This is a genomic window from Snuella sedimenti (assembly GCF_016428595.1).
Lineage (GTDB): Bacteria > Bacteroidota > Bacteroidia > Flavobacteriales > Flavobacteriaceae > Snuella > Snuella sedimenti.
Genome location: NZ_JAELVQ010000011.1, coordinates 1 through 115,343, shown reverse-complemented (window position 1 = coordinate 115,343; position 115,343 = coordinate 1). Strand labels below are relative to the sequence as shown.

The window sequence follows — 115,343 nt, the reverse complement described above, 5'->3', positions numbered from 1 at the left end:
CTAAAAATAAAACACTTATTAAAGGCTATTTAAAAGGATGTCGTTCGTTCCATTTTTGCTTAGGATTCATTAACCAAAAAATTATCTTTAAAACCGTATTCATAACACCATTTGTATGCTTTAAATACACTACCATAGCTTTAGGCTCTGCACCAACCGAACTTTTAATTTCCATAGCTGTTCTAGCATAAACAATCGTAGAAAACTTATTTTCGATAGCATATTGAGCCATATCATATAACATATTTAAATACAACTGATTTGGGTATTGGTGCTCTTTGTCGTAACCCAAAAAATAAGTTTCGAGATCACCTTTATTAAGCAATAGTGTATAAAAACCAACGAGCTCATTATCGATATAATAACCAAATATTTTAAAATGATTTCCCAATCGTAATTTTAAGCTGTAAAAATGATTGTCTGGTAATAAAAATGTATTGAACTTAGCATTATTAGACACATTTAGATACAGCTTATGCAACCTGGGCGCTTCTTTATAAACAGCTTCTAAATCCAATTCTGTAATATGAATCGTATTAAACTTCTTTCTGGCCCGTTTATAGCGATCTCTGTACTTTTTAGTTAAACTACCCACATAATCTCCAAAATTTTGCCATTGTTGCCTAACAGGCATGATCATATTAGGTTGCACTACTATTTTGTACAACATTTGCTTCTTAAAAAAACCCTCTTCAATATGAATAGGGTCGTCCAGAAAATAATCTTTCCACAAAATGGCTCGAATTTTTTTATTTTGGGTTGCTTTAATTTCTTCTCTAAGCTCTTCTAAAGCATCAGAAACCGTATTTAAATATCTGGCCGTATCTATTTTGTCCTTTAAATAAAAAACCCCATGCTGACCCGTATGGGTTAAATTACCAACCACCAAAATATTGCCTTTTAGCACTTTTGAAACAAGATCTTGTACAAATTCTTTTACACAGGACACTTTTGTTTTCCTAAACATATCTTTTAGGTACAACTGTACCCGTTGTACTATAGCACCACCAACAAGATTATCATCCTTAAAAACCCCTATATAGAACAGTTGTATGTTATTTGGCGATGCTTCTTCAAGCGCCTGTAAATAAGACGCCTGCAGAAAAATATCATGCCCAACAAGGTCATTCCATGTGCTAGGCAAGTCTTCGGAAGAATAATAAATATGGTATGTTTCCAATAAACGATATGTTTCCAATAAAAAAGACCGAAAGTGAAACCTTTCAGTCTTTAAATATGCTAAAAAATTACAAAATTATTTCCACCCACAAACTATAGCTCCCATAATAGCCAATGTTACAATCCAGTAGCCACTATTTATTAAAATATATTTAGTGCCCTTACGCTCAAACAAAGCATTGGTTCCAATTATTGGTAAAGCTATAAAAATACCAGCAATAACACCATGCAATGCGCCATGCTTAAAGGTTCTAAATGCATCTCCATAATCTTCCATAAATGCAGCAAACGATGGCAAAGCATTTTCAACATCGCCTCCAACCATACTAATGGCTCCTGTTTGGTGAATAGCTAAAAACTGAATAGCAAAGGCTAAAAAGAAAGCAAAGACGAAAGCTAAAATAAAAATCTTCGCCATATTAGCGCCTTTCATTTTTTCTTCGGTCATATCGGCTGCTTGCATCCAAGCATTACCAAATACCTTTGGATTGTACCAAATAAATCCCATTACCAAAGCAGAAGCTGCTGAAGCTAAGAGTGCTAAAAAATTAAATTCCATGATAAAAAATGTTTAGTTAGTAAGCTAAATGTAATAAAATTTATCTTACACACATCATCTTAGCTTCTTGAAAATCAATATTTTTATATAATACCTTGGGCTTCGGCTACCAAAATATCGTTTTTATCTTCTAGTGCTTTAGTAATAAATTTGTGTATTTCATCATTACGCTCAACGCCTTTCTTTAGCAAAACATCAAGCGTTATAGCAACAGCTATACGCGTTCCCACCTTTTTAACAGCGGTATTGAATAAAGGCTCTAATTCCTCATAGTTTACCTGTTCTGCCAATTCTTGAATTTCAGCTTTTACTTTTTGTTGCTTCGCTTCTGGTAAATTAGTATACTTTTTACCCAATTGCTGAATAACATCAATAGCTTTTCTCTTAGGTTGCGTTTTAACTTGAGGCTTATTTGATACTTCTTTAGGTTTTTGTTTGGCCCAAGTGTCCCGTAATCCGACCGTTTTGTTAAATATCAACTTGCCTTCAGAGGCATCATCATCAACATTAAAATATCCCAAACGCTGAAACTGAAACCGCTCTCCTACTTTCGCTTCTTTTAAACTTGGTTCAACAAAAGCTTCAATCACTCTTAAGGATTTAGGGTTTAAAAATTCCATAAACTCTTTATCCTGATGACTATCTGGAGCCTCATCCATAAATAACCTGTCGTACTCCCTTACTTCTGCTTTTAAAGCATGCTGAATGGAAACCCAGTGTAATGTGCCTTTTACTTTTCGTAAGCTTGCCTCGGTCCCACTTCCGCTTAAAGTATCTTTATCATACACACAATGGATTTCTAAAATATTGCCATGGGCATCTTTAACAACGTCTTCTCCTTTAATTATATAGGCATTTTTTAGTCGCACCTCTTTTCCTAAAGTCAAACGGAAATACTTACTATTGGCTTCTTCCTTAAAATCATCTCTTTCAATATATAATTCACGGGAAAAAGGGATCTTTCTATAACCAGCACTTTCGTCCTCAGGGTTATTTTCTGCCTCTAACCACTCCTCTTTACCTTCTGGATAATTAGTAATAACGAGCTTAACAGGATCCATAACTGCCATTACCCTTGGAGCTGTTTTATTTAAATCTTCTCGAATGCAGAATTCCAAAAGTGAAACATCAATTACGTTATCGCGTTTGGCTACACCTACACGTTCTACAAAATGTCGAATCGCTTTGGGTGTATACCCCCTACGCCTCAAACCTGAAATAGTAGGCATTCTAGGATCGTCCCATCCGTATACTATACCTTGCTCAACCAATTGAAGCAGTTTACGCTTACTCATTATCGTGTAACTTAGATTTAAACGTGCAAACTCACGCTGTTTTGGCCTAAGCTTATTAACATCCACTATTTGATCTAAAAACCAATCATAGAGTTCCCGATGGGGTTTAAACTCTAAAGAGCATAAAGAATGTGAAATTTGTTCAATATAATCGCTCTCACCATGCGTCCAATCGTACATCGGATAGATACACCAATCATTTCCAGTTCTATGATGGTGTTTTTTTAATATCCTATACATAATAGGATCACGCATTAGCATATTGGGATGCTTCATATCTATTTTTGCACGTAGTATGTGTGCTCCTTCCTCAAATTCTCCTTGCTTCATGCGTTCGAACAAGTCCAAGTTTTCTTCAATACTTCTATTTCTGTATGGACTATCTACACCGGGCTGTGTTGGTGTTCCCTTTTGCTCAGCCATAACCTCACTGGATTGAGAATCGACATAGGCCTTTCCTTTCTTAATAAGGATAATGGCCCAATCGTAAAGCTGTTGAAAATAATCAGAAGAAAACAATTCTTTATCCCACGTATATCCTAACCAAGCAACATCTTTTTTTATAGCATCTACATATTCTTGTTCTTCCTTTGCTGGATTCGTATCGTCAAAACGAAGATTTACTGGGGCATTGTATTTTTCACCTAACCCAAAACTAATTCCTATTGCCTTGGTATGTCCTATGTGTAGATATCCATTGGGTTCTGGAGGGAACCGAAAACGCAATTTATTATTTGATAAGCCATTGGCTAAATCTTCTTCTATAATTTGCTCTAAAAAATTGAGCGATTTATTGTCATTCACCATGTAACTTCTAATGATTTGGGCAAAATTAAGCAAAATTGAGATACAAAGACGGGCAATATGTGCTATAAATCATGTATGCTTTTTACTCTAAGTTTGAAAAAAAATTGCTCAATCGAAAAAAAAAATTTACTTTATATCGTTAAAATGCTTATTTTTATCGACGAAATACTGAATTATTGTTTTTAATTATCCCTTTGTTGGGGTTCAATAGTAACAAAAAATACGTTTAACCAGAAATGTTATATATTAGATCACACTCTAAACAACAGTACTTAAAACACTTATTAACAGCATTTTAAAACAACAAGAAGCGCCTAAACGATCTTAAATATGGAAAACCCATAAATTCAATATTATGCATGAATTAAAACAATAACTCTAAATTCAAGTTTTGATCAAAATACCCGATGAAATGATTTTTTTAACGATTAATTACATAGATTTGTTTTGTTAACCCTTAAGTCTTAGATATGAAAATGAAATTTATTTTACTTAGCTTCAGCCTATTTTTTATGACCGGTATTGGTTATGCGCAAAAAAATAAAGGTCCCAAAAGCATTATTAGAGAAGGAGCCGCTATAAAAAAATACCACAATGTAGAAGAATTGGAACGTATGCAAAAAGGAGAGTTATTAGCATTGTATATAGAACGTACAGAAAGCCTTATTAAAATACTACCTTATATAGCATTTGCAACGAAACCAGGTGTAACTATGGCGACTCTTGGTATTCCAAAAAACAACGATAACAAAAAAGCATTAGAGAATCAATTTGAAGCGACAGATAATTTTCTAGAAAACACCGTTGAATTTCAAAAAATGATATTACCCTATTCCGATACCAATAAATTAATATCTGCAATTCTATTTTACGAAGAAACAATGAAACTATTGCATCAATATTCTGAATTTAATTGATGCATCGTTTCAATAAAAAACACAAAGTATAGTTTGGTATTAACGCTTTGATCTTTAACCTATTTTCTGTAGAAAGTAGGTTATTTTTTATAAAAAACATGTCTAAAATATCAATTTGTGAAGCCAAAATTTTACAATACGTAAAACTGTAAATACTAGCACTATGTGCAATAATTACCTCAGTATTTGTAAACAGATGCAAATATAACACATATATTCTTACAAATATTAAATATTTAGTGCATTTTATCGAAATAATTGGTATTTCATAGGTTTTTTTATATATTTGAAGACTCAAATTGATGAATATATTATTGTTTTAATGATAAATTTTTAACCATGAAAAACGTTACCCAAATCGCATGCGTGTTTCTACTAATAATAGGAAATGTTTTCGCTCAACAGGAAAAAGGAATAATTGGTTCCAATAATTGGTTACATAATTGGACAAATTTTAAGCCCGGTATTCAAGACTATGATACACCTACACAAATATTAGCCGGAAACATTACAAAAGATACAAAGCTATTAAAAAGAGACATCTACTTATTAATGGGAAATGTTTTCGTAACCAATGGCGCTACGCTTACCATAGAACCAGGTACCGTAATAATAGGTGATTATGAATCTAAAGCTTCCCTTACAATTGCCAAGGGCTCTAAAATAATTGCAGACGGTTTAGAAACAGATCCCATTGTTTTCACCTCAAACAGAAGTATTAAAAAAGAAGGTGACTGGGGAGGTATCATTTTACTTGGTGATGCTCCAACAAATAGGTTTGGCAACGGTTCGGTAGCTTCATTTTATCCGCACCTTACACCTTCCTCATATGGAGACACAAACTATGGTGGTGCAAATGCCGAAAGCAACTCAGGCATTCTACGTTATGTAAGAATTGAGTACGCTGGAAAACGAGTAGGGAGACAAAGCTACTTTAATGGATTATTATTGGCCGGAGTAGGCAATGAAACCGTATTGGAAAACATCATGGTAAGCTATTCTTCTGGGAACGCCTTTGAAATATGGGGCGGAGAAGTCAAGTTAAATCAAGCTGTTTCTTATAAAGCAAGCAACAACGATTTTAAATTTAATTTTGGAACCCAATCGCAATTACATAATTCCCTGGCAGTTCGTTCGCCTTATACTTCTAGCAGTAGTGGATCTCGATGCATGCAAATTAACTCTTATGATAAGCGAGAAGAAGTAGACTTCACTAAAAAGGGAACCTCAGTAATTGCTAAAAACCTAACGTTGGTAAACAGTAGTAACAATTTAAAGGAGGATATGGAAAAAGGTCTAGTGAAAGAAGCCTTGTTTGTTGGAGAAAATGCATCCCTTGATATGAACAAAAGTGTTATTTCGGGTTTTAACCCTGCCGTAATACTAGAAGATAAAATTGCTATTAATCAGGAAAATTTGGAAAAAATCAAGTTTACCGATATGTATTTTAACAATTGTAATGGGAATATTTTTGTTGAAAATAATTCAAATAATGAAGACTTAGAGAATTGGTATGGAAATAGTGCGTTTTTTAATGTATACTCTAAAAGTTCAAATTCTGAAACGTTTATCGATTTAAAGAACGATAAAAGACCCGATTTTAGATTACGGATTAATAGGATAATACCTGCGCCACAAGAATATTTTGCGTCGGAGGATCTAGGCATTGATGACTAGTAACAAAACTATTAGGTAAGTATTTAATTAAAACGAGTCTGGGAATTTCTTTATACTTTCAAGTTTACTTTTAAAATTCTTTTTTTTGATAAGCCAGCAATAATTGTATAAGTAATTTTAATTCTAGCATAAAGCCTTGTTAGTTCCGATAATTGTTTCTAGAAATTAATTTAAGAAAATAATATCGTATGAGAAAATTTACTACTATCAAAATTGCTGCTATACTCTTTCTTTGTTTTACTGGAACAATAAGAGCTCAACTTGTTATTAGTAAACCTAACCTCGGGTTTAGTCAAGCTTGTGCCGGGGCCACATTTAATACTTATTATGTTACGTTTAGCTTTTCTCCAGAAACCGAATTAACAGCAACAAACCAATTTACTATTGAATTATCGGATGAAACAGGAGATTTTAGCACTCCAACAGTCGTTTACACATCTACACAAGGCGCTGTTACTAGCTCTCCAGCTACTCTGGAATTTTCAATACCCGATACTACTGCGGGAGAAGCCTATAAAATTAGAATTAAAAGCACCTCTCCTGTTGCTACAAGTACCTCATCGAATGCGTTTGCGGCTTACTATAAAATACAGGATACACCTTTTTCCATTAATAATCTGATCGAAAATGCGGTATACTGTGCTGGTGAGAGCTACTTATTAACTATAGACAACCCTGGTTCTGGAGATAACGATTCACCTTTACAATACCCATCCCTTACTTTTAACTGGTATAAACAAGACGAAACCAATACTTCTACATCTGTTTTTGTTGCTTCAGGGTCCAGTTTGGAAGTAACTGAAGCCGGAACCTATTTTGTTGAAACGAATTATGGTAGCTGTACTTCAAATTCGTATTCTAACCGAGTTACCGTAAGTGAAGCAACCACATCGAGTACTACAGCAATCAATTCCAGTTTAGGCAATCCTTATTGCTCCAGTGAGGGCGCAACAACCTTAAGCACCATTAATGGTAATAGTTACCAATGGTATAAAGATGGTGATGAAATAGAAGGTGCCACAAATCAACATTATATTACCAGTGAGTCTGGAAACTATTCGGTTATTATAGACCTAGGGGACTGTGTAACGAATGCTTCTATTGACCTTGAAACGACAGGCTTTAATAGCAGCATAGATGTTCAAGACAATAATACCATTCAAGAAGGAGAAACAGTGGTCGCAACAGTATCGACCAATGCCATGAACCCACAATTTGAGTGGTACCATAATAACACCTTAATCCCAACAGCTACAAGTGCTAGTTATGAAGCTTCACAAATAGGCAATTATAAAGTTGTTATTACCCAAACCGAGGGATGTGTTGCCTCACATGAGATGACTTTCTCTGTTAGTGAACCTTATCCGGACGTTGCTAAAATACCCAATGTTATAAGTCCTAATGGCGATGGTGAAAACGATACTTGGGTTATTCCTAAAGCCTATGTAAATGGTACAAATACAGAAGTTTTGATTCTAAGTTCAGTAGGAGAGATTGTACTACAAACAAACGATTATCAAAATAACTGGCCCACAAATGAATTAATTTTTACAGATATCAATCCTGTTTTCTACTATGTTATCACAACACAAAACAAAAAAGTAAGGAAAGGATCGATAACGGTCATAAAATAGAATGAAAATATATCTATTACATATCATTATATTATTGTGTTTAACACAACACTTCTATGCGCAAGAAGATGGTGTGGTAGCGCTTTCTTTACCTGTAAGAAACGCATTGAAATTTAATAGATATATTATAAATCCAAGCTTTAGTTTTGTTAGAGAACAAAACAAATATTTAAGTTTCTATAATAAAAAACAGTGGGCTCAATTTGATGATGCTCCTCAAACTTATTTGTTCAGTTATGCCGGTAGGTTTAAAGAACGTATAGGGGCTGGTATTGGACTATTTCAACAAAACCATGGTGTACTGAACACCTACGGAGGTATTTTAAACTTTGCCTATAATGCTAGCCTTAACAGGGATAGCAATTTAACTTTTGGAGTGAACTTAGGTTTCTATCAAAGTGGCATTAATAGAGGGAAAATCATAACAAACTTTCCAGATTCTTCATTGGATAATATACCTTCCAATACACTAGTAACCATAAACCCTGGGATAAATTACGGTACCGCCTTTTTCGATTTTGGTGTATCGGTAAACAACCTTGTTTCTTATAATTTTAAAACCTCAAAACTAATAGAGGACAATCCAGAACAAAGTATTCAAGGGCATATAATGTATACTGGTTATATGAATGCCCGTGGATTTTTTGATGAAAGCAAGTTTTCGTTTTTAGCAAGATCCGAATTTAAGACCAACAAAACCGTTCTTTCTGGTGTCGCAATGCTTTCCATACCCAAAGGGCTTTGGGGGCAAGCTGGTTACAATAGCCTTTATGGGCTATCTGCCGGTATAGGCATCAACATTAGCTCTCAAATAGCCCTAGAGTATAATTATGAGCAGGCTGTAGGTGATCTGTCAACCTTTGGTAACTCCCACGAGATCACATTAGCTTATAAATTTAAAAACAAGACTAGGTATAACTATAATGGCGACGATGACGAACAAGCCCTTTTTACACCATCAAGAAAGTCAAGACGAGTTATTGCTAAACCAAAAAAGACCACAAATACTAAAACAGATAGACAATCACTTGTAGAGGCAAGGAAAAAAGAAAAAGCAGAAGCCGTAAAACAATTAAAAGAAAAAGCGGCGGCCAAAGCAGCAACTAGAACTAAGCAAAAAGCAGAAGCGGAAGCCAGAATTGCTGCCAAATCCAACACAATAGAAAAAGAACAGGAAGCAAAATTGGTTGCTGAAACGAAAGTCAAACAAGAAGATGCGACCAAAGCTAAAGCCCTAGAAAAAGCTAAAATAGCTGCTGAAATAAAAGCTAAACAAGAGGAAGCGGCTAGAATTAAACGCGAAGAACTTGCCAAGGCCAAAGCCATAGAGGATGCCAAAATAGCTGCCGAGAATAAAGCCAAAGAAAAAGCGGCTATAATAAAACGAGATGAACTTGCCAAAGCTAAAGCCCTAGAAGAAGCTAGAATTGCTGCTGAAACAAAAGCTAAACAAGAGGAAGCAGCTAGAATTAAACGCGAAGAACTTGCCAAGGCTAAAGCTTTAGAAAATGCCAGAATAGCTGCCGAAAACAAAGCTAAAGAAGAAGCGCTAGCTAAGACTAAAGCTGCAGAAGAAGAAGAAGAAGAAGAAAAGGTCGCCTCTGAAAATAAAGTAGATGATGAATTTGTGATTCCAGTGTCAACTGATGCTAACACCGATGCTATGAGCAAAATAACCCAGTTGGCTAGGGATTCCAAATTAATACAACAAGAATTAATGGCTAAATTAGGAGAAACCATTGCCAGTAAGGAACAAGACCTAAAAGACCTAAAAGAAGAAAATGATTTAAGTGAACAAGGCGTTTATGTAGCCCCTAAACCATTTAAAAGTGTAACAGCCGAAAACAGAGCTTTAGAAGCTTTAACATCAGAGATTGATGTAGTTATAAAATCACAAGAAGAAAAAATTACGACACTAGAAAATCTTTATAGTGAAAGGCTAAAAAAGGTACGTAGTAAAAACGATGCCACTAATATATTTTACTCAAACGCTATACAAGATTTAAAGAAAGAACAGTCTAGAATTAAACAAGCCAAAGAAAGTTTAATAACTGAATTGGAATCTATTAAAGTAGCCACAGAAATAGAGAGAAAAAGACGTATAAAACGTGCTTCTTACGACAATCAAGAAGTAAAATACATGAAAGACATGGCGGCATTAAATCAAATAAAACAAAATACGCCTTTAAGTACTGTACCCCTAACAGTTGAAGACTTTGATTTTGGAGAAGATCTGGGAACCAATATAAAGATTTTAACTAACGTTAAAAATACAGAAAGTGGTTATTACCTTGTAATTGCTGTACACAGCGATGTGGTTAAAAGAGATGACTTCTTAACCAAATCTGTTGCAGCTGGTCAAAGTGATATAAACTTCTTCTTTGATGTAAAAACAAGTAAATACTATATTTACCACGAAAAATTCAGTAGTTTGGAAGCTGCTAATCAAGCTTTACAGTTAAAAGGAAGTAAACCGTATAATGGTAAGATGTCAATGGTTAAAATAGAAAATTAAACATGTAAAAGTAATTTTCCCCAAATGTACCAACAGGAAAGACAATGCAAAATATTACTGCTATGAAAAAACCTACTATTTATAAGTCCGCATTTGTTGTTCTATTTATATTACTATGTATCAATGGTATGGCTCAAACTTACGAGCCTTTCTCCGTAAGAAAAAATATCGATATAAAAGGAAGTATGCTTGTGATAGGCAATAGCATTCTAGGCCAAGACAACAATGATTTTAACGATGCTACTCAAGACAACCAAGACATCTCAATGCAATATATTGATATTGATGGCGATACATCAACCTTTAGTTCCAGTAGTGCCGATCTCTTATTACCTGATCACGAAGATGGAAGCGCCACCGATTGTTACCGGGTGGCTTATGCAGGCTTATACTGGGGTGCCATACTACAAAGTGGGAGTCGAACCGATATAAACAATGTTAAGCTAAAAATCCCTGGAAGTACGACTTATACCGATATTACTGGAGAAATTGTTTATGATGCAATTGTTAATCCGATTATTGCAGAAACAGGCGAACCAGGAAACACGCCTTATGCTTGCTATGCCGAGGTAACAGACTTACTATCCAGCTTATCGGATATAGAAGGAACGTATACCCTAGCCAATGTAACATCCAGCTTAGGTTTTAATAATTCTACAGGTCTAGCTGCCGGTTGGACACTTATAATAATTTATGAAGACCCCGAACTACATACTAAATCGTTTACAACTTTTGACGGTTTCAGTCATATTTTTGATGGTCACCAAGAAACAATTCCCGTTACGGGGTTTACAACACCCCCAGCGGGTAATATAGACCTACAATTTGCCTATGCTGTATTAGATGGTGATAGAACAAAGCGTGCTACCAAACTTGAAATCAACGGTAAAGAAGTTACAACACCTCTAAGGTCTGCCAATAAGTTTTTTGGATCGGTTATAGAAAACACCAATGGCGTATCTAATCCTAGAAATCCTAATAGCTCAAACACTTTAGGTTATGACACAGGTTTTTTGGAAATATTAAATTCGGAACCGGAATTTATTAAAAACAATGATTCTTCAGCAGATTTTAGATTACAGGTAGCTAGAGGACAAGCCGACCCTATATTTGCTTTTCTTAGTGCTTTTGCAGTAGATATTATTGCACCCGATATAGACCTTACCAAAGTGGTACTAGATACTTCTGGTGATGATATTGATGGTGATGATGTTAACTTAGGCCAAAACCTTTTTTATGAAATAACGTTTCAAAGTACGGGTAATGATAACGTTACTGAATTTACGATTAAAGACATTCTTCCCGATAACATTATTTTTGATCCGGATACTGACATTGATTTAACCAATGCTGGTGGGGCAACCTTACAATCCTACGACCCAGCAACGCGAACTCTTATTTTTAGTATTCCAGATGCATCTGTAGAAGTAAACGACCCTGCCTTTGTCATCCGCTTGGCTGTTCGTGTAGTCCCCAATTGTTACGACTTAAGTCAAGCCTGTTCTAATGAAATCCAAAATCAGGCCTTTGCAACTTACAGAGGGGTTATTAATACCAATTGGATTCAAGATGAAGGTAGTTTTGCTACAACCGAATGTTTGGGTATTCCGGGGTCTACTAATTTCTTGGTAGATATTTCAAATTGTAGTTTCGAAAGAACAGAGGTATTATGTGGAAATAGTGTCGTTATAACAGCTGCCGATGGATACGACAGCTATTCTTGGTCTACAAGCCCAACAGGCACACCCGTAATTGGTACTGGGCAAACTTATACTGCTACAGGCACAGGAACCTTTTATGTAACCAATACAACATCGGCTACTTGTATATCAATAGTAGAACAAATTACGGTAATTCCATATGGTAACACCATTACTAACCCGGTAATTCCATTTGCCGACCAAACACCTGTTTGTCCAAATGATGGAAAAGTACTGCCTTATATTTTTCTATGTGGCGCTAACGATACAAGAGCAATCACAACAGGCATAAGCGATGCCGTTTCCATAATTTGGGAAAAACTAGATGAAACTAGTTGTGACCCTGTTACTGTTGATGATTGTGCCAATGAAAATGATGCCTGTACATGGAACCAGGTTGGTACCGGCCCTAATTATACAGCCGATCAGGCAGGTGAATTTAGAATTGTAATAAACTACCCGGGAGGTTGTTTTAGCATATTTTATTTTAATGTCTATCAAAACTTATTAAACCCAACTGTTATTGCCAAAGATATTATATGTAATACACTAGGAGAGATTACCGTAGGAGGTGTTCCCTCTGGCTATGAGTACAGTTTAGATCCTAGTGGTTCCTATCAATCGTCCAATGTGTTTTCTATTGATACTGCTGGTTACTATACTGTTTATATTAGACAAGTGGGCGTCGATACCAACCCCTGTATTTTTGAAACACCTAATATCTATGTAAGAGACAGAGACGTTTCGGTATCGTCCGTAGTTACACAACCCAACTGTAATGGCGATAAAGGAAGCATCCAATTAGCTGTAAACAATGGCTTGCCACAATACTACTATAGTCTTTCGGAAGGAGGAACGTTAGTAAACAGTGTAGGCCCTATAACAAACAGCGATTATACTTTTGCAAACCTTAATCCTGGGACTTATACCTATACAGTATCAACCGATGATGGTTGTCTTTTTACAAGTGATATAGAAATAATAAATCCACCGGTATTAACCGCTACAGTAGCACTTACAAGGCCTCTAACGTGTACAGATGGCGAAATTACTGTTTACCCCGAAGGTGGTACACCTCCCTACCAATATTATGTAAATGGAGCTACCATTTCTCAAGACAGTCCAATAATAACAGTGCCTACAGCTGGAGATTATAATATCACCGTTATAGACGCCAACAACTGTAGCACAGCAACATCCATTACCGTTGAAGCCATTTCGGCTCCAGATTTTACAATATCGCACACTGATATTTTATGTTACGGCGACAATACGGGACAAATACAATTTAATGTTACCAATGCCAATGGATATACCATTGAATATAGTATAGATAATGGTACTACATACCAATCTAACCCGACATTTTCCAACCTTACTGCTGGTACTTACACAACAAACATTAAATATTCATTGAATGGTATCGAGTGTTTTAGTGCTTCTGAAGATATAATCATAACACAGCCAGATACAGCATTAACGGCCTCAGCTGGTGTTTCCGAATTGGCAGGTTGTGGTCCTAATGGTGAAGGTAAAGTACGCATTACAAACCCACAAGGAGGTACCCCTCCATACGAGTACAGTTTTGACAACCAAGCTACTTGGACAAGCACGAATGAAGCCTATGTCGCTCCCGGAACTTATACACTGTATATAAGGGATGCAAATGGATGTATTTATGCGATGCCAGGCATTATTATAGATCCAGAACCAGTACCTCCAACCATAACTGTTTCCGATCCAGATTTTAATTGTGATGGCACAGCCAACGCAACAGTAACAGTAACCAACGAAGGATCTAATTCTTATACTTACACCTATTTGCTGGACGGTGCCGAAAACCCCAATACAGCAGATCCTAAAACCTTTTTAGATGTCTCTGAAGGATCACATACTGTAACTGTTACTTATAAACTGGAGACCGTTCCTACTTATAGTAATTTGTTGAACGAAGATTTTGGAAGCGGGGCACCAACTACTTCACCGGGAATAGCAAGTGCTTATTGTTTTAACGACCAACGTGTAAACCCTCCTTATCCTTGTGGCACACGCTCTGTAGAAGATAATCAATATTCTGTAGCCAGTTTTTTCTGGAGATCTGATGACCCCTCATCTAACAATTCTGGTGCATGGTATCACTTTCAAGACCATACTACAAACGGAGCCGATCCAGACGGTAGATTTTTGCTTGTAAACATAGGATCTGCAGCAGGGCCTTATGGTATATTGTATAGCAAACCCATAAACGATGTTATTCCCAATCAAGATATAAAAGTAGATCTCTATTTAGCAAACTTAATGCGATCTGTTTATACTGTTCAGGATGATCCAGATTTCAGAATACAGTTGGTAGATGGCTCAGGAACCGTAATAGCCGAACAATTTACAGGCACTATTCCTAAAAACGAACAATGGAATTTTAGTCAGTTAACCCTCAACCCAGGCAACAATACCAACTTAACCTTTGTAATACGCTCTGGAAGCGTTGAGTATTTCGGAAATGATGCTCTTATAGACGATATTAGTGTTTACCAGCTTCCTGTAACTTGTATAGAACAGGTAGACTTTCCTTTTGTTGTAAACTCGGGCAATGCCTTTACTGCTGATGTTACTGGAACATCGAATGTGAGTTGTTCGGCAGGAGCAGACGGAACTATAACTATTGCTGCCCAAAATTTCGATCCTGCTAATGGTTTTCAATATTCTTTAGACGGTGTGAATTGGAATACCCAAATGACATCTCCTTACACCATTACCGGACTAACAGCAGGCAGCTATACCATTCAGGTACGCTATGAGGATGCTGTTGATACCTGTAGTTTTACTTTTAATCATGATATTGTTGCTCCTACGCTATTAGAAGTAAATGCTTCTGGAACACCAGTAACCTGTCTTGATGGGTCAACCGTTACCGCAACAGCAACAGGCGGAACACCTGCCTATTCCTATGAATTATTAGATAATACACTAAACCTAATCGCAAATTTCCCTAGCAACGGTATTTTAACGAATGTAGCTGCAGGAAACTATACCATAAGAGCTACCGATGCAAATGGCTGTGTGGCAACAACGACACTTGACTTAATAGCACCAACGGCGCCAACGGCATCTATAAGTAATGCCGATTATTGTTATGATACAAGTAACGGAGCGACACTAGAAATTACGGCATCTGGAGGCCAAGCACCCTATGAATATAGCATTAACGGTGGTGCATTCCAATCTAGCAATAGTTTTACAAATCTAACCCCTGGTAATTATGATATAACCGTAAGGGATGCCTATGGATGTACTGTTACTTTACCAACTGAGACTATTGCAGCACAAGTAAACGTAGATGTCGTTTTAACAAAAGCATTAGACTGTACGGCGTCTCCCAATGCGGTAATTACGGGAACTATTTCAGACGGTTACCCACCATACTCTGTAACATTAATACAAGGTTCGGGAACACCAAACCTAACAGGAAACACCTTTACCTTAACAACTGGAACCGATGGCACGTACCAATTTCAAATAACCGATGCTAATGGCTGTCAGGCAGTATCGAATGTAATTACTATCAATCCAATAGAAAATCCCACGGCAACCACTACAACCGTGAATCCGGGTTGTAATGGAGACTCTAATGGATCTGTACAAATAATACCAGCCAACGGTGTAGGCCCCTATTCCTATAGTTTTGAAGGAAGCCCGTTTACCTCTACATCACTATATACTGGATTGGCAGCTGGCTCTTATGCCTACCAAGTACAAGATGCTAATGAATGTATTTTTAATGGTACGGTAACCTTAACAGAGCCTACCACTTTAGTTGCTACAGCAAGTGCAACAACATTTAGTTGTGATGCTAACAACACAAAACAATCGGCAACAGTAACCATTGCTGTTCCCTCGACAGGAACGGCTCCTTATCTATACAGTTTCAATGGATCTGGTTTTAGCTCTAATAATACCTTAACAGTAAACGACAATGGAACCGATCAAACCATAACCTATGCTGTTCAAGATGCCAACGGGTGTACCGATAATGGCTCTATTACGATATTACAATTGGATCCCCCAACGGATTTAGATTTTAGCGCAACCGATGTTACCTGTACAACAACAACCTCAACAGTAACAGTAACCGCAACAGATGGTGTAAGTCCATTGGAATATGAAACGATCGCCCCATCTCCTATTATAGTTGGAAAACAAGCTTCGAACTCTTTTTCAGGATTAAGCCTAGGTACTTATATTTTTAGGGTTACCGATGCTAACGGATGTTACTATACAGAATCCTATACTATAGATCCTGTTACACCAATAGCTATAACAGGATTGAAGTTAAGTGATGTATTATGTAACGGCGGTAATACAGGAGCTATACAATTCACAGTTTCTGGATATACGGGTAGTTATACAAGCACTTTAACAAGTGGCTCAGGAACATTAGTGCAATCTGGAAACACCATCGATTTAACCAATCTAATAGCAGGTAGTTATACCGTAGAGGTTACAGATTTAACCACAGGATGTACAGCCAATGAAACCATAACTATTTCGGAACCGGCTAACCCCGTAAGTCTTACGGCAACGGCGACGAATGTACATTGTAATGAAGATAATTCTCAAATTACCGTAACACCTTCTGGGGGAACACCTAATTACACTTATGCTGCTGTAATAACAGGTGCTCCTGCGCCTACAACTTATAATAGTAGTAATGTAATAACTGTAGATACTAATTCTGCTACAAACTTGGTTTGGGATGTATACGTTAAAGATGCCAATGGATGTACAGCAATGACCGCTGTAACAATTACAGAAGATCCATTACCAACGGTAACCGCACCAACGGTATCGAATCAATGTACTGCTTCATCTGGGTTTACCTTTACCGTTACGGCAACAGGGCTTGCTCCACTTTCATATAGCATTAATGGTGGCTTATCCTACCAAACCAGTCCAACATTTACCGTAAATGCTGCAGGCAGCTATACCATTACAGTAAGAGACGCTAATGGATGTACAACAACGAGCGCTACACAAACAGACGTTTTTCCGCCAATTGCAACCAGTGCACTTCTAACAAAAGATTTAACATGTTCATTACCGCAAGAAGCAAGTATTGACATATCTGTATCGGGTGGCAACCCTCCTTATACCTACGAAGTAAGTACTGATGGGGGCAGTAGTTATTCACCCATTGCTGGGTCTACATATACAACTACTAGTGCAGGTACTTATCAATTCAGGGTTACGGACGCTAATGGATGTACCCAAGAAACAAATGCAATAACTATCACGAATCCTACTAACCCTTCAATTACTAGCGTAATAGAAACCCAATCTATTGCATGTAATAGTGAAGAAACAGCAGCTATTCAAATTACGATTGATAACGCATCTGGTACACCACCTTTTATTATTAATGTAAATAATGATACAACTGGAACCGACTACGGTACACAAACCTCTGGTTTAGCCGCTGGAGATTATACTATTACCGTAACAGATGCCAGGGGATGTACAGATACAGATACCATTACTATTAGTGAACCAACTCCTTTAGTTCCTACTTATCATGCAGAACCAATAACCTGTCAGGCTGGTGGTGTGTCTAAAGGGTCTGTTATTGTAGATGGCGTAACAGGAGGAACAGCTCCTTACAATTATTATGTGACAGGCGTAAATGGCTACTCAAATTCAGAATTAAATGCTACTGGTTCAACATCCGTTAATTTTGATGTTGTTGATTTTGGATTGTATCAAATCAATATAGTAGATGCCAATGGCTGTTCTGTATTAATTCAAGATATTTTAGTAGCGTCTCCTCCAGATGACCTAGATATTCTAATAAATACTACCGCAGATTGTATAAGTGGAGGTACTGCAGAAGTGTCTATTGGAACAACCTTGAGCGGTTCAGGCCCCTACCATTTTGCTATTTATTCTGGCCCAGGAATGACCTATACTGCTCCTACTACAGCACCATGGCAGGATGAGGATGCTCCGGGAAGTGAGAAAACAACATTTACTAATTTAATACCCGGTGTGACTTATACGTTTATTGTTTTCGATGAACTAACCGGCTGTTATTATTATGAGATTGCAAATGCGCCTGTACCAACCAATTCAACATTAACAACTAGTGCTCTCGTTTCAAATAATATTACGTGTACGGGAAGTGCCAATGGTAATGTAAGCTTTGATATAACAAGTATATATGGTTCGTCAACAGATGTGACATTCGAAATATTTAATTCGCAATCATTAGCCTCAACAGGCATTACCGGATCAGGAACAGTGCCTGCCAATGGAACACTATCTGTGTCTAATTTAGGACCCTTGCCATTTGGTAATTACTTTGTCTTAGTAACAGAAGATGTGGGAGCGACAAATGCGGGATGTAGTATTGCAACAACTACCTTTAACATCACCGAATCTACCATAGATTTGAGTCTTACTGCCTCTGTTTCAAAAAATGAAAATTGTAACGAATTAGGTATTATTTCTGCTACTGCCAGTAATGGAACTGCTCCATATACATATCAGTTATTATTAGAATCAGATCCAGCTCCAACGGCATCAAGTGGGGGTTGGGCTAGTGCAAATACATTTACTGCATCGGCAAATGCTTATACCGTTTATGTAAAAGATGCTTATAACTGTATTAGGGAATACGATATAACATTAGCGGCAGATCCAACTCCAACAATCGATCCTGTACCCCAACAATGTTTTGATGGTACGCCATTTAATATCACGTTGGTTGAAGGTACTGGTAGTGCTATTGGTCCGCTAACCTATAGTATCGGTGGTGCTTACCAAACCAGTTCAACATTTACCATTAGTATGACAGGTACCTATACTGTGAGCGTAAAAGATGGTAATGGATGTATCGCTTCTACAACTTATGTTGTAGAACCTCCATTATTATTGGATGCTAACATGACACAAGATTTAACCTGTACCCTTGATGCCAGTATTACTATTACTGCTAGTGGAGGAACCGGTACCTACAGCACTTATGAAGTTAGTTATAATGGTGGTGGCTATGTTGTTATAGCTGGTTCACCATATACCACTACTATAGATGGGACTTATCAATTTAGAGTAACAGATTCTCAAGGATGTCAAGCGATATCTAATGTCATTACAGTCACACCAAACACAACGCCTACACTTACAGAAATACATACAGATGTGAGCTGTAACGGTGGCTCCGACGGAAGCATTGTTATAACGGCGGCCAATGGTATAGCCCCCTATCAATACAGTATCGATAATGGTGCTACGTTCCAAGCATCCAATGTGTTTAGCGGTCTATCAGGAGGCATATACAATGTGGTTGTTAGAGACAGTAAAAATTGTGATTCGGCAGCAACACCTGTGACTATTAACGATCCTACTGCTGTGGCAGGAACAGGCAGTTTAACCCAAGGGTTAACCTGTGGTGCTGGAAACGCAACACAACCAGCCATAGTAACCATTACAGGTAGTGGAGGTACAGCCCCATATACTTATAGTTTTGATGGTGGTGTTAATTACACCTCAACAAACACCTATGCAACATATGCTGCAGGAACTGTAACAGCTTACATAAAAGATGCCAATAGCTGTATTATTGCAACGCCTATAGATGTTAATATTCCTGCATTAGACGTGCCTACGGATTTGGATTTCTCATCTACGGTTGTAACTTGTATAGCACTAACCAGTGATGTTACATTAACACCAACTGGTGGTGTCGCCCCTTTAAGCTATGAAATAATTTCACCGGCAAGTGCGACAGGTAATACAACAGGAGCTTCCTCTGGAATCTTTACAAGTTTAGCTCCAGACACCTACGTATTTACCGTAACTGATGCCAATGGTTGTTATTATACAGAATCATTTACTGTAGATCCGGTAACCAATATTACTGTATCCGGATTATTGGTTAATGATGTGAGTTGTAATGGCGGTTCAGATGGAGCTGTTGACTTTACAGTGTCAAATTTCTCAGGAACCTATAGTTACACAATTAATGGAGGGGTTGCTATCGTTGGACAAACTGCTACTACAATTAATTTAACAGGGCTGCCAATAGGAGATCAAACCATAGTGGTAACAGATGATACAACAGGATGTACCGATACAGTTACAATAACCGTTAGTGAACCAGCTACATTAACCCTTATTGAAGCTGATAATATCAATGCAACTTGTAATTTTGGTGCCCAGGTAACCGTAACAGCAAGCAATGGAACACCACCATATCAATATGCTTTTGTTATAGACGGTTTTGCTCCAACTGTATCGGATTACACCAATAACAATACAGCTGTTTTAGATCCTGCAACCAATACCGATTGGGATGTTTGGGTACAAGATGCAAACGGATGTACTGCTCAAATAGATGTTGTTATTTCAACAGATTCTTTACCAACAGTAACAGTTCCAACTTTTGCTGATAACCAATGTAATTTAAATGGCGATCCTTATACATTTACGGTAACAGGTACAACAGGAATACCGCCATTTGAATATTCTATTGGTAATGGCTTTCAATCGAGTCCAACATTTACGGTATCCACACCCGGAACCTATGCTGTAACCGTAAGGGATGGAAACGGTTGTACAGCTGTTAGCGGAACATCAATAACTATTTATCCGTCCTTAGACCTCACACCATCCATTACAACCTTACCTAGTTGTACAGATGATGATGGTGTAATTACGGTAACAGGTTCTGGAGGTTCTGGAAATTATACATACAGTATAAGTCCGTCTGTTGGAAGTATATCTGGAAATGTCATTTCAGGTGTGCCATCGGGAACCTATACAGTAACTATTACCGACACGGTCACTAATTGTACAAAAGATGCAACTATTACTTTGGATGCTGCCACACCAGTAACGTTTACACCAGTACCGACAGATGTAAGCTGTAATGGAGGAAGTGATGGCAGTATAACAGTAAACTTACCTGCCAATAATGACAATCCTATTTATACCTACGAAATTACCGCTCCTATTGTAGTAGCGCCTCAAACTTCTAATGTATTTACAGGATTAGCACCAGGAACTTACACCATTCAAGTAACTTCAGGAAGAAATTGTATCGCAACTCAAGATGTCATTGTAGGCGAACCTAATAACATTGTAGTTCCCGCTCCAACAGTAGTAGAATATGCTTGTACTGCAGGTACGAATACAACAAACTTTGCGAGTATTACAGTAAATAGTATAACTGGTGGTTCTGGAACCTACATTATTTATGAATTTGTAAAAGGCGTAACCGTTGTACAGTCTGGATCTAGCAATGTTTACATCGAAAGTGATTTATCGGGCGGTAATTACACCATAAATGTTTATGATGACAATGGCTGTTCTGGATCAACAACAGCTACTATCGAACCTTTTATAGCTTTAGAAGATTTAACCGTTAATATTGATAATGCCATTACTTGTACTAATGATGAAGATATTACTGTTTCGGTAACGAGTACAGGCGGCACACCAACCAATCTGGAATACACCTTAGAAGATGCGAATGGTGTACTCCCTAATCAAACAAATACAACAGGCATATTTACTGGATTGCCAATAGGTAATTATATCATTACCGTTGAAAACTTAGACACCCAGTGTAGTTTACAAACCGTACATTATGTAAACGACCCTAATACCTTTGATTTAACAATAGATTCTGTGGTTGATGTTACTTGTTTTAATGATACCGATGGTAGCGTGAATGTAACGCTCATAGATCGTGTGCCAACACCTACAGACGAGTCTGGTCCCTTTACTTACAATGTAGTAGATGCTTTAGGTGCTACTGTTGCCTCTGGAACAACTGCCAATGCCGGGCCAATTACAATTTCTGGTTTAGCTTCAGGAACTTATACTGTAACAGCAACGTTAACCAACACACCATTTTGTACGATTAATAAAAACTTTACCATTACAGCGCCTACAGCTGCTTTAAGCATTACAGAAACACATACAGAAATAACCTGTGTGAGCGGTAACAACGACGGAACCATTTCTGCCAGTGCCACAGGTGGATGGTCAGGAGGGTATGAGTACCAGTTAGAGTTAACCAGTGGAACAATCATTACAGCATTTAGCGCAACATATCATTTTACAGGACTAACAGCAGGAGATTATATTGTTAGCGTTAGAGATAGTAAAGGCTGTATCGCTTCAACAAATGTAAGCTTAGTAAATCCAACACCTATTGATGCTACAATAGCGGCAACTCCAACATTATTATCATGTTTTGGTGATACTAATGCAACTATAACGGTTAGTAATGTTACTGGCGGACAAGGTAGTAACTATACCTATACCTTAAACAGAACTGCACCAACACCTAGTTCTTCTGGACCACAAACGTCTCCTATATTTACTGGTTTGGGATTTGGCTCCTATAACGTTACTGTAACTGATGGTTACGATTGTGAATTTACTACAGCCGATATCGTTATATCTGAACCTTCTCAATTGGTAGCAGATTTAGTCAAGGCAAGTTCACAAACCTGTTTAACACAAGCGACACTAACTTTAAGTGCAGTAGGAGGGATAGGCCCCTACGAATATAGTGATGATATAACCCTCAACACTGTTCTAGGATCATTCTCTACGGATGTCACATTCTCTGTACCAGTTGGCACCTATGTTTATTATGTAAGGGATACGAATGGTTGTATAGCTACTGTTTCTAACGAAATTACCATAGAACCATTAGAACCGCTAATTGTAAATTTAGACACAACCAATGCAACTATTAATTGTGCTGGCGAAAGTACAGGTGTTATTGTAGCAGAAGCGCAAGGCGGTTTAGGAAACTATATTTATACCTTACAAGACGGCTCGGGTAATGATATTACACCAGTAACCCAAGACACACCAGGTGTCTTTACAGGATTACCTATAGGCACTTACCAGGTTTTTGTAGAGAGTGGTGATTGTGACGTAACATCAGCTACTGTTACCATAACTGAACCTTCAGAGCCATTAACAGCACAATTCATAACTACAGACGTAACCTGTAATGGTTCTAATGACGGGATAATAGAGGTAATAGCTTCTGGAGGAACAGGCATTATCAAATATGCAATTTCCCCTCAAATGGATCAGTTTTTTGATGAACCTATCTTTGATGATCTTTTCCCAGGCACTTATCAAGTGATCGTACAAGATGAATTAGGGTGTTATATACTTGAAGATATTACCATTGTAGAGCCAACACCCGTAATCCTTAACATTGTTCCAAACTCCATCATTCCAGAAATTTGTGATGGCGATATGAATGGAGCGTTTAGTATTGAAATTTCTGGAGGCACAGCTCCTTATAGCGTTGCCTTAGACGATATTAATGGCACATACACTACAGGTGTTTTAGAAAACACACCATTTACTTTTAGCAGCCTAAGTGGAGGCGACCATATTGTATATGTTATGGATAGTGAAGGCTGTGAATCGGAATGGAACATTACTTTCCCTGAATCGGTTAAAATTGAGCCAGTGGCCATCGTCGAATATGGATGTACTAACAACATGTCTACTAATACTGTTACCGTAGAAGTTGATGAAAGCATAACGGATCCTTCTGAATTGGATTATTCATTAAATGGTGGGCCATACCAATCCAGTAACGTATTTATAAACGTACCAGCTGGATTGGATCACTTTATTGATGTTAGACATATAAATGGTTGTATACAAAGAACCGAAAACTTTGATATTGAACAATATGAACCTTTAGAACTTGTGCTGGAAAACGGTGGCTTAAATGAAATCGTAGCCGTAGCCACAGGTGGTACTGGTAATTATGAATTCACTTTAAATGGTGAATCGTATGGAAGTGAAAATACATTTATTATTTACGCCTCCGGAGATTATACAGTTACCGTGACCGACAGTAATGGTTGTGTGGCTACAGCTACCAAATATTTTGAATATATCGATGTATGTATCCCAAATTATTTTGTGCCACAAAATGGCGGTTGGGGCCCAGGATGTACCTCACAATATAAGGATATGACCTTTGATATATTTGACAGGTATGGACGTAAAATAGCCACTTTACGCGTAGGAGAAAAATGGGATGGAAACTACCGTGGTGCTCCTTTACCTTCGGGTGATTACTGGTATGTTGTAAAGCTAAATGATCCAAAAGACGATCGCGAATTTGTCGGCCATTTTACGCTTTATAGGTAATATAATTAATGGATAAAGCCATTAACCAAAAAAATTGAAGCAATGCGAAAACTAATCATATATACACTGTTTATAGTCATAACGACCAGTAGTTATGGACAGGAATTAAACTTGCCTGTATTTACCCAATATTTAGCCGATAACAATTTTGTGGTTTCCCCGACCTATGCTGGTATTGGAGATAACCTAAAAATTAGGGCTAATGGTTTAACGCAATGGGTAGGTATAAAAGGAGCCCCCGACAACCAATCGATATATGGTGATTTTAGAATTGCCGATCGCTCAGGTGTTGGTATTTCTGCCTATAATGACAAAAATGGTAATACCATACAAACAGGTGCCAAATTCTCGTTTGCACACCATCTTATTTTAGATTATTATTCCAAGCAGTACCTATCTTTTGGTATTTCTTATAATATTAATAATTTTAGAATTGATATTAATAATTTTAATACCACATACGAAAACCCTATTATAGATCCATTCGTTACAGACGATAGGCGTACTTCCAACAATAACTTTGATGTAGGTTTCCTGTATAGAAACCATGGCTTCTTTTTAAGTTTTAATGCTAATAATATTTTAAAGAAAAACTTTGATGAAGATATTAGGAAATTAGAGCCTAACTTACTGTTAAACTACCAAATATACACAGGTTATACCTTTAGGGGGCCTAGAAAAAGTGGTTTAGAGTTTGAACCATCCATGTACTACCAAATGTTTAACAGTGACAAGCGTTCCAGTACCGATTTAAACATTAAGGTACGAAAGTACGATAGGAATGAAGATTATTTTTGGGGAGGGATATCCTATCGTTTCCTTAACGATCAGTTCTTAAAGCCTTTAAATATAGGCCCTATGGTAGGCTTTAAAAAGTCGATCTTTTATTTTGGATATGCCTACCAAATAACAACCAATGCGCTATCGTCATTCAATTCAGGTACGCACGTTATTACCATAGGACTCGACTTTTTACAAGGTATTAGTAATTGTCCTTGTACGCAAAGTCCAGTGCATTAAAATATTTATGCTCTTACTAAGAAATAATAAGTATTTTTACCTCCTTTAAAAGAAATAAGATTTTGGGACTTATAAAAGTTGAAAATATACGTGTTTTTGCCTATCATGGCTGTTTAAAAGAAGAAACAAAAATTGGTAGTGATTATCGCGTAGACCTCCAGGTTAAAGCCAATTTACAACCCTCGGCAAAAACCGATACATTAAGTGATACGGTAGATTATGTTTTGTTAAACCGTATCATTAAAGAAGAAATGGCAATACCTTCCCATTTGCTAGAAACTGTTTGTAAACGTATTTTAAAGCGAATATTTATTGAAGAATCAAAGGTGGAAAAGGCAACTGTTTGGGTGAGTAAATTAAATCCCCCGATAGGAGGGGATGTTGAAAAAGTAACTATTAAAATGACTAAAAAACGTAAAAAGTAATTTTAGGTATTGTAAACTCTTATTTTTTTTTACATTTGCACAAGATTCCTGTCATTACAGGAATGACAAATAAATAAGGATACATCGAAGCATATTATGGTGTGTTTTTTTCGAATGGCGTCATGGCCGAGTGGCTAGGCAGAGGTCTGCAAAACCTTCTACAGCGGTTCGAATCCGCTTGACGCCTCTTAAAAGCTTTCAGTTTCTTTCTGGAAGCTTTTCTTTTATTGGATTTATTTGCTCCAATTTTTCTTTAATAAGCTTTTTTTCTTTTGGGAAAAACCCCTGAACCAAAAGTAGTATTCCAAAACCTAAAATAACTAAGGCTATTACTTTTTTGGTTTTAAAAATAAGCCGAGGCGTTAATTTGTTTCTTAATTTTTTAGCAATCAATATCTTAATTATGTCTACTAAAAAATAGACCAATAAAATAGTAGTTAAAAAGGTAATGACACCTTCTGTAGAGCTTGTTAGGGTGTTCGCTATTACAATAAAAGCAACCCAACCTAGCAGAACACCTATATTAATAAAATTAAGCAGGAAACCCTTTAAAAATAGCTTACCATACTTCTTTTGGATATCAATTCTATGATACTCTTTAACAATTTCCCTAAAAGACTTAGAGGTTTTTATAAAAGATATAAATCCATAAACAGCCAATAAAACACCCCCAAAGATTAAAAAATTAGGGTCTCCTTTTATTTTTTCAAGCAATTTATTGGTACTAAGGAACGCTACTAAAATAAAGAGTATATCGGCAAACATGACGCCACAATCAAATATTAAAGCACTCCTAAAGCCCTTTGTTGCACTGGTTTCCAAAAGCACAAAAAAGACAGGGCCAATTGTAAAAGCCAAAATAATACCAAAGGGAATAGCTGCTAAAATATCATCTAACATGTATAAAGACATCTTTACACAAAGAAAAGAAATATTTTAAACTATCTTACGACATTGTTTTTTCAATTTTATTTTAGGGCCTGTTAACACTAATCCCAAAAGTCGCTTTTCCGCCCTTTTTCCGCATTTCTTCGTCTATTTTTGACAACGTAGCCCGCTATGTTTTACAAAAATAGCCTCGAAATCCGAAAAAATCATCAAAAAATCCGTGCATTACGTTTAGTGTTAACAGACCCTAGTTCAAACCCCATTTCCAGAATAGTATTTGAGCTTCCTCCAACAAATACCATAAATTCACCCGGTTCTACAACAAATTTACCTTCATTGTTATAAAACCCTAATTCTTCCTCTGTTAAAGTAAATGTTACCGTCTTCGACTCATTAGGCTTTAGTGAGACCAATTCAAAACCTTTTAACTCTTTAATTGGCCTTGTAACACTAGCTATCATATCCCTAATATACAATTGCACGACTTCTTTTCCTTTTACAGTTCCTGTATTTTTCAAATCAACAGCAACCTTAAATGTACCTTCTGAAATCGTATCAATTTTTAAATTACTATAAGAAAACGATGTATAGCTTAAACCATGACCGAATGGATACAAAGGTGTATTACTTTCATCGATATAATGAGACCAAAACACTTGGTTGGGTGCAGGTATTACAGGTCTTCCCGTATTCTTGTAATTATAGTATATTGGCACTTGTCCTACACTTCTTGGGAATGTCATGGGTAACTTACCACTCGGGTTGTAATCACCATATAAAACCTGGGCGATTGCATGACCACTTTGCGTTCCCAATTGCCATGCTTCTACAATAGCTGGTATATGTTTATCTGCCCAGTTTATGACTAATGGCCTTCCATTGTTTAGTACCAAAACAATATTTTTGTTTACTTGGTAAACAGCTTCTAAAAGTTCTTGTTGTACACCGGGTAGCCCTAACAAAGCCCTGCTTCTTCCTTCACCACTTTGGAATCCATGTTCTCCAAGGACCATAATAACAACATCAGCATCTTTAGCTACAGCTATTGCTTTATTAAACTCACTTTTATCTGTTGTGTTAATATTTACTTCAAAAGGAAATCCTGTTTCACCAAGGGCAACATCGGCCCCTTTTGCATAGTTTAACATATTACCGCTGTACTGTTCCATCCCTTCTAGAACAGAAACAGCGGTATCATCATCTGCCGCTAATCGCCAACTTCCGAGAGGACTTGTTTTATCATTGGCCAGCGCACCTATTATAGCAATTTTCTGCCCTTCTTTTTTAAGGGGTAGCAAGTTATTTTCATTTTTAAGGAGTACAATAGATTTTCTTGCCATATCCAAAACAGCCTCTTGAATTTCCTTATTGCCCGTTACTTCTTTTTCTCTTGCTTCATCGCAATATTTATAGGGATCATCAAATAATCCCAATTCGAACTTAACTCTTAAAATACGCGTAACTGCATCGTCTATTAGTGTTTCAGAAACCTTTCCTTGTCTAACCAATTCTGCCAATTCGTTTACATAAGCATAGGATTCCATATCCATATCTGATCCGGCATTGACTGATAATTCTGCAGCATGCCTTTTATTCTTTGCATAACCGTGTGCCATCATTTCATTTATTGAGCCCCAGTCGGACACTACAAAACCATTATACTCCCATTTTCCTTTCAAAATATCACGTTGTAGAAATACGTTACCAGTGGCAGGCACACCGTTTAATTCGTTAAACGAATTCATAAATGTTCTTACACCGGCATTCGCAGCTGCTTTAAATGGAGGAAAAATGATATTGTACAATGTTGATGTGCCAACATCTGCTGTATTATAATCCCTTCCTGCTTCTGCAAAACCATAACCTGCCCAATGTTTGGCACAAGCTGCAATGGTTGACGGCGAGGATAAATCATCACCCTGGAATCCCTTAACTCTTGCAACACCAACTTTTGCCCCTAAAAAGGGGTCTTCGCCGGCTCCTTCCATAACACGTCCCCAACGTGCATCCCTTGAGATGTCAACCATAGGCGCAAATGTCCAATTAATACCAGCAGCTGCCGCTTCTTTGGCTGCTACTTGAGCCGATCTTTGTATTGCTTCCAGATCCCAACTAGCCGCTTCTGCCAATGGAATAGGGCTTATGGTTTTATAGCCATGAATTACGTCGAATCCAATAATTAATGGAATGCCTAAACGGGTTTCCCCTACAGCTATTTTCTGAACCGCTCTAACCTCTTTAACACCCTTAACATTTAACATGGATCCTACATATCCTTTTTTTAAGTGCTCATATTTTTTGGCTGCATCACCAGAAGACGGAGAGGGGCCAGTAACATCCCAAAAACCATTGTATTGGTTCATCTGGCCTATTTTTTCTTCCAAAGTCATTTTGTCAAGTAAGCTTTCTACTTTACTATCTATTGACTCCGAGTGTCCTTTATTGATACTTCCTGAGCTATTGGTCTCTTGACTATTGTTACAGGAAACTCCTATTAAAAAGGAAATAAGGACTATGTTTAAACGTTTTAAATCTTTTCTCATTGGTAAATTTTTATATAGTCTATTTCCATGGTTGATTCGGTAAAATTTTCATCGATTGTAAACCAATTTCCACCCATTGCAATGTTTAAAATCAAAAATTGAGGTTTGGTATATGGCCAAGTATTACTGTCTTTAACATCTGGTTTATAAGTATATAAAATGGTTCCATCTAATGAAAAATGCAATGCGTCTTCTGTCCATTCTAAACCATAAACGTGAAATCCACTCGAAAAATCATTCACGGTTGTTTCTCCTACTTTAGTTCCAGAACAACCACCTGAACAAGCTGGGGTATGGGTTGCACTGGATACAATTTTAGGGTTATGTCCCCAATGCTCCATGATATCAATTTCTCCACAAGCAGGCCACCCAACAGTATCTATGTTGGCACCTAACATCCATATGGCAGGCCAAGTACCTGATCCACTTGGTAATTTAGCTTTTACTTCAACCTTTCCATAAGTGAACTCATATTTGTCTTTTGTTAACAATCGAGCCGAGGTATAATTAAATCCTTGATAAGCCTCCATTTTAGCGGTTATTTTTAAAACCCCATCTTCAACTTTTACATTCTCTGGTCTATTGGTATAATATTGCTTTTCTCCATTGCCCCAACCACATAAATTTGGACAACCATTTCCTAAATCGTATCCCCATTTTGAGTCGTCTGGTTCGCCATTTACATCGAATTCATCTGACCAAACCAATTTAAGTGGTTTTTCTCCAACATAAACAGTAATAGTTTTAAACAAACTAATGGTATGTCCTGTGCTTGAGTAAGCAAAAACTGTTACCAAATAATTGTTAGTCCCTTCTCTGGAAAATGTATAATCCAATTCACCACTGGCACTTTTTACCTCGGCTTCATTTTCTATTTTAAAACCATAGGTAACCGCATTAAATGCTGTGGCTTTACAAGTTATAGTTCCTGAACCGTCACCATTAGGGTTTTCAGTGTCCAATCCTAAAACATCTATGGTTAAGGACAAATTACTGGGAATAATCGCTACTTCTGTTTCTGGAGATATCATCGAATCACTGTTCCCTGAACAAGAAACAAAAAACAATAGGATGACATGTAAAACTTTATTAAGCATACGTATTTGATTTTTAATTAAAACTTAAAGGAATCCTACTAGAAGTAATGAATGGATATACTTCTAGTAGGGATAAAATCAACTATTAATCATTTGGGTTATCTGTTTGGTATTTACAATACCAAGCCAATGCAGGATTAGAAGCATCTAACATTCTTACAGACAAGGTGCTGTCTGTAATTTCATAAATTTCTATTGAACTAATACCAACGTACCAACACATAAAACCGCCATCTGAGAAATTAATGGTTGTTCCTCTATATTCTCCATCAACTGTAGCATTTGAGTTTGATGGAGAGAAACTAACATTTTTTACGCCATCTAAAGTTGGAGCTACATCGGTACCGTGACAAGTATCGCCCGCAACACCTATTGATGCTGCAAAGTCTCCAGGTGTATAGGCTATATCTGTTAATTGTTCGAATGTTACTTTACCATCGGCAGATTGTGTAAAAACGAACTCTGCATCGTACATACATAATTTATCGGAATGCCAAGCATTGGATGTAAACCATTGTGACCATGTATGTTCTCCACCAGGCTGTACATCATTAGGTCCTAAACCTATATTTCCAGGTTTATCGGCTGCCCAATACCACTTTTTACTATTACCCGCTCCGCCCGTTAGGAAATCCTTGGCCTCTTGGTCTTCAAAGGAACTAAATACATCTATATTCATTGAAGTTGTTGTTGTTATTCCACCAATACCAGAGGCCATAACAGTAACGGTATAGGTGTTTAATCCTGTTAGACTAAATTGGTGTGTTATATTACCCGAAGGCGCAACAACAACATCTGTATTGTCTCCAAAATCATATCGATAAGTGATGGCTCCATCTGAACTTGTAGTAAAATTTACCAGACCCGATCCATCTCCATTTGGGTTGTTAGCATCCATGCCAACAATTTCTGCATTCATATTAACATTACTTGGTGCTACAATATCACCAACAATACCTTCATCGTCTTGACAACCAAATATTAGTGCCAATAATAAAATTACTCCTAATTTAAATTTTATTGTTTTCATCTGTTTAAATTTTATTGTTTTAGAGGTCAGATGCGATGCCCAAATTATCATATTGGTTGGGTTTACAACTTATTGTTAATGGGCATTTCATAATCTATCTTTTTTCTAATTATGGAAATAAATATTATCCACATATACTGTTGCACTACCTCCAGAAGTATCCCAAACTAACTGGGTAATATTTGAAAAATCTAAGTTATAATCAGATAATGGAATTGTAACACTAACCCAAGTACCTGTAAGGATTTCAGATAGGAAAACAATGTCTTCTTGTACTGGATCCAATGCCGTATTCACTATTTTAAAACCAAGGTTAGTAGCATCTGGTGTATAGTAATCGAAATGTAAATATTTAACCCCTGTTAAGTCGGTTGGATTTCCATAATCTGTTACGATACCAGAATAGTTTAAAGCTTGGTATAACCAAATATTATCGCCATCTACACTAAAGTCTGTTAAGGTCGTTGTTTGTCCCCAATTAGGATTTACTTCATTAAGTGTAACTCCTGTGTATGCGTCACTGTAAATTGAAATAACATCATTTTGAGCGATTGTCGGAACTGGTGCTATGACCTCTGGTTGTATAGAGCTCTCAGAATAAAAATACAGATTGTCTATATATACTTTAGCACTGCCTCCATCGGTATCAAAAAGTAACTGGGTTACTTGGGATGCATCGATATTGAACTTACTTATTGGTATGGTAACGCTTACCCAAGTACCTCTAACTATTTTATCTATAAATACTACACCTTCTTGACTCACTACTGTATTCACTATTTTTAAACCTAGCTTCTCTGCATCTGGTGTGAAATAATCGAAGTGAACATAGTCCATAGCAGATAGGTCTGTTGGGTTACCATAATCTGTTACAATTCCTGTATAATTTAATGCCTCGTATAGCCAAATGTTATTGCCATTTAAATCTACAGTGGTCAAAGTTGTTGTTTGCCCCCAATTTGGGTTCAATTCACTTAAACCAACATTGGTATAGCTATCGCTAAAAATGGATACAACGTTAGCTTCATTTTGCGTTGGAGAAGGCGCGTTATATTCTGGTACTTCTGCAACTGTAGATGGCTTATAGAAATAGATATTATCAATAAACACTGTGCCAGCTGCCCAAGGGTCTCCAACAAACTTCATTTGGAAAATTTCTGTAACTGTTAGTCCTTGGTCTGTATAATCTGTAATAGGAATATCAATACTTGTCCATTCACCAGCAGTTAAATCGCTCCACACAGGCTTTTCCGTAACATTGCCAGAAGCATTGTTGATTAATGATGTTTCTATCTTCAATCCTTCATCGGCTGTCCATACATCCAGGTGCAAATATTTCATTCCTGAAACATCAATGCTAGTTCCATCGGCTAAGGCAATGCCTTGATAGCTTAGGTTAATGTATTGTAACATCATATCACCATTTAAGTCAAACTCTGCCCAAGAGCTACCTTGGCCTCCTTGACCCCAGTCTGGAAAGAAATTAGTACCAGGTACATTGGTGTATTGCGTACTATAAAGAGAAATGACGTCTGTTTCTTCTCTATTTGGAGGTGCTGGTGCAGATGCTATTGGTTGCAAAATTTCCGTAACTTCAAATTCCTCTGTATACTCTGTAGTTGCAATAGCAGCGCCCATAACCACAACTCTAATGGTATAGGTTCCTGGTTCTTGGTAAGTATATGAAATAGGCTCTCCTATATTGGCACTAACAGGGTCATCTATTCCAGGTTCTCCAAAATAAACATCGTAAGACACGGCAAAATCTGCATTAGCCGTGACATTAACCTGCTTAGAAACGGCAATATCGTTTGATATTGAAACGGCAACATTTTCTGGTGCTTTAAATGAAACCTCAAGGTTTTGATTAACTTCTGTTGTTAATCCTGTAATACCTACAGCTTCTATTATTACCACATACGATCCCTCTTTATAAGTGTGCGTTATACCTTCACCTTGTATTACATTTACGGGTTCTGTTGTATCATCACCAAATGTGATATTGTAGTTTGATGCGCCAACGGCATTGGGTGTAATATTTACAACTCCTGTATTGTCTTGGGTTACTTTAAATGTTGCGCTTACATCACTTGGTGCGACAACTTTATCTACAAAACTCAAATCGTTATCTTCAGTACAGCCAAAAATCAACAATAAAGCTATGCTGAAGGTATATAAATATTTTAATGTTTTCATCTGTTCAATTTTTTGTTTTTAGTATCCTGGGTTTTGTGCCCATCGTCCACCAGATAAATTAATTTCTTCTATTGGGATAGGAAATAATTCATGTTTACCAGCTACAAATCCTTCAATTTCTTGGGCTGCTCTTCCAGTTCTCACCAAATCGAAAAAACGATGGCCTTCACCAACCAGTTCAACGCGACGTTCTTTGTAAATATCATTGGTTAAATTGGATCCTGTTGTGTTAACATTTGGTAATAATGCTCTATTACGAACTTGATTAAGGTAATCTTGTGCCCTGGTATCGCTTATGCCTCCTCTATTTAAAGCTTCGGCTGCCATTAACAAAACATCGGCAAATCGGATAGCCCTGTAATTGTCTGGATTCGTTAATGCTGCATCACCTATATCCAAATCGCCTTTTCGGGCTATATACTTTCTGTTAAAATAACCTGTTTGTTCGTATCCTGCTGTTTCATCGTAAGACGATCCTGGATTGTCAATAATGTATTGTTCTATATCCAGAATAGAGGTTTCGTAACGTAAATCTCCTGACTCGAAGGCATCAACCACTTCTTGGGTAGGAACGTTAAAACTATACCCGGCATCAAATTTTCCTGTGGCATCAACAAAACCTCTAGGCCCATTAAAATAAGTCGTGTAATTTCCTTCTAAACATTGAAAACAGTCAAAACTTCCACCATCAACATCTGAATATTGTACTTCAAAAACGGATTCTATATTATTCTCCCAATCCCGTTCGAACATATTAGGATACTCTTCTGAAGTCAATAAGCGATGCGGTCCGTTATTTATTAAATCTTCCAATACGGCTGCAGCTTCATCAAATTTGTCTTGATATAAATAGGCCTTACCTAAAAGGGCTTGTGCAGCGCCTTTGGTCACTCTACCTGTTTCGTTTTGTACATACGGTAAATTGGCAGCAGCAAAGATTAAATCATCTTCAATTAGGGCATAAACTTCTGCTTTTGGAGTTCTGTCTATAGTAAATTGATCTCCAAAACGGATTCGTTTATCTATTAACATTGGAACATCGCCCCACCACTTAACCAAAATAAAATTGTAATAGGCTCTTAAAAACCGTGTTTGTGCAATGACGCTTGTTTTATTCGGAAAATCGGTTTTATCCTGAAATTCCATAATATAATTACAGCGGTTAACCGCTTCGTACATCCACTGCCACATGGTTCTTAATCCACCATCACTTTGTCCAACAGGGGAGTGGATCATGTCGTCTATTTGCTGAATGTAAGGTGAATCTGTTGCGCTCTCTCCACCGCATAATGTATTGTCGGAAGCTATTTCAGCATATTGGTAAAATTTTGATGTGGTCTGTAAATAGTCATAAGCAGCTACTAGTGTCAATTGATAATCATTTTCTGAGTTGAAGTAATCCTCTGAGTTTTCATCTTCTGAAGCAACATCAACAAATGAATCACTACATGAAAATACTACTAGGGAAACTATTAAGATATATATTAAATTTTTCATATCGCTTTTTTTAAAATTTCACATTAATACCTAACAAAAATGTACGAGCGCTGGGATAAATCCCTTGATCTATTCCGCCTCCAATTGGAGCACCTGTTCCAGCTGTGGGATCATAACCACGATATTCTGTAAGTGTGAATACATTGCTTGCCGACACATAAATTCTAAATTTATCGAGCGATGACTCTTCGGAATTGTTATTAGAAAAAGTATATCCTAATTGTATGTTTTGTAAGCGTACAAATGAACCATCCTCTACATAATAATCTGAAAACAATGTATTTGGATTTGTACCTATAGTTTGTCTTGGTGCAGCATTGGTAGAGCCAGGCCCTGTCCAACGGTCTAAATACCATATAGGTTTGTTCACCAACTGCTGATTTCGCTCATAATTACGGACTATTTCGTTGCCAAGAGAGGCAAAAGCATAGGCTGAAAAGTCAAACTTTTTATAGTCGAAAGATATGTTAAGTCCCATAGTTGCATCTGGAATTGGATTTCCCAGATCAACGCGATCCTCTAAATCGATAACCCCATCATTATTTTGGTCAACATACCTAAAATCACCTGGTTGGGTTGCAATGTTGGTTACGGCCGCATTATCTACTTCATCTTGGGTTTGAAAAACGCCATCGGTTTTATACCCAACAAAATATCCTAATGGAAAACCTGCTTCCATTCTTGCTATTACTGGTTGGGATATTCCAAAATTACCGCTTTCAAGAAACTCACCTTCGCCACTTACCGATATTACCTCATTCTTAATTGCAGTAACGTTATAGTTGATACTGAATTTAAAATCTTCACCAATAGTGTCTGAATAGCCAATAGCAAATTCGATACCTGTATTTTCAACAATTCCTGCATTTACAAATGGTGCTGCTCCGGTTCCCAATAAACCTGAAACTTCGGGAGACACCAATAAGTCTTCTGTTCTTCTTATAAAATAATCGGCGGTAATATCTACTTTATTGTTGAGTAAACGCATATCGACACCTATGTCTAAGGTTTTTTGTTTTTCCCATTTAATTTCCGGATTTGCAATACCTCCTGAAGCTTTTCCAAATATTTCATGTTCAGCATCATTTCCTCCAAAAAAGTAAGTGCCTTCTCCATTTAAAAGGGACACAAATCGATAATCACCAATTCTATCGTTTCCTAAAATCCCATAAGAAGCCCTTATCTTTAAAAAATCTAAAAACTTGCTATTAGTCATAAAGTCCTCGTCGGATACTACCCAACCCAAGGAGCCTGATGGAAAATACCCAAACTTGTTTCCTGGCCCAAATTTGGTAGAACCATCCCGGCGTACCACAGCAGATAGTAAATACTTGCCTTTATAATCGTATTGTACTCTTGTAAAGTAGGATAACAATCGGCTATCAAATGTTGGATTGCTACCTCGTTCTTTATAAATATCTTCCTGATCGGAAGCTAAATCTACCTTGGCATTAGCAGGATCGTTATTAATGATATTTTTTCCTGTTCTTCCAGAGAATACTCCTGTTGTTTTGAAAACAGAGGTTCCTAAAAGGACATTTAATTTATGATTGTCATTAAAGGTGTTTTCATATTTTATAAATCCATCAAAAGTGTAATCCCTAAAAATATCAAAGCCCTCAAAAACTTCACTGGTAAGGGTGTTAAAAACTTTACCAACACCATAAAAGTCTATGGGGTCAAAAGAATAATTATCTACTTCAGCATAGTTAAATTGAATATTCGCCTGGGCTGTAAAATGGTCTAAGAAGTTATAGGATAGTCCTGCAAACCCATTAAGTTTCATTACTTTATTCCGGCTATAGGTATTGGCCATTTGTGCCAATGGGTTTACCACTTCTCCTCCTAAACCATCGGCTAGTGTGTAATCTCCATTTCCGTCTCTAACGGGACGGTTTGGAGCCATATTTAAAGCATTGAACAAAACAGATCCTAAAGTGCTTTCTGGTAGATTATTCTTTTTGGTTCTGGTCAAGGTTAGGCCTGACTTAAATTTAAAATTTTCTAAAAAATCTAAATTATAGGTTGCAGCATTGGTAATGCGCGTAAAATTAGATTTTGATCCGCCAACAATCCCATCTTGTTTTAAAAGCGAAGAGCTATAAGAGTAAGATGATTTTTCTTTACCTCCTTTAAAGGTAATGGCATGATTGAATATAGGTGCATTTTGAAAAACCTTATCTTGCCAATCTGTACCAACTCCTAAAGCAGACAAGTCTGAAAAAGGAGGCGTACTGCCCGCAGCCGCATACCCCTCGTTAACAATAACAGCATACTCTGTAGCATTTAAAACTGGTATTTGTCTTGTGGTTTGCTGAAATCCTACATAAGCATTATACTCAATGGTTAAGGGCATTTCTTTACGACCCGTTTTAGTGGTAATTAAAATTACGCCATTAGCTGCACGAACGCCATAAATACCTGCTGTAGCATCTTTGAGTATATTCATACTTTCTATGTCATTGGGATTTATAACACTTAAATCTTCAACAACGTTACCATCAACAAGAATTAGTGGGCGGCTATCACCATTTGTTGAAACACCGCGTATACTAATAGTTGATGCGCCCCCGGGAGATCCTGAATTAGTAGTAATATTTACGCCGGCTACTTGACCTTGTAATGCCTGTTCAATTCGGGTTGGTTTGAGTTTTTCAATGGTTTCTGCACCAACAACCGATACGGCTCCGGTAATTTCCTTTTTGGTTTGTGTTCCATAACCAATTACAACAACCTCGTCTAATTTTGCAAGATCTTCTTGAAGTGTAATAGTTAATTTTGAGCTAGTGGTTACAATCTCTTCATATGTTATATAGCCTACATAGCTAAATTTTAAAGTAGAACCAACCTGAACGTCAAATAAAGTAAAGTTTCCATCAAAATCTGTGACAGTTCCTTTACTGGAATCCTTTACAAGGATATTAACTCCAGGAATTGCAATCCCGCTTTCATCTATAACCATACCACTTATATCTATATTCTGGGCACTGGAATAGCTTATAAATAATAGGGTTAAAATTTTAAAGAGCGTATGTCTCATAAGTTTAGTTTTTTTGTTTATGTAAACCTAAATATTTATGTTGTTGTATCTTAATTTTACACCCCAACAAAAAATATACACTACAATAAAATAGTTAATTTTATAATAAAAATCTAACAATAATAGGTATTCATTAAGATTTTACAACCTCTAAATGTAATTTACTAAGATTACAAAAAGCACTAATGTTGTGGTAATGTATAGGTAAAAATGACTTTTGTAGTGTAATTATATTTCCAAAATATAATCTGTTAAGCTCGATTCGTGTTGTAAATCCATCTTTTTTCGCAATCTATAGCGTTTAACTTCCACACTTCTGGCCGATATATTGAGTAGTGGAGCAATTTCTTTTGAAGATAAATTTAGCCTTAGGTAAGCACAAAGTCTAAGGTCATTTGAAGTAAGATTTGGATGTAGTGTTTTAACCTTCTTTAAAAAATCTTTATCGGCATTATTAAAAGCTTCTTCAAATACGTGCCAATCGTCTGTATTGTTAAGGTTTCTATCAATAATTTTTATAACATGCTTTAAGCTCTTATTGTTTTTTGTAACATCACCCAACTCTTTTTTAATACTATTGAGAAATTCGTTCTTTTTAATCAAACTCATAGTTGATATGGCCAACTCCCTATTTTTATTCTCAATATCCTGCTTTAAATTTTCATTATTTAAACGCATGAGTTGTTCTTTGTTTTCAAGTTCTTTTAACTCAAGCTCCCTTTTATTTTTTAATAGTAGTTTTTCCCTTTGCTTTTTATAATATCGTTTGTAAATATTATGCATTAACAACGAAAACAATAGAAAAAATGCAACGTAAAAAGCAATCATTACTTTTTTAAGATACCAAGGTGCTTCAATATTAAAGCCATAGCGCTCTGTATTCGTTGAAATTTCATTTCCTAACCGAGCTCTTACATAAAAGGTGTAATCGCCATATGGTAAGTTTTCGAATAGCTCAGATGATTTTGTTGACCACTGACTCCATTCATTATATATTCCATCTAGTTTATATTGATACTCGGTTATTAGATACTTACTATATTCTGGTACACTAAAACTAAATTCAATATTGTTCTCTTTATTTTTAAATTGTCCTTTTTTGGTCTTATCAACATAATTTGACCTATCCGTGTTCTTATAAGTGCTATTTGAAATTTGGTTGATGTTTACTTCAAACGTTTTGTCGTACAGTTTATTTAAATCAATTATTACATAACCCAGCGAGGTACCATATAGGTATTTATTATCGCTTATATGTGTAATGTTTTCATATCCTGACACATCATTTCTTACATAACTTGGAAATGATATTCTTTTTATTTTAGGAATATTACTTAATTTTCTGGGAGCTAAATAATTTAATCCGTGCAATGAAAAGCTCCATAATCGATTATTAGCGGTATCGTTTACCAATTTTCCCGAAGTATATTCTTCTTCTTTAAATAATCTACTTAAAATAGAATCCTTTTTAAAGACCTGATTTTCTTTATTAAATTTAAAGATTCCTTTTTGGTGAGCATATAAAATATCACCTTGATACTTTGTTAAACTGGTTTTTAATCCTTTATCTACCGAAGTCTCTTTAACAATCTGGTTTACTTTGGTTAATGCATCGTTTAGTTTTATTTTGAACACCCCTTTATATTCATGGCTAACAAAAACTTCGGTTTGGCTAAGCATTTCAAAATATCTGCTGGATACATCAAAGCCTTCAATCTTATTTCTTAATTGCCAAAGTCCTTCTTTATTTTCTAAGACATACAATCCGCTATAATTTCCTTGTAATAACAAATTATCGCTATTATCAATAGTTCTAATGTTCCAGGTTCCTAAAACGTCTATAGCAAGTTTTGCTTTACCTTCATTAATAACAAACGTACCAGAGTTATGTCCACAAAACAAGGTATCTTTTAATACCTTTAAACACCATACAGCTCCTTGGGTTCCTTCAATAAATTTAAAGGTATTATCTATTCCTTCTTTTTTATAAAATAACCCCTGATTAGTCCCAATGTATAAATAACCTTTAAATAGAGCAGAAGCATTCACCGCTCCTATATTTCCAGCCTCATCATTGTAAATGCTGAACGGTGATTTTATGTTTATACAGTCTATACCATTTTCTAAGCCTAACCATATATTATTATCTATATCTTCAAAAACTGATAGTACTGTATTATTACTTAAACCACTGGTTTGGTTAATTTGATAATTAATATCGCCTTTAGGTGTTAGATGTATAATCCCATTAGAAATAGTTCCCAACAAAAAGCTTTTATCTTTTAATTGTTTGCTATTATATATTCTATGCTTGGATATGGTTTCGTTAGCAGAAATGTTCCATTTGGTAAGTTCTGTCTTATTAAAAATATAAAAACCGTTATCTTCTGTTTGAAACAGGATGTTTCCATTATGATTAAAAATATTAACTAATAAATTTTCTCTTAAGACACTATTATTTGATACGAGCTTAGATGCTCCATTTTTTATTTCATAAACCCCATCTTTTACTTTTTGAAAATAAATGCTTTCATTTATTTTAAACATTTTATAGATGGTAGTTTCTGAATTGATTACAGAATAGGAATGGTCTTTTTTGTTGTATATATAAATTCTTTTTAAAGACTGAAACAAGACCCAGTCGTCAAGCGTTATAATATTCCAAAATTCCTCATCTTCAAGAAACGTTATCTTTAGTTCTTTAGAGAGGGAATGGTATATTAATATGCCAAGTTCATTTCTTTTCCAATAACCAAACTCTTTATAGCTTCCTGTATAAATTGTTTCTTTAAAAGCATTAACAGATCTAATTATGGTTTGATTGGGTGAGGGATACAATGTCCATTTAGCTCCATTATATTCAAGTAGTCCTTGATTATTTGCAACATAAATATACTTATCAACCGATTGTGAAATTGACCAGTTTTGATTTTCGGCACCATAATCGTTAGGTGTATAACTGTTAATTGGCGGATGTTCTTGTGCAATAGCAAGTAAACAAACAAAATACAACAAAAAAACAAATACCCCCTTTATCAATTTCACAACTAAACATATTTTGTATAGTTACTAATTTAATAAAAATAAAGGATAAACCCAGTTATGTATGGTTATTGTATGGAAATGCAATAATTAGGTATGCATTTTATTTAAGTATACTTCATAAAAATAAAAACCCAATACCTGATTGGCATTGGGTTTTCATTATATTTATTAAAGTTCTAGTTTTCCATTCGCTTAACACGACCTCCTAAAACTTTGCTTTCATTAATAGTTTTAGGATTACCGTAAATATACACATCACCTCCTGCTCTTATTTTTATATCAACTACATCTGATGCATTTACATAGGCTTCACCAGCAACATTAATAGATACATTTGTTTTATCTGTTTTAAGGGTTTCACCATTATAAACACCTCCTGTTAGTAGTGAAATTTTTTGTGACTTGGATTTTCCTGAAACATTTATGATCCCACCTGTAACTGCTTTAGCATTGGTATAATCGGTATCGAGTTTAACCTCAATTTTAGCACCTTCTTGAACCCTTAAATCTATTTCAAATTGCTTAATAGTGTTATCTACATATATTCTAGCGCCTTCATTGGCATCAATAATGTCTACACCACTATAATACAAGGTTACTTTTGTTTTATCACCATCAAAAATTTGCTTTAAACTCATCTTTATTTTAAGTGTACCATTCTTATTATTAACCAAAACATATTCACTGTTTTGACCTGAAATAATAACTTTGTCTTCTTTTGATTTAATCATTTTTACTTCGATCAAATCATATACCTTAAGTTCTTTAAATTCACCAATGGTTTTCTCTATGGGCTGTTGTGCCAACATAACTGCCGACATCAATATTGTAAAAATTGTAAATACGCGTGTCATTTCTTTTTTGCTTTTTGTTTATTATAGTAACGGTAACTAACAATTATTATTCCTTTTTTACTTAATAATCAAAATTTAAATGTTTAGAGACTTGTCTCGATAACAAAATACTTTTTATAAATAAATACCTCTTACTTTATATCGTAATCAAATTGGATACTTTGAAATAGCAAATGCATTTTACATTTAATCGACTAAAATAAAATCCAAATGCTTCTTTACCAGATCTGTATTTTTAACCTTTACGGTCACTTCGTCACCTAATTGATACATGTTTTTAGTATGTCTGCCAATTAAAGCATATACACTTTGGTCAAAAGCATAATGATCGTCCTTAATATCCCGTATACTCACCATACCTTCACATTTATTGGCTATAATCTCTACATAAATACCCCAATCGGTAACGCCTGAAATTACACCAACAAAATGCTCGTTTTTATGATCTTCCATAAAACGTATTTGCATGTACTTGATAGAATCACGCTCTGCTTTGGTTGCTAGATTTTCCATATTACTGGAATGCTGACATTTGTCTTCGTAGGCTTCGGTATTTGCAGATTTTCCACCATCTAGGTAATGTTGTAATAAGCGGTGTACCATGACATCGGGATAACGACGAATAGGCGATGTAAAGTGGCTGTAATAATCGAAAGCCAATCCGTAATGCCCTATATTTTGTGTTGTGTATTCGGCCTTACTCATACTTCGAATGGCAAGCGTATCTACTAGGTTTTGTTCTTTGGTACCAACGACATCCTTCAATAAATTATTAAGTGATGTCGAAATCGATTTTCTATCCTGAAAATTTAACTTGTATCCAAACTTAGAGACTATACCTTGTAAATTGGCTAATTTACTATCATCCGGTTCGTCATGAACACGATATACAAAAGTTTTCTTAGGGCTTTGTTTGCCTATAAATTCTGCTACTTTTTTATTAGCAAGCAACATAAACTCTTCAATTAATTTATTAGCATCTTCACTGGTCTTAAAAAACACACCTGTTGGCTTACTATCTTTATCTAAGTTAAATTTAACTTCTACCTTATCAAACGAAATAGCACCTTCTTTCATTCGTTTACGTCTCATTAGCTTAGCAAGTCTATCTAAAACCAGTATGGCTTCGGCAATTTCGGGTTTGGTGTTATATGCTTGTTCCGTTAATGAAACATCTTGTGAAATTTGAGTGTTAATTTCTCCTCTGTTATAAATTTCTGCCTTCGCAGGAATAACAAACTCTATATTATTTTCAATAATGGCCTGCGCTTCTTCGTAAGCAAAACGGGCATCACTATAGGTTACGGTTCTACCAAACCATTGCTCTTTAATTTCAGCTTTATCATTTATATGAAATACTGCAGAAAAAGTTAATTTTTCTTCGTTAGGTCGCAAAGAACAGGCATTATTAGACAAAACTTCCGGTAACATAGGTACCACGCGATCCACCAGATACACCGAAGTGCCCCTTTCGTAAGCTTCATCATCTAAAATGGTTCCTTCCTTAACATAATGCGATACATCAGCAATATGTATTCCTACCTCGTATAAGCCATTCTCTAGTACTTTAAATGATAAGGCATCATCAAAGTCCTTAGCATCCTTAGGGTCTATGGTAAAGGTTAAATCCTTGCGCATATCACGTCGCTTTGCTATTTCATCTTTTGTAATGGACGTATCTAAGTTATTGGCAAAGGTTTCAACTTCGTATGGAAATTCATAGGGTAGTCCATATTCTGCCAAAATAGCATGAATCTCGGTATTATGTTCTCCTGGTTTTCCTAAAACTTTGATCACCTTTCCATAAGGTGAATCGGCTTTTTCTGGCCAATCTTCTAGTTTTACCAATACTTTATCACCATCTTCTGCTTTAAAGGTTTTATTAATAGGAATAAAAATATCTTTATACATTTTATTACTATCTGGGATAACAAAAGCATAATTGCTATGCAATTGAATTACACCAACATATTCGCTTTTTTCACGTTTAAGAATATTGGTTATTTCACCTTCTATTTTACCTCGTTTCCGCCTTTTGTAAACGTAAAACTCTACTTCGTCGCCATTTAAGGCTTTATTCATATTATTAGAAGCTATAAAGACATCTTCATCAAAATCATCACAAATAATATAGCCCGATCCTTTTGCTCCCATATCTAATATTCCGGTATGGTATTCGGTATTAACAATGGCTTTAAACTTGCCACGTTCTACTTGTTCAATTTCTTGTTTAGCTGCTAGTTGCGCTAATTTTTTAATAATTTGATTTCTACTACTGGCATCGTTAACACCTAGTTTGGCAGCAATCTGTTTATAATTAAAAGCTTGGTTTCTTTCTTTTTTTAAAATACTCAAAATTGTATTTGAGAGATTGGAAATACCTTTATTCGATTTCCTCTTTTTCTTTCTTGTCATTTAATTTTTGTAATCATTTTCATTTCCTAAGATACAGGAAATTCATTTATTTAATAGCATTGTTTTAGGAGAAGGATGCGCTATTTATTTTTTACAAAGCTACAACTTAAATATTAAATCATATTTTTTATATGTTAAATGATAGTAAATGTTTGTTAACATCCTTTTTAAATTTAACATTTATCATTTTACAAGCTTTTAACATATAAATTGTAGTTATCCACATTATATATATTATTAATAGTTTCTTTTTAAAATTTAAAAAAATAAATAATGGTTATTATAGGCTGTTAATAACGGGTATAACTTTTTGATGTTTTATTTTGATAATAGTTTTTTTACGGTCTGTTAATAGGTAATTAACAACTTATATTTTTTTAAAAGCTTCATTTTAAATGCATTTTAATTTTCTATAAACAGTTGTTAACAACGTAAAATTTCTGTTTACTACTAATAACTATTTTAAAAATGCATGTTTATATCTGTTATTTTGAGTTGTAAAAAAAGTACTAAAAAAAAGTACTTAAAATTTTGGAAGTATAGCTAACATATTTGATTGTAAAAATAATTGGAATATCATAGATTTACTTTTAGAAAGTAATCAACAGTTATTAACAAGTAATCAATATACTAATCTACATTACTTATTATTGATTTTAGTTAGTACCTTTGTAAAGTCTAAAATAACATATAAAAAGATGAAAATTTCAATAGGTAACGACCATGCTGGAACGGATTATAAATTAGCAATTGTAAAGCATTTAGAAGCTAAAGGTTATACTGTTAATAACTATGGTACCGATAGTGATGATAGTGTAGATTATGCCGATTTTGTACATCCAGTGGCTGATGATGTTGAAACAAATAAAGCAGATTACGGAATCTTAATATGTGGTAGTGCCAATGGTGTGGCGATGACTGCCAATAAGCACCAAAAGGTAAGAGCAGGCTTGTGTTGGAATAAAGAAATAACAGAACTAACACGTAGCCATAATAATGCGAATGTATTGTGCATTCCGGCACGTTTTACAGCGATTCAACAAGTTATTGAAATGGTAGATACTTTTTTAAGTACGGAGTTTGAAGGAGGTCGCCATCAAAAACGAATTGATAAAATTCCGCTATCTTGTTAAATGGCACATAATCACCATTCCCATAACCATAGTCATCATCACAATATGAAGGATAAGAATCTTATGATTTCTATTCTTTTAAATATATTGATTACTGTGGCCCAGGTAGTTGGTGGTTTAATTTCGGGAAGTTTATCGTTATTAAGTGATGCGCTCCATAACTTTAGCGATGTTCTTTCATTAATAGTAAGCTATGTTGCATCTAAACTTTCTAAACAAAAAGCATCGGTTAACCGAACTTTTGGATACAAGCGAGCCGAAATTTTAGCAGCTTTTGTTAATGCATCTACTTTAATAATTGTCGCTATTATTTTAATAAAAGAAGCTATTGAACGCTTTAAGCATCCACAAGTTATAGATTCCAATTTAGTAATTTGGTTAGCTTTAATAGCTATCGTTTTTAATGGTTTTAGTGTTTTATTATTAAAGAAAGACTCTAAAAACAACATTAATATAAAATCGGCATATCTACACTTATTAACAGATATGTTGGCAAGTATTGCTGTTCTTTTTGGGGGGATATTAATGAAATTTTACCAAATTTTTTGGGTAGATAGCGTGCTTACTTTTTTAATTGCCCTATATTTAATTTGGGTAGGTTACGATCTTTTAAAAACATCTACTAAAGTGCTCATGTTGTTTACACCAGAGCATATTAATATAAAAGATGTTGTAAGAGCTGTTAATAATTTACCTAAAGTTAAAAAATTGCATCATGTGCATATTTGGAGTTTAAGTGATGACGAGTTGCATTTAGAAGCGCATTTAGATTTATATAAGGATTTGTCTATTACAGATTTTAATAAATTACTGGAGGACATAGAATTGGTTTTAAGTAAACAGTTCAATATTAACCATGTTACGATTCAACCAGAGTATAATAAAAATGATCCCAAAGAAATTATTGTTCAAGACTAATGTTAACAATAAAAATTAAAAGGTTTTCTGAATTAAGTATTCACGAATTATATGATACATTACAATTACGAAGCGAAGTATTTGTAGTGGAGCAAGATTGTGTATACCAAGATTTGGATGGAAAGGATGAAGAAGCTTTACACGTTTTGGGTTTTAAAAACAATAAACTTATTGCGTATACACGCATTTTTAAAGCAGGCGATTATTTTAAAGAAGCCAGTATTGGCAGGGTAGTGGTTGCTAAAAATGAACGTGATTTTAAATACGGTTACGATATTATGAAGGCATCTATAAAAGCCGTTCATGACTGTTTTAATACAACTGTAATTAAAATTTCAGCCCAAGTTTATTTAAAAAAATTCTATAGTAATTTAGGATTTAAGACTATAGGGGAGCAGTACTTAGAAGATGGTATTCCACATGTTGCAATGCTAAAAGATTAATTTTTTTCATCTACATACGTAATCACAATTTCAACACGTCGGTCGTATTTAGGATCACCACCCAATGGAAATTTACGACGCATACCTAAATAGCGCATACGTTTTTTACTAACACCTTTTTTTGCAAGATAATCGTATACATATTTGGCTCTTGCTTCCGAGAGGTTTCTCTTTTTTGTTTTTCGGTCTACAGCATCCCTACTAAACTGCGTACAGCATACATGACCCTGAATGGTAAAATAAATATCTTTGCGTTCTACTAGGGAATTTGCTATGTCTTCCAATATTTTTTTAGATTCAGGAGTAACGGTGCTATAACCTGTTTTAAATAAAATGTTTTCAAAACGAATTTTATCACCTACATTAAGTTTTCCTTTTATAACCTCGGCAGTAGGCTTCTTTTTTTCTTCAACAGGTTGCGTTTCTTCTTCAACTTTTTTTATGATAGGAGGCTTGGGGTTTATAATAATTTCAACTTTTCTGTTTAAGCCTCTTATTTTCGAAATGTTTTTTTCGTTTACTATTTTTAATAATACTTCACCCTTACCATCAACATTAGTAATTAAAGATTCGCTTATTTCATGATTGGAAAAAATAGTTTTAATGGCTTCAGCACGTTGCCTGGAAAGTTTTAGGTTATAGCTTGCAGCACCAACATCGTCGCAAAAGCCAAAAATAGCTACAGATTCAATGTCGACATCGGCTAAACTGGAAATAAATAAAAGTAAACGGTTTTCTTCGGTAGGAATAAGATCATATTTATCGGTCTCAAAATATACGTCATGCGTTATATTATTTTGAGCATGAACCATACTACCGTAAAGTAATAGTATTATAAATGTGAATAGCTTATTCATATTAAAATGAAGGAATAAGTTTATAAATATACTATATTTAATTATATAAATAAATTTACAAAATCTTATCTTAAATACTTAGCGTAGGTAACAGGACTTTTTAAAATACCTGCTGCTATTTTCATTCCTGCATCATGTATTTTGTAATACTCATATAAACCTTCTCTGTATACATAGCGTTTTACAATTTCTTCTGTTAATAATTCCAACAAATGATCTTTATTTTCGTTAAGAACTTGCGTTTTAGATGTTTCTAAATTCGTTATTAATGTATTATAATCTGTTTGTATATTATCGTTTAACGCTTCTTTTTTAGCTGTTTCCATTACTTTTAGAAGTGCTTTTTCTGTTTCTGTTTCAAATGAAAAATGATTGGATTTTAAAAACGCCTTAAAATTTCTAAAATCAGCGTCTGTTAGTTTAAAGTTATTGATATCCTTTATGTCATGTTTGTAATGATAATTGGTTGCATAGTTAAATATGAGATCATTATTAACAATTGCGTTTATAATAGCTGAATTCTTTTGTGGATTTATAGTTTCATCGGGTAGAATACCACCACCATCAAAAACACTACGTCCATTTTTGGTTTTAAACGTGTTATAATTTTCTTGTTTTACACGAATGGCCTGGCCTTTTTCATCCCTATGCCAATAATCTAAAGCTTGAATACAGCGTCCAGAAGGTGTATAATATCTGGAAATGGTGATTTTTAATTGCGTTCCGTAGGTTAATCGTTTAGGTCGTTGTACCAAGCCTTTTCCAAAACTTCTTGAACCCACAATAACGGCACGATCCAAATCCTGTAAGGAGCCCGATACAATTTCGCTAGCCGAGGCGCTACCTCCATCAATTAAAACTACCAAAGGAATCTCGGTATCTATAGGTTCGTCTTTGGTGTAGTAGGTTTTATTGTATTTTTTTACTTTAGATTTAGTAGTAACTATTAATTGTCCTTTGGGCACAAATAAGTTAACAATACGGATAGCTTCGTTTAATAAACCACCGGGGTTTCCTCTTAAATCCAGAATGATTCGATTGGCTCCCTGCGCTTTAAGATCTCTTAAGGCATAATTTGTTTCGGAGTATGCTTTGTTGTTAAATCTGCTTAAAACTATATAACCTGTTTTTTGGTCGATCATTGAAAAATGGGGAACGGCCTTTATTTCTACTTCAGCCCTTTCTATACTGGTAGTTTGTGTTTTATCTTGTCTTTTGTAAGTTACTTCTACTGTGCTACCAGGGGCACCTTTAAGTAGGTCGCCTGCATTTTCTTTGTGGTTCTCAACAAGGATATTACCAATTTTAATTATTTCGTCTCCAGCTTTAAGTCCCGCCTTATCAGCAGGATAGTCTTTATAAGGTTCTATAATTACCAGTTTGTCTTTTAAGGTTTTTATTTTGGCTCCTATACCAGTATAATCACCTGTATTATTAATCCTAGCAGCTTCAACATCCTGTTCGTTCATAAAGTTTGTATATGGATCCAGATCTGCCAGCATGCTTTTAATGGCTGTATCCATTAAATCTCCCGGATTGGTTTCATCAACATAGTTCATGTTGAGTTCTTTAAACAAGGTTGTAAAGATTTCTATTTGTTTGGCAATTTCAAAAAAATCGTTTTTAAAAGCTGTTCCCGTAAAAAAGAGGGTAAAGGCCAATACAGGTATTAAGATTTTCTTTTGTATTAAATGCTTCATCACTGTAGTATTTATTTTTCTAAGACTTTGTTCGATAACTTTTCAAACAAATGCTTCATTTTTGTTTCAACAAGCGCAAAGCTTGGTTTGTCTTTACCAATGTACAAAATCATAAACGCATAGTGTGTTGTAATGTTGTTAAAATATACAGCTTTGTTCAGTCGATAGGCTTCTCTTAACAAGCGTTTTATCCTATTACGGTCTACTGCAGTTTTAAAGTTGCGTTTACTTACCGATACACCAGTTTTAAATTGCGTACCATCATTAAAAGTAGTTTGGAGATAGACCAAACGTAGAGGATACGCAGATACTGACTGTCCTTCTGAAAATAATTGCTCAATAAGCTTTTTGCTTTTAAGTTTCTCTTTTTTAGGATAGGTTGCAGTCATATGTTGTTTTATCTATACAAAAATAGCAATAACAATCCACACGGCGTCAGAGATATATCATCATGATAAAAATCATGTTTTAAAAGGTTGAATCGTAGTAATTTAATATGTTTAAAAATGTAAACTAGTAATTCAAGGTAGTATAGTATGAAAAGGTATTAAATAATTAACAGTTATGGGAGATTTAAATATTTCAAAACTTAAAACTAAAAGGGATCGTTCTAATTATATTCATCATTTGTTAAATGACATTAAAGCGTTGGATTTAATGCTCGAAAAGGAAATGATGGAGGAGGAGCCTATTCGTATAGGAGCCGAACAGGAATTCTTTTTAGTACATGATAATTTTTTACCTGCCAATCAATCAGCCGCTGTTTTAAAAAATATTAACGATAAACATTTTGTAACAGAAATAAGTAAGTATGCGCTTGAAATTAACTTGGATCCCCTTATACTTAAAGACAATTGTTTTTCGGTATTGCATAGCCAGTTGAATGGTTTATTGAATAAAGCAAAAGTAGCCGCAGCTAAAAAGAATATAAAACTTATTTTAACAGGCATTTTACCGTCCTTATCGGTTAATGATGTGGATGAATCGAGTATGACCGATGCTGCTCGTTATGAGGTTTTAAACGAAGTTTTAAGACGTTCAAGAAAACAAAGTTTTGATATTCATATAAAAGGTGTAGACGAATTGAATATATTACACGATTCGGTTATGCTCGAAGGCTGTAATACCAGTTTTCAAATGCATTTACAAGTTTCTCCTAAGCATTTTGTTGATATGTATAATTGGGCACAGGCCATTTCAGGACCGGTTTTGGGTATTTGTGCTAATTCACCCATAATTTTTGGAAAAGAACTGTGGAATGAAACACGTATTGCACTATTTGCGCAAAGTATGGACACACGGGCGCATACCTATTTGTTGAATGAAAAACCATCAAGGGTAAGTTTTGGAAATGATTGGCAGACAGGCAATACAACAGATATATTTAAAGACAATATTTCACGATTCCGAAGTTTTTTAACGTCCCATTTTATTATGGATAGTGTGGATATGCTTAATCGTAATGAGATACCAAAATTAAAAGCCTTACAACTTCATAACGGGACAGTGTACCCCTGGAATCGTGTTTGTTATGGAGTTTTGGATAATAAACCCAGTTTACGGATAGAGAACCGTTACATACCCTCAGGTCCAACAACCACCGATGAAATTGCTAACATGGTCTTTTGGGTAGGCGTTATGATGGGAAAACCCAAAGCATATAATAATATTCATGAAAAATGGGATTTTAAAGATGTTAAGACCAATTTTATAAATGCTGCCCGTTATGGTATGGCAACACAATTTTATTGGGATGGTAAGTACATATCTAGTCATCGTTTAATCTTAGAGAAGTTATTACCTATGGCTTACAAAGGATTGTCAAATATGGGCGTTTCGTCTAGTGATGCTGCGTTTTACCTGGAGGTTATTAAAAATAGGGTACAGAAGCAAACAGGATCGGAATGGATCATTAGAAATTACAGAGCTTTATTGGAGAGCCATAAACGCTATGAGGCCATGCAAATACTTACATCTAAGCTTTATGAACAGCAAGAAAAAGGGCATCCAGTTGCCAATTGGAATATGCTATACAGAGCAGATGAGGTACCTATTACCCACCGACGTGTTGTAAAGCATATTATGAGTTCAGATATTTTTTCGGTCAACAAAAAAGACAGTATTGAGTTGGTTTTACAAATTATGAAATGGAAGAACATTCATCATATGCCTGTTATCAATAGTGATAGAAACCTTGTTGGCTTATTAACCTGGACCGATGTTAAATTGTATTTAGATACACCTAAGCAACAATTTAACGCGGTTGATAAAATCATGAAAAGAGAGATCATAACAATAGGAGAGTACATGTCTGTTGAAGCTGCTAAACAAATAATGACAAAACATAAAATAGGATGCCTTCCAGTAGTTAAATATGAAAAGTTGGTAGGACTAATCACTAAAAACGATTTTTACTAAATGATCTCTGTACACAATAAAGCACTAGCTGAAACAATAACTGTTGAACGTATCTTAGGAAAAGTTAAAGGAACAACCAACGGCCCTACGGTTGTATTTTTTGGAGGTGTTCATGGTAATGAGACCTCTGGTGTTTTTGCTTTGAATGAGGTTTTTAAAAAGTTAGATGCTAATCAGGTTCGAGGAAAAGTTTATGGTATATCGGGTAATTTAAAAGCGCTGCAAGCGCATATAAGATTTCACGATAAAGACCTAAACCGACTTTGGACCAAAGATCAAATAAAAAAGACTAAAGAGAAGTTTATTTTGAATACCGAAGAGGTAGAGCAATTGGCTTTATTACAACTTTTAAGTTCTATTATAGAGAGCCATAGCGGTTCCTTCTATTTTGTCGATTTACATAGTACTTCCAGTGATACCCTACCTTTTATAACTATTAATGATGCCCTGATAAATCGTCGATTTTCCAAACAATTTCCAGTCCCTATTGTACTAGGAATAGAAGAATATTTAAATGGAGCGCTTTTAAGTTATATCAATCAGTTGGGATATGTATCCTTGGGTTTTGAGTCTGGACAACATGATGCAGCCGATGCAGTGAATAATAGTATAGCCTTTGTTTATTTAACTTTGGTGTATTCAGGTGTTTTAAATGAGGAAGCATTACCAAAATTTCCGATTTATTACAAACAACTGGAAGATCAAGCACAAAAGACGTTTGATTTTTTTGAAATAGTTTATTTACACTCCATACATTCAAAAGATAATTTTAAAATGCATAATGGCTTTAAAAGCTTTCAGGACATAAAAAAGGGAACTGCATTGGCTGTAAACAATGGAGTTGTTTTAAAGTCTGAGTACAATGCCAAAATTTTTATGCCATTATACCAAAATAAAGGCGTTGACGGTTATTTTATAATTATGCGTATTAAACCTATTTTTTTAACCATATCTGCATTATTAAGGCGTTTAAAAATGGACGGCTTACTTATTTTATTACCAGGTATTTCATGGTTGGATAAAAAAGAAGGCATTTTAAAAGTAAATCTCAATATTGCCAGGTTTTTTGCAAAATCTATTTTCCATGTATTAGGTTACCGTAGTAAGCAGATAACAGGTAATTACTTACAATTGAATAATCGTGAGCGTGTGGCTAAAACAGCTATGTATAAAAAAGCGTGGTGGTATAAAAATTAAGAGAAGTTCTGATAATTAACATTAAAGCGGGGTTAAGTATTTTTAATAACGTATCACGCAAACGGATAGTTGGCAAAAACATCTAAAACTTCATCGAAAGCAGCAAAAACATCTGTGGGACGATCGCTTGTAACCATTTTGGTACGGTATTCCTTAAAGTGCGGAATGCCTTTAAAATAATTGGTATAATGTCTTCTGGTTTCAAAAACCCCTAATACTTCACCTTTCCAATCTATGGACATTTGTAAATGCCTGCGTGCCGCTTCCACCCGTTCCTCCAAAGAAATAGGAGCAAGGTGTTCACCTGTTTCAAAAAAGTGTTTTACTTGCTTAAAAAACCATGGATTCCCAATACTCGCCCGACCAATCATAGCACCATCCAAACCATAACTATCACGCATTTCCATAGCTTTTTCAGGTGTATCTACATCACCGTTCCCAAATACCGGAATATGCATTCTCGGATTATTTTTAACCTCAGCTATAGGTTTCCAATCGGCATTACCTTTATACATCTGTGCCCGCGTACGCCCGTGAATGGCAATCGCTTTACAGCCTACATCCTGTAAGCGCTCGGCAACCTCAACAATGCGAATAGAATCATGATCCCAGCCTAATCGGGTCTTTACCGTAACAGGAATATTGGTACGCTTTACCATTTCGGCAGTGAGTTGTTCCATTAGGCATACATCCTTTAAAATACCAGCACCAGCGCCTTTACTCACAACTTTTTTTACGGGACACCCAAAATTAATGTCGATAATATCCGGTTTCGATTCGGCTACAATATCAATCGTTTGCAACATACTGTCCAGATTCGCTCCAAACACCTGAATACCTACTGGGCGCTCCTTTTCATAAATATCTAACTTCATAACGCTTTTAGCTGCGTTACGAATTAAACCTTCACTAGATACAAACTCGGTATATACCACATCGGCTCCCTGCTCTTTGCATAGTGCTCGAAAAGGCGGATCGCTTACATCCTCCATAGGCGCTAAAAGCAAAGGGAAATCACCTAATTCTATATTACCAATCTTAACCACAGTATGTTACATTATTTTTTGAAGCTGCAAAGATACGTAATTATATGACATTTTTAACGCTATACCTAAGGTTAGATGAAAAAGACTCCCTTTAAAATATTAAACAAACCTCACATAAATGAACTATATTTGCAAATTATCCCAAGGTATAAATTCCTTTATGAAAAATATAAGAAACTTTTGCATTATTGCACATATAGATCACGGTAAGAGTACCCTTGCCGACCGCTTGTTAGACTTTACCGGTTCGGTAACCGATAGGGAAAAGCAAGACCAGCTTTTAGATAATATGGACTTAGAGCGTGAACGTGGTATTACCATTAAGTCGCATGCCATTCAAATGGAGTATACCCATAAGGGAGAACAATACATTTTAAATTTAATTGATACCCCGGGACACGTAGATTTCTCATACGAAGTATCCCGCTCTATTGCGGCTTGCGAAGGCGCCTTACTTATTGTAGATGCAGCGCAAAGCATACAGGCCCAAACCATTTCTAATCTATATTTAGCTTTAGAAAATGATTTAGAGATCATTCCCATTCTGAATAAGGTCGATTTACCTAGTGCTAACCCAGAAGAGGTTACCGATGACATTGTTGATTTATTAGGCTGTGACCCCGAAGAAGTTATCCATGCCAGCGGTAAAACAGGGTTTGGTGTAGATAATATTTTAGAAGCTGTTATCGAGCGTATTCCCGCACCAAAAGGTAATCCAGATGAACCGCTTCAAGCCTTAATTTTTGATTCTGTTTACAACCCGTTTCGTGGCGTTGAAACCTATTTTAGGGTCATTAATGGCTCTATTAAAAAGAATCAGGAAATCAAGTTTATCGCTACTGGAAAAAACTATTATGCCGATGAAGTTGGGACTCTAAAACTAAAACAATTCCCAAGACAAGAAATAAAGGCAGGTGACGTAGGCTATGTCATTACAGGAATCAAAGAAGCCAAAGAAGTGAAGGTAGGGGACACCATTACCGATGCTAAAAATCCAACAAAAAATGCTGTCTCAGGTTTTGAAGATGTAAAACCGATGGTATTTGCAGGTATCTATCCGGTCGATACGGAGGATTATGAAGAGCTACGTGCTTCGATGGAAAAATTACAGCTTAATGATGCCTCTTTAATTTTTTCTCCCGAAAGTTCTGCAGCCTTAGGCTTTGGATTCCGTTGTGGTTTCTTGGGAATGCTACACATGGAGATCATTCAGGAGCGTTTGGAGCGCGAGTTCGATATGACCGTTATCACAACGGTGCCCAACGTATCTTACCATGCCTTCACAAAAAAAGACCCTGATGAAATCATTATTGTAAATAACCCAAGTGATTTGCCCGATCCTTCTGGATTGGATAGAGTAGAGGAGCCATATATAAAAGCAACCATTATTACCAAAGCCGATTTTGTTGGAAATGTCATGTCGCTTTGTATTGAAAAAAGAGGTATGATTACCAATCAAACCTATTTAACGACCGATCGTGTGGAACTAAATTTTGACATGCCTTTGGCCGAAATAGTATTTGATTTTTACGATCGCTTAAAAACAGTTTCCAAAGGCTATGCCTCTTTCGATTACCACCCTATAGGTATGAAATCTTCAAAATTGGTTCGTGTTGATATCCTGTTAAATGCACAACCCGTTGATGCCCTTTCTGCTTTAATCCATGCCGATAACGCACAGTATATTGGTAAAAGAATGTGTGAAAAACTAAAAGAACTCATACCGCGCCAACAATTTGACATACCTATACAAGCTGCCATTGGTGCAAAAATTATTTCGCGTGAAACCATAAAAGCTTTACGTAAGGACGTAACCGCAAAATGTTACGGTGGTGATATTTCCCGTAAGCGTAAGCTTCTTGAAAAACAAAAAAAAGGGAAAAAGCGTATGCGTCAGGTAGGTAATGTAGAAATACCACAACAGGCATTTATGGCAGTATTAAAATTAAACGATTAAGTAACAGGTATAGATATTATCAATGTTGTTCCTTGACCGGGTTTTGAAATGATCTCAAAACCGCCTTGGTGCTTCAGTACCCGTGATTCAATGTTCCTAAGTCCGATACCTTTGGGTTTCGTTTTGGGGTTGAACCCTGTACCGTCGTCTGTTATGGTAATTTGAAGGATGTCTTCGTGTTCCGTAAAAGCAATCGTAACCGTTTTGGCTTTGGCATGTTTGATAACATTCTGAACGGCTTCCTGGACGATACGGTATACCGTTACCTTTTTGTTGTTGTCCAATGAATCCAGGGAACAATCCTCGGTATCGTTTATTTCGTAGTTAAAGCGACCAACTTCACCTTGCTTCTTTAGGTAGGATTCCAACAGGGATAAAAAGTCTATCCTTGGAGGTAATAAACTGTCCTTGAGCTCGTGCGATATGTTCCTTATCCCTTCCTCCAGAGCCTGTAGTTCTCTAGTTAGTTGTTTGTACTGATCCATGGTATTGGTATCGCCTTCCAGTTCTAGGAAACCCATACCCATACGTACCCCGAAGAGCTGGCTCATGATGCCGTCGTGGAGCTCTTCCGAGATACGCTGTCGTTCCCGCAAGCGTCCTTCTTCAAGCTTTTCCTGTTGACCAAGCATCAGGTTGTAGATTTCCTGATTGGACTCCTGTTGTGCCTGTTCGTAAATTAAGGACTTGTTCTTAGCACGTTGCGATTTGATGATATAGAGCAATCCCATAACCAGAATAAGGATACCAGCAATAACAGAGATCAGGATGTTCTGGGCATTTAGGCGTTCACTTTTCTCTATATACTCATCCGTTTCGAACTGTAACCTCGCAAATTTGTTACGGTTGCTACGCTCGGCGTGTATCAAGCTGTCGTTAAGCCGGATGTGTTCATACAGATAAGCCTTTCCCGAATCGCCGGGTGTAAGTTTGGAGAGCAATAACAGTGAGCGCTGGACTTCAAAGTTATTCTTTATCCGCTTGGCTATTTTATAGGATCGATCGGCGTAGTATCTCGCCTTTTCATTTTCGCCAGTGGCATGATAGAACGTAGCCATGTCGTTGCCCCCGGCTGCTATTTCGTATGGGGCATCCAAACTGTCACCAATCTTATAGGCCTCTGTAAACAAGGCGTCAATCTTATCATAATTCTTGTCACCTGACAGGTACATACCATACGCCATGTTGTTAATAACATCAGCATAACTTAATAGATCTTTTTCAAATAATAAAGAATCTTTAAGTAAAGTATTATATATGGACAAGGCTTTATTATAATCACCTTTCTCCTTATAGAGTTCTGCTATATTAATTTTACTGTATAATTTATCTATGTAATTATCTGGTAGTTTATTTTTAAACTCTAATGACTTTTGATGATATATGAGGGCTTCATCGTATAGTTTTAGTTGCTTCAAACTGACCCCTAACAATTCGTATAGAGCTCCTAATGTATCTATATTATCCATTCTATCTGGTACTGATTTTAAAAGATCGATACCTTTAATTACTGAAGCCTGACTCCCTATGTAGTCATTTCCATTTTTTTGTAAATTTCCAACATTTAAATATATGATTGATATTATCCTTATTTTTTCATCATCTTTTATACTATTAGAATTCTTAAACAACTTTAAGGAAACATTATAATGATAATAAGCACTATCATTTATATTCCTATGTACTTGATAATAATATCCTAAATGAAAATTTGCATATGCTTCAGAAACTGTATCTTTTAATTTAAGGGCTAGTTTTAAATTTTTATAGTACAATTTTTTAGAATCTTTACCATATTTCTTGTGATTTGAAAAGATGTAAGCCAACTTCATATCAGAATTTAAGATAATAGAATCCACTCCCATTTTATGGGACAGTTCACTGGCTTCTTTGGCATGCATTATCCTTGTCTCCAGATTCAAATTTTCATTTCTAGATAAATGTCTAAGTTCTTGTATACTGTCCAGTTGTTGTTTAAACGAAGTGCTTTGTGTGTTTAGGTTGTACAGACTAAAGAAAGAGAATATTAATAAAGCAATGTTTTTACACATGGTTGTTGTAATCTTTTTCGTCTAAAATATAAAATATCGTGTTAATATGTGCATGGAAAGATTAATATTATTGTATCTAAATTTAAAATTTAAAAATTATCACCTGTATTTAGTATGGTTTCCTTACAGATAATTCTGATTAATTAGAGATACACAATAATATCTTTAAAAATAAGATGCACCTAGTAATCTTAACATTTATTTTGTAAGTTTATAACATACGCAAAATTATCTATGAACATTATTCATCTAAGTGCAGAATGCTATCCGGTTGCTAAAGTTGGAGGGCTTGCCGATGTTGTAGGGGCATTACCAAAATATCAAAACAGTGCTACAGTGACATCGCAGGTTATCATGCCGTTTTATAATAATAAGTTTACTAAAGCACACCGCTTTTCGTCAATATATAATGCTGAGCTACTGCTTGGAGAAACAAGCTTTGAATTTCGTATTCTAAAACTTGAAAATTCACCTATAGACTTTGATCTCTTTTTTGTGGATGTTCCCAAACTCCTTTTTAAAGATTATGTTTATTCTAGCGATGACACCGAACGTTTTCTGGCATTTCAAATCGCGGCTTTAGATTGGTTACTTACTATAGACCAATACCCCGCTATTATTCATTGTCATGACCACCACACAGGGCTTGTGCCATTTATGTTGCAAGAAAGTTATAAGTACGAAGCCTTTAGAAAGACCCCCAACATATTAACCATTCACAATGCACAATACCAAGGTTGGTTTTCACATGATAAAGTTAATTTAATACCCTCTTTCAATTTTAATAACGTTGGCTTACTAGATTGGGGCGGTGTTATAAACCCATTAGCCGCCGCTATAAAATGTGCTTGGCGTGTTACTACGGTTTCCCCGAGTTATATGGAAGAATTAAAAACCGCTGCCAACGGATTGGAACATTTGTTAAGTCATGAACACGCTAAATGTGTAGGTATTTTAAATGGTATCGATTGGAAGGTATGGAATCCCGAAACCGATGATTTCATCGTGCAGAAGTATAGTGTCGATACCCTTGCCGAAGGCAGGCTGGCAAACAAAAAGCACTTGTGCGATACATTTAAGTTAGATTCTAACAAACCCTTATTTGCATTTATCGGGCGACTTGTAGGCGAAAAGGGATCGGATCTGTTTCCCGAGGCCTTTAAAACAGCTCTTAAAACAAACAAGCTATCTATTTTACTTTTAGGATCGGGGAATAAAGACGTAGAAAGTGCCTTAGAGGATTTAAAAGAGGAGACAGAGGGCAATTATAATGCTTTTATAGGTTACGACGAGGCCTTATCCCATATTATATATGCCGGAGCCGATTTTCTGCTTATGCCTTCCAGGGTCGAGCCTTGTGGTTTAAATCAAATGTATGCGTTACGTTATGGTACCATTCCTATTGTAAGAAGCATTGGCGGCCTGAAAGATACGGTTGTTGATATTTCTGAAGACAATGGCTTTGGAATTTGCCATGAAGAAGCCACCGCTTCGGCTATCGTAACAGCTTTTGAAAGAGCTGTAAAATTATACGAAGACCAAGCACGGTTCAATACTATTAGAACACATATTATGAGCATAGACCATTCGTGGGATGCTTCTGCAAGACAATATATCGAATTATATAACGCAATAAATTAGAAAGTATGATAAACAATGATGTTTTAGCCATTATTTTAGGAGGAGGACAAGGAACAAGATTACATCCATTAACAGAATCAAGATCGAAGCCAGCAGTACCCATTGCAGGTAAATATAGATTGGTCGATATCCCTATTTCTAACTGTATCAACTCTGATATAAAACGTATGTTTGTATTGACGCAATTTAACTCTGCGTCCCTAAACCGCCACATTAAAAACACGTACCATTTTAGTTTCTTTAGCAGTGCTTTTGTCGATGTATTGGCCGCCGAGCAAACACCTGCCAATAAAGGTTGGTTTCAAGGAACAGCCGATGCCGTACGCCAGAGTATGCACCATGTTTTAAGACATAACTTTAAATATGTCTTAATTCTGTCTGGAGATCAGCTATATCAAATGGATTACGAATTAATGTTAAAGGCCCACATAAAAAGTAAAGCTGAAATATCGATTGCCACTATTCCTGTAAACGCTAAGGATGCCACATCCTTTGGAATCTTAAAGGCCGACAATAAAAATGTGATAACTTCCTTTATTGAAAAACCAGATGCCAGTTTATTGCCAGACTGGGTATCGGAAGTAAGTGATGACATGAAAAAAGAAGGACGTAATTACTTGGCGTCAATGGGAATTTATATATTTAACCGCGACCTTTTAATCGAATTGATGAACAATCCAGATACTATCGATTTTGGTAAAGAGATTATTCCGCAAAATATAGAGCACCATAAAACATTGAGTTACCAATACGAAGGCTATTGGACCGATATTGGAAATATAGACTCTTTCTTTGAAGCTAATATTGGCTTAACAGCAGATATTCCAAAGTTTGATTTATACGACAAATCCAAACGTATTTATACCCATGCACGTATGCTTCCTACAACAAAAGTAAGTGGCACTACGCTTAATAAAACAGTAATAGCCGAGGGTTGTATTATAAGTGCTGCCAAAATTGAACAATCTGTAATCGGAATTCGTTCCAGAATAGGCGATGAGAGCACCGTAATTAACACTTATATGATGGGAAGTGATTTTTATCAAAGTCTGGATGAGGTAAACGACCCAAAAATTAGCACCATTGGCATAGGCGCACGTTGTTTTATTAAAAATGCCATTATTGATAAAGGCTGTTCCATAGGTGACGATGTAAGAATTAATGGAGGGCCGCACTTAGAAGATATAGAAACCGATAGTTATGTTATTAAAGAAGGTATAGTAGTTATTAAACAAAATGCAGTAATTCCTAATGGATTTGTAATATAATATATGACCAATGTAATCGCTTATAGTCTTTTTACCGACTTCGACATAAACTTATTTAAAAGCGGTAAGCATTATCGTCTTTACGAAAAATTTGGATCGCACATTACCACTGTTAATGGTATAGAGGGCACTTACTTTGCTGTTTGGGCGCCTAGTGCAAAACAAGTTCACGTAATAGGAGATTTTAATTACTGGAATGGAGACGAACATCCCTTGAATGTACGTTGGGATGCCTCAGGTATATGGGAAGGTTTTATTCCCCATGTGGGGAAAGGTCACCTATACAAGTACAGAATCCATAGTCATAATAATGGCATTATAACCGAAAAATCCGACCCTTATGCCAGACGTTGTGAACACCCACCAAAAACAGCTTCCATTGTATGGGATGGTGCATATAAGTGGAAAGACACACAATGGATGAAAAAACGTAAGAAGCATAATGCTTTGGATGCACCGTATTCAGTTTACGAAGTACATTTGGGCTCTTGGAAAAAACAAGTGGAAGAGGATCGTTTTTTATCTTATTACGAATTGGCAGACGATCTGGTAAATTATGTTAAGGACATGAATTTTACACATGTAGAATTGATGCCCATTATGGAGTATCCTTATGACCCCTCTTGGGGATATCAAATTACAGGGTATTTCGCCCCGACGTCGCGTTTTGGCTACCCCGAAGAGTTTAAATACCTAGTCGATAAATTACACCAAAACGATATTGGTATTATTCTGGATTGGGTACCATCACATTTTCCCGAAGATGCCCATGGTCTTGGTTTCTTCGATGGCTCACATTTGTATGAGCACCCCGACAAACGTAAGGGATACCATCAAGATTGGAAAAGCTTGATTTTTAATTATGGAAGGAACGAAGTACGCTCCTTCTTAATAAGTAATGCTATTTTTTGGCTAGACCAGTACCATGCTGATGGCTTACGTGTTGATGCTGTAGCGTCTATGCTATTTTTGGATTATTCAAGAGAAGATGGTCAATGGGAACCCAATATTTATGGCGGTCGGGAAAACCTTGAAGCCATTGCCTTTTTAAAAGAACTAAATGAAGAAGTTTATAGATCTTTCCCCGATGTGCAAACCATCGCAGAAGAGTCTACAGCCTTCCCCGGTGTTTCTAAACCCGTTTTTCTTGGAGGATTAGGCTTTGGAATGAAATGGATGATGGGTTGGATGCATGATACCTTGCAGTATTTTTCTAAAGACCCTATTTATCGCAAGTATCATCAAAACGATATAACCTTTAGTTTAGCCTATGCCTTTACCGAAAATTTTATGTTACCACTTTCGCACGATGAAGTAGTATATGGCAAAAAATCAATTTTAGGGAGAATGCCTGGCGACGAATGGCAACGCTTTGCTAATCTACGCCTTTTATATGGCTACATGTTTACGCACCCCGGAACCAAATTATTGTTTATGGGTAGCGAATTCGGGCAATATGCCGAATGGAATTTTGAAGGGAGTTTAGATTGGAATTTACTGGATTTTGAACCCCACAAAAAGTTTCAAAACTTTTATAAGGCATTAAATATGCTATACAAATCGACTCCTGCGTTGTATGAAAATGCTTTTAATCATGATGGTTTTGAGTGGATTAGTTACGACGATCATGAAAATTGTGTTATGGCCTATATCCGAAAAGGAAAAACGCCCGAAGAGACCGTAGTGGTTACTTGTAACCTAACACCAACGGTGCGAGAAAAATATATAATAGGCCTTCCCTATAAAGGAAAGTTGGAAGAACTATTTAACAGTGATGCTGAGGTTTTTGGAGGTAGTGGTATTGCTAATTCCAAGGCAATTGCAACCAAAAGATCATCTTGGCATGGTAAAAAACATTCGGCAGAAGTTACCTTAGCGCCATTGGCTATCTCTATCTTTAAGTATAAAATCTAATTTGATTTAAGAATCGTTCAATTATCTAACTGACTATTTGCGTTTTACACAGTTTTTATGTGTTTTTTTTCATAAAAAACAACCCTATTTACCTCGTAATTTTAGTAATTTCACGGCTTAATTAATACGTACTATTTATGATATTAAATACAGAGTTAGAATACAAAGGGAATTTGTTCCCATCACATATAACAGACTATAAAAAGAATGTAGATGTCCTACACTTTTCAACAAAAAACAATATTATTCTTCAGCTTACCGTAATAAGAGACAGCGTTTTGCGCTTTAGGTATACTACGGTTGGAAAATTCACTAGAGATTTCTCTTATGCCATCGATGAAGATGCCAGCAGAGGTTATAATCATTTAGAAATAACCGATGATGCAGAAAAATACATTATTACCACGGCTAAATTAATTTGCCATATCAATAAACAAGATTTAAGAAAATCTATTTATGATGTAAAAGACGGTAGTATAATATGCGAAGACGAATTGGGCTTCCATTGGGAAGAAAGTTATGAGTTAGGGGGCGATATTGTTAAAATGAGCAAGTCGGCTCAAAATGGTGAAAGTTATTATGGGCTGGGTGACAAACCAGAACATTTAAACCTAAAAGGGCGTCGCTTTGAAAATTGGGCAACCGATTCGTATGCTTTTGGAAAACACACAGATCCTATATATAAGGCCATTCCGTTTTATACCGGATTACACAGCGGTAAGTCTTACGGTATTTTCTTTGATAATACCTTTAGAACCTATTTCGATTTTTGTCATGAACGCCGTAATGTTACTAGCTTTTGGGCACAAGGAGGGGAAATGAATTATTATTTTTTCTACGGACCCGAAATGAATGATGTTGTTAAAAGTTACACCGACTTAACTGGGACACCAGAATTACCGCCTTTATGGGCTTTAGGCTATCACCAATGTAAGTGGAGTTACTATCCAGAATCTAAAGTAAAGGAAGTTACAAGCAAGTTTAGAAAACTAAAGATTCCTTGTGATGCCATTTACTTAGATATCGATTATATGGAAGGCTTTAGATGTTTTACTTGGAGCAAAGAATACTTTCCCGAACCAAAAAGAATGGTAAAAGAACTGGCTGACGATGGTTTTAAAACCGTTGTTATTATCGATCCAGGTATTAAAATAGACCCCGAGTACAGTGTCTTTAAAGAAGGATTGGAAAATGACTATTTTTGTAAACGCGCCGATGGCCCTTATATGAAAGGAAAAGTATGGCCAGGCGAATGTTACTTTCCCGATTTCACAAAGCCTGTAGTGCGAGAGTGGTGGGCAGGCTTATTTAAAGAACTTATAGAAGACATAGGTGTAAAAGGTGTTTGGAACGATATGAACGAACCAGCCGTTATGGAAGTTCCCGGAAAAACATTCCCTATGGATGTACGCCACGATTACGATGGTAACCCCTGTAGCCATCAAAAAGCACATAACATTTATGGAATGCAAATGGCTAGGGCTACCTATCACGGTTTAAAACGTTTTAATTATCCTAAACGGCCGTTCGTTATTACCCGTTCAGCATATTCAGGTACACAGCGCTATACATCTACATGGATGGGAGACAATGTTGCCAGTTGGGAACATTTACAAATTGCCAATACCCAAGCACAACGTCTTGCTATGTCGGGATTCTCTTTTGCTGGGTCGGATATTGGCGGATTTGCAGAACAACCTAATGGCGAATTATATGCCCGTTGGATTCAATTAGGCGTATTTCACCCATTTTGTAGAACACATTCCTCTGGAGATCATGGAGAGCAAGAACCTTGGGCTTTTGATGAAGAAATTACAAACATTGTTCGTAAGTTCATCGAAATGAGGTATGAGTTACTCCCATATTTATACACAGCCTTTTATCACTATTCGCATGAGAATGCTCCAATGATAAAGTCACTAGTGTTATTTGATCAAGAAGATGTTCAAACCCATTATAGAACAGACGAGTTTATTTGTGGTAAACAGATTCTTGTTTGCCCTATAAATGAACCGAACTCCAAAGGAAGGAGAATGTATATTCCTCGTGGAGAATGGTATAATATCTGGGATAAAACATTAGTTACAGGAGGCAAGGAAACTTGGGTAAATGCCGATTTAGACACCATGCCTCTATTTGTAAAAGCAGGTGCTATTATCCCTAAGTATCCAGTACAGCAATATGTTGGTGAAAAAAAATTAGAGCAGATTGGCTTAGACGTCTATTACAAAAACGGAAAAGAAGATTCTGAGTTATATGAAGATTCCAATGACGGTTACGATTACACCAAAGGGCGCTATAGTTTAAAGAAATTTAACTTAGCTGGTAATGGAAACAAACTAATTATTCGCATCCATAAAAGAGGTCAGTATGTAACGCCTTATTCTACATTCAAAATTAATTTATTCGGGTTGCCCTTCGAAGTGAAATCCATTAAAGTTGATAACGAATATGTTGATTTTAATGACGTTCAGTTTGAAAACAACTCATTGGTCGTTTCAAAAGAATTTACAAACCTTCAAATTATAGGGGAGTAGAATATCTATGTTAAACAAAAGCGTACACGATTACTTAAGATTGTGTACGCGATTGTTTAATGCTTTTGCCTGTTCTATGGGTTTTCCTAAATACACTAGTTTATAACCCTTTTCAAGATTATCAATGGCTTTGTTTTGAGATGATATAATCTCTAAAGCACCTTTTTTGTCCTTTACAAGAAGTGGAATTATATCTGATTCAGTATTAGTAATCTCAATAAGAGACTCATAATGATCCCGGCCTTTAAGCTCTATTTCATGAATTTCAGGATGTTTTCTTGCTACTTCGGTAAGTGAGTTATAATCATCGGTTTGCGAAAATAACCCTTCTTTAGGGCTGTTTTCCGAATCGTTTATTTCATCTACTGTTATTAATCTAAAAGACCCATTTTCTCCAAACTGTTCTTCAAATGTATCGATGGCATATTGGTTTATATCAGCACTACCGGTTAAAGCCATTAAAAATCCAATATCATTTAATTCAATATTATCTTCAAGCGTTTCAGAATATATATCAGTATTTATGGCTTCCAGCCCTAATTCTTGTGCCAGTTGAATATTGGTCTGGTTACTGTCAATTAATACAACGTGCCTGCCGTTGTCTTTTAAATATTTACCTATTAAGCGTGATACCCTAGAGGCTCCTACAATCAAAATGCCTTCCGAGCGCTTTAAGAACACACCCACTATTTTAGCGAATACCCGAGCTGTTGTTGCATTTAACAATACGGTTCCCAAAACGATCATAAAAACCAACGGCGTTATATACTCGGCTCCCTCAACACCTTGCTTTATCAATTTACTACCAAAAAGTGAAGCAATACCTGCTGCCACAATACCTCTTGGCCCCACCCAGCTAATAAATATCCTTTCTTTTACAGACAAATGGGATCCCATGGTACTCATAAAAACGGCCAAAGGGCGGATAAAAAATACAATTACAGCAAAAAGCGCTACGGTTTTCCAATTATACAGTAGTAATAATTCTTCAAAATGAATATTCGCAGCTAACAGGATAAAGAGGATGGAAATTAACAGCACACTCAACGATTCTTTAAAATAAAGCAATTCTTTAATATTCTCTAGCTTACTATTACCTAAAACCATCCCCATAACGACTACTGCAAGTAAACCCGATTCGTGTGCAAATATTTCGGATTCTACAAAAACCAATAAAACCGTAGATAGCGATACAACATTTAGTAAGTAACGAGGTATCAACTTTTTGTTTATCGCAAAGGCTAAGGCATGGGCAAAGGTAAACCCGAAGGTCGTCCCGAAAAGAATGATTTTACCAAACTCGATTAAAGCAGTTTTCGTAAAACCACTATCACCTTCAACACTTATAAACTCAAATACCAATACAGCCACCAAAGCCCCAATGGGATCTATTAATATACCCTCCCATTTTAAGACTGCTGAAACATCTTTTTTTAAAGGGATATTTCGTAGTATGGGTGTTATAACTGTTGGCCCTGTAACGATAATCAAACCCGAAAACAAAAAAGACAATTCCCAACTAAGGCCAAAAATAACACGAGCCAAAATACCTCCTCCCAAGAAAGTAATAGCAGCGCCCAAGGTAATAAGCTTAGTAATAACTGGGCCTACATGTTCAATTTCGGAGCGTTTTAAGGTTAAACCACCTTCAAAAAGAATAATACTTATAGCTAGGGACACAAAATAAAATAAGCCTTCGCCAGGAAACAGGCCTTTGCTTCCGTTCCAAATAGGTTCGATCCACTTCGTACCATCTTCCGATAAGAATTCAGCAGCAATAGGGCCTACAATAAGCCCTATCAATATTAAAGGTAAAATAGCAGGTATTTTAAACTTCCATGCAAACCATTGTGCCAATATCCCCAAAATAATGATTCCTGCTAATTCTAACATAGATGATCTTTTTTAAAAAACACTAATTTAAACAAAACGGTTAATGAAGTGAATTAAACTTTTAAAATTGGCTAAAAAATTGCCGTTTTGCACCCACATTTTGTCTTTTTATCATCACGGAGCCCTCTATGTGTCTCAAAAAAGCCTTTATTTGGGCACAAATCCATCAATCTTCGCTTCAATCCAAAAAGCTTAAACCGCTTCAATGTTTTCAAAAAATAGTATCTTACGACTTTTAAGAATAAAATAACAAACACAGTGGTTTTAAAACCTTTTAAAAGTATTGGAATAGGCGTGGCGTTTTCGCCCACTCTAAAGGCGAATTTATACGAAGCAGCAAGGTTGTCCATTTTTTTTGAATCCAAATTATTCTTAATACATGTAGGAGAAGCATCTGAGGATAAGATTAACATGCTTCACGATATCCTTAGTCCGTTTAAAAAAGATAACTTAACTTTTGAAGCCGTTTTTAAAACAGGTAAGCCTGTAAATGTTATTCTTTCGGTAGCCGAAAAAAAGCATATAGACTTACTTATTCTTGGGGCCGTACAACGTGAGCAGTTCCTAAAATATTATGTAGGTTCCATTGCAAGAAAGATTACACGACAAGCCCAGTGCTCTATTTTATTGCTAATAAAACCTGCTGTAGAAAGAGTACCCTGTAAAAACATTGTCGTAAACGGTTTGGAAGATCCAAAAACTAAAAACACGATTACTTATGCATTTTACGTAGCAAAAATGCTTAGTGCTGAAAAAATTACGATTGTAGAAGAAATTAAACAAGATACCATTCACGTAAGGGTAGATGACGACAAATCTTTAAGGAAGGCTAACATTATAAAGGAGCGTATTAAACTTAGGGAAAATTCAAGAGTAAATGAGATCGTTCAAGACATACCAAACACCTATACAGATGATATTGCTATTAAATCACAACCTATTTTTGGAAAACAAGGCTATTCCATTGGTCATTATGCCCAAATTACGCGTGCCGATTTATTAGTTATGAATGCACCTTTAAAGATGACTTTTTGGGATCGCTTATTTCCTCATGATATTGAACATATTTTAACCGAACTTCCAACCGATGTACTAATTCTTCAATGAGCCCCAAAAAGAATAACATAAAAACTTTTTTTAAAGCATTACCAAAAAATATATTTTCTGGTTTTGTTGTAAGCCTAATAGCCTTACCTTTAGGTTTAGGGCTTGCAATGGCGAGTGAAGCACCTCCCATTGCGGGTATTATTTCGGCCGTTGTAGGAGGTATTATTGTAGCAATATTAGGCGGGAGTCATGTTACCATTGCTGGACCGGGTAATGGTTTAGTTGGTGTACTGTTAATCGCCATTACAACCCTAGGAATAGAAAACGCTTATGTGGCCATTGTGTTCTCGGGAATGCTTCTTTTGCTTCTTGGTTTTTTAAGAATGGGAACCTTGGCCGATTTTTTCCCTTCGTCCGCAATACAAGGGATGCTGGCGGCCATAGGTTTGATCATTTTGGGTAAACAATTCCATATCATGTTTGCCCATAAGATTATGCGAGAGGAGACTATCGATTACCTCATCGAAATCCCATTTACCATTAACGATGCCATTCATTATAAAAGCGATGGCTTAATCTATGCCGCATTGGCAGGTGTTATGAGCTTGGCCACCATGCTGTTCTATTCCAAGATTAGGAACAAATATCTACAGCTCATTCCAGCACCTATGTGGATTGTTATTCTATCCATTGGGTTTAGTTATTATTTTGAGCTGATTGTACATGAACCCAACCCTATTGCCAAAGAATACATGATTTCGGGAATTCCCAGTATTCATGAAATTATATCCGATATTCCTAGCCTAAAACTAAACAAAATAGGAAGCCTTTCATTTTGGGCCAGCGTATTGGCATTAACATTAATAGCCAGTATAGAATCGCTTTTAAGCATTAAAGCTGTCGATAAATTAGACCCTGAAAAAAGGCGTTCTAATGTAAATAAAGATCTTAAAGCATTGGGGCTTGCCACTATTGGAAGTGGCTTTCTTGGTGGCCTTAACGTAGTAACTGTAATTGCTAGAAGTTCTGTTAATGTCAATAATGGCGCTACTAACAGGTCCTCCAATTTCTTTCATGCCGTGTTTTTAGTCCTGTTTATTGTTTTGTTCAGTACGCAGTTAACCCGGATTCCGTTACCGGCCCTTATGGCAATTTTGGTTTATACAGGATATAAATTAGCATCACCAAAGGTGGTTACAAAAATATTCTCGATTGGTAAGGAACAGCTCATAATTTTCTTTGTAACGCTAGTTATAACATTAAAAGTAGGTCTTATAACAGGTATTTTGGCAGGTGTTATTACCACCTTAATCATTCATATCATAATAAGTAAAAGTATTGGTCTGTTTTTAAGGAACGTATTAAAACCAAACGTTTTAATGTTTAAAGAAGAAGAGTCTACTACAAGTTATTATGTGAGCGTAAAACACTTTTGTAGTTTTTTAAATTATTTTAGGTTAAAAGGGCATCTTGAAGCAGTTCCCGAAGATCAGGATGTTATAGTCGATTTTTCCCTGTGTGAGTTTGTTGACCATACGGTTATGGAAAACATGGCAAGTTATCAGGAACTCTTCAATAAAAGAGGCGGCCATTTTGATGTTATTGGACTGGATATGCACGATACCGATTCAAAACATCCGTTTGCTTTAAGGCGTTTGCTCCCTGTGCCAAATATCATAAAAAGCAGCCTTACACGTAGGCAAACAAATATAAAAGAGCTTGCCGAAGATTATGGGCTAGACTATGATTTTAGAAAGCAAAAACGAACACAATTTCTAAGCGACTTTTTGTTTTTCAATACTAAAAACACCAATCATATATACAATCAACTATCTTATAAAGATAAGACCATTCGCTTGTTCGATATAGAGTTTTCCGAAGGTGAGTTTATAGCAAAAGAAGTGGTTCGTTCAACAATGCTTCATATTAGTTTAGAGCAGGATATTCCTGAATTTACGCTTGATAAAGAAGGCTTTTTAGAAAAGGTGTACGCTTTTGCTGGGTTTAAGGACATTCCGTTTCAGAACCACTCCGATTTTTCTAAACGCTTTTATTTATTGGGGGAACATGAACAAGCAATTCGTGATTTTTTTAATGATGAGCTTATTCATTTCTTTGAAAGTAACCCATATTATCATGTTGAGTCCAATGGATCTTCGCTTTTAGTATTTGGAAAAGAACGTTTGGCTAGTATTAAAGAAATAAAGGCATTGTTAGATTTTGGTAAGCGCCTAAAAACTGTAGTTATTGCTTCTACAGCGCATTTCCAACATAATATGTCTTAAAGTATTAACGTTTTCTTAATTTATACGCCTATTTCATAAGATTAAAATACTTTTGTGTTACGTAAAATAACTTTTTAAAGTATCGGCTATTAATATAAAGTAATGAACCTATACCCTATAAATTCTGGCAACTTTAAGTTGGATGGTGGCGCTATGTTTGGTGTTGTTCCAAAGGCCTTATGGCAAAGGACCAATCCGGCCGATGCCAATAATATGATCGATATTGCAGCGCGTTGTTTACTTATTGAAGAAGGTAACCGCTTAATTTTAATCGATACTGGAATGGGTAACAAACAATCCGATAAATTCTTTGGATATTACCATTTATGGGGAAACGATACAATAGACACTTCCTTAAAACAATATGGTTTTAATCGCGATGATATTACCGATGTGTTTATGACACACCTACACTTCGATCATTGTGGCGGTAGTATACAATGGAACAAAGGCCGAACAGGTTACGAACCAGCATTTAAAAATGCCCATTTTTGGAGCAATAAAGACCACTGGCAGTGGGCCACACAGCCCAATAAAAGAGAAAAAGCATCTTTTTTAAAGGAAAACATCCTTCCAATGGAAGCAAGCAATCAACTTAAGTTTGTAGGGCTTCCAATTGGCGATACCATTAAAAACTCAGAACTAGGTTTTGATATCTTCTTTGCCGACGGACATACCGAAAAACAAATGATTCCGTTAATACATTATAAAGACAAGGTTATTGCTTTTATGGCCGATTTGCTTCCCACTGTAGGGCATTTGCCATTACCTTACATTATGGGTTATGATACAAGACCATTATTAACATTGGAAGAAAAAGAACGGTTTCTTAACATAGCTGCAGATAAAAACTACTACTTGTTTTTAGAGCACGATGCCCATAACGAGATTATTACAGTGCAGCACACAGAAAAAGGAGTAAGACTAAAAAACACCTATACAACAAACGATATTTTTAACTAAAATTTACACTAATAAAGAATAATGAGAACATTTAGAATACTAACTGCGGCTGCCTTTGCTGCCACTATAATTACTGGTTGTGGAAGTACCGCCAATATTATATCGACACCTATTGAGAATATCGATACCATTCCATTAAAGGTGTCAGAATTAACAGAAGCTGAAAAACACAATTGGGGGCATCTGGATTTAATAAAAGACACCATTCCAGGCATGAGTGTTGACAAGGCTTACGCAGAAATCATTAAAGGTCAAAAAGGAAAATCCGTTATTGTAGCCGTGATCGATTCAGGAATTGATATCGATCATGAAGATCTTGATGACGTGATTTGGACCAATACAGATGAAATACCAAATAATGGTAAGGATGATGACAAAAACGGTTATGTGGATGATGTACACGGTTGGAACTTTTTAGGTGATGGTTACGATGAGCAATTAGAGTTTGTTCGTATCCTTGCTAACAATATGACCGATCATCCAGATTATGAGCGTGCTAAAGCCGAATACGAAAAAGATTATCAAAAATACACAGGACTTAAAACCAATTACGAGCAGTTCCTGCAACAACTATCTATTGCCGATGAAGCTGTTTCTAAACATTTAAACAAATCGGACTATACTAAAGCTGATGTTGAGGGTATTAAAACAGAAGATGAGTCCTTAGAAAAAGCAGCCTCTATGATAAAGTATGTTTACAGTTTAGGCATGGATTCTGTTTCCGATTTTAAGAAAGAGTTAAAAAACGGTATAGAGCACTTTACAGATCGCTTGAATGCTAATCTTAATAAAGATCTTAAAGGACGTGTTACTGGTGATAATCCTGATGATATGTCTACCAAATATTATGGAAATGGCAATGTAAAGCCTGTTAAGAAAAGTGAAAGCCACGGGACGCACGTTGCTGGTATTATCGCTGCTGAACGCAATAATGGTAAAGGCGCTAATGGCGTTGCAAACAATGTGCAAATTATGAGTATTCGTGCAGTACCCAACGGAGATGAGTACGATAAAGATATTGCATTGGCCATTCGTTATGCCGTTGATAATGGAGCAAAAATCATTAATGGAAGCTTTGGTAAATACTACTCAACTCATAGCGACTGGGTTCGTGAAGCTATTGCCTATGCCGGAAAAAAAGATGTATTGTTTGTGAATGCAGCTGGAAACGAAAGTCAAGATCTAGACAAAAAAGCTTGTTATCCCAACGATCAGGTAAATAATGGTCCAGAAGTATCCGATACCTTTATAACTGTTGGTGCTTTAGAGCCTAAGTATGGTACAGAAATGATTGCAGGTTTTTCTAATTACGGAAAAATAAATGTTGATGTGTTCGCTCCTGGAGCCAAAGTGTATTCCACAACACCCGAAAATGAGTACGATACCAAAGGCGGTACGTCTATGGCAGCTCCTGCTGTTGCTGGTGTTGCGGCTTTAATACGGTCGTATTTCCCTAAGTTAAAAGCTTCAGAAGTAAAACAAATACTTATGGATTCTGGACTTGCAGTAAAAACAAAAGTCATTGTTGGTGGTGATGCCGAAAATATTCAGCCATTTGCCAATTTAACAAAATCAGGAAAAATGGTTAATGCTTATAATGCCTTAATTATGGCGTCTAAACTTTAATTGTAATAATTTTTATAAAGAGAGGCTTTTATAGCCTCTTTTTTTTCAACTTTAATGCCCTGTTCAGTCTACGGACAGCTTTTAGATAAAAAACAATAAACTCTAACGTATGAAACGATTTTTAGCTTTTTTCTTTATTAGTGTTCTTTTTGCTTGCACAAGTACTAAGACAGTATCTGTACCATCTTCTGCTATACCAAGTGTTCCCAGTACCCAAAAACCAGGATATTGGCAGCAACATGTAGACTATACTATGGAAATTGACATGGATGTAAACACCTATCGGTATGACGGAAAACAAATCTTAGTGTATACAAACAATTCTCCCGATGTATTGAATCGAGTATATTATCACTTATATTTCAACGCTTTTCAACCAGGAAGCGAAATGGATGTGCGTTCACGAACCATTGCAGATCCAGATGGTAGGGTAAAGGATAGGATTAGCAAGTTAAGCCCTGATGAAATAGGGTATATAAAAGTAAGCTCCTTAAAACAAAATGGGACAGTTTTAAAATATGAAACTGTTGGCACTGTATTGGAGGTCGACCTTGCAAAACCCATTCAACCAGGAGAAAAGGTAACTTTCGATATGATCTTTAACGCACAGGTGCCAGTTCAAATTCGTCGCTCCGGAAGGAATAACAAGGAAGGTGTGGTTCTATCTATGGCACAATGGTATCCTAAGCTGGCTGAATACGATTTTGAAGGCTGGCATGCCGACCCCTATATTGGAAGAGAATTTCATGGTGTTTGGGGTAATTTTGATGTAAAATTAACTATTGATAAAAACTATGTTGTGGGCGGCACAGGGTATTTACAAAACCCTAATACAATTGGACATGGCTATGAAACGGGAACTGTTACTCCTGCACAAAGCGATAAGCTTACTTGGCACTTTAAAGCGCCCAATGTACATGATTTTACCTGGGCTGCCGATCCCGATTTTAATCATGACACCAAGCAGGTGCCTAACGGTCCCTTGCTTCACTTTTTGTATAAAAAGACCATGCCATCGGATAAACTAAAGAACTGGAAGCGCTTGCAACCCAAAGCGGTTGAGTTGATGCAGTTTTACAGTACCAACATTGGGACATACCCTTACAATCAATATTCTATCATTCAAGGAGGTGACGGCGGTATGGAGTATGCCATGTGTACGCTCATACTAGGAGAAGGTAGTTTTGATGGTTTATTTGGTGTAACCGCACACGAAATGGCACATACCTGGTTTCAGTTCTTACTGGCTACCAACGAGGCGCGACATTACTGGATGGATGAGGGGTTTACGGAATATTTTGGGGAACTGGCCGGTAGTCATATACTAAAAACGGACTTTGACATGTCGCGAACCAAGGTGTTCGACACCTATGCTTACCTCGCCAAGTCGGGCCATGAAGAACCCCTAACTGCTCATGCCGACAGGCATAACTTGAATAAGTCTTACAGCATTTCGGCTTATTACAAAGGTTTTGTGTTTTTGTCTCAATTAGGTTATGTTATTGGTGAAGACAACCTAAAGCAAACAATAAAAAAATACTTTAACGACTTTAAGTTTAAACATCCAGTGCCTATCGATATTATTAGGAGTGCAGAAAAAGTATCTGGATTGGAATTGGATTGGTATTTAATCGATTTTGCGCAAACAACCAACACTATCGATTACGGTGTTAAATCGGTTGATGGTAATACCGTTACCCTGGAACGTATTGGTTTAATGCCCATGCCTATAGACCTAACTGTTACCTATACAGATGGTTCTACGCAAGACTATTACATCCCATTACAAATGATGCGTGGTGAAAAACCAACTAAGGCAACCATTATAAAAGACTGGGCTTGGGCTTATCCTACGTATAGTTTTACTGCTGCAAAAACTGTAAAGAGTGTTGAAATAGATCCTAAGTATAGGATGGCAGATGTTAATAAGCTCAATAACAAGATGTAGTTTTTGTTAAACAAATAAATTAAGGGTATAAAAGGTCTTTTATTGTATCGAAAGACCTTTTTTGTACTCCAATTTCACAAGAGGTTTTATCTATATTGTCATATTGAACGTAAGCGAAATATCTATACCTTCATTATTTAAGCAGGGTTTTATCGTAAGCCTAGACTTTTTTGCTTATTTTTTTCGGCAATGGAAAAGTAAGAGATTATAATACAGTCCTAACCAACGATTCCAAACATAATACAAAACATGGCTTTTTATATACATATCCAAACGTAGATGCCTGCCTGCGCAGGCAGGACAAGGAAAAATAAAGAGAAGATGGATTCCGGCCTACCGATAAAACCCCTAAAAATCAAGGTAGCAGCGAGGGTATAAGTATGAAAATCTTGTTTGACCCCGAAGCAATGAGGGGGAGGTATTTTCATCCGTGGATGGGGATACCGTAGCATTTTATCAGGGTTTTATCGTAAGCCTAGACTTTTTTGCTTACTTTTTTCGGCAATGGAAAAAAGTAAGGGAACACACCCTTTGTCATACCTGTATTTTGTCTTTGCTAAAGATAAACTGTGGCTGGTATCCACTTAAAATTCCAGAGTTTTAATGAGACCAACAAAACATAGCTATCAATCATTTACATTAATAACGAAGACCTCAGCCTACCGATAAACATGAAGCAAACCTAATACATGACTTTAGTACTCATTATACTTTTATGTTGTTCATTCTGAATGAAATGAAGAATCTTTTAAAATATAATTTGTTGATTTTAACGAATTAATATTCTTCGATTTAGCCTGTCTTGAGCCACAGCCGAAAGGCTCTGAATGAACAAAATTAATCACTTTTCAGACCTCATGATTGGCTTTAATCTTGATTAATAAAATATAAATTTTCACGTGAAGAGGCCTTTTTTAAAATGGTTTGAAAAATATATTCACAAACCAGTTTTTCTCCTGGTAAATTAATCAAGTCCAATGTGTCCTCTGGTGTATGATATTGCGGATGGCCTCCAGTATGCATTCCTAAAACCGATATGCCTTTCTTATAAAATGATACATGATCCGATCCTCCTACAGATCCAGCATGTACTATTGGATTTACTCCTAAAGATTTACCAAGTGATTTCATGAATTCAACACCATCTGGAAAGGTGCCTGCCCCTCCCATGTAGACATGTTTTTCGGTATTCATTCTTCCTACCATATCCATGTTTATCATGAGTTTAATTTGGGAAAGTGGAACAGTAGGGTGTTCCACAAAGTACTTGCTCCCTAAAAGTCCTTGCTCTTCTGCTCCAAATGCAATAAATAAAACACTGCGCTTTAACTGTTCTTTTTGAGACACAAACTTCTCGGCAATTTCCAATAAAGCAGCTGTTCCACTGGCATTATCATCTGCTCCAAAATGAATAGTGTTTTTTTTATCCGATTTAGAAGATGGCCCACCAAGCCCTAAATGGTCGTAATGTGCTCCTAAAACAATATATTCATTTTTTAATTCCGGATCATTCCCTTCAATAAAACCAACAACATTACACGTTGTAACCACTGGTTTTTCTTCAACTCCTTTCTCTACCCGCAGAGGTGCATCAAAAGTTTGTTTGTACCCTTTATTAAAAGCCTCCAACCCCATAGCCTTAAATTCCTTTCTTAAATACTTAACAACACGTTTGTTTTCCTTTCCTCCCGGATAACGCCCTCCATTTTTTTCGGATGTCAAAAACTGAATATGCTCTTTAATCTCGCTTTCAGTAATTTCAGACTGGGAAAACAACGAAAAGCAACTTACTGCTAATAATAAAACTAAAAAGGGCTTTTTCATAAAAAGTTTAATTTTAAAGTCAAAAGTAATGCAATTAGCTTATAAAGCATAAACTTTAAGACCAACGACAAAAATGGAAGGGTTTTCGTTATTTTTAATGCATTGCAAATTGAAATGATCTTTCAGTCATTTTCAGAAATAGAAAAAGTCAAGATGACTTCATTAATATATTACATAAACAACAAATTAATTAGTAGTATTGTAGTAGCAATAATCTCTGTGGTATGCATACAAAAACCTGTAAAAAAGCACTTATAAATTACCCTGAAACAAAAACTGTTGACATTGTAGATACTTATTTTGGCATAGAAGTAGAAGATCCTTATCGCTGGTTAGAAAATGACAGGGCTACTGAAACGGAAGCATGGGTAAACGCTCAAAACGAGGTGACCAATATGTATCTGGAAAAGATTCCTTTTAGGGATGCATTAAAAAAACGCTTATCGCATTTATGGAATTATGAAAAGATAGGTGCACCATTTACTGAAGGTCAATACACCTATTTCTCTAAAAATGATGGTCTACAAAACCAACATGTTATTTACAGGAAAAAAGAAAAAGGAGAAGATGAGGTGTTTTTAGATCCCAACACTTTTTCTAAAGACGGCACCATTTCTTTAGGAGGCTTGAGTTTTTCTAACGATGGTTCAACTTTAGCGTATTCCATTTCTGAGGGAGGAAGTGATTGGCGGAAAATTCTGTTGATGGATACCGAAACCAAAGCCCTTTTGGAGGATACGATCATTGATGTAAAGTTTGGCAACATTGCGTGGTATAAAAACGAAGGTTTTTACTATTCAAGCTACGATAAACCTAATGGCAGTGAGCTATCTGCCAAAACCGATCAACATAAGTTGTATTATCACAAACTAGGAACACCCCAAACGGAGGATCTTTTAATTTTTGGCAGTACGCCAAAAGAAAAATATCGTTACGTCTACGGAAGTGTTACCGAAGACAACAAATTTTTGATTATCTCGGCTAAAATAGCAACATCTGGAAACAAACTCTTTATAAAAGACCTTACTAAACCAGACAGTAAGCTTATTACCATTTTAGACCATCCCGATAGCGACACTTCTGTTATTGAAAATAATGGAAACACATTGTTTCTAGTTACAAACTTACATGCTCCTAACAAAAAAATTGTAACAGTTGACGCGAACAATCCTACGCCAGAACATTGGGTGGATTTTATTCCAGAAACCGAACAAGTATTAAGCCCCACAACAGGAGGTGGGTTCTTATTTGCTCATTATATGGCCGATGCTCATTCTAAGCTAAAACAATACGATTATAAAGGCACATTAATTCGAGAAATCGAACTTTCAGGTATAGGTACCGCTAATGGTTTTAGCGGAAAAAGAAAAGACAAAACTTTGTACTATGCCTTTACCAATTACTACACACCTTCTTCTATTTATGGCTTTGATCCTAACTCGGGAAAAACAACTTTATACTGGAAGCCTACTATTGATTTTAATAGTATTGATTACGAAAGTCATCAGGTATTTTATACTTCTAAGGATGGCACTAAAATACCTATGGTAATTACCCATAAAAAAGGATTACAGAAAAATGGTAAAAACCCAACAATTTTGTACGGATACGGTGGATTTAATATAAGCCTAACACCTGCTTTTAGTATTACGAATGCTATTTGGATGGAGCTAGGCGGTATTTTAGCTGTTCCCAATTTAAGAGGTGGCGGTGAATATGGTCGCTCTTGGCACGATGCTGGAATTCAACTTAAAAAACAAAACGTATTCGATGATTTTATTGCTGCAGGCGAGTACTTAATTGAAAACAACTATACGGCTTCTGATTATTTAGCCGTTAGGGGAGGCTCTAATGGCGGCTTATTGGTTGGAGCAACCATGACCCAACGCCCCGATCTGGCTAAAGTAGCACTGCCAGCAGTAGGTGTTTTAGACATGTTGCGCTACCACACTTTTACTGCTGGTGCTGGATGGGCTTATGATTACGGAACAGCCAACGACAGTAAAACCATGTTCGAATACCTTAGAGGTTATTCGCCTGTCCATAATGTGAAAGCCGGCACGGTCTATCCTGCAACTTTAATAACTACAGCGGATCATGATGACCGTGTAGTCCCGGCTCATAGCTTTAAATTTGCAGCCGAGCTACAACATAAACAAATAGCCCCCAACCCTGTATTAATACGCATTGAAACTGATGCAGGGCATGGTGCTGGTACTCCAATTAGTAAAATCATCGATCAATATGCCGATATTTTTGGTTTCACACTGTACAACATGGGATTTAAAGCATTGCCAAATAAGGCAAATAAATATTAATTTAGAAATTCGGTTTTCAGTTCGGGCCCTAACTTCGGGATCATATTTTTTATAGTATTTTTGCCAAACTATGCTTCAAGTTAAAAACCTTAGTTTTTCGTACAATAAAACCACTATTCTAAAAAATCTCAATTTTAAAGTTAAAAAAGGGGAGCATCTCTCGATTATAGGAGAAAGTGGCTCGGGAAAAAGTACTCTATTAAAAGTTTTATATGGTGAATACGACCTTGATTCGGGGCATATTCTTTGGGACAACACCGAAATTTTAGGCCCAAAATTCAACTTGGTGGTTGGGTATGATTTTATGAAATATGTTGCCCAGGAATTCGATTTGATGCCATTTATTACCGTAGAAGAAAACATAGGGAAGTTCCTTTCTAATTTCTATCCCGAAGAGAAGCAACAACGTACTGCAGAACTACTGGAGGTGGTTGAGCTCACACCATTTTCAAAAACCAAGGTTAAAACCTTAAGCGGTGGCCAGAAACAACGTGTCGCCTTAGCTCGGGCTTTGGCCAAACAGCCAGAAATTATTTTATTGGACGAACCATTTAGTCACATCGATAATTTTAAAAAACAATCCCTACGAAGAAGTCTCTTTAAGTACTTAAAAACACATCATATTTCGTGTATTGTTGCAACACATGACAAAGACGATGTACTTGGTTATGCCGACCGGATGCTAGTACTTAACGATAAACAAATAGAAGTTAATGACATTCCCGAACAGTTATTCAAGAACCCCAAAACGCCGTTAACAGCTTCGTTTTTTGGAGAATTTAATGTTATAAACAACCGCATCGTTTATGCACATCAATTGAAGCTTGTAAACAAGTCTAATTTAAAAGCCACTGTAAAGCATTGTTATTTTAAAGGCCATTATTATTTAATAGAAGCTGATTTGAATGGTGACACGGTGTTTTTTGAACATGATGGTGCTTTGAAAACTGGCAAGGAAATTTCTTTAACCATGCCTTAATCCCACTAAAAAACAGCTTCAATTCTAAACGTTTGCATTCTAAAATGAATCTCATCCCCAACGCGTTTTCCTAACAATACTTTTGCAATGGGAGCACTCATAGAAATAGCATAGAACTTTTGATTATCCACAACCAACTCACCAGTACTTATAGCAATAAAATAATTGCCACTTGAAGTAAACACGATACTCCCTAAACCTATTGCTTCTGAAGATTTAGAAACATCAATTTTTGCTAAAACTTGATTGTTTTTTTGAATTTCAGCCAATTGTTGCCCTAACTTTTCACGTTCCAGTTGTACCATGGCACGCCCAGTTTCATGTTTATCGCCTGCTGTACTCTTGGTTTCCGATTCTAATGATTCTTCCAACTCTTGGATGGTTTTCCGGATGGTATCAAGCCGTGATCTTACAACCATACGACATTGACTATAGAGTACTTGCTTTAGGGGTTCTTTATTTATCTGTTCTGTCATAATTCAATACACCAAAATACCCAATTTGCTTTATAATCCAATCTTTTCTACGTTGAATATAATCTGATGCCGGATTGGCTTTATAGCCTCTAGGATTTGGCAAAACAGCAGCTATGGCTGCCGCTTCGGGCTGTGTTAACTGAGAAGCCGATTTCTTAAACCAATACTGCGATGCAGCCTCAGCACCGTATATGCCCGGTCCCATTTCAATACTGTTGAGATATACTTCCATAATACGCTCCTTTGTCCAAATAGATTCTATCAAAAATGTAAAATACGCTTCCAAACCCTTGCGCAACCAACTACGCTGTGGCCATAAAAATACATTTTTTGCCGTTTGTTGGCTAATGGTGCTGCCTCCTTTTATTCGCTTCCCTTTATTGTTGTTCTCGATCGCCTTTTCTATGGCCTTTATGTCGAAACCTTGGTGGTTCAGAAACTTTTGGTCTTCACTACAAATAACTGCTAACTGCAAATTTTTAGAAATTTCATCTATATGCTTCCAATCATGTTTCCAGACTAATTTCTTGTTATTTTGATATTGCTCTGCAGAACGAATAAGCATTAAAGGCGTAACAGGAATTGGCAACCATTTAAACACAAAAACAATTATAACAGATAAACCTATCAGCCATAAAACACATTTTAAAAGGAACCTCAAAAACCGTTTTATCATCTTACCTATACCAATTCTGCCAGTTCTTTTCCTACAATACTGCCTATAGCAATACCCATACCTCCCAAGCGTACACCGCAAAATACGTGATTGCTAATTTGTTTAACAATGGCTTTTTTTTGGTTTCCAACACCCATGATACCGCTCCAACTATAATCAACTTCGAAAGGCGTGTCTGGAAGAATGGTTGTTTGTAAAAGTTCTAGCAATTTATTTTGGATTAACTCAGTTTGCTGCATTTTGACGGTTTCCTCTCCTTTAAAATCAAGATTTCGTCCGCCTCCCAACAATATTCTATTATCTATATTTCTAAAATAATAATAACCCCTATCTAAATGGAATGTCCCTTTTATATGTAGATTCTTTATTGGTTTTGTTATTAATACTTGGGCTCTTGCGGGTTTTACAGGTTCTTGAAGTAATTGAGAAGCAAACCCATTGGTAGCAATGCATAGGTTAATAGATGAGAATTCAAATCGAGCTGTTTTTAATTTTACGCCATTACCGGTATCTTCAAAAGATTCTACTGTAATATTATTAAGGATCTTTATGTTTTTTGATTGTACTTTACGCAATAAGGCTTCCATCATTCTCCCTGTATCTAACTGCCCTTCAAATGAATTGAAAATACAATCGTTTTTAATATTTTTAAAGTTAAAGTTATCTGACCTTACATGAAATGCTGCCTCTTTAAAGACAGGTTCCAACAAGTCATTAATATATGCTCTTTGTAGTAAACAGGTTTCTAGTAGTTCGGCATCTGTATCACTGAACAACTCAAATCCTCCGTAATTTTTATAACCGATAACTTTATCCCCTAATGTCTGCCTTAATAATTGCAAGCCTTCAACCCGCCTTTTAACAAGCTGTAAAACATCTGTCTCCGAATGTGTTTTTAAGTCATCTAACAGCTCACTTAGGCTCCCAAAACAGGCAAAGCCCGCATTTTTGGTACTGGCTCCCTGTGGTAACATACCACGTTCCAAAATAAGGATATTAGCTTTTGGAAAACGTTCTCTTAAATATAAAGCACAGTTAAGCCCAACAATACCGCTGCCTATTACAGTATAGTCGACGTTTGTTAACCAGCTTTTTATTTCCCAATAAGACAGGTTCAAAATTATGAGGTCGTTAAAAAAAAACTAAGCTAGCTTTTTTTGAAAGCAAAAATGTCCTTTTATTGTCTTTCTTCTTCCAAAGCCTTTTTTAAAGTTTCTAATTTTTCAGGTTCAGATTGGGCCAAATTATGTCGTTGAGGCCTATCCTCTTTTAAATTATATAACTGGTAAATAGTATCCTTTCCTGTTTCAATATTTACCGACTTATTAATTTTAGCCCCTTTATGAGGAGGTATTAAAACCCAATCGCCTTCTCTATAAGCCGTTATGCCACCTTGCCCCAATATAAGTCCTTTTCTTCCTATATCAGATTTTCCTAAAAAGACATCGATTACATTTTTACTATCAGGTGTTTTATTTTCTTGACCTGTTAAAGCAGCAAATGAAGCCGTAAAATCCATTTGTGATACTAAGGCATCCGAAACCCCCGGTTTAATGGTTCCTTTCCAGCGAATCATAAAAGGAACATGTGTTCCTGCATCAAAAAGGCTGTACTTGCCTCCTCTAAGCCCTCCACTCGGCGTATGATTGCCTATTTTAGTGACAGCATCATCATGATAACCATCATCCAAAACGGGGCCATTATCACTTGAAAAAACAACAATAGTATTTTCAGAAAGCCCTAGCTTATCCAATTCATCCAAAAATTGTCCTATAGCCCAATCGGCTTCCAAAATAACATCGCCACGGGGGCCAAGACCCGATTTGCCTGCAAAACGGGGATGTGGTACGCGTGGCACATGGGGTTGGTGTAAAGCATAGAATAAGAAAAACGGACGGTCTTTATTGTCGTTTATGTATTTAATTGATTCCCTTAGGAAATCATCACTCATGTCTTCGTCTATAAACAAAGCCGATTTACCGCCCTTCATATAGCCAATACGGGAAATCCCATTGTGTATGCTCATATTATGTCCATGGCTGGGGTGCATCTTTAACAGTTCTGGGTTTTCTTTTCCGGTAGGTTCCCCCTCAAAATTCTTTTTATAACTTACTTGAATGGGATCATCGGGTGTTAACCCTACCACTTTATGGTTTTCAACATAGACTGATGGCACTCTATCATTTGTAGAAGCCATAATATAAGCATGATCAAAACCAATTTCTAAAGGTCCTGGAGCCACTTTACCATTCCAGTCCAAATTAGCATCACCCAAGCCCAAATGCCACTTTCCAACGACACCTGTTGTGTACCCGGCTCCTTTTAACATAGAAGGGAGGGTTTGTTTTCCAAGCTCAAAAAGTAAAGGCGCATTTCCAGGCAAAATCTGTGCTCTTTTAGATCTAAAAGGATATGTCCCAGATAACAAAGAATACCTACTAGGTGTACAGGTAGGGGAGGTAGCATAACCATTTGTAAACCGAATACCCTCATTGGCAATACGATCTAAATTTGGCGTTAACAACTCCGTCGAACCATAACTACTTACATCTCCAAAGCCAAGATCATCGGCATAGATTACAACGATGTTAGGTTTTGACACTGTAGGAGTTTCTTCTGTTTGTTTTTTAGCTTCTGTTTTACAGCTTGCCATGACAACCAACAGACCGAGACTTAAAATTTTGTGTGATACTTTCAAGAGATTAAATTTAGATGATTACTAACTTATTAATAGCACTAAAGTAAACAAATTAATCCAAAAAAAAACCTCTGAAATTGGTTTCAGAGGCTATATTTATTTTTATTCTTCAATTTGTTTTTCTATAACAAAGTCTTCCATAAACTTGGTAGTATAATTACCAGCCAAATAATCGGGATGATCCATTAACTGCCTATGGAAAGGAATTGTTGTTTTAATGCCTTCAATCACAAACTCATCTAAGGCCCGTTTCATTTTGTTTATTGCCTCTTCTCTTGTTTGCGCCGTGGTAATTAACTTTGCAATCATAGAGTCGTAGTTAGGCGGAATGGTATATCCTGCATATACATGAGTATCTAAGCGAACACCATGTCCCCCGGGGGCATGTAAGGTTGTTATTTTCCCTGGTGAAGGCCTAAATCCATTAAATGGATCTTCAGCATTGATTCGACATTCTATAGAATGTAATTTTGGTAAGTAATTTTTACCAGAAATCGGCACACCTGCTGCCACGAGAATTTGCTCACGAATTAAATCGAAATCGATAACTTGTTCGGTAATAGGGTGCTCTACTTGAATACGGGTATTCATTTCCATAAAGTAGAAATTCCTATGCTTATCAACCAAAAACTCGATGGTTCCAGCCCCTTCGTATTTAATATATTCTGCTGCTTTTACAGCTGCTTTACCCATTTTGTCCCTTAACTCATCAGTCATAAACGGCGAAGGTACCTCTTCTGTTAGTTTTTGGTGACGACGTTGTATCGAACAATCTCTCTCTGACAAATGACAAGCTTTACCTGTAGAATCACCTACAACCTGAATTTCGATATGCCTTGGCTCTTCAATAAGTTTTTCCATATACATATCGTCATTTCCAAAGGCAGCTTTAGATTCTTGTCTGGCAGAATCCCAAGCATCTTTAAGATCTTCAGGCTTGAAAACACCGCGCATGCCTTTTCCTCCACCTCCGGCAGAAGCCTTCAGCATCACGGGATAGCCTGTTTCCTTGGCTATCTTCTCACACTCTTCGAAGGTTGTAATAACGCCATCACTACCAGGGACACAAGGTACGCCGGCGGCTTTCATTGTTGCCTTGGCATTCGCTTTATCTCCCATTCTGTCGATCATCTCTGGAGAAGCCCCGATAAACTTTATGCCATGCTCTTCACAAATTTTAGAAAATTTTGCGTTTTCTGACAAGAAGCCATATCCTGGATGAATTGCATCTGCATTGGTAATTTCTGCAGCCGCAATGATATTAGACATTTTTAAATACGACTCACTACTAGATGCTGGCCCTATACAAACTGCTTCATCTGCAAACTTAACATGTAAACTTTCGGCATCGGCAGTGGAGTAGACCGCCACTGTTTTAATGCCCATTTCCTTACAGGTTCTTATAACACGCAATGCTATTTCCCCTCGGTTGGCAATTAGTATCTTTTTAAACATAACTTAGAATAAATTATGAATTCAGAATTCTGAATTCTGAATTTTTAAGATGGATCTACTAAAAATAATGGCTGATCGAATTCCACAGGAGAAGAATCATCCACTAATATTTTAACTATCTTTCCTGAAACTTCAGACTCAATCTCATTGAAAAGTTTCATTGCTTCAATAATACACAGGACATCTCCTTCGGCTATGGTTTGTCCAACCTCAACAAACAACGGTTTGTCTGGTGCGGGCTTTCTATAAAAAGTTCCTATTATTGGTGACTTGATAGTTATGTATTTTGAATTATCGTCAGCTAATGGAGCTGATGCCGAGGTCTCAGCAGGTGCTTTTTGCTCTGTTGCCGGAGCAGAAGCTACAGCTTGAGGTATTTGAGGTTGTTGTTGCACCGGAGCATAATGTATTGCTGTTGCAGCATCAGGCTCAGATCCCGTTTTAATGGTAATCTTAATATCGTCCATCTCCAATTTAACCTCACTTGCTCCAGATTTGGCTACAAATTTGATTAAGTTTTGAATTTCTTTTAATTCCATAATTAAGCTTATTTGTTACTGGTTAGTTAATTATATGCCCATTTTAAATAAATGGATCCCCAATTAAATCCGCCACCAAACGCGGCAAATATTATATTATCTCCTTTTTTTAGTTGTGTTTCGTAATCGTTTAAAAGTAATGGTAATGTTGCAGATGTCGTATTACCATACTTATCTATATTTATCATTACTTTCTCTTCTTCTAATTCAATACGTTGTGCAGTAGCATCAATAATACGCTTATTAGCTTGATGAGCTGCTAACCAATCAACGTCGTTTTTGGTTAAATTATTACGTTCTAATATTTTTACGGTCGCATCGGCCATATTAAAAACCGCATTTTTAAATACGGTTCTGCCTTCTTGAAAAGCATATTGCTTTCCTTCTTCCAATGCTTCAGGGGTTACAGGATAAGACGATCCGCCATAGGTAGCTTGCAAGAACTCTCTTCCAGTACCATCACTCCGTAAATATTCGTCTTGTAATCCAAGGCCTTCTTCATTTGGCTCGAACAATACAGCTCCTGCTCCATCTCCAAAAATAATACAAGTAGCTCTGTCTTTATAATTAATTATTGACGACATTTTGTCGGCACCTATTAAAAGCACATTCTTGTAGCTTCCCGATTCGATATACTTAGCTGCTACGGACATACCGTACAAAAAGCTAGAACAAGCTGCATCCATATCAAAAGAAAATGCATTTACAGCACCAATTTCAGAAGCTGTGTAAGCTGCTGTAGAGGCTGCTTTCATATCGGGCGTAGCAGTTGCTACAATAACAAGTTCTATATCTTTTGGATCTATACCTTTTTTATTAATAAGGTCTTGAGCCGCTTTAATTGCTAAATAAGAAGTTCCTTTTCCAACGTCTTTAAGGATGCGACGTTCTTTGATACCAGTACGTGTAGTAATCCATTCATCGTTTGTATCAACCATTGTCTCTAGAATTTGATTGGTTAATACATATTCCGGCACATAGGCACCTACAGCTGTAATCGCTGCTGATATTTTACTCATAACGTTATAGTTAAGCGATCATAAGATCATTCAAAAACTGAACAAAACGTTCAAAATTTCTTAAAATACACCAAGTTTTGGCATAATAAGATGCAAATTACGTGATTTTGCCTTTTAGAAAAAACTTATCATAAAAAAAACGCTCACATGTGAGCGTTTTATTATATGCGCGCATAATATTTATGCTACGTTTTCTACTTCTTCAGAGTTGTCAATTAATACTTGACCTCTGTAATACAGTTTTCCTTCATGCCAGTGCGCTCTATGGTATAAGTGAGCTTCACCTGTTGTAGGACATGTAGCAATCTGTGGCGCAGTTGCTTTATAGTGTGTTCTTCTTTTATCTCTTCTTGTTCTAGAGATTTTTCTCTTAGGATGTGCCATTTTTTATATTTATTTACCCGTTAATAGTTTTTTTAATGTATTCCAGCGAGGATCTATATCCTCAATAGTTTCTTTTTTATCTTCAAGCTTAGGGCTTAATTCTTCTAATTTTTCAAGTATATCTGAATTTAATGTTCCATCTTCAACACCTGGATGCACACGTTTAATTGGTACCGAAAGCACAATTAACTCGTAAACATATTGCTGAATGTTAAGTTCATATGCGCCATGGGGTAGGATAAGAATGTCGGTGTTTTCGTCATCATACGCTTCACCAAACTTGACTACCAAGTTAAACTCATCCTCAATAACCTGATTAAAAGGTTCGTTGGTTAGGTCGCAATTAACATTAACAATGCCAGACATTTTAAATTGTAATTCCAGTAAGGCAACTTTCTTAACCAGATTTACACAAATATCAACATTTACATCATTAAAATCATCATACTCAAAATATTCAAAGAACGCTTGTCCAACTTTGTACTCAAATAGATGTGTTCCGATCTTTAACCCTATAAAAGGAATTACAAACTCTTTCAATGGCTTCATTATCACATCTATTTTGAGCCTGCAAATATATAAATTTTTATTTAAGCAACATGACTTATAAACATTTTTTTGTTTATATCTTTCGGTGCGTCTTTTTTAAGGGGTTGGCCATAAGGTTCTCATTATCAGCTCTGTTTTTAAATATTTGTATTGCTGTAAAAACTGCTTCCTTAAACGAGCTTTCATCTGCAACACCTTTACCGGCTATTTCGTAAGCAGTGCCATGATCTGGCGAGGTTCGCACTCTATTTAAACCTGCTGTAAAATTAACACCCTGCCCAAATGACAACGTCTTAAACGGAATAAGGCCTTGATCATGGTATGAAGCTATTATGGCATCAAAATTCTTATAATTGTTAGATCCAAAAAAACTGTCGGCCGCATAAGGACCAAAAATCAATTTTCCAGATTCCTTAATCTTTTTTAGGGTAGGCCGCATAACAACATCATCTTCATTACCAATAACCCCATTATCTCCTGTATGTGGATTAATTCCCAAAACGGCTATTTTAGGTTTCCTTATGTTAAAATCTTTTTGAAGCGACTTGTAGACTATATCAATTTTTTTCTCAATCAAATCCGAAGAAATATGTTCAACGACATCCTTAACGGGCACGTGATCTGTAAGCAAACCTACCCTTAGCGAATCGGTCACCATAAACATTAAACTTTCTCCATCTAATTGCTCTGCCAAATAATCGGTATGTCCTGGAAAATTAAAGGCTTCCGATTGTATATTATGTTTGTTGATAGGTGCTGTTACCAACACATCTATTTGTTCATTTTTTAAGGCTTTAGTAGCTCGTTCCAACGACTTAACCGCAAAGGCTCCAATTTTAATATCATTCTTACCAAAACTTATATTCACAACATCATTCCAACAATTAAGAACATTTACCTTTCCATGGACCAATTGATTAAGATCGTTTATGCCATTAAAATTGATTTGAGACTCAAAATGCTTTTTAAAAAAGCCCATGGTTTTTACAGAAGCAAAAATAACCGGTGTACAAAACTCTAAAATTCGTGCGTCTTCAAATGTTTTTAGAATAATTTCGGCTCCAATACCGTTTAAATCCCCTATTGATATCCCAACGACTATATTTTCTGCTCTCTTCATTAAAAATGATAACTAATGTTTGTAATTTTGAAGATACAAATTTAACTAAATAAACAAACGAACACTATGTTTACCGGAATAATTGAAACCCTTGGTGTTGTGACAGACCTAAGAAAAGAACAAAACAACCTCCACATAACTATAAAAAGTGCAATCACCCCAGAACTAAAGATTGACCAAAGTGTGGCACACAATGGTGTTTGCCTAACGGTTGTTAATATTAATAATGACGAATATACTGTTACCGCTATTCAAGAAACTTTAGCCAAAACCAGTTTAGAAACCTTAAACATAAATGATCTTGTAAATTTAGAGCGCGCTATGAAGCTTGGTGACCGACTAGATGGGCATATTGTTCAAGGCCATATAGACCAAACGGCAATTTGCACGAATATTGAAGAAGCAAACGGAAGTTGGTTGTTTACTTTTAAATACAACGCAACATTAAACAATATTACCATAGAAAAGGGTTCCATAACCGTAAATGGCACTAGCTTAACTGTTGTTAATTCTCAAAATGACTCTTTTAGCGTTGCTATTATACCTTATACTTATAATAATACTAACTTTAAGGCACTCAAAAAAGATAGTCTAGTTAATTTAGAGTTTGATGTTTTGGGAAAGTATGTAGCCAAACTGGTTAGTTTAAACGCAACGGACAACTAAAAATTATTCTTTAATAGTTTTTTGGCACCATAAAACAACCCAACACATATTCCAATTAAGATTCCACCATCAATAGGAGTTCCCGGCGGCGTAACAGCAGGAGGGGGCGGGGCTTGCGCAACACATACAAAACTTATTAATACAAATAAGATTGAGGCAAATATTCTTTTATTTTGTATTATCATCCGGCAACAAAACGTATTAATAGCTATTTAACAAAGTACCATAACCCCAAAGGTAACCCAAGAGATTAACTCAAAAAACATTCATAACCGCTATTAATCAACCTAATTTACAAAAGCTGAAACAATAGAAAAAAACAATCCCTCATTTTTTTCACTTTATTCGACAAATATATAGATTTTAATGCAAATTGCACTCCAGCATCTTCCATTGTAAGATTTTTACAAAAAACGTAAGGCTATAACCAATTACGTTCTCAACAAAAGAATTGGCCTATTTTAAACCGGGCACCAAATGCTCTTTTCTTTTAGCATATTTGCTCTTAAAATACACCATGGTTAAAATTGAACCTATAATTACGACGATAGACGCATTAATATTTATCTGCTCAAAAAAACTAACCAAGGAACCTTTATTGTCAATAAGCTCTTTGTAGAACAATATAAATACGCTACCCAAATACCCTAAAGCATCGGCTGTATAAAACAAAAAGCCCACATTACCTTTAGCCCGTAAAAATGCAACCAAACGCTCAAAAATCAAGCAATGAAATAAAATATATGGCAAATACACCCCAACACCCGTTGCAATAATCCACGCAACTGGCGAAACTAAAGCCTCCTTAAATAAAACAGAGGCAATTAAAATAAGTATGCCGCCAGAGGCTGTCAACCACATGCTCCAATTAAATGCTTTATAACTATCTCTTAACAAAACGCCAAAAGCTGCAATCACCAATACTATTATAGCAACAGGAACCTCTGTTAAAGTGATCAACCCAGGCTTTTGCGCATATCCAAGTTCACTCCAAAACTCTACAATAAAATTATCCCTAAAATCACGTACAATTGTCAATAGTATATATATGAGCACCAATCCAGAAAAGCCAATACCATGTTGTCTTAAAAACTCCTTTCGCTCATTCTTAGTCATTGGCAATCGTTTCGATCGTTCTTTAATATCTTCCCTAGAAGGTTTTTTGGAGATCCCCAACATCAAAACCGACACTAAGAACAAAGGAAAAAACAACAATCCAGTTATAAAAGGCATCATATTTTCGGATATATTTAGATTCTGTATTAGCATTACACCTACGGTCTTTACTAATCCTGTTGAGAAAATAAAGGTAGTGCTTAGCCCAGCCGCCAATAGTTCCGTGTTTTTTCGTCCTTCTAAGTATGAAAAAACTACACCAAATACCATTCCCAGCGGTAACCCATTAAAGAATAAGGCCAAAACTTTTACAACAGGAGGGGCGTAGGCAAAAACCAATAACATCAATAAGGCAAAACCAACCAAACCGATAAGCCAACCCCCTCTTTTTTGGTGGGGCATTTCTGAAATAACCTTAATACCTAAGAACTTAGAACACAAGTATCCCAAAACCTGACTAATAACCAAAACCGTTTTAGCATCCATATTAAAACCAAACCCCAAATCCAAATACTGGCCTGCCAAAAAAGACTTTCGAACCGCATACATACCGGTGTAACATAAAAAGGCAGCTACCATTATCCACAACGTCGAGAATCGCCTTGCTTTATCAATAAAAAATGTTGGAACTTTCAAAATCATGAGCTTTTAAATAAGCCTCAAATGTAAATGCGACATATTACCGCAACCTTAAGAGAATGTAAACAATTGGAAAGATTAGATTAAATTTTCTTTAAAAGAAAAAATATGTGTCTTAAAAAACAGCATTTGACCAAAAAGCATGACATTATGCTTATATTTGATTGTTTGTTTTTCCTTTTAGGAAAAATAAACACACAAAGAAGAAAAGAAATTAACAACCACAATTTAAATGTCAATTAACAAAGAAAGCAATACTGTCGCTGCAAAATTTCAAGTCTTTGAAGCTTCGAAAAACCCTTTTTCCTTTAAAGAAAAAGAATTTTCCAAAGCATTAGCTCCTAAGGAAACTCTGGTAGAAATTAAGCTGTCTACTATTTGCGGATCGGATATTCACACCATTGAAGGAAAAAGAAAAGAAGACGCTCCTTGCATTCTAGGTCATGAAGCTGTAGGTGAAATTATTGCCACGAATGGCAGAGACGGTTTTTCGGTAGGTGATCGGGTTACATGGACTATAGCAGATAGCTGTGGCCAATGTCCAGCTTGCACAGAATATGGTTTGCCAGAAAAATGCGATCAACTATTTAAATACGGTCATGCGTCCATATCTAATGGCAGTGGTTTAAACGGTTGCTACTCTACCCACATCCTCATCAGACCTGGAACCCATATGGTAAAAATCCCTAATAGCATTAGCGATTCTGTTGCTGCACCCGCTAATTGTGCTTTGGCTACCATGGTTAATGCTGTATCTAAAATTAGTGTAAACCCCAAGCGAGCTGTCATTCAAGGAGGCGGACTCCTAGGATTATACGCATGTGCCCTCTTAAAAAAAATGGGCGTTTCTCAAGTTTATTGCTTGGAAGTAAATGAGACTCGTTTTGATTTGATAAAAAAGTTTGGAGCTACTCCTGTAGACGCTAAAAATTCACAAGCCATAGACTCTATTTTAAAACAAGCAGGTGATGGTGTTGATGTGGTTTTTGAAGTTGCTGGCATAAAAGAGCTGATACCCCAAGGGATTCAATTATTGCGCCCAGGAGGCGACTATATTTTAGTAGGGTTAGTGCATCCCAATTCCGAGCTAGGAATCACAGCTGAACAAATTATAAGAAAATGTATAACCATTAAGGGGGTTCATAATTATGCGCCATGGCATTTGGAGGAGGCCGTTGCTTTTTTAGAAAGAAACCAAAGCATTTTTCCTTTCAAAGCGCTTGTAAGCCCTGCTTACAGGCTAAAAGACTTAAAGACTGCTGTATTGGAGGCCAAAACACAAAAATGGATGCGAGTATCTATTAAACCTTAGCTTTTTTTGATTGTCTATTATTCAAAAATAGACTCAGGCACTTCTCCTACCCAAGCTTTTGGGGTTTCAGAAAAACCAAAAAGACGCATAATTACAGCCGCTGTATTGGTATTGTTATTAGGCTCGGTTAACAATGCCCCTTTTTTTATCCCTGGTCCGGTTACTGCCCATGGCACATTCATTTCAACTGGACTCATGCCTCCGTGACCGTTCTCCTTGCCTCCGTGATCTGTTATTAACAAAAAGTGTGTGTCTTTATACAGTCCTTCAGACTTAAGATCGGCTACCAGCTCACCAATAGCTTTATCAGCTTCCTCAATAGCCGTTATGTACTCTGGCGACATCCATTTATGTTTATGCCCCGCATGATCTGTATGCACGGAATACAAAAAAATCAATGTGGGGTTCTGACGGTTCCGTTTGGCAAAATTTAAAGCTTTGTTATAATTATCGTAGTACATATCATCCTCTTGAAAATTAACCTCATCCAAATATTTCTGATTGATCGGATTAATTAGATTTCCCCAATTGTAATAATAAGCTGTCTTCATATTAGGCATACTATCTTTCAAAATTTTAAAAATAGAAGGATAATAGCCTTCAGCATCTGTTTCTATAGCCGGTAAAGCATGTTTTTGTAAAGTCCACCCATTTCCATCTACCCCATGCTGCTCTGGTCCACTACTTGTTAAATGACTTGTCCAATTAGGTAAGGTTACAGAAGGCATTACCGTTCTTGTTGTGAAGGAAATAACACCATCTGCCATTAATTGGTCCAGATTAGCGTGTTTGGCTGTTTTATAACCCGGTACACTCAACCCGTCTAAGCCAATAATTATCACACGTTTTGCCAATTTTGTAGCTTGTTCGTTTCTCGATGCACTTTTAGATGATTTACAACCCACAAAAGTTAAAGCTGAAAAAATCATAACAGCTAAAAAACATACACTAATCCCACTTGAATTCATTCTTGTTTTCACACGTTTAAATTTTAGTAATTAATTGATTTTATTGTAATTATAAAATTAAGAACGTGTGCAACCACTCCTTACACTCGTTCTCTAAACATTCGCTTTTGTGAAAAAATGCTTAAATTTTGTTAATGTTCGTTTCTTGTTTAAATTTTAGTAACTATCTAATATAAAAATCAATAATAAAAGACAACGCCTCAAACCTCAATTTGAAACAGTTAAGTGCTAAAATATGAAATATTTCACAAAAAGAAATATTTTTTCTTTAAAAGAAAAGAATGAGCTTCCAAAAGTATGTTTATTACTTACTCTCCTTCTAACCAACCAAGGTAAATAAGACAAATAAAATATATGTAAATTTACCATCTTTAACCAGACACCTTATGGATAACTCCGAAATAATTGCTTCTTGGATTGGATCAAAAATAAAAGACATTAGAAAGGAGCAAAATCTAAACTTAAGTGCGCTCTCTGAAAAATCGGGAATTAGCATTGCTATGATTTCAAAAATAGAGAACGGCAGGGTTTACCCAACACTTCCTTCATTACTGCAACTTTTTGATGCTCTTGAAATTAACTTAAACACTTTCTTCAACGATTTTTATATTAATGATCATTTCCCGGGCTTTATCTTTAAAAAAAGGGAAGACTACAAACATGTTAATAAAGAAGAAGACTCTGAAGGGTTTAATTACGAAACCATATTATCCCATACTATAAAAAAATCCATGATGGAAATTTCGCTTTTAACTTTAAGCAAAGATTCTAAGCGAAAAAAACTCACCACGGACGGATTTGAATACATCTATCTACTAAAAGGATCTATAGATTACGAATTAGAATCCCAGACGTTTAAAATGGAAACTGGGGACTCCCTCTTTTTTGATGGTCGTATGCAACATGTACCCCATAATACAGCCAATGAAGACTCCGTTCTTCTGGTTATTTATTTTATATCAGCCTCTTAACAGATAACACTTACTCTGTTAATAAAGCGCGGTCTAAATGCACATAGCCACCATCTACAGTAATAAATTGCCCTGTAGTATGTGATGATTTCTCAGAAATAACAAACAGACACGTATTGGCTATTTCACTTGGTGTCGTCATCCTATTTTCTAAAGGTATTTTCTTTGTAATGGATTGAAGCTTTTCCGCTCCGTTTTCTAAAGTTTTAATCCAATTATCGTATGAAGGCGTCCAGCTTTCGGCAATAATAATGGCATTGACCCGAATCTTATCCTTAATCAAATCAACTGCCCATTCACGTGTTAACCCCAACACGCCCCCTTTTGAAGCAGCATAACCAGATGTGCCTCCTTGGCCAGTAAGTGCAACTTTAGAACCAATATTAAGAATGGCTCCCCTTGAAGTTTTTAAATATTTTAAGGCGTATTTTACCACTAAAAAATAACTCACCATATTCAATTTTAGTGAGTTCATAAATTCTTCATAAGATGCTTCAAAACCAACACCGTCATTCACCCCCACATTGTTAATCACGACATCTATTTTTCCATACTTACTTGCAATAATCTGCACTGCTGTCTCAATTTGCTCTGCTTTGGTGACATCGGTTTGGCAAAATATGGCGTCGATACCTTTTTTCTGGATTTCATTAACGTACTCAAACCCTCTGCTATTTCTATCGATTATTGCCGGAATAGCGCCTTCGGCAACCAAGTGTTGCAAAATGGTTTCTCCAATACTACCTTTAACCCCAGCTCCCCCAGAAATGACTACTACTTTTCCCTTTAACCCTAGATCCATTTGAAAAAAACTGCTTTTATTTTAAATTATAAAACCGAATAGCATTATTGCCCATAATCGCTTGCTGTTCTTCGTCTGAAAGTGAGGCTACAAAATTCACCACCAAATCTTTTACTTTTGAATAGCTTCCAGCCAACAAACACACCGGCCAATCTGATCCGTACATTAATCTGCTTGTTCCAAAGGCTTCCAGTACTAATTCCATATAAGGTGTTATTTGAGTTGGTGTCCACGTGTTAAAATCAGCCTCCGTAATCATTCCTGAAAGCTTACAAAACACATTTTCTTGTTTTGCTATTTCTTTTATCAATATTGCCCAGCCATCATAAAACCCATCTTTAATATAAGGCTTCGCAATATGATCTATCACAAATTTTTGATTAGGAAATTGCTTTACAAACTCCAGAACCGCTCCTAACTGATGGGGAAACACCAATATATCATAACACAAATCGTATGTCTCTAGTTTAGAAATACCTCTTGTAAATTCCGGGCGCAACAAAAAATTAGGATCTGGCTCTCCTTGCACAATATGCCTAAATCCTTTTAGCTTTTTATGATCCTTGTATTGCTGTAATGTGTCATCAATATTCTTAGTTCTTAAATCAATCCAACCAACAACACCTTTTATAAATTCATTTTTTGAAGCTAGATCCAATAAAAAATCTGTTTCTCCCAACGTTTGATCGGCCTGAACAGCGACACAGCCATCTACACTATTTTCTTTATAAATTTTCTTTAAATCTTCGGGAGTAAAATCCTTTTGAATTATCGGATCTCCTATCCAGTCATGTCTTTTGGGATCGTAAATCCAAAAGTGTTGGTGTGAATCTATAATCATAGTTACTGTGTTATTGTTGTTTTTTCTTCGGTTGCTAAATTATTTATTTGTTTGGAAGGCACATAAAATTATGTCAGATTTAAGTATAAAAACCCTTTAAAATCATTTCAACTTTAAATTTATTGGTTTATTCTAAATTTATTTCTCAACATCCTTTACAAGATCTCCCAAAGCTTGTTTCATTCCTTTGTTTACAATATCATTTAAATATCTGCCAACTGTATCTTCAAAACCTTCTATTTCGGTTAGATCAACTTCCCAAAAATCAGTATTAGACAATGTCGCTTTTACAATGCTCGAAATGCTGCCAGATGACCACTGTTCCTTAAAAAAGGCTAAAGCAGACTGGTCGTCTTTTAGGGGGATGGATTCTCCACGACTTTCACCTTTATAAAAAGCAATCAGTGCTGCCAGAGAAAACAAGAGTCCTTGCGGTAGGGTTTCTTTTCTTTTAACGTATTCCAGTATCGATGGCAACACCCGGGTCTTAAATTTAGAGATTGAATTTAACGAAATACTTAGCAGGGCATGCTCTAAATACGGGTTCCTAAAACGGTCCAACACATCGTTAGCAAATTTCTCTAATGTTTCTTGTGGCAAATCCAACGTTGGACAGATCTCATTAAAAATAACATCTTTAAGATAATGTCCCACAACGGGATCTTCTATAGACTCTCGCACCTTATCAATGCCATACAAATACCCTACGGGTACCAAAGAGGTATGAGCTCCATTCAAAATCCGAACTTTACGGGTTCGGTAAGGCTCCATATTATCGGTAAAGACAATATTCAATCCACATACCTCCGCCGGCATCTCCTCTTTAACTGTTTCTGGACCCTCGATAACCCACAAATGAAATTGCTCGCCTTCAACTACCAAATTGTCCTTGTATCCTAATTGTGCCGTAATATTATCTATTTTTTCACGGGGATAACCGGGAACGATCCTATCGACCAAGGTGTTGCAGAAGATATTATCGTAATTAATCCACTCAACAAAATCGGCACTTAAATTCCAATCTTTAGCATATTGCAATATGGTTCGCTTTAAATTATCACCGTTTCTATCGATTAATTCGCAAGGAATAATAATCATTCCTTTGTCTGAAGCACCTCCAAATGTTTGGTATCTTTTATACAACAAAGCAGTTAACTTAGCCGGAAAACTGGATGGTGGCGAATCTGTCAGCTTGTCGTTTGTATTGTAAGTGATACCTGCTTCGGTTGTATTGGAAATAACGAAACGTAAATCTGGATTGTTGGCAATTTCCAGATAGTCAGCATAGTCGTTATACGGATTAACACCTCGTTGGATACAATCAATTATTTGATGTTCACTAACGGGTAGCCCATTCTTTATTCCGTTTAAGTACAGCGTATACAGGCCATCCTGATCGTTTAGCATTTTTACCAAACCTTGTTGTATTGGCTGTACAATAACAACACCGGCATCAAAATTGGCTGTCTTGTTCATTTCATGAACCATCCAATTAGCAAAAGCCCTTAAAAAGTTACCTTCACCAAATTGAACAATGCGCTCTGTATATGTGTTTGTCTTTACCTTACTTCTATTTAATAAATCCATTTACTTTTTACTTAAATCATTTTTTATAAAACACAGATTATCTATAACGAAACCCCTCTTTTCCAAGGTATAAAATCGTTGTTCCCATGAAGAACAGCTTTTGAGTGGATTTCTCCACTAGCTACTTTTATAATGTGATCCAGTATTTTTTCTCCCATGGATTCAATAGTATCTTCCCCACTAATAACGGTTCCTGCATTTATATCTGTAATATCATTCATACGCTCAAAAAGCTCTGTATTACTGGACAGCTTTAAAACCGGGGCAACAGGGTTTCCCGTAGGTGTTCCCAGTCCTGTTGTAAACACTATAATATTACATCCCGAACCTGCCAAACCTGTTGTGCTCTCTACATCATTGCCCGGAGTACACAATAGGTGTAGTCCAGGTTTTGAAACCTGTTCGGTATAATCTAAAACAGCTACTACCGGTGAAGTCCCCCCTTTTTTGGCTGCTCCTGCCGATTTCATAGCATCAGTTATCAACCCATCTTTAATATTTCCGGGTGAAGGGTTGTTTTCGAATCCTGAGCCTACGGCAATAGCTGCTTCTGAATAGGCACGCATTAAATTGTAAAACTTTTTAGAGTCCGCGTCTGTAACACAGCGATTAATAAGCTCCTGTTCAACGCCGTTCAACTCTGGAAACTCGGCAAGTACTGGAGCACCGCCAAGCGCTACTAACAAATCGGAAGCATAGCCTAAAGCTGGGTTTGCCGAAATTCCCGAAAACCCATCAGAGCCTCCACATTCCAAGCCTAAAACCAATTTGCTTAAAGGAGCTGGCTTCCTCGTTAATTTATTTGCTTCTGCCAATCCAATAAATGTGTGCTTAACGGCTTGTTCTATAAGCCTGCGTTCACTTTCACTTTTTTGTTGTTCTAAATAATGAACAGGCTTTTCGCAGTTTGGATCAAGCGCTTTAATTGCATCTTTTAACATGGCTATTTGTGCATTCTGACACCCCAGACTAAACACGGTAGCTCCTGCAACATTCGGATTCGTTATGTAGCCAGCCAATAAACGGCATAAGGTTTCGGAATCTTGACGCGTACCGCCACAGCCACCATCATGTTTTAAAAACTTTATCCCGTCAACATTAGGGAATAATCTATTTTTGGACAGTTCTTCTTTAGTCGTAATAATGGGCGTGTTAAAAATGGCTTCGTTTGATGCGCCTGCTTTATATTGCTTAATCAGGGCATCGGTATCTACAGCGAAATCTTTCTTTGTCTCATAACCAAGTTTCTCTGATAAAGCGCCTTCTAAAACATCTACATTTCTATTTTCGCAAAAAGTTAACGGAATGACCAACCAATAGTTACTGGTTCCTATTTTACCATCTTTTCTATGATAGCCGTTAAAGGTTCTTTCTTTAAACTTTGAAATATCGGGAGCTTCCCAAGTGAATTTTTCTTTTGAATCATTAAATTCTGATGAGGCATGTTTTACATTCTCTATGGTTATGGCACAGCCTGCTTCTATAGGTTTAGTTGCTTTGCCAATTAGGACACCATACATGAAAATATCGTCGCCTACAGCTAAATGGCACAAAGCAAACTTATGTTTTTGTTTAATGCTTTCTTTTAAAGTAAGCTCTTTTCCTTGAATGGTTACGGACAGCCCCTTTTCAAGTGTTGTAATTGCGACTATTATATTATCTCTGGGATCAATTTGAACGTAAGGTTTTGACATCATTCTGTTTTTAATACATTTATTTAAAAACTAACCGTAGCTTTAATCACACCTGTTTCAGGCTTTAACCAACTATCAAAATTAGTAATCATCTCTGTGAATGGCACCGCGTGCGTAACAAACGATTCTGTTGGGAATTGATCCAATACGTTTATTACGTGATTAAAATCTTCGGTAGTAGCATTTCTGCTACACATTAGAGTCATTTCTTTAGCGTGAATTGCTGGGTGGTTATAAACCAGTTCTCCTTTGGACAATCCAACCAAAATAAAACGCCCACCATGTGCCATATACGAGGGGCCGACCTCTAACGCGCCTTTATGACCTGAAGCATCGAACACAGCTGTAGCCATATCGCCGTGGGTTATTTTCTGTATTTCTCCAATAGGGTCGCTCGCTACATTCACCACAAAATCCACCCCTATTTTATTTTTGGCATATTGTAAACGCTCATCATTCATATCCAGTGCAATAACTTTTGCTCCAGCAATTTGCGCTAACTTCATAATACCAATTCCAATAGGGCCACATCCAATAACAACGATTGTTTCTCCCTTGACCAAGTTTGCTCTTCTAATAGCATGAGCACCAATTGCTAAAGGTTCTACGATAGCCATTTGTTCATCAGATAGGTGATTGGCTGGCAATAATATATTTGTTGGTACCGTAATTTGCTCTTGCATACCGCCATCGGTATGCACTCCCAAAACTTTGATATTTGTACAACAATTTGTTTTATCGTTTCTACACGCCACGCATTCACCACAGCTAATATAAGGCATGACCACAACTTTATCGCCTGGCTTTATTCCTTTAGGATTGTCGTCAATTTCTAATACTTCGGAAGCTAATTCATGCCCTAAGATTCGAGGGTATGTAAAAAAGGCCTGATTTCCTGCATAGGCATGTAGGTCGGTGCCGCAAATCCCTACTTTTTTTATTTTTAACAATGCCTCATTTGCTTTTCTTATGGGCGCTCTTTTTTCCTTTAACAGAAACTTCCCTGGCTCTTGACAAACAATATATTTCATTCGTTTAAATTTTAGTAATAATTTGATAATAAAGAATTTCTTGAAACGAGCTATCCTTGAAGCATAGCCTCGAGGAATATTTATCGATTAAATTAAATATAAAGCAAAGCATACAAAACGTTAACAGGTTCTTTTGCAACGTTTTTAAATTTAGCTAATGAAGTATTTATTCTAATAAATGCCTCGTGGGCTTGTCCCGAGATAGTTAACTCCATTAAATTCAATATATTCAATCGTTTGAATGGCGTCTTTAAAGTAAACAAAAAATTATAACTCATTAATTTTGTTTATTTTTGATTGACTTTAAGGGAACAATCTATTCAATCGTTTGAACAAACATATAAAATATTTTGGAGAATAAAAAGAAGACAACCATAAAGGATATTGCCAAAGCCTTAAATATTACACCTTCTGCGGTATCTAAAGCACTAAGTGATCACCCGCGTATTAGTGACAAAACTAAAAAGGCCGTAAAAAAAGTGGCCAAAACCTTAAACTACCAACCCAACCATCTTGCAAGTGCCTTGCGCAAGGGCAAAAGTAACCTTGTTGGTGTTATTGTTCCGAGAGCCAATAGTAATTTCTTTTCTTCTGTAGTAGAGAAAATTGAGGAGCGACTTAGCAAGGAAGGTTATAATGTTATTATAACCCAATCTAATGAATCCTTTTCTAAAGAATGTAAAAACATAGAATCCTTGCTTTACACCCAGGTAGATGGGATTATCGCCTCAATGGCTAACGAAACAACGGTATTGGATCATTACGAAAACATTAAATCCAAAGGTGTCCCTTTAATTATGTTTGATCGAGGAGAAGACACACTAGAAGTTGATTACGTGGGGATCGATGATTACAATAGCAGTTTTGCTGTTGTTGAACATCTTAAAAATCAGGGATGCAAACGTATTGCCCATATTGGAGGTTACAGCCATACCCGTATTTATAAAAATAGAATTATAGGTTATAAAGAGGCATTGGAATCTTTTAATTTACCCATAGAAAATGAATTAATTCATGAATGTAATTTAACGATTGAAGACGGGAGGAGAATTATGCAGCAACTATTGGAATTACCCAAACCTCCTGATGCCGTTTTTGCTGCGAGCGACTTTGCGGCTTTAGGAGCCTTACAGATTCTAGAGGAAAACAACATAGCCATTCCAAACGACATAGCCTTGGTTGGTTTTAGTAACGAAACTTTTACCTCATTGATAAAACCCAGTATTTCAACGGTAAACCAACGAAGTGAACGCATAGGAACATTAGCTGCTGAAACTTTTTTGAAACGTGTTAATGACACTAACTGGAAACCCAAATTGAATAAAATAATTGTTGACTCCGAATTAATTATTAGGGATTCTTCTAATAAATCCAAATTGTTGGATTGATCTAACATTAAAACACCCCCCTCTTTTAAGAAACGAATAGCATGCTGAAAGAGCATTTTAGTGATGGAAAGGATTAAAAAACAGGGGGATGTTCCTTAAATTATATATATTTACGGCACAGATTTAACATTAACTAATGTCTTTAAATTTTGAAAATGTAATTCTAAATCTAAAGAAAGGAGACCCTAATGCCTTCAAGCAATTATTCGACTCTTTTTACGAAAAACTCTACGCCTTTTCTTTCAATTACGTTAAGGATGAATATGCTGCAGAAGAAGTGGTAGAGAACACGATGTTAATGGTTTGGGAAAAACGACAAAACCTAGACGCCATTAAAGACCTTAAATCCTACCTTTATAAATCGGTTCGCAATGCATCCTTTGATTATTTAAAGAAAAAAAAGAAAGTCGTTTCACTAGATATTGAATCACACGATTCTTTATTTAATTTCGAGCAACACATAATACAAGAAGAAACACATAAATTATTAATAGACGCATTAAATTCCTTACCTAAAAAATGCAGAAAAGTATTTGAAATGTGTTGTATAGAAGGCCTCAAATACAAAGAGGTTGCCGATGATCTTCAAATAAGTATAAATACCGTTAAATCACAACGTTCAAGAGCCATCGAATTACTCAAAGAACAATTAAAAGAATCGCATTTCTACCTCTTTATACTTAATCATTTTTTAATAAAAGATTAAAAAGTTATTATTTTTTTCCACCCTTTTTACCTTTTTAGCAGTCATATATGTAAACAGACCGTTAAGAGATGTATTAATTGACTAAAACAATGTCTAAAAAACAAACCCCATATCACATATCTAGACTAATATACAAATCTGTTACGCAGACTATTAGCAAAAACGAAAAGGACGAACTTCTAAAATGGATGGAGATCGAATCTAATAGGCGATTTTATCATCATATCGCCCAAAAATCAGTCATCGAAAAAAAGAAATCACTTTACAAAGCAACTAACAAAGAAATTGTTTATAAAAGAATCGTTAAGCAAATTGAAGACAAAAAACATAAAAAAGCAGTACGTCTCAAACGTCTCAATATTTTAAAATATGCTGCTGTATTTATAATCTTTTTAACTGCTGGTACGTGGGTTTATAATCGATCTTTTAACGAAACAATCATTACGGAAAATGCCATCAAAAATATTAAACCTGGTTACGAAAAAGCAACCTTGGTTTTATCTGACGGAACAACAATAGATTTAGAAGAGCATAAAAATGAGCTAATCGCTTCTAGTAATACTGCTGAAATACAGAATACAGACAAAGGATTGGTTTATAATATAGTTGGTAAAAAAGTCCCAATTAATAATATTCCCCAAGCGTTAAAGTATAATACATTAAGAGTTCCTGTAGGCGGCATGTATCAGGTTACTTTACCTGATGGCACTAAAGCTTGGTTGAATTCTGCAACTTCATTAAAATATCCCGAAAGATTTGATGGAGAACAAAGAATTGTTGAGTTGGAAGGTGAAGCTTATTTTGAAGTAACGAAAAGCTTAAAGGAGTTTATTGTAAAAACAAATACTGCCGACATTACTGTTTTAGGGACACAGTTTAATGTGTCGGCTTACGCTAATGATTCTTATTTTTCCTCTACGTTGGTAGAAGGAATGGTTCGATTATCTTCCGAGTCCAGTTCGAATTCAGTTATACTTTCCCCAAACCAAAGAGCCATTCTAAATCATAATGATACTACTTTTAATATAAGCCAAGTGGATACTGAAATTTACACCGCTTGGAAAGAAGGGAAGTTCTATTTTGAAAGAGAACGTTTAGATAACATTCTAACCCGTGTAAGTAGGTGGTATAACATCGATGTAGTGTTTGAAAACGACTATTTAAAGGACCAAACATTTACTGGAGTCGTTCTAAAGAATAAAACTATAGATAATTTATTAGACATGATAAGTAAAACAACAAGAATAAATTATACAATAACTAAAAATAAAACTAATGACAAATATGAATTAAAACTAACTAGAGATTAGTAAACAAAAAACCGGAAAATGCTACCAACATTTCCCGGATAATTTTTGTTAGCTAAAAATTTTTTGAAAACCGATTATTTAACTAAACACACAAATTTATGGAAAAAAAGTTAACTGCAGAAACATGTACGTTACTTGAAAGGCACAAAGGGTTTATTCTACTAATTATGAAGCGAAGTCTTATTTTAAGCATTTTATTTTTTAGTTTAACAGCATCCTCCTTTTCTCAAAAAATCACATTAGAATTAGGAAAAGTCAAGTTAGCACAAGCATTAAAAAGTATTAAACAGGAAGCAAATATTGATTTCTTTTATAGCGATAACGAGCTTGATGTAAATAGGGTCGTTATGGTAAACTATAAGAATACAGATGTTCTTAAGGTTGTTTCAGATCTTGTAGGTGTTCATTTTAATGTAGAGAAAACAGGTGATAATATTATGCTAATTACTCCTGTAGTAATTCAAACCTTTCAAAACACAATTAAAGTAAAAGGGAATGTATCTGATGAAAACGGAGAGATTTTACCTGGCGTAACGGTTTTAATAAAAGGAACTAAAATTGGAACCACAACTGATTTTGATGGAAACTATTCCATAAATGCAGACGAACAATCAACCTTAGTTTTTAGTTATGTTGGTTATGCTTCCCAAGAGGTAAAAGTTGATGGTAAAAGTGTAATTAATATAAAACTTAAACAAGATATATCTGAATTAGATGAAGTTGTAATTACAGGTGTTGTTCAAAGAAAAAAAGAAAGCTTTACAGGCGCATTTACAACAGTTTCAAGAGAAGATTTAAGGGCTGTTGGAAACCTAAACGTTGTGCAAAGTTTAAAAACACTCGACCCATCTTTCTTAGTATTAGATAACAATGTTATGGGCTCTAACCCAAATGTAATGCCTAAGATTGAAGTGCGTGGTCAAACCAGTATCACAACAGAAGGAATTGCTGATGAATTTGGTGGAGACCCTAATCAACCACTATTTGTTTTAGATGGTTTTGAAACAGACTTAAGAACCATCGTAGATTTAGATATGAATAGAGTTGCCTCTATAACTATATTAAAAGATGCGGCATCTACAGCATTGTATGGTGCAAAATCTGCAAATGGTGTTGTAGTTGTTGAAACTATTAAGCCACAAGCTGGAAAGCTGAGGGTTAATTATACAACCGACTTTAGAATTGAATCGCCAGACTTGAGTGATTACAATATGATGAATGCAGAAGAAAAATTAGAATTTGAGCGTTTATCTGGTAGATGGACAGCACCTGGGTATGATCCTAATGGGCAGTTTGAGTTAGATAACATTTATAATGCAACATTAGCCGAAATAAAAAGAGGTGTTGACACCTATTGGTTAGATCAGCCAACTCAAACAGGCACTACATTAGGACATTCTTTGTATGTTGATGGCGGATCTGAGAACTTTACATTTGGTGTGGGTTTAAATTATAAAAACCAAAACGGTGTAATGATTGGTTCCGATCGAGAAACATGGGGAGGACAAATTAACTTAAATTACCGAAAAGACAAGTTAAATATTTCAAATATTTTATATGTAAATGGCTACGATGCCAATGAATCACCTTATGGGACTTTTTCAAATTTTGTTCAAGCAAATCCATATTATAGACTTACAGACGAAAACGGAGATATAACTAGATTTTTAGATGAAAACACAAAAGTTGGGACACTATATAATTTTGATGTTGTAAACCCGCTTTACAATTCAACCTTAAAGAGTTTTGATAACACAGGTAATTTTTCTCTTCAAAATAATTTAAGAGTTATCTATAACATATCAAATGCATTTAGAATTCAAACAAACTTGCAATTAAGAAAAGGAGTAACAACTACAAAAACATTTTTGGATTCTGAACATTCTAGTTTCTTAAATACAACCTTATTTGAGAAGGGTAGTTATTCTAATTCTAGAATCGATAATTTTAGCTATCGTTTTAATGCCATGGCATCATATTCAAAAATATTAAACGAGGATCATAATATAAATATAAATTTAAGAGCCGAAGCCGAAGAAACTAAAAATGAAAGACTAACCGTATCTGCTGTAGGATTCCCTGCAGGAACAAACGGAAATCCAGCTTTCGCATTTAGTTATACACCAGATGCTAGACCGTCTACAGGGTTAAGTGTTTATAGAAGGGTAAATGTTTTAGGAAGTGCTAACTATACATATAAAAGAAAATATTTATTTGATGCTACGTATAGGTTAGATGGATCTACAACATTTGGTAGAAATGAAAAATTCTCACCCTTTTGGGCCGTAGGTTTAGGTTGGAATTTAAATAACGAATTTAACATGAATCCAGAGCAGGTTCAAATGTTAAAACTAAGAGGGAATATTGGATCTAATGGTAACCAAGGGTTCGGAAGCTTAGCATCTACATCTATTTATGGATTCAATCAAACAATAAATGTTTTTGGTCAAGGGGTTAATTTGGCAACTTTAGCAAACCCAGATTTAGAGTGGCAAAAAACCTTGAATACAAGTATTGGTATTGATGGGGTATTCTTTAAAAACAGGTTCTCAACCACGTTTAACTTTTTCAATAAAAACACAGATCCACTAGTAGTAGCTGTAGATTTACCATCCTCAACAGGGTTGTTTAATTACCCAATTAATACAGGAAACCTCGTGTCTAGAGGAGCAGAAGTTATTCTTAAATTCTCACCTATTTTCAATTTAGAGAACAGAGTGGTTTGGACATTGGGGTATACTGCAACCATGATTACAACTACCTTTGATGGTTTTGAAAACAGCTTAAAATCTTTAAACGATGGCCAATTATCAAGCCGAACCTTACAACGTTATAGAGATGGATTTAGTCCAGACGATTTATGGGCTGTACCATCTTTAGGTATTGACCCCGCAACAGGTAAAGAAGTCTTTTTAACTAAAGATGGTCAACAAACCTTTGAGTTCGATACAGATAACGAAATTGTAATGGGCAATAGTAGGCCCGATGTAGAAGGTGTAATTAGTAGTAGTTTAAGAATTAAAAACTTCACATTTGGAGCTTACTTAAGGTATCGAATTGGAGCAGATAGATTTAATACGGCGCTTTACAATAAGGTAGAAAACATTAGTAGAGAAGATGTTACTTTAAATCAAGACCGAAGAGCATTGTACGATAGATGGCAAAACCCTGGTGATGTTTCAAGTTTTAGAGCTATTTCATTAACAGACTTTACGCCTATTTCATCAAGGTTTATTCAAAAGGAAAATGAGCTAATAGGAGAATCTATAAATCTAGGATACGATTTTAGTAGTGCCAATTGGGTAAACTCAATGGGGCTAAGTTCGTTGCGATTAACCGCTTATATGAATGATATTTTTAGATTGTCAAGTATTCAAGTGGAAAGAGGTATAAGTTACCCATTTGCACGTGCCGTTTCATTTAGTTTAAACGCTTCATTCTAATTTAAAAATTTACAAAATGAAAAAAACGATAAAAAATAGTTTGAGAATATTAGGTTGCTTGTTAATCTTTATTTCTTGTGATGATTATTTAGATATTCAACCAGAAGACAAATATTTAGAAGAAACCGTGTTTGAATCTGAAGCTTCTGTACAAAATGTTATAAATGGAATATATATAGATTTAGCTAAAAAAAGCACTTACGGTGGTCATTTAACCATGAGTACGGTTGATGTTTTAGCGCAGCGATATTCTGAGCCTACAGATAATTTCAGATATTATGATTTAGCTCAATACAATTATGGGCAATCAGGAGTTCTAGATACGTTTGATGATATTTGGACTAATATGTACATAAGAATATTAAATATTAATAAAATTATAGAAAATCTAGACGTAAACATTGCTAATATTCCTTCTGAAAGGTTGAATGTTTTAAAAGGAGAAATGTTTGGGTTAAGAGCGATGTTACATTTTGATTTATTGCGTTTATTTGGACCGGTTTATAGCGTTAATTCAAGTGATGAATCTATTCCTTATTACAATATGGCCACAACAGACATTCAATCACTTTTACCTGCTTCTGAAGTAATTGATATGGTATTGAATGATTTGAATACTTCTGTAGATCTTTTAGCTAATGATCCCGTTCGTACTTATGGAAAAATAGCTGTGTCTGAAGGTGATGATAACGGTAATAGCGCAACAGGTTTTGATGGCACTTCTTTCTATAGGTTCAGAAACTTACGCTTTAATTATTTTTCTGCCAAAGCTCTTGAAGCGCGTGTGCATTTGTATGCAGGTAATGCTCCAGAAGCCTCATCAGCAGCCAAAGCTGTTATTGATGAAGGTTTGCAATGGTTTGAATGGGTTAATCCAGATGATGTGATTTCTGCAGGAACCAATGCCGATAGAATATTTTCTTCAGAAGTAATATTTGCTTTGCAAAATGTAGAGCTGTATGATAGACATGATGATTATTTTGATGCTAGCATTAATGATAATAATATTCTTGTTACCAGTGAAGCAAGGTTGAATGAGATTTTTGAAGGTAATTTAAATGATTACAGATTTGCACCAAATTGGAAAGTGCCAACAAATGCCGCTAAAACGTATAAAACATTTTTTAAGTTTCAAGATGTGGCTGATTCAGATTTGACGTTTAGGTATATGCAGCCGTTAATAAGAATGAGTGAAATGCATTATATAGTTGCAGAAACAGAGGCAGATATAACAATTGCTACAGAGTATTTAAATGCTGTTAGAGAACATAGAGGCTTACCAAGTTTAGATGCTACTTTAATAGATATGCCTACAGAATTATTGAAAGAATATAAAAGAGAGTTTTATGGCGAGGGTCAACTCTTTTATTACTACAAAAGAAATAATATGAGCGCTATTGAAGATGGGTCGGATACATCAGGACAAATAGCAATGGATGACACCAAGTATGTATTGCCTTTACCTGAATCTGAAACAGCTTATAGACAAGACTAACATTAAATATATTAATAATTATGAAAACATATTTAAAAAATATTATGTTAATATGCGCTATTGCATTGGGTGCTATAGCATGTACCAAGGACGAAATTGACACATTTAGTGGTACAGAGCTACTTTACTTTCAGTGGGCTGTTGACGGCCAAATTTTAGGAAATTCTGTTTCTGGTCCTAAATTAGATAGTACCTCTATGTCTTTTGCTTTTGAATTGCCTAATGTTACAGATTCTGTTTATATGGTACCTGTAAAAATTTTAGGGAAGGCATCAAGTACTGATAGACCATTTAATTTAAAAGTACTACCAACATCTACAGCTGTAGAAGGGGTAGACTTTACAATACCAGCAAATGTATTTATTCCAGCAGATTCCATTAGAGCTATGGTACCAATAACATTAATTCGTACACCTAAAATGAAAGATGCTCCAGTTTCAATTCAAATTGGTTTAGAGCCTAATGAGTATTTTAATACCAATTATTTTGGTACGTCAGAAGACCAAAACTCAAAAGCACTTTTAAAATACAACGAGTTCGAATTGACCGTGTCTGATATTTTGACCGAACCAGCTAGATGGAGTTCATTGGCACCTTGGCTTGGTGATTTTTCTGCAAAAAAATTAATTCTTTATGCAACGGTAAATAATATTCCTATTCCAAACTGGAATGTTAATTTACCTGATATAGGTCTTTTCTTTGCTAGAAAAAATGTTTTAAAGGCATATTTAATTGATCAAAAAAATAATGGAACTCCTGTTTTAGAAGATGATGGTACAGAAATGAAGTTAGGGCCTTTCGCATAAATAATATTAATTATAAACTCGATTTATTATGATAAAAAATATAAAAATTCAATTTATTTTCTTGTTGGGCTGCTTCATTTTTATGAATTCGTGCAGCACCGATGAAGGAAACTACGATTATATAGAAATTAACGAAGTTGTTTTTGATGGACTTCTTGAAGATTATATAGCACCAAGGTTTGAAAATTTAAAAATATCAACTGATCAAGTAAAATTCACTATGGATAGTGACGCTACTGGTAATTATGAGTATAGTTGGGAAGCTGTTTCAAAAAACCAATTAAATAATGAAATCTATAAGCTATCTACAGATAAAAATATTGATGCACAAATTACGCTTTTACCTGGTAACTACACACTGTATTATTTAGTAAAAGATTTAAATACAGATGTTGAATTTCAATACTCAGCTAATTTAGAAGTTATTAATAGTATTTATGAAGGCTGGATGGTTCTTAGTGATGTGGCAGGAGAAGCAAGACTGGATATGGTTTCTTTATTAGAGGGGGAGTATAAAGAGATTCATGATGTTTTAGCTTTTTCGCAATCGCCACTAACCTTATCTGGAACACCTGGGTTTGTACAATGTTATCCACTTGAATCTAATTTTTATGGTGTTTATGTATCAACCTCTGGTAATGGAACCACTAAACTTGATCCAGATACGTTTGATTGGAGAGCTGCCAACAATTTATCTTACGAGTTTGTTACCCAACAACCTGAAGATTTCGAAGCGAGTAATTTACATGTCAAGGCTTCTCGAATGGCTGTAGTTATGGCAGATCAAAATTTTTATGTATTTAACCCTATTTTTGGAGTGAAATATGGTACACCTCAAAATGTAAGTTTTGGCGGTGCACGATTTGATGTGTCCCCCCATTTTGGAAAAGGAGATTTTTTTAATGGATTTACAAAAATGGCATTTTTTGATGAAACAAATAAAAAGTTTGTGTACCATGATGGTTATTTTTCAAATTGTTGGGATGTACCTAGTTCAGACGAAATGTTTACTCCTGGGAAAGACCTATTATTTATGGTGTCTAATGAATATAATGGTAATTGGGATAGTACATTTGCTGTTCTAAAAGATCCTAATGATGGCAAAAACTATATTGGTTTCTTTATTTTAGGTAGTTTTAGTCAACAACATTACAGTGAAATTACGGCAATAGATTTTGATCAAGCAGAACACATTGCCATAGATCCAAATTACGCTTACATTATGTATAATGTTGGTAGTAAAGTATACGAATATGATATTTTTACAGGAACTACGGTTGAAATGTTAGACAAAGGAAGTCAAGAAATAACAAAATTAGAGTATAGAGACTTTTTACGCTCAGGACCAGACAATATATACAAAAAATATGAAAAACAATTGATTGTTTGTACATATGATGCCTCTGGAACTGAAGGTTCAAATGGTACTATGGAACTTTACAATGTGCCTCCTGTACAAGGCCAAATAGAACTAGATACTTCGTATTCTGGTTTTGGCAAAATTGTAAGTATAGCCTATAGAGAACGTTAATAGCAGCTTTTATATTTTTAGTTAACAAGGGTTGATTTTTCAATTAACCCTTGTTAAACTATGTTCTTTTGTTAAACTGAACAAGACTATATTTTACTCTGGAATCTAACAATCGGTTAGCAAATAATTAGATGACTCCGTCCATATCTTATAATAGTTTACCCAATAATATCAAACTTAAAAAATGAAATCTCAACAACTAAAAACTATATCATATAATGGAACGGTCATCAGGATATTAGATGATCGTACTAAGATCGTAGACTTTCCTAAAAAATAACATAATCATTAAAAGTAACATATAAATACATGATATATTCAATAAAGAAAATAGTAATTCTATCACTTATCCTAACTTCTGTTGTTAGTCAATCCCAAACAAGATTTGAAACAGGAACCTGGGACGAGATTAAACAAAAAGCGACAAAAGAAAACAAGCTAATATTTGTCGATTTATATTTTACGGGCTGTGCACCATGTGCCCAAATGGATGCTGAAGTGTTTCCAAACACATTTGTTTCTACCTTTTTAAGCGAAAATTATATCGCATTTAAATCCGATATATTTAAAGAAGAGATTGGCAAAAAGTTAAGTTTAAAGTATGGCGTTACCGGATTTCCTACCTTCTTGTTTTTAACTGCCAATGGAGCTGTTCTTGATATTTCATCAGGGTTTCATAATGTAGACGAGTTTACGGCTTTACTGTCATCTATAAAAAACAAAGCTAATAATAAACAATATAAAAAATACAGTACCAATTTAGATGGAGACTATCCAAAATTTTATAGGGATGCTTACTTAAAAAGCAAACGGAGTATAGCTTACGAAACAATAGATGCCTTTTTAAAAAAACAAGAAAATTTGGGTGACGAAATTCCCTTTGTGGTTATAACAGGACTTAGAGCTAGTGGAAAATATGCAGACTATATACTGGATAACGCTGAGCAGTTAGCAAAAGATTACAGTAGCATGCAGGTAAGAAACAGTCTGCTAACTATTGTAAACCAAAAAGCAACAACGTTAGGAAAAGCTAACGATGAAACAGCATTCAATAAAGTATTAGAAAAGGCAAAACCAATTTTTACAAAAAAAGAATGGGGTCGATTTGGTGAACTTTTTCAAGAAAACTTTAATAAAAATAAAGAACAATAACCAAATAACGTTTAAATGTTAAAAGCATATATTATGAAATTACAACGAATACTTTTCGCACTTATTATTACAAGCTTTATGATGTCTTGTAATAATAAGAATACCTCAAATAACAAAAATGGGTTTTCTACCATTACAGGTACACTTGATATCCCATATACAACCGAAATAAACTTATCTAAAGTTGAACATGGAAAAGAATTTATAGTGAGTACATCGCAATTAAATGCTGACAAACAATTTGGTTTTTCTGTAAATCCGGAGCAAGAAGGATTTTACATTATAGGAAACAAACAGAAGTCTGTTTATATTCCCATCTATGTTAAAGGCGATCAAATTTTTAATATACAATATAACACAGAGGGCTATGAGTTATTAGAAAGTCCAGATGCCGAAAATGATGTATTATATAATTGGGTTAAATCTAATGATACATTGAAAATGTTCGATTTTCAAAAAAGTATAGGAAAGACCTATAAAGATTTTTTTCCTTTCTATGAAAAATTCATTCCAGAAATGAAAAAACAACACGAGCTTGTAAATACGCCAAACAAACACTTTAACAAATTAATGCACGTCTATATTGACCTAAATATTGAAAATGTTGGTCTTAACTTTGTGTTCACTCCAAGATCAGAACACCCCAAACGAGAAGATATGGCATCTTTTTATGCTGATTTTATGAAGGGTGAAAATTTTAAATCTGATATCGTTTTAGATTTACCAAATGGCATAAATGCACTTAGATCACATCAAATGTATAAAGCGATGCATACAGGAGCCGATTTTAAAACAAAAAATTATTTAGAAGAAATGTTTAAGGGCATAGAAAATGATAAACTCAAAGGTCATTTAGCTTTAGAATTTTTAAGGAATTTCAAATCTTATAATGAAGATTATTTATCTTTTATTGAACCACTAAGAGAGGATATTGCGTTATGTGATTATGTTGTAGAAGAAGTAGATAAATTTGAAATTGGCATAAAAACTATGTCTCCAGGCACTCAGGGTTATCCTTTCACTTATAAAGATCATAATGGAAAATCTGTTTCGTTTAGTGACTTAAAAGGAAAAATAGTTTACATAGACGTTTGGGCAACATGGTGCGCACCTTGTAAAAAAGAAATTCCATATCTAAAACAGTTAGAAAAAGATTTACACGGTAAAGATATTCAGTTTGTAAGTATTTCTATGGACAAACAAAAAGATCATGAAAAATGGAAAAAATTTATTAAGGACAAAGAATTAACAGGATTACAGTTGTTTTCTGACGATGCGTTTAACACCCGTATTGCAAAAGACTATAAAATTAATAGCATACCAAGGTTCTTATTGTTTGATAAAGAAGGAAAAATAATAGATGCTAATGCAAAACGACCATCAGAACCTGAGTTGAAAAAACAATTACTAACCTTATTAAAATAAGACAGGATGGTATATAAGCTTATGCTATTATTCATTGGGTTAATCTTTTTATCAAATTGTAACAATAAGGAAGGTAAAACAACAAAGAATGATTCCGTTTTAGCGGTTAATAACGAGACCATTATTGAGTCTACTCCAATAAGAAGCACAACTTTTATAGACAATGTGACTAAAAAGGTAGAAGATTTAATTACCAAAAACAAGTACACACCTTTTTTAACATTGCAACAACAAAAATTAGATAAAATAGAGGAGAATTCCAAGATTATTGTTGACACTTCCAGACCGAACAAAATGACGGGGAATCAATTGTACTATTTTCTAAAAGAACGTACGATGTATATAGGATCATCGTATTTGTGTGAGCGATGTCCAAACATTCATTTAATGAATGCGTCGGGTTATGTAATAAATGAGGAAGGTGTAATAGCTACCAATTATCATGTTATTGAAGTAAAGGATGATGTGGATGTTTCTGGAATATTTGCTACAGATTATGAAGGAAATGTATATCCAGTTACTCAAATTTTGGCGGCAAGTCAGGCAAATGATTTGGCAATTCTTAAAATTGATACTAAAGGAAAAAAAGTAAAACATATTCCTTTTGCAAAAACAGAACTAGTTGGGGAAGATATTTTTATGATGGGACACCCTTATAACAATCTCTTTTTTATGTCTAGGGGAATTATATCAAGAAAATATATTAGTGAGCGTGATGATGAAACTAAAGTTGCTGTAACCTGTGAGTTTGGTCAAGGAGCAAGTGGCGGTCCTATTGTTAATACAAATGGGCAATTGGTTGCAATGGTAAGTGGTGTGCACCCTCATAATGCGTCAGGAAATGAAGGCCCAACACTTATGGTTACTAGAGAAGCTATTCCTGTTAGTGTGTTGAAAAATTATGTTACCATTCAATAAGATTACTTATTTGATATTAGTAGTGATGCGTTTGTTAAAGTTTAATTCTCTAAAAATGCAGTAAATACAACATATACGATACGTTCTTTGATTTTTTGATTTGATTTACAGAATAACTTTGGTCAAAACCAAGGT

75 protein-coding genes and 1 tRNA gene are annotated in these 115,343 nt (G+C 35.7%); 38 read left to right on the top strand and 38 right to left on the bottom strand.

Annotated elements, in window-relative coordinates:
• Positions 1-25 precede the first annotated feature (25 nt).
• From JF259_RS10180 to JF259_RS10170, 3 genes are all read right to left on the bottom strand, one after another.
• Complete coding sequence (locus JF259_RS10180) at positions 26-1,180, bottom strand: GNAT family N-acetyltransferase (RefSeq protein WP_199115215.1); 1,155 nt, start codon at positions 1,178-1,180, stop codon at positions 26-28.
• A gap of 75 nt (positions 1,181-1,255) precedes the next feature.
• Positions 1,256-1,738 carry a DUF1761 domain-containing protein gene (locus JF259_RS10175; protein WP_199115214.1) on the bottom strand — a complete coding sequence of 161 codons (483 nt, stop codon included), beginning with the start codon at positions 1,736-1,738 and terminating at the stop codon, positions 1,256-1,258.
• A gap of 83 nt (positions 1,739-1,821) precedes the next feature.
• Positions 1,822-3,840: a glutamine--tRNA ligase/YqeY domain fusion protein gene (locus tag JF259_RS10170; protein WP_199115213.1), complete on the bottom strand. Its 2,019-nt coding sequence runs from the start codon at positions 3,838-3,840 to the stop codon at positions 1,822-1,824.
• A gap of 470 nt (positions 3,841-4,310) precedes the next feature.
• Here JF259_RS10170 and JF259_RS10165 point away from each other — a divergent pair, with 470 nt between their 5' ends.
• The 8 genes from JF259_RS10165 to JF259_RS10130 all read left to right on the top strand — a co-directional run bounded on the left by JF259_RS10165 (position 4,311) and on the right by JF259_RS10130 (position 26,110).
• The gene (locus JF259_RS10165; protein WP_199115212.1) at positions 4,311-4,757 is read left to right on the top strand and encodes a hypothetical protein; all 447 of its coding nucleotides are present in this window, start codon (positions 4,311-4,313) and stop codon (positions 4,755-4,757) included.
• Between the two features lie 339 nt (positions 4,758-5,096).
• The gene (locus tag JF259_RS10160; protein ID WP_199115211.1) at positions 5,097-6,434 is read left to right on the top strand and encodes a hypothetical protein; all 1,338 of its coding nucleotides are present in this window, start codon (positions 5,097-5,099) and stop codon (positions 6,432-6,434) included.
• A gap of 188 nt (positions 6,435-6,622) precedes the next feature.
• On the top strand, positions 6,623-8,068 hold the full coding sequence (locus JF259_RS10155; RefSeq protein ID WP_199115210.1) for a T9SS type B sorting domain-containing protein: 1,446 nt from the start codon (positions 6,623-6,625) through the stop codon (positions 8,066-8,068).
• 1 nt (position 8,069) lies between these two features.
• Complete coding sequence (locus JF259_RS10150; RefSeq protein ID WP_199115209.1) at positions 8,070-10,583, top strand: PorP/SprF family type IX secretion system membrane protein; 2,514 nt, start codon at positions 8,070-8,072, stop codon at positions 10,581-10,583.
• A gap of 62 nt (positions 10,584-10,645) precedes the next feature.
• Positions 10,646-24,478 carry a T9SS type B sorting domain-containing protein gene (locus JF259_RS10145; RefSeq protein WP_199115208.1) on the top strand — a complete coding sequence of 4,611 codons (13,833 nt, stop codon included), beginning with the start codon at positions 10,646-10,648 and terminating at the stop codon, positions 24,476-24,478.
• A gap of 42 nt (positions 24,479-24,520) precedes the next feature.
• On the top strand, positions 24,521-25,498 hold the full coding sequence (locus JF259_RS10140) for a PorP/SprF family type IX secretion system membrane protein (RefSeq protein WP_199115207.1): 978 nt from the start codon (positions 24,521-24,523) through the stop codon (positions 25,496-25,498).
• 62 nt (positions 25,499-25,560) lie between these two features.
• Positions 25,561-25,923, top strand: a complete 363-nt coding sequence (gene folB, locus JF259_RS10135) for a dihydroneopterin aldolase (RefSeq protein WP_199115206.1) — start codon at positions 25,561-25,563, stop codon at positions 25,921-25,923.
• Between the two features lie 116 nt (positions 25,924-26,039).
• Positions 26,040-26,110 (top strand) — tRNA-Cys (locus JF259_RS10130).
• Between the two features lie 11 nt (positions 26,111-26,121).
• On the opposite strand, the gene JF259_RS10125 is transcribed toward JF259_RS10130, so the two are convergent.
• The 10 genes from JF259_RS10125 to JF259_RS10080 form a co-directional block, all read right to left on the bottom strand.
• Positions 26,122-26,823, bottom strand: a complete 702-nt coding sequence (locus JF259_RS10125; RefSeq protein ID WP_199115205.1) for a LysE family translocator — start codon at positions 26,821-26,823, stop codon at positions 26,122-26,124.
• A 197-nt stretch (positions 26,824-27,020) separates the two neighbouring features.
• On the bottom strand, positions 27,021-29,354 hold the full coding sequence (bglX, locus tag JF259_RS10120; protein WP_199115204.1) for a beta-glucosidase BglX: 2,334 nt from the start codon (positions 29,352-29,354) through the stop codon (positions 27,021-27,023).
• A complete protein-coding gene (locus tag JF259_RS10115; RefSeq protein ID WP_199115203.1) occupies positions 29,351-30,451 on the bottom strand; it encodes a glycoside hydrolase family 16 protein in 1,101 nt (366 codons plus the stop codon). Before JF259_RS10115 ends, bglX begins: the two co-directional genes overlap by 4 nt.
• Positions 30,452-30,536: 85 nt before the next feature.
• Positions 30,537-31,481, bottom strand: a complete 945-nt coding sequence (locus JF259_RS10110) for a PKD domain-containing protein (RefSeq protein WP_199115202.1) — start codon at positions 31,479-31,481, stop codon at positions 30,537-30,539.
• Positions 31,482-31,586: 105 nt separating this feature from the next.
• Complete coding sequence (locus JF259_RS10105; RefSeq protein WP_199115201.1) at positions 31,587-33,677, bottom strand: PKD domain-containing protein; 2,091 nt, start codon at positions 33,675-33,677, stop codon at positions 31,587-31,589.
• 18 nt (positions 33,678-33,695) lie between these two features.
• Entirely contained in the window at positions 33,696-35,174 is a 1,479-nt protein-coding gene (locus JF259_RS10100) for a RagB/SusD family nutrient uptake outer membrane protein (RefSeq protein ID WP_199115200.1), read from the bottom strand.
• A gap of 10 nt (positions 35,175-35,184) precedes the next feature.
• A complete protein-coding gene (locus tag JF259_RS10095; protein ID WP_199115199.1) occupies positions 35,185-38,214 on the bottom strand; it encodes a SusC/RagA family TonB-linked outer membrane protein in 3,030 nt (1,009 codons plus the stop codon).
• Between the two features lie 228 nt (positions 38,215-38,442).
• Positions 38,443-41,259, bottom strand: coding sequence for a helix-turn-helix and ligand-binding sensor domain-containing protein (locus tag JF259_RS10090; protein WP_199115198.1), 2,817 nt, complete (start codon positions 41,257-41,259; stop codon positions 38,443-38,445).
• A 176-nt stretch (positions 41,260-41,435) separates the two neighbouring features.
• Positions 41,436-42,113: a head GIN domain-containing protein gene (locus JF259_RS10085; RefSeq protein WP_199115197.1), complete on the bottom strand. Its 678-nt coding sequence runs from the start codon at positions 42,111-42,113 to the stop codon at positions 41,436-41,438.
• A gap of 186 nt (positions 42,114-42,299) precedes the next feature.
• Positions 42,300-44,528, bottom strand: a complete 2,229-nt coding sequence (locus JF259_RS10080; RefSeq protein ID WP_199115196.1) for a ribonuclease R family protein — start codon at positions 44,526-44,528, stop codon at positions 42,300-42,302.
• A 698-nt stretch (positions 44,529-45,226) separates the two neighbouring features.
• On the opposite strand from JF259_RS10080, the gene rpiB reads away from it, so the two are divergent.
• Genes rpiB through JF259_RS10065 form a run of 3 tightly spaced genes read left to right on the top strand, consistent with a single transcriptional unit; the run spans position 45,227 to position 47,022 of the window.
• Positions 45,227-45,661 carry a ribose 5-phosphate isomerase B gene (gene rpiB, locus JF259_RS10075; RefSeq protein ID WP_199115195.1) on the top strand — a complete coding sequence of 145 codons (435 nt, stop codon included), beginning with the start codon at positions 45,227-45,229 and terminating at the stop codon, positions 45,659-45,661.
• Positions 45,662-46,579 (top strand): cation diffusion facilitator family transporter, encoded by a 918-nt coding sequence (locus JF259_RS10070; RefSeq protein ID WP_199115194.1) that lies wholly within the window; start codon positions 45,662-45,664, stop codon positions 46,577-46,579.
• Positions 46,579-47,022 (top strand): GNAT family N-acetyltransferase, encoded by a 444-nt coding sequence (locus JF259_RS10065; protein WP_199115193.1) that lies wholly within the window; start codon positions 46,579-46,581, stop codon positions 47,020-47,022. The genes JF259_RS10070 and JF259_RS10065 overlap by 1 nt, the downstream gene beginning before the upstream one ends.
• On the opposite strand, the gene JF259_RS10060 is transcribed toward JF259_RS10065, so the two are convergent.
• From JF259_RS10060 to rnpA, 3 genes are all read right to left on the bottom strand, one after another.
• Positions 47,019-47,879 (bottom strand): OmpA family protein, encoded by an 861-nt coding sequence (locus JF259_RS10060; RefSeq protein ID WP_199115192.1) that lies wholly within the window; start codon positions 47,877-47,879, stop codon positions 47,019-47,021. The genes JF259_RS10065 and JF259_RS10060 overlap by 4 nt on opposite strands.
• 65 nt (positions 47,880-47,944) lie before the next feature.
• Positions 47,945-49,579, bottom strand: a complete 1,635-nt coding sequence (locus JF259_RS10055) for a S41 family peptidase (RefSeq protein ID WP_199115191.1) — start codon at positions 49,577-49,579, stop codon at positions 47,945-47,947.
• An 11-nt stretch (positions 49,580-49,590) separates the two neighbouring features.
• Positions 49,591-49,968, bottom strand: a complete 378-nt coding sequence (gene rnpA, locus JF259_RS10050) for a ribonuclease P protein component (protein WP_199115190.1) — start codon at positions 49,966-49,968, stop codon at positions 49,591-49,593.
• Between the two features lie 175 nt (positions 49,969-50,143).
• Here rnpA and JF259_RS10045 point away from each other — a divergent pair, with 175 nt between their 5' ends.
• The gene (locus JF259_RS10045; protein WP_199115189.1) at positions 50,144-51,997 is read left to right on the top strand and encodes a CBS domain-containing protein; all 1,854 of its coding nucleotides are present in this window, start codon (positions 50,144-50,146) and stop codon (positions 51,995-51,997) included.
• Positions 51,998-53,194, top strand: coding sequence for a succinylglutamate desuccinylase/aspartoacylase family protein (locus JF259_RS10040; protein WP_199115188.1), 1,197 nt, complete (start codon positions 51,998-52,000; stop codon positions 53,192-53,194). It begins immediately after the preceding gene.
• A gap of 53 nt (positions 53,195-53,247) precedes the next feature.
• Here the strand turns inward: JF259_RS10040 and dusB are convergent, their stop codons facing one another.
• On the bottom strand, positions 53,248-54,240 hold the full coding sequence (gene dusB, locus JF259_RS10035) for a tRNA dihydrouridine synthase DusB (protein WP_199115187.1): 993 nt from the start codon (positions 54,238-54,240) through the stop codon (positions 53,248-53,250).
• A 160-nt stretch (positions 54,241-54,400) separates the two neighbouring features.
• On the opposite strand from dusB, the gene lepA reads away from it, so the two are divergent.
• Positions 54,401-56,197: a translation elongation factor 4 gene (lepA, locus tag JF259_RS10030; protein ID WP_199115186.1), complete on the top strand. Its 1,797-nt coding sequence runs from the start codon at positions 54,401-54,403 to the stop codon at positions 56,195-56,197.
• Here the strand turns inward: lepA and JF259_RS10025 are convergent.
• Positions 56,194-58,248 carry an ATP-binding protein gene (locus tag JF259_RS10025; RefSeq protein WP_199115185.1) on the bottom strand — a complete coding sequence of 685 codons (2,055 nt, stop codon included), beginning with the start codon at positions 58,246-58,248 and terminating at the stop codon, positions 56,194-56,196. The genes lepA and JF259_RS10025 overlap by 4 nt on opposite strands.
• 234 nt (positions 58,249-58,482) lie before the next feature.
• Here JF259_RS10025 and JF259_RS10020 point away from each other — a divergent pair, with 234 nt between their 5' ends.
• The 4 genes from JF259_RS10020 (at position 58,483) to JF259_RS10005 (ending at position 65,608) form a co-directional block, all read left to right on the top strand.
• Positions 58,483-59,889 carry a glycogen synthase gene (locus JF259_RS10020; RefSeq protein ID WP_199115184.1) on the top strand — a complete coding sequence of 469 codons (1,407 nt, stop codon included), beginning with the start codon at positions 58,483-58,485 and terminating at the stop codon, positions 59,887-59,889.
• A gap of 5 nt (positions 59,890-59,894) precedes the next feature.
• The gene (locus JF259_RS10015) at positions 59,895-61,157 is read left to right on the top strand and encodes a glucose-1-phosphate adenylyltransferase (RefSeq protein ID WP_199115183.1); all 1,263 of its coding nucleotides are present in this window, start codon (positions 59,895-59,897) and stop codon (positions 61,155-61,157) included.
• A 3-nt stretch (positions 61,158-61,160) separates the two neighbouring features.
• Entirely contained in the window at positions 61,161-63,071 is a 1,911-nt protein-coding gene (gene glgB / locus JF259_RS10010) for a 1,4-alpha-glucan branching protein GlgB (protein WP_199115182.1), read from the top strand.
• Between the two features lie 137 nt (positions 63,072-63,208).
• Complete coding sequence (locus tag JF259_RS10005; protein WP_199115181.1) at positions 63,209-65,608, top strand: glycoside hydrolase family 31 protein; 2,400 nt, start codon at positions 63,209-63,211, stop codon at positions 65,606-65,608.
• Positions 65,609-65,638: 30 nt separating this feature from the next.
• On the opposite strand, the gene JF259_RS10000 is transcribed toward JF259_RS10005, so the two are convergent.
• On the bottom strand, positions 65,639-67,501 hold the full coding sequence (locus JF259_RS10000; protein ID WP_199115180.1) for a cation:proton antiporter: 1,863 nt from the start codon (positions 67,499-67,501) through the stop codon (positions 65,639-65,641).
• A 258-nt stretch (positions 67,502-67,759) separates the two neighbouring features.
• Between JF259_RS10000 and JF259_RS09995 the strand changes: the two genes are divergently transcribed.
• From JF259_RS09995 to JF259_RS09975, 5 genes are all read left to right on the top strand, one after another.
• Complete coding sequence (locus JF259_RS09995; RefSeq protein ID WP_199115179.1) at positions 67,760-68,608, top strand: universal stress protein; 849 nt, start codon at positions 67,760-67,762, stop codon at positions 68,606-68,608.
• Positions 68,605-70,833, top strand: coding sequence for a SulP family inorganic anion transporter (locus JF259_RS09990; RefSeq protein ID WP_199115178.1), 2,229 nt, complete (start codon positions 68,605-68,607; stop codon positions 70,831-70,833). The genes JF259_RS09995 and JF259_RS09990 overlap by 4 nt, the downstream gene beginning before the upstream one ends.
• Before the next feature lie 102 nt (positions 70,834-70,935).
• On the top strand, positions 70,936-71,796 hold the full coding sequence (locus tag JF259_RS09985) for an MBL fold metallo-hydrolase (RefSeq protein ID WP_199115177.1): 861 nt from the start codon (positions 70,936-70,938) through the stop codon (positions 71,794-71,796).
• Between the two features lie 21 nt (positions 71,797-71,817).
• Positions 71,818-73,422, top strand: coding sequence for a S8 family peptidase (locus JF259_RS09980; protein WP_199115176.1), 1,605 nt, complete (start codon positions 71,818-71,820; stop codon positions 73,420-73,422).
• Positions 73,423-73,531: 109 nt separating this feature from the next.
• A complete protein-coding gene (locus JF259_RS09975) occupies positions 73,532-75,370 on the top strand; it encodes a M1 family metallopeptidase (RefSeq protein WP_199115175.1) in 1,839 nt (612 codons plus the stop codon).
• An 867-nt stretch (positions 75,371-76,237) separates the two neighbouring features.
• Here JF259_RS09975 and JF259_RS09970 read toward each other — a convergent pair.
• Positions 76,238-77,194 carry a M28 family metallopeptidase gene (locus tag JF259_RS09970; RefSeq protein WP_199115174.1) on the bottom strand — a complete coding sequence of 319 codons (957 nt, stop codon included), beginning with the start codon at positions 77,192-77,194 and terminating at the stop codon, positions 76,238-76,240.
• Positions 77,195-77,418: 224 nt separating this feature from the next.
• Here JF259_RS09970 and JF259_RS09965 point away from each other — a divergent pair, with 224 nt between their 5' ends.
• Both JF259_RS09965 and JF259_RS09960 read left to right on the top strand, forming a co-directional pair.
• The gene (locus JF259_RS09965) at positions 77,419-79,512 is read left to right on the top strand and encodes a prolyl oligopeptidase family serine peptidase (protein ID WP_199115173.1); all 2,094 of its coding nucleotides are present in this window, start codon (positions 77,419-77,421) and stop codon (positions 79,510-79,512) included.
• Positions 79,513-79,582: 70 nt separating this feature from the next.
• Positions 79,583-80,491 (top strand): ABC transporter ATP-binding protein, encoded by a 909-nt coding sequence (locus JF259_RS09960; protein WP_199115172.1) that lies wholly within the window; start codon positions 79,583-79,585, stop codon positions 80,489-80,491.
• Between the two features lie 5 nt (positions 80,492-80,496).
• Here the strand turns inward: JF259_RS09960 and JF259_RS09955 are convergent, their stop codons facing one another.
• The 10 genes from JF259_RS09955 to pdxA form a co-directional block, all read right to left on the bottom strand.
• Positions 80,497-80,967: a GreA/GreB family elongation factor gene (locus JF259_RS09955; RefSeq protein WP_199115171.1), complete on the bottom strand. Its 471-nt coding sequence runs from the start codon at positions 80,965-80,967 to the stop codon at positions 80,497-80,499.
• On the bottom strand, positions 80,948-81,643 hold the full coding sequence (mtgA, locus tag JF259_RS09950; RefSeq protein ID WP_199115170.1) for a monofunctional biosynthetic peptidoglycan transglycosylase: 696 nt from the start codon (positions 81,641-81,643) through the stop codon (positions 80,948-80,950). The genes JF259_RS09955 and mtgA overlap by 20 nt, the downstream gene beginning before the upstream one ends.
• A gap of 5 nt (positions 81,644-81,648) precedes the next feature.
• Complete coding sequence (locus JF259_RS09945) at positions 81,649-82,761, bottom strand: NAD(P)/FAD-dependent oxidoreductase (protein WP_199115169.1); 1,113 nt, start codon at positions 82,759-82,761, stop codon at positions 81,649-81,651.
• Between the two features lie 59 nt (positions 82,762-82,820).
• A complete protein-coding gene (locus tag JF259_RS09940) occupies positions 82,821-84,341 on the bottom strand; it encodes a sulfatase family protein (protein WP_317192079.1) in 1,521 nt (506 codons plus the stop codon).
• 102 nt (positions 84,342-84,443) lie between these two features.
• Positions 84,444-85,796, bottom strand: coding sequence for an acetyl-CoA carboxylase biotin carboxylase subunit (gene accC / locus JF259_RS09935; protein ID WP_199115168.1), 1,353 nt, complete (start codon positions 85,794-85,796; stop codon positions 84,444-84,446).
• Between the two features lie 44 nt (positions 85,797-85,840).
• A complete protein-coding gene (accB, locus tag JF259_RS09930) occupies positions 85,841-86,335 on the bottom strand; it encodes an acetyl-CoA carboxylase biotin carboxyl carrier protein (protein ID WP_199115167.1) in 495 nt (164 codons plus the stop codon).
• Between the two features lie 26 nt (positions 86,336-86,361).
• A complete protein-coding gene (locus JF259_RS09925) occupies positions 86,362-87,354 on the bottom strand; it encodes a beta-ketoacyl-ACP synthase III (RefSeq protein WP_199115166.1) in 993 nt (330 codons plus the stop codon).
• Between the two features lie 180 nt (positions 87,355-87,534).
• Positions 87,535-87,738, bottom strand: coding sequence for a 50S ribosomal protein L32 (rpmF, locus tag JF259_RS09920; RefSeq protein WP_199115165.1), 204 nt, complete (start codon positions 87,736-87,738; stop codon positions 87,535-87,537).
• Positions 87,739-87,747: 9 nt separating this feature from the next.
• Positions 87,748-88,287 (bottom strand): YceD family protein, encoded by a 540-nt coding sequence (locus JF259_RS09915; protein WP_199115164.1) that lies wholly within the window; start codon positions 88,285-88,287, stop codon positions 87,748-87,750.
• 73 nt (positions 88,288-88,360) lie between these two features.
• Positions 88,361-89,407 carry a 4-hydroxythreonine-4-phosphate dehydrogenase PdxA gene (pdxA, locus tag JF259_RS09910; RefSeq protein ID WP_199115163.1) on the bottom strand — a complete coding sequence of 349 codons (1,047 nt, stop codon included), beginning with the start codon at positions 89,405-89,407 and terminating at the stop codon, positions 88,361-88,363.
• Between the two features lie 66 nt (positions 89,408-89,473).
• Between pdxA and JF259_RS09905 the strand changes: the two genes are divergently transcribed.
• Positions 89,474-90,073, top strand: coding sequence for a riboflavin synthase (locus JF259_RS09905; RefSeq protein ID WP_199115162.1), 600 nt, complete (start codon positions 89,474-89,476; stop codon positions 90,071-90,073).
• On the opposite strand, the gene JF259_RS17805 is transcribed toward JF259_RS09905, so the two are convergent.
• Both JF259_RS17805 and JF259_RS09900 read right to left on the bottom strand, forming a co-directional pair.
• The gene (locus JF259_RS17805) at positions 90,070-90,258 is read right to left on the bottom strand and encodes a PID-CTERM protein-sorting domain-containing protein (protein WP_394370595.1); all 189 of its coding nucleotides are present in this window, start codon (positions 90,256-90,258) and stop codon (positions 90,070-90,072) included. The genes JF259_RS09905 and JF259_RS17805 overlap by 4 nt on opposite strands.
• 271 nt (positions 90,259-90,529) lie before the next feature.
• Positions 90,530-91,825 (bottom strand): DUF5690 family protein, encoded by a 1,296-nt coding sequence (locus JF259_RS09900; protein WP_233164209.1) that lies wholly within the window; start codon positions 91,823-91,825, stop codon positions 90,530-90,532.
• Positions 91,826-92,060: 235 nt separating this feature from the next.
• Between JF259_RS09900 and JF259_RS09895 the strand changes: the two genes are divergently transcribed.
• Positions 92,061-93,140, top strand: coding sequence for a zinc-binding dehydrogenase (locus JF259_RS09895; RefSeq protein ID WP_199115160.1), 1,080 nt, complete (start codon positions 92,061-92,063; stop codon positions 93,138-93,140).
• A 17-nt stretch (positions 93,141-93,157) separates the two neighbouring features.
• On the opposite strand, the gene JF259_RS09890 is transcribed toward JF259_RS09895, so the two are convergent.
• Positions 93,158-94,120 (bottom strand): alkaline phosphatase family protein, encoded by a 963-nt coding sequence (locus JF259_RS09890; protein WP_199115159.1) that lies wholly within the window; start codon positions 94,118-94,120, stop codon positions 93,158-93,160.
• Between the two features lie 374 nt (positions 94,121-94,494).
• Here JF259_RS09890 and JF259_RS09885 point away from each other — a divergent pair, with 374 nt between their 5' ends.
• Entirely contained in the window at positions 94,495-95,079 is a 585-nt protein-coding gene (locus JF259_RS09885) for a helix-turn-helix domain-containing protein (protein ID WP_199115158.1), read from the top strand.
• Between the two features lie 10 nt (positions 95,080-95,089).
• Here the strand turns inward: JF259_RS09885 and JF259_RS09880 are convergent, their stop codons facing one another.
• The 5 genes from JF259_RS09880 to JF259_RS09860 form a co-directional block, all read right to left on the bottom strand.
• Complete coding sequence (locus tag JF259_RS09880) at positions 95,090-95,881, bottom strand: SDR family oxidoreductase (protein WP_199115157.1); 792 nt, start codon at positions 95,879-95,881, stop codon at positions 95,090-95,092.
• 16 nt (positions 95,882-95,897) lie between these two features.
• Positions 95,898-96,722 carry an amidohydrolase family protein gene (locus JF259_RS09875; RefSeq protein WP_199115156.1) on the bottom strand — a complete coding sequence of 275 codons (825 nt, stop codon included), beginning with the start codon at positions 96,720-96,722 and terminating at the stop codon, positions 95,898-95,900.
• A gap of 138 nt (positions 96,723-96,860) precedes the next feature.
• Positions 96,861-98,309 (bottom strand): tagaturonate reductase, encoded by a 1,449-nt coding sequence (locus JF259_RS09870; RefSeq protein ID WP_199115155.1) that lies wholly within the window; start codon positions 98,307-98,309, stop codon positions 96,861-96,863.
• A 41-nt stretch (positions 98,310-98,350) separates the two neighbouring features.
• Positions 98,351-100,003, bottom strand: coding sequence for a UxaA family hydrolase (locus JF259_RS09865; protein WP_199115239.1), 1,653 nt, complete (start codon positions 100,001-100,003; stop codon positions 98,351-98,353).
• 23 nt (positions 100,004-100,026) lie between these two features.
• The gene (locus JF259_RS09860; protein ID WP_199115154.1) at positions 100,027-101,034 is read right to left on the bottom strand and encodes a zinc-binding alcohol dehydrogenase family protein; all 1,008 of its coding nucleotides are present in this window, start codon (positions 101,032-101,034) and stop codon (positions 100,027-100,029) included.
• A 350-nt stretch (positions 101,035-101,384) separates the two neighbouring features.
• Between JF259_RS09860 and JF259_RS09855 the strand changes: the two genes are divergently transcribed.
• From JF259_RS09855 to JF259_RS09810, 10 genes are all read left to right on the top strand, one after another.
• Positions 101,385-102,422, top strand: a complete 1,038-nt coding sequence (locus JF259_RS09855; protein ID WP_199115153.1) for a LacI family DNA-binding transcriptional regulator — start codon at positions 101,385-101,387, stop codon at positions 102,420-102,422.
• Between the two features lie 136 nt (positions 102,423-102,558).
• On the top strand, positions 102,559-103,128 hold the full coding sequence (locus JF259_RS09850; protein WP_199115152.1) for an RNA polymerase sigma factor: 570 nt from the start codon (positions 102,559-102,561) through the stop codon (positions 103,126-103,128).
• A gap of 89 nt (positions 103,129-103,217) precedes the next feature.
• Entirely contained in the window at positions 103,218-104,438 is a 1,221-nt protein-coding gene (locus JF259_RS09845; protein WP_199115151.1) for a FecR family protein, read from the top strand.
• 98 nt (positions 104,439-104,536) lie between these two features.
• Positions 104,537-107,881 carry a SusC/RagA family TonB-linked outer membrane protein gene (locus tag JF259_RS09840; RefSeq protein ID WP_199115150.1) on the top strand — a complete coding sequence of 1,115 codons (3,345 nt, stop codon included), beginning with the start codon at positions 104,537-104,539 and terminating at the stop codon, positions 107,879-107,881.
• Between the two features lie 16 nt (positions 107,882-107,897).
• Positions 107,898-109,376 carry a RagB/SusD family nutrient uptake outer membrane protein gene (locus JF259_RS09835; protein ID WP_199115149.1) on the top strand — a complete coding sequence of 493 codons (1,479 nt, stop codon included), beginning with the start codon at positions 107,898-107,900 and terminating at the stop codon, positions 109,374-109,376.
• A gap of 20 nt (positions 109,377-109,396) precedes the next feature.
• Positions 109,397-110,182, top strand: coding sequence for a DUF4843 domain-containing protein (locus tag JF259_RS09830; RefSeq protein WP_199115148.1), 786 nt, complete (start codon positions 109,397-109,399; stop codon positions 110,180-110,182).
• Positions 110,183-110,210: 28 nt separating this feature from the next.
• Complete coding sequence (locus JF259_RS09825) at positions 110,211-111,713, top strand: PKD-like family lipoprotein (protein WP_199115147.1); 1,503 nt, start codon at positions 110,211-110,213, stop codon at positions 111,711-111,713.
• A 309-nt stretch (positions 111,714-112,022) separates the two neighbouring features.
• Entirely contained in the window at positions 112,023-112,865 is an 843-nt protein-coding gene (locus tag JF259_RS09820) for a thioredoxin family protein (protein ID WP_199115146.1), read from the top strand.
• 33 nt (positions 112,866-112,898) lie between these two features.
• Positions 112,899-114,290 (top strand): TlpA family protein disulfide reductase, encoded by a 1,392-nt coding sequence (locus JF259_RS09815; protein ID WP_199115145.1) that lies wholly within the window; start codon positions 112,899-112,901, stop codon positions 114,288-114,290.
• Between the two features lie 6 nt (positions 114,291-114,296).
• Positions 114,297-115,208: a S1 family peptidase gene (locus tag JF259_RS09810; RefSeq protein WP_199115144.1), complete on the top strand. Its 912-nt coding sequence runs from the start codon at positions 114,297-114,299 to the stop codon at positions 115,206-115,208.
• Positions 115,209-115,343 lie beyond the last annotated feature (135 nt).

Coding starts and splice junctions, on each gene's coding strand:
- JF259_RS09955 (WP_199115171.1), bottom strand. CDS start 80,967: ATGACAGAACAGATAAATAAAGAACCCCTAAAGCAAGTACTCTATAGT.
- JF259_RS09860 (WP_199115154.1), bottom strand. CDS start 101,034: ATGAAATATATTGTTTGTCAAGAGCCAGGGAAGTTTCTGTTAAAGGAA.
- JF259_RS10160 (WP_199115211.1), top strand. CDS start 5,097: ATGAAAAACGTTACCCAAATCGCATGCGTGTTTCTACTAATAATAGGA.
- JF259_RS09980 (WP_199115176.1), top strand. CDS start 71,818: ATGAGAACATTTAGAATACTAACTGCGGCTGCCTTTGCTGCCACTATA.
- JF259_RS10000 (WP_199115180.1), bottom strand. CDS start 67,501: ATGTTAGAATTAGCAGGAATCATTATTTTGGGGATATTGGCACAATGG.
- JF259_RS10150 (WP_199115209.1), top strand. CDS start 8,070: ATGAAAATATATCTATTACATATCATTATATTATTGTGTTTAACACAA.
- JF259_RS09840 (WP_199115150.1), top strand. CDS start 104,537: ATGGAAAAAAAGTTAACTGCAGAAACATGTACGTTACTTGAAAGGCAC.
- JF259_RS09810 (WP_199115144.1), top strand. CDS start 114,297: ATGGTATATAAGCTTATGCTATTATTCATTGGGTTAATCTTTTTATCA.
- rpmF (WP_199115165.1), bottom strand. CDS start 87,738: ATGGCACATCCTAAGAGAAAAATCTCTAGAACAAGAAGAGATAAAAGA.
- glgB (WP_199115182.1), top strand. CDS start 61,161: ATGACCAATGTAATCGCTTATAGTCTTTTTACCGACTTCGACATAAAC.
- JF259_RS09830 (WP_199115148.1), top strand. CDS start 109,397: ATGAAAACATATTTAAAAAATATTATGTTAATATGCGCTATTGCATTG.
- JF259_RS09965 (WP_199115173.1), top strand. CDS start 77,419: ATGCATACAAAAACCTGTAAAAAAGCACTTATAAATTACCCTGAAACA.
- JF259_RS10100 (WP_199115200.1), bottom strand. CDS start 35,174: ATGAAAAATTTAATATATATCTTAATAGTTTCCCTAGTAGTATTTTCA.
- JF259_RS10005 (WP_199115181.1), top strand. CDS start 63,209: ATGATATTAAATACAGAGTTAGAATACAAAGGGAATTTGTTCCCATCA.
- JF259_RS10145 (WP_199115208.1), top strand. CDS start 10,646: ATGAAAAAACCTACTATTTATAAGTCCGCATTTGTTGTTCTATTTATA.
- accC (WP_199115168.1), bottom strand. CDS start 85,796: ATGTTTAAAAAGATACTAATTGCCAACCGAGGGGAAATAGCATTGCGT.
- JF259_RS09975 (WP_199115175.1), top strand. CDS start 73,532: ATGAAACGATTTTTAGCTTTTTTCTTTATTAGTGTTCTTTTTGCTTGC.
- JF259_RS10155 (WP_199115210.1), top strand. CDS start 6,623: ATGAGAAAATTTACTACTATCAAAATTGCTGCTATACTCTTTCTTTGT.
- JF259_RS10165 (WP_199115212.1), top strand. CDS start 4,311: ATGAAAATGAAATTTATTTTACTTAGCTTCAGCCTATTTTTTATGACC.
- JF259_RS10170 (WP_199115213.1), bottom strand. CDS start 3,840: ATGGTGAATGACAATAAATCGCTCAATTTTTTAGAGCAAATTATAGAA.
- JF259_RS09885 (WP_199115158.1), top strand. CDS start 94,495: ATGGATAACTCCGAAATAATTGCTTCTTGGATTGGATCAAAAATAAAA.
- JF259_RS09925 (WP_199115166.1), bottom strand. CDS start 87,354: ATGAGTAAAATATCAGCAGCGATTACAGCTGTAGGTGCCTATGTGCCG.
- JF259_RS10125 (WP_199115205.1), bottom strand. CDS start 26,823: ATGTTAGATGATATTTTAGCAGCTATTCCCTTTGGTATTATTTTGGCT.
- JF259_RS10085 (WP_199115197.1), bottom strand. CDS start 42,113: ATGACACGCGTATTTACAATTTTTACAATATTGATGTCGGCAGTTATG.
- JF259_RS09915 (WP_199115164.1), bottom strand. CDS start 88,287: ATGAAGCCATTGAAAGAGTTTGTAATTCCTTTTATAGGGTTAAAGATC.
- JF259_RS10045 (WP_199115189.1), top strand. CDS start 50,144: ATGGGAGATTTAAATATTTCAAAACTTAAAACTAAAAGGGATCGTTCT.
- JF259_RS09835 (WP_199115149.1), top strand. CDS start 107,898: ATGAAAAAAACGATAAAAAATAGTTTGAGAATATTAGGTTGCTTGTTA.
- JF259_RS10070 (WP_199115194.1), top strand. CDS start 45,662: ATGGCACATAATCACCATTCCCATAACCATAGTCATCATCACAATATG.
- JF259_RS10025 (WP_199115185.1), bottom strand. CDS start 58,248: ATGTGTAAAAACATTGCTTTATTAATATTCTCTTTCTTTAGTCTGTAC.
- JF259_RS09905 (WP_199115162.1), top strand. CDS start 89,474: ATGTTTACCGGAATAATTGAAACCCTTGGTGTTGTGACAGACCTAAGA.
- JF259_RS09880 (WP_199115157.1), bottom strand. CDS start 95,881: ATGGATCTAGGGTTAAAGGGAAAAGTAGTAGTCATTTCTGGGGGAGCT.
- rpiB (WP_199115195.1), top strand. CDS start 45,227: ATGAAAATTTCAATAGGTAACGACCATGCTGGAACGGATTATAAATTA.
- JF259_RS09825 (WP_199115147.1), top strand. CDS start 110,211: ATGATAAAAAATATAAAAATTCAATTTATTTTCTTGTTGGGCTGCTTC.
- JF259_RS09875 (WP_199115156.1), bottom strand. CDS start 96,722: ATGATTATAGATTCACACCAACACTTTTGGATTTACGATCCCAAAAGA.
- JF259_RS10065 (WP_199115193.1), top strand. CDS start 46,579: ATGTTAACAATAAAAATTAAAAGGTTTTCTGAATTAAGTATTCACGAA.
- JF259_RS10055 (WP_199115191.1), bottom strand. CDS start 49,579: ATGAAGCATTTAATACAAAAGAAAATCTTAATACCTGTATTGGCCTTT.
- mtgA (WP_199115170.1), bottom strand. CDS start 81,643: ATGATAAAACGGTTTTTGAGGTTCCTTTTAAAATGTGTTTTATGGCTG.
- JF259_RS09870 (WP_199115155.1), bottom strand. CDS start 98,309: ATGGATTTATTAAATAGAAGTAAGGTAAAGACAAACACATATACAGAG.
- JF259_RS09820 (WP_199115146.1), top strand. CDS start 112,023: ATGATATATTCAATAAAGAAAATAGTAATTCTATCACTTATCCTAACT.
- JF259_RS10105 (WP_199115201.1), bottom strand. CDS start 33,677: ATGAAAACATTAAAATATTTATATACCTTCAGCATAGCTTTATTGTTG.
- JF259_RS09985 (WP_199115177.1), top strand. CDS start 70,936: ATGAACCTATACCCTATAAATTCTGGCAACTTTAAGTTGGATGGTGGC.
- JF259_RS09960 (WP_199115172.1), top strand. CDS start 79,583: ATGCTTCAAGTTAAAAACCTTAGTTTTTCGTACAATAAAACCACTATT.
- JF259_RS09990 (WP_199115178.1), top strand. CDS start 68,605: ATGAGCCCCAAAAAGAATAACATAAAAACTTTTTTTAAAGCATTACCA.
- JF259_RS17805 (WP_394370595.1), bottom strand. CDS start 90,258: ATGATAATACAAAATAAAAGAATATTTGCCTCAATCTTATTTGTATTA.
- JF259_RS10140 (WP_199115207.1), top strand. CDS start 24,521: ATGCGAAAACTAATCATATATACACTGTTTATAGTCATAACGACCAGT.
- JF259_RS10110 (WP_199115202.1), bottom strand. CDS start 31,481: ATGAAAACAATAAAATTTAAATTAGGAGTAATTTTATTATTGGCACTA.
- JF259_RS10115 (WP_199115203.1), bottom strand. CDS start 30,451: ATGCTTAATAAAGTTTTACATGTCATCCTATTGTTTTTTGTTTCTTGT.
- JF259_RS10015 (WP_199115183.1), top strand. CDS start 59,895: ATGATAAACAATGATGTTTTAGCCATTATTTTAGGAGGAGGACAAGGA.
- rnpA (WP_199115190.1), bottom strand. CDS start 49,968: ATGACTGCAACCTATCCTAAAAAAGAGAAACTTAAAAGCAAAAAGCTT.
- JF259_RS09865 (WP_199115239.1), bottom strand. CDS start 100,003: ATGTCAAAACCTTACGTTCAAATTGATCCCAGAGATAATATAATAGTC.
- accB (WP_199115167.1), bottom strand. CDS start 86,335: ATGGAATTAAAAGAAATTCAAAACTTAATCAAATTTGTAGCCAAATCT.
- JF259_RS09850 (WP_199115152.1), top strand. CDS start 102,559: ATGTCTTTAAATTTTGAAAATGTAATTCTAAATCTAAAGAAAGGAGAC.
- JF259_RS10080 (WP_199115196.1), bottom strand. CDS start 44,528: ATGACAAGAAAGAAAAAGAGGAAATCGAATAAAGGTATTTCCAATCTC.
- JF259_RS09815 (WP_199115145.1), top strand. CDS start 112,899: ATGAAATTACAACGAATACTTTTCGCACTTATTATTACAAGCTTTATG.
- bglX (WP_199115204.1), bottom strand. CDS start 29,354: ATGAGAAAAGATTTAAAACGTTTAAACATAGTCCTTATTTCCTTTTTA.
- JF259_RS10020 (WP_199115184.1), top strand. CDS start 58,483: ATGAACATTATTCATCTAAGTGCAGAATGCTATCCGGTTGCTAAAGTT.
- JF259_RS10040 (WP_199115188.1), top strand. CDS start 51,998: ATGATCTCTGTACACAATAAAGCACTAGCTGAAACAATAACTGTTGAA.
- JF259_RS09895 (WP_199115160.1), top strand. CDS start 92,061: ATGTCAATTAACAAAGAAAGCAATACTGTCGCTGCAAAATTTCAAGTC.
- JF259_RS10175 (WP_199115214.1), bottom strand. CDS start 1,738: ATGGAATTTAATTTTTTAGCACTCTTAGCTTCAGCAGCTTCTGCTTTG.
- lepA (WP_199115186.1), top strand. CDS start 54,401: ATGAAAAATATAAGAAACTTTTGCATTATTGCACATATAGATCACGGT.
- JF259_RS10060 (WP_199115192.1), bottom strand. CDS start 47,879: ATGAATAAGCTATTCACATTTATAATACTATTACTTTACGGTAGTATG.
- JF259_RS09970 (WP_199115174.1), bottom strand. CDS start 77,194: ATGAAAAAGCCCTTTTTAGTTTTATTATTAGCAGTAAGTTGCTTTTCG.
- JF259_RS09845 (WP_199115151.1), top strand. CDS start 103,218: ATGTCTAAAAAACAAACCCCATATCACATATCTAGACTAATATACAAA.
- JF259_RS10095 (WP_199115199.1), bottom strand. CDS start 38,214: ATGAGACATACGCTCTTTAAAATTTTAACCCTATTATTTATAAGCTAT.
- pdxA (WP_199115163.1), bottom strand. CDS start 89,407: ATGAAGAGAGCAGAAAATATAGTCGTTGGGATATCAATAGGGGATTTA.